At 39.3% G+C, this 115343-nt stretch carries 102 protein-coding genes and 1 other RNA gene (2 of these 103 cut by a window edge); 37 read left to right on the top strand and 66 right to left on the bottom strand.

Annotated elements, in window-relative coordinates; genetic code table 11:
• Window positions 1–411 carry the 3' portion of a ribonuclease HI gene (gene rnhA, locus HC728_RS06380; RefSeq protein WP_081248912.1) on the top strand. It extends 63 nt beyond the left edge of the window, so 411 of the gene's 474 nt are visible here — the last part of the coding sequence; its start codon lies beyond the left edge, outside the window; it ends in the stop codon at window positions 409–411.
• On the opposite strand, the gene HC728_RS06375 is transcribed toward rnhA, so the two are convergent.
• Window positions 408–1148, bottom strand: coding sequence for a methyltransferase domain-containing protein (locus tag HC728_RS06375; RefSeq protein ID WP_190395228.1), 741 nt, complete (start codon window positions 1146–1148; stop codon window positions 408–410). The genes rnhA and HC728_RS06375 overlap by 4 nt on opposite strands.
• A gap of 50 nt (window positions 1149–1198) precedes the next feature.
• On the opposite strand from HC728_RS06375, the gene gloB reads away from it, so the two are divergent.
• The 3 genes from gloB to HC728_RS06360 all read left to right on the top strand — a co-directional run bounded on the left by gloB (window position 1199) and on the right by HC728_RS06360 (window position 4291).
• On the top strand, window positions 1199–1957 hold the full coding sequence (gene gloB / locus HC728_RS06370) for a hydroxyacylglutathione hydrolase (RefSeq protein ID WP_012533963.1): 759 nt from the start codon (window positions 1199–1201) through the stop codon (window positions 1955–1957).
• Between the two features lie 91 nt (window positions 1958–2048).
• Window positions 2049–3602, top strand: a complete 1554-nt coding sequence (locus HC728_RS06365; protein WP_017019006.1) for a LysM peptidoglycan-binding domain-containing protein — start codon at window positions 2049–2051, stop codon at window positions 3600–3602.
• Window positions 3599–4291 (top strand): YIP1 family protein, encoded by a 693-nt coding sequence (locus tag HC728_RS06360; protein WP_017019007.1) that lies wholly within the window; start codon window positions 3599–3601, stop codon window positions 4289–4291. The genes HC728_RS06365 and HC728_RS06360 overlap by 4 nt, the downstream gene beginning before the upstream one ends.
• Here HC728_RS06360 and HC728_RS06355 read toward each other — a convergent pair.
• From HC728_RS06355 to rpsB, 21 genes are all read right to left on the bottom strand, one after another.
• Window positions 4272–5138: an endonuclease/exonuclease/phosphatase family protein gene (locus HC728_RS06355; protein ID WP_026029285.1), complete on the bottom strand. Its 867-nt coding sequence runs from the start codon at window positions 5136–5138 to the stop codon at window positions 4272–4274. The genes HC728_RS06360 and HC728_RS06355 overlap by 20 nt on opposite strands.
• A 117-nt stretch (window positions 5139–5255) precedes the next feature.
• Entirely contained in the window at window positions 5256–5594 is a 339-nt protein-coding gene (glnB, locus tag HC728_RS06350; RefSeq protein ID WP_005420517.1) for a nitrogen regulatory protein P-II, read from the bottom strand.
• Window positions 5595–5736: 142 nt separating this feature from the next.
• On the bottom strand, window positions 5737–6048 hold the full coding sequence (locus tag HC728_RS06345; RefSeq protein ID WP_012533648.1) for a cytochrome c: 312 nt from the start codon (window positions 6046–6048) through the stop codon (window positions 5737–5739).
• Between the two features lie 51 nt (window positions 6049–6099).
• Window positions 6100–7470 carry a tRNA lysidine(34) synthetase TilS gene (gene tilS / locus HC728_RS06340; RefSeq protein WP_017019009.1) on the bottom strand — a complete coding sequence of 457 codons (1371 nt, stop codon included), beginning with the start codon at window positions 7468–7470 and terminating at the stop codon, window positions 6100–6102.
• 70 nt (window positions 7471–7540) lie between these two features.
• Entirely contained in the window at window positions 7541–8500 is a 960-nt protein-coding gene (gene accA / locus HC728_RS06335; RefSeq protein ID WP_017019010.1) for an acetyl-CoA carboxylase carboxyl transferase subunit alpha, read from the bottom strand.
• Window positions 8501–8551: 51 nt separating this feature from the next.
• Window positions 8552–12031, bottom strand: coding sequence for a DNA polymerase III subunit alpha (dnaE, locus tag HC728_RS06330; protein WP_190395220.1), 3480 nt, complete (start codon window positions 12029–12031; stop codon window positions 8552–8554).
• Window positions 12031–12654, bottom strand: coding sequence for a ribonuclease HII (gene rnhB, locus HC728_RS06325; protein WP_005420535.1), 624 nt, complete (start codon window positions 12652–12654; stop codon window positions 12031–12033). The genes dnaE and rnhB overlap by 1 nt, the downstream gene beginning before the upstream one ends.
• 4 nt (window positions 12655–12658) lie before the next feature.
• Window positions 12659–13810 carry a lipid-A-disaccharide synthase gene (lpxB, locus tag HC728_RS06320; RefSeq protein WP_012533690.1) on the bottom strand — a complete coding sequence of 384 codons (1152 nt, stop codon included), beginning with the start codon at window positions 13808–13810 and terminating at the stop codon, window positions 12659–12661.
• 68 nt (window positions 13811–13878) lie between these two features.
• Window positions 13879–14667, bottom strand: coding sequence for an acyl-ACP--UDP-N-acetylglucosamine O-acyltransferase (gene lpxA / locus HC728_RS06315; RefSeq protein WP_005420540.1), 789 nt, complete (start codon window positions 14665–14667; stop codon window positions 13879–13881).
• A gap of 2 nt (window positions 14668–14669) precedes the next feature.
• Window positions 14670–15122, bottom strand: a complete 453-nt coding sequence (gene fabZ / locus HC728_RS06310) for a 3-hydroxyacyl-ACP dehydratase FabZ (RefSeq protein ID WP_005420541.1) — start codon at window positions 15120–15122, stop codon at window positions 14670–14672.
• Window positions 15123–15249: 127 nt separating this feature from the next.
• On the bottom strand, window positions 15250–16269 hold the full coding sequence (gene lpxD, locus HC728_RS06305; RefSeq protein WP_190395219.1) for a UDP-3-O-(3-hydroxymyristoyl)glucosamine N-acyltransferase: 1020 nt from the start codon (window positions 16267–16269) through the stop codon (window positions 15250–15252).
• 8 nt (window positions 16270–16277) lie between these two features.
• On the bottom strand, window positions 16278–16793 hold the full coding sequence (locus HC728_RS06300) for an OmpH family outer membrane protein (RefSeq protein ID WP_011262427.1): 516 nt from the start codon (window positions 16791–16793) through the stop codon (window positions 16278–16280).
• 74 nt (window positions 16794–16867) lie between these two features.
• On the bottom strand, window positions 16868–19297 hold the full coding sequence (gene bamA, locus HC728_RS06295) for an outer membrane protein assembly factor BamA (RefSeq protein ID WP_017019012.1): 2430 nt from the start codon (window positions 19295–19297) through the stop codon (window positions 16868–16870).
• Between the two features lie 29 nt (window positions 19298–19326).
• Complete coding sequence (gene rseP / locus HC728_RS06290; protein ID WP_065624772.1) at window positions 19327–20685, bottom strand: sigma E protease regulator RseP; 1359 nt, start codon at window positions 20683–20685, stop codon at window positions 19327–19329.
• A 2-nt stretch (window positions 20686–20687) separates the two neighbouring features.
• Complete coding sequence (gene ispC, locus HC728_RS06285) at window positions 20688–21890, bottom strand: 1-deoxy-D-xylulose-5-phosphate reductoisomerase (RefSeq protein ID WP_065622081.1); 1203 nt, start codon at window positions 21888–21890, stop codon at window positions 20688–20690.
• A gap of 106 nt (window positions 21891–21996) precedes the next feature.
• On the bottom strand, window positions 21997–22836 hold the full coding sequence (locus HC728_RS06280; RefSeq protein ID WP_012532919.1) for a phosphatidate cytidylyltransferase: 840 nt from the start codon (window positions 22834–22836) through the stop codon (window positions 21997–21999).
• A gap of 3 nt (window positions 22837–22839) precedes the next feature.
• The gene (locus HC728_RS06275) at window positions 22840–23601 is read right to left on the bottom strand and encodes an isoprenyl transferase (protein WP_370539781.1); all 762 of its coding nucleotides are present in this window, start codon (window positions 23599–23601) and stop codon (window positions 22840–22842) included.
• A 133-nt stretch (window positions 23602–23734) separates the two neighbouring features.
• Window positions 23735–24292: a ribosome recycling factor gene (gene frr, locus HC728_RS06270; RefSeq protein ID WP_005420553.1), complete on the bottom strand. Its 558-nt coding sequence runs from the start codon at window positions 24290–24292 to the stop codon at window positions 23735–23737.
• Window positions 24293–24327: 35 nt separating this feature from the next.
• Window positions 24328–25059 carry a UMP kinase gene (pyrH, locus tag HC728_RS06265; RefSeq protein ID WP_005420555.1) on the bottom strand — a complete coding sequence of 244 codons (732 nt, stop codon included), beginning with the start codon at window positions 25057–25059 and terminating at the stop codon, window positions 24328–24330.
• Window positions 25060–25211: 152 nt separating this feature from the next.
• Window positions 25212–26057, bottom strand: coding sequence for a translation elongation factor Ts (gene tsf, locus HC728_RS06260; protein WP_005420557.1), 846 nt, complete (start codon window positions 26055–26057; stop codon window positions 25212–25214).
• Between the two features lie 133 nt (window positions 26058–26190).
• Window positions 26191–26919, bottom strand: a complete 729-nt coding sequence (rpsB, locus tag HC728_RS06255) for a 30S ribosomal protein S2 (protein ID WP_005420558.1) — start codon at window positions 26917–26919, stop codon at window positions 26191–26193.
• Window positions 26920–27278: 359 nt separating this feature from the next.
• Between rpsB and map the strand changes: the two genes are divergently transcribed.
• From map to HC728_RS06240, 3 genes are all read left to right on the top strand, one after another.
• The gene (map, locus tag HC728_RS06250) at window positions 27279–28106 is read left to right on the top strand and encodes a type I methionyl aminopeptidase (protein ID WP_069582351.1); all 828 of its coding nucleotides are present in this window, start codon (window positions 27279–27281) and stop codon (window positions 28104–28106) included.
• A 58-nt stretch (window positions 28107–28164) separates the two neighbouring features.
• Window positions 28165–30786: a bifunctional uridylyltransferase/uridylyl-removing protein GlnD gene (glnD, locus tag HC728_RS06245; RefSeq protein ID WP_017019016.1), complete on the top strand. Its 2622-nt coding sequence runs from the start codon at window positions 28165–28167 to the stop codon at window positions 30784–30786.
• A 139-nt stretch (window positions 30787–30925) separates the two neighbouring features.
• Window positions 30926–31306 (top strand): DUF3461 family protein, encoded by a 381-nt coding sequence (locus tag HC728_RS06240; protein ID WP_005420564.1) that lies wholly within the window; start codon window positions 30926–30928, stop codon window positions 31304–31306.
• Between the two features lie 69 nt (window positions 31307–31375).
• Here HC728_RS06240 and secF read toward each other — a convergent pair whose 3' ends face one another.
• The 5 genes from secF to queA all read right to left on the bottom strand — a co-directional run bounded on the left by secF (window position 31376) and on the right by queA (window position 37073).
• On the bottom strand, window positions 31376–32326 hold the full coding sequence (gene secF, locus HC728_RS06235) for a protein translocase subunit SecF (protein WP_005420566.1): 951 nt from the start codon (window positions 32324–32326) through the stop codon (window positions 31376–31378).
• Between the two features lie 12 nt (window positions 32327–32338).
• The gene (gene secD, locus HC728_RS06230; protein ID WP_005420567.1) at window positions 32339–34195 is read right to left on the bottom strand and encodes a protein translocase subunit SecD; all 1857 of its coding nucleotides are present in this window, start codon (window positions 34193–34195) and stop codon (window positions 32339–32341) included.
• Between the two features lie 53 nt (window positions 34196–34248).
• The gene (yajC, locus tag HC728_RS06225; RefSeq protein ID WP_005420568.1) at window positions 34249–34584 is read right to left on the bottom strand and encodes a preprotein translocase subunit YajC; all 336 of its coding nucleotides are present in this window, start codon (window positions 34582–34584) and stop codon (window positions 34249–34251) included.
• A 94-nt stretch (window positions 34585–34678) separates the two neighbouring features.
• Entirely contained in the window at window positions 34679–35806 is a 1128-nt protein-coding gene (gene tgt / locus HC728_RS06220) for a tRNA guanosine(34) transglycosylase Tgt (protein ID WP_005420569.1), read from the bottom strand.
• A gap of 214 nt (window positions 35807–36020) precedes the next feature.
• Window positions 36021–37073, bottom strand: coding sequence for a tRNA preQ1(34) S-adenosylmethionine ribosyltransferase-isomerase QueA (gene queA, locus HC728_RS06215; protein WP_011262439.1), 1053 nt, complete (start codon window positions 37071–37073; stop codon window positions 36021–36023).
• Window positions 37074–37305: 232 nt separating this feature from the next.
• Between queA and HC728_RS06210 the strand changes: the two genes are divergently transcribed.
• A complete protein-coding gene (locus HC728_RS06210) occupies window positions 37306–37749 on the top strand; it encodes a CBS domain-containing protein (RefSeq protein ID WP_065622082.1) in 444 nt (147 codons plus the stop codon).
• Window positions 37750–37829: 80 nt separating this feature from the next.
• Here HC728_RS06210 and aceA read toward each other — a convergent pair whose 3' ends face one another.
• From aceA to HC728_RS06195, 3 genes are all read right to left on the bottom strand, one after another.
• The gene (aceA, locus tag HC728_RS06205; protein ID WP_190395218.1) at window positions 37830–39158 is read right to left on the bottom strand and encodes an isocitrate lyase; all 1329 of its coding nucleotides are present in this window, start codon (window positions 39156–39158) and stop codon (window positions 37830–37832) included.
• A 14-nt stretch (window positions 39159–39172) separates the two neighbouring features.
• Window positions 39173–40777, bottom strand: coding sequence for a malate synthase A (gene aceB, locus HC728_RS06200; protein ID WP_190395217.1), 1605 nt, complete (start codon window positions 40775–40777; stop codon window positions 39173–39175).
• 573 nt (window positions 40778–41350) lie between these two features.
• Window positions 41351–42250, bottom strand: a complete 900-nt coding sequence (locus HC728_RS06195; RefSeq protein ID WP_011262441.1) for a hydrogen peroxide-inducible genes activator — start codon at window positions 42248–42250, stop codon at window positions 41351–41353.
• 145 nt (window positions 42251–42395) lie between these two features.
• Here HC728_RS06195 and HC728_RS06190 point away from each other — a divergent pair, with 145 nt between their 5' ends.
• Both HC728_RS06190 and HC728_RS06185 read left to right on the top strand, forming a co-directional pair.
• Complete coding sequence (locus HC728_RS06190) at window positions 42396–43004, top strand: peroxiredoxin C (RefSeq protein ID WP_005420579.1); 609 nt, start codon at window positions 42396–42398, stop codon at window positions 43002–43004.
• A gap of 281 nt (window positions 43005–43285) precedes the next feature.
• Entirely contained in the window at window positions 43286–44029 is a 744-nt protein-coding gene (locus HC728_RS06185) for a copper homeostasis protein CutC (protein ID WP_065597974.1), read from the top strand.
• Between the two features lie 56 nt (window positions 44030–44085).
• On the opposite strand, the gene HC728_RS06180 is transcribed toward HC728_RS06185, so the two are convergent.
• A complete protein-coding gene (locus tag HC728_RS06180; RefSeq protein WP_011262443.1) occupies window positions 44086–44448 on the bottom strand; it encodes a YgiW/YdeI family stress tolerance OB fold protein in 363 nt (120 codons plus the stop codon).
• Window positions 44449–44504: 56 nt separating this feature from the next.
• Window positions 44505–45140, bottom strand: a complete 636-nt coding sequence (locus HC728_RS06175) for an AcfA family outer membrane beta-barrel protein (protein WP_054775623.1) — start codon at window positions 45138–45140, stop codon at window positions 44505–44507.
• A 307-nt stretch (window positions 45141–45447) separates the two neighbouring features.
• Here HC728_RS06175 and HC728_RS06170 point away from each other — a divergent pair, with 307 nt between their 5' ends.
• The 3 genes from HC728_RS06170 (at window position 45448) to HC728_RS06160 (ending at window position 48522) form a co-directional block, all read left to right on the top strand.
• On the top strand, window positions 45448–46377 hold the full coding sequence (locus HC728_RS06170) for a LysR family transcriptional regulator (protein WP_017019020.1): 930 nt from the start codon (window positions 45448–45450) through the stop codon (window positions 46375–46377).
• Window positions 46378–46706: 329 nt separating this feature from the next.
• Window positions 46707–47630, top strand: coding sequence for a LysR family transcriptional regulator (locus HC728_RS06165; protein WP_065597972.1), 924 nt, complete (start codon window positions 46707–46709; stop codon window positions 47628–47630).
• Between the two features lie 397 nt (window positions 47631–48027).
• Window positions 48028–48522 carry a hypothetical protein gene (locus HC728_RS06160; protein ID WP_190395216.1) on the top strand — a complete coding sequence of 165 codons (495 nt, stop codon included), beginning with the start codon at window positions 48028–48030 and terminating at the stop codon, window positions 48520–48522.
• 161 nt (window positions 48523–48683) lie between these two features.
• Here the strand turns inward: HC728_RS06160 and HC728_RS06155 are convergent, their stop codons facing one another.
• The 8 genes from HC728_RS06155 to phoB form a co-directional block, all read right to left on the bottom strand.
• Window positions 48684–49244 carry a VC2662 family protein gene (locus HC728_RS06155; RefSeq protein WP_017019021.1) on the bottom strand — a complete coding sequence of 187 codons (561 nt, stop codon included), beginning with the start codon at window positions 49242–49244 and terminating at the stop codon, window positions 48684–48686.
• 188 nt (window positions 49245–49432) lie between these two features.
• Entirely contained in the window at window positions 49433–50131 is a 699-nt protein-coding gene (gene phoU / locus HC728_RS06150; protein WP_011262448.1) for a phosphate signaling complex protein PhoU, read from the bottom strand.
• 39 nt (window positions 50132–50170) lie between these two features.
• Window positions 50171–50989 carry a phosphate ABC transporter ATP-binding protein PstB gene (gene pstB, locus HC728_RS06145; protein WP_005420610.1) on the bottom strand — a complete coding sequence of 273 codons (819 nt, stop codon included), beginning with the start codon at window positions 50987–50989 and terminating at the stop codon, window positions 50171–50173.
• Window positions 50990–50993: 4 nt separating this feature from the next.
• A complete protein-coding gene (gene pstA / locus HC728_RS06140; RefSeq protein WP_370539780.1) occupies window positions 50994–52529 on the bottom strand; it encodes a phosphate ABC transporter permease PstA in 1536 nt (511 codons plus the stop codon).
• A 10-nt stretch (window positions 52530–52539) separates the two neighbouring features.
• Window positions 52540–54747 (bottom strand): ABC transporter permease subunit, encoded by a 2208-nt coding sequence (locus HC728_RS06135; RefSeq protein ID WP_190395215.1) that lies wholly within the window; start codon window positions 54745–54747, stop codon window positions 52540–52542.
• Window positions 54748–54856: 109 nt separating this feature from the next.
• The gene (locus HC728_RS06130; protein ID WP_065604797.1) at window positions 54857–55846 is read right to left on the bottom strand and encodes a PstS family phosphate ABC transporter substrate-binding protein; all 990 of its coding nucleotides are present in this window, start codon (window positions 55844–55846) and stop codon (window positions 54857–54859) included.
• A 14-nt stretch (window positions 55847–55860) separates the two neighbouring features.
• Window positions 55861–57156: a phosphate regulon sensor histidine kinase PhoR gene (gene phoR / locus HC728_RS06125; protein ID WP_065604796.1), complete on the bottom strand. Its 1296-nt coding sequence runs from the start codon at window positions 57154–57156 to the stop codon at window positions 55861–55863.
• A 25-nt stretch (window positions 57157–57181) separates the two neighbouring features.
• A complete protein-coding gene (phoB, locus tag HC728_RS06120; protein WP_012533425.1) occupies window positions 57182–57874 on the bottom strand; it encodes a phosphate regulon transcriptional regulator PhoB in 693 nt (230 codons plus the stop codon).
• Between the two features lie 215 nt (window positions 57875–58089).
• Between phoB and rdgC the strand changes: the two genes are divergently transcribed.
• The 3 genes from rdgC (at window position 58090) to HC728_RS06105 (ending at window position 60891) form a co-directional block, all read left to right on the top strand.
• Entirely contained in the window at window positions 58090–59001 is a 912-nt protein-coding gene (rdgC, locus tag HC728_RS06115) for a recombination-associated protein RdgC (RefSeq protein ID WP_026029289.1), read from the top strand.
• Window positions 59002–59244: 243 nt separating this feature from the next.
• Window positions 59245–60633 (top strand): tRNA 5-hydroxyuridine modification protein YegQ, encoded by a 1389-nt coding sequence (gene yegQ / locus HC728_RS06110; protein ID WP_190395214.1) that lies wholly within the window; start codon window positions 59245–59247, stop codon window positions 60631–60633.
• Window positions 60634–60636: 3 nt separating this feature from the next.
• The gene (locus HC728_RS06105) at window positions 60637–60891 is read left to right on the top strand and encodes a YfhL family 4Fe-4S dicluster ferredoxin (protein WP_005420626.1); all 255 of its coding nucleotides are present in this window, start codon (window positions 60637–60639) and stop codon (window positions 60889–60891) included.
• 81 nt (window positions 60892–60972) lie between these two features.
• Here the strand turns inward: HC728_RS06105 and HC728_RS06100 are convergent, their stop codons facing one another.
• The 5 genes from HC728_RS06100 to grpE all read right to left on the bottom strand — a co-directional run bounded on the left by HC728_RS06100 (window position 60973) and on the right by grpE (window position 67663).
• A complete protein-coding gene (locus HC728_RS06100) occupies window positions 60973–62067 on the bottom strand; it encodes a DUF3541 domain-containing protein (protein ID WP_190395213.1) in 1095 nt (364 codons plus the stop codon).
• 178 nt (window positions 62068–62245) lie between these two features.
• Complete coding sequence (gene dnaJ, locus HC728_RS06095) at window positions 62246–63385, bottom strand: molecular chaperone DnaJ (RefSeq protein WP_026029290.1); 1140 nt, start codon at window positions 63383–63385, stop codon at window positions 62246–62248.
• 380 nt (window positions 63386–63765) lie between these two features.
• The gene (dnaK, locus tag HC728_RS06090; RefSeq protein WP_005420629.1) at window positions 63766–65670 is read right to left on the bottom strand and encodes a molecular chaperone DnaK; all 1905 of its coding nucleotides are present in this window, start codon (window positions 65668–65670) and stop codon (window positions 63766–63768) included.
• A gap of 220 nt (window positions 65671–65890) precedes the next feature.
• Window positions 65891–66838, bottom strand: coding sequence for a hypothetical protein (locus tag HC728_RS06085; RefSeq protein WP_017019027.1), 948 nt, complete (start codon window positions 66836–66838; stop codon window positions 65891–65893).
• Between the two features lie 240 nt (window positions 66839–67078).
• Window positions 67079–67663 carry a nucleotide exchange factor GrpE gene (grpE, locus tag HC728_RS06080; protein ID WP_005420631.1) on the bottom strand — a complete coding sequence of 195 codons (585 nt, stop codon included), beginning with the start codon at window positions 67661–67663 and terminating at the stop codon, window positions 67079–67081.
• A 177-nt stretch (window positions 67664–67840) separates the two neighbouring features.
• Here grpE and nadK point away from each other — a divergent pair, with 177 nt between their 5' ends.
• The 3 genes from nadK to bamE all read left to right on the top strand — a co-directional run bounded on the left by nadK (window position 67841) and on the right by bamE (window position 71082).
• Window positions 67841–68725 (top strand): NAD(+) kinase, encoded by an 885-nt coding sequence (gene nadK / locus HC728_RS06075; RefSeq protein WP_026029291.1) that lies wholly within the window; start codon window positions 67841–67843, stop codon window positions 68723–68725.
• A 117-nt stretch (window positions 68726–68842) separates the two neighbouring features.
• Window positions 68843–70510, top strand: coding sequence for a DNA repair protein RecN (gene recN, locus HC728_RS06070; RefSeq protein ID WP_005420633.1), 1668 nt, complete (start codon window positions 68843–68845; stop codon window positions 70508–70510).
• A 215-nt stretch (window positions 70511–70725) separates the two neighbouring features.
• Window positions 70726–71082, top strand: coding sequence for an outer membrane protein assembly factor BamE (bamE, locus tag HC728_RS06065; RefSeq protein WP_005420634.1), 357 nt, complete (start codon window positions 70726–70728; stop codon window positions 71080–71082).
• 126 nt (window positions 71083–71208) lie between these two features.
• On the opposite strand, the gene HC728_RS06060 is transcribed toward bamE, so the two are convergent.
• The gene (locus HC728_RS06060) at window positions 71209–71520 is read right to left on the bottom strand and encodes an RnfH family protein (protein WP_005420635.1); all 312 of its coding nucleotides are present in this window, start codon (window positions 71518–71520) and stop codon (window positions 71209–71211) included.
• On the bottom strand, window positions 71507–71944 hold the full coding sequence (locus tag HC728_RS06055) for an SRPBCC family protein (protein ID WP_005420637.1): 438 nt from the start codon (window positions 71942–71944) through the stop codon (window positions 71507–71509). The genes HC728_RS06060 and HC728_RS06055 overlap by 14 nt, the downstream gene beginning before the upstream one ends.
• 296 nt (window positions 71945–72240) lie before the next feature.
• On the opposite strand from HC728_RS06055, the gene smpB reads away from it, so the two are divergent.
• The 11 genes from smpB to HC728_RS06000 all read left to right on the top strand — a co-directional run bounded on the left by smpB (window position 72241) and on the right by HC728_RS06000 (window position 85658).
• Window positions 72241–72726: an SsrA-binding protein SmpB gene (gene smpB / locus HC728_RS06050; RefSeq protein WP_005420639.1), complete on the top strand. Its 486-nt coding sequence runs from the start codon at window positions 72241–72243 to the stop codon at window positions 72724–72726.
• A gap of 73 nt (window positions 72727–72799) precedes the next feature.
• Window positions 72800–73166, top strand: a transfer-messenger RNA (tmRNA) gene (ssrA, locus tag HC728_RS06045).
• A 203-nt stretch (window positions 73167–73369) separates the two neighbouring features.
• Window positions 73370–74998, top strand: coding sequence for a methyl-accepting chemotaxis protein (locus HC728_RS06040; protein WP_190395212.1), 1629 nt, complete (start codon window positions 73370–73372; stop codon window positions 74996–74998).
• A 422-nt stretch (window positions 74999–75420) separates the two neighbouring features.
• Entirely contained in the window at window positions 75421–76554 is a 1134-nt protein-coding gene (locus tag HC728_RS06035) for an extracellular solute-binding protein (protein ID WP_190395211.1), read from the top strand.
• Window positions 76555–76666: 112 nt separating this feature from the next.
• Complete coding sequence (locus tag HC728_RS06030) at window positions 76667–77965, top strand: carbohydrate ABC transporter permease (RefSeq protein WP_190395210.1); 1299 nt, start codon at window positions 76667–76669, stop codon at window positions 77963–77965.
• A complete protein-coding gene (locus HC728_RS06025) occupies window positions 77965–78879 on the top strand; it encodes a sugar ABC transporter permease (protein ID WP_133415716.1) in 915 nt (304 codons plus the stop codon). The genes HC728_RS06030 and HC728_RS06025 overlap by 1 nt, the downstream gene beginning before the upstream one ends.
• Window positions 78879–80015 (top strand): ABC transporter ATP-binding protein, encoded by a 1137-nt coding sequence (locus HC728_RS06020; protein ID WP_012533390.1) that lies wholly within the window; start codon window positions 78879–78881, stop codon window positions 80013–80015. The genes HC728_RS06025 and HC728_RS06020 overlap by 1 nt, the downstream gene beginning before the upstream one ends.
• 91 nt (window positions 80016–80106) lie before the next feature.
• Window positions 80107–80730 carry a hypothetical protein gene (locus HC728_RS06015; protein ID WP_047863475.1) on the top strand — a complete coding sequence of 208 codons (624 nt, stop codon included), beginning with the start codon at window positions 80107–80109 and terminating at the stop codon, window positions 80728–80730.
• Between the two features lie 89 nt (window positions 80731–80819).
• On the top strand, window positions 80820–82787 hold the full coding sequence (locus tag HC728_RS06010) for an amylo-alpha-1,6-glucosidase (protein WP_190395209.1): 1968 nt from the start codon (window positions 80820–80822) through the stop codon (window positions 82785–82787).
• Between the two features lie 33 nt (window positions 82788–82820).
• Window positions 82821–84653 carry a glycoside hydrolase family 13 protein gene (locus HC728_RS06005; protein WP_190395208.1) on the top strand — a complete coding sequence of 611 codons (1833 nt, stop codon included), beginning with the start codon at window positions 82821–82823 and terminating at the stop codon, window positions 84651–84653.
• 69 nt (window positions 84654–84722) lie between these two features.
• Window positions 84723–85658 (top strand): LysR family transcriptional regulator, encoded by a 936-nt coding sequence (locus tag HC728_RS06000; protein ID WP_005420656.1) that lies wholly within the window; start codon window positions 84723–84725, stop codon window positions 85656–85658.
• A 44-nt stretch (window positions 85659–85702) separates the two neighbouring features.
• On the opposite strand, the gene HC728_RS05995 is transcribed toward HC728_RS06000, so the two are convergent.
• Window positions 85703–86329 (bottom strand): magnesium transporter, encoded by a 627-nt coding sequence (locus HC728_RS05995; RefSeq protein WP_190395207.1) that lies wholly within the window; start codon window positions 86327–86329, stop codon window positions 85703–85705.
• Window positions 86330–86695: 366 nt separating this feature from the next.
• Between HC728_RS05995 and HC728_RS05990 the strand changes: the two genes are divergently transcribed.
• The gene (locus HC728_RS05990) at window positions 86696–87745 is read left to right on the top strand and encodes a hypothetical protein (protein WP_190395206.1); all 1050 of its coding nucleotides are present in this window, start codon (window positions 86696–86698) and stop codon (window positions 87743–87745) included.
• A complete protein-coding gene (locus tag HC728_RS05985; RefSeq protein ID WP_190395205.1) occupies window positions 87745–88818 on the top strand; it encodes a hypothetical protein in 1074 nt (357 codons plus the stop codon). Before HC728_RS05990 ends, HC728_RS05985 begins: the two co-directional genes overlap by 1 nt.
• Before the next feature lie 46 nt (window positions 88819–88864).
• Here HC728_RS05985 and HC728_RS05980 read toward each other — a convergent pair whose 3' ends face one another.
• The 4 genes from HC728_RS05980 to cadB all read right to left on the bottom strand — a co-directional run bounded on the left by HC728_RS05980 (window position 88865) and on the right by cadB (window position 95107).
• Window positions 88865–90250, bottom strand: a complete 1386-nt coding sequence (locus HC728_RS05980) for a cytochrome-c peroxidase (protein WP_190395204.1) — start codon at window positions 90248–90250, stop codon at window positions 88865–88867.
• Window positions 90251–90567: 317 nt separating this feature from the next.
• The gene (pdxY, locus tag HC728_RS05975; protein WP_063647002.1) at window positions 90568–91437 is read right to left on the bottom strand and encodes a pyridoxal kinase PdxY; all 870 of its coding nucleotides are present in this window, start codon (window positions 91435–91437) and stop codon (window positions 90568–90570) included.
• Window positions 91438–91513: 76 nt separating this feature from the next.
• On the bottom strand, window positions 91514–93652 hold the full coding sequence (locus tag HC728_RS05970) for a lysine decarboxylase CadA (protein WP_011262525.1): 2139 nt from the start codon (window positions 93650–93652) through the stop codon (window positions 91514–91516).
• 120 nt (window positions 93653–93772) lie between these two features.
• The gene (gene cadB, locus HC728_RS05965; RefSeq protein WP_063645235.1) at window positions 93773–95107 is read right to left on the bottom strand and encodes a cadaverine/lysine antiporter; all 1335 of its coding nucleotides are present in this window, start codon (window positions 95105–95107) and stop codon (window positions 93773–93775) included.
• 657 nt (window positions 95108–95764) lie between these two features.
• Here cadB and HC728_RS05960 point away from each other — a divergent pair.
• On the top strand, window positions 95765–97234 hold the full coding sequence (locus HC728_RS05960; RefSeq protein ID WP_011262527.1) for a sodium:alanine symporter family protein: 1470 nt from the start codon (window positions 95765–95767) through the stop codon (window positions 97232–97234).
• A gap of 93 nt (window positions 97235–97327) precedes the next feature.
• Here the strand turns inward: HC728_RS05960 and cadC are convergent, their stop codons facing one another.
• The 3 genes from cadC to HC728_RS05945 form a co-directional block, all read right to left on the bottom strand.
• Window positions 97328–98953 (bottom strand): lysine decarboxylation/transport transcriptional activator CadC, encoded by a 1626-nt coding sequence (gene cadC, locus HC728_RS05955; RefSeq protein ID WP_017019045.1) that lies wholly within the window; start codon window positions 98951–98953, stop codon window positions 97328–97330.
• 522 nt (window positions 98954–99475) lie between these two features.
• The gene (locus HC728_RS05950) at window positions 99476–99901 is read right to left on the bottom strand and encodes a YeeE/YedE family protein (protein WP_065641028.1); all 426 of its coding nucleotides are present in this window, start codon (window positions 99899–99901) and stop codon (window positions 99476–99478) included.
• A 10-nt stretch (window positions 99902–99911) separates the two neighbouring features.
• The gene (locus tag HC728_RS05945; RefSeq protein WP_190395203.1) at window positions 99912–100325 is read right to left on the bottom strand and encodes a YeeE/YedE family protein; all 414 of its coding nucleotides are present in this window, start codon (window positions 100323–100325) and stop codon (window positions 99912–99914) included.
• Between the two features lie 190 nt (window positions 100326–100515).
• On the opposite strand from HC728_RS05945, the gene HC728_RS05940 reads away from it, so the two are divergent.
• The 3 genes from HC728_RS05940 to HC728_RS05930 all read left to right on the top strand — a co-directional run bounded on the left by HC728_RS05940 (window position 100516) and on the right by HC728_RS05930 (window position 104819).
• On the top strand, window positions 100516–102162 hold the full coding sequence (locus HC728_RS05940) for an FAD-dependent oxidoreductase (RefSeq protein WP_190395202.1): 1647 nt from the start codon (window positions 100516–100518) through the stop codon (window positions 102160–102162).
• A 122-nt stretch (window positions 102163–102284) separates the two neighbouring features.
• The gene (gene metA, locus HC728_RS05935) at window positions 102285–103226 is read left to right on the top strand and encodes a homoserine O-succinyltransferase (protein WP_005420682.1); all 942 of its coding nucleotides are present in this window, start codon (window positions 102285–102287) and stop codon (window positions 103224–103226) included.
• Window positions 103227–103490: 264 nt separating this feature from the next.
• On the top strand, window positions 103491–104819 hold the full coding sequence (locus tag HC728_RS05930) for an anaerobic C4-dicarboxylate transporter (protein ID WP_012533838.1): 1329 nt from the start codon (window positions 103491–103493) through the stop codon (window positions 104817–104819).
• Window positions 104820–104891: 72 nt separating this feature from the next.
• Here HC728_RS05930 and HC728_RS05925 read toward each other — a convergent pair whose 3' ends face one another.
• Window positions 104892–106106 (bottom strand): NupC/NupG family nucleoside CNT transporter, encoded by a 1215-nt coding sequence (locus tag HC728_RS05925; protein ID WP_005420686.1) that lies wholly within the window; start codon window positions 106104–106106, stop codon window positions 104892–104894.
• 387 nt (window positions 106107–106493) lie between these two features.
• Here HC728_RS05925 and HC728_RS05920 point away from each other — a divergent pair, with 387 nt between their 5' ends.
• Window positions 106494–107057, top strand: a complete 564-nt coding sequence (locus HC728_RS05920; RefSeq protein ID WP_190395201.1) for a DUF2301 domain-containing membrane protein — start codon at window positions 106494–106496, stop codon at window positions 107055–107057.
• 139 nt (window positions 107058–107196) lie between these two features.
• Here the strand turns inward: HC728_RS05920 and rpoS are convergent, their stop codons facing one another.
• The 10 genes from rpoS to HC728_RS05870 all read right to left on the bottom strand — a co-directional run.
• On the bottom strand, window positions 107197–108162 hold the full coding sequence (gene rpoS / locus HC728_RS05915) for an RNA polymerase sigma factor RpoS (protein WP_005420690.1): 966 nt from the start codon (window positions 108160–108162) through the stop codon (window positions 107197–107199).
• Window positions 108163–108216: 54 nt separating this feature from the next.
• Complete coding sequence (locus HC728_RS05910) at window positions 108217–109206, bottom strand: peptidoglycan DD-metalloendopeptidase family protein (RefSeq protein ID WP_190395200.1); 990 nt, start codon at window positions 109204–109206, stop codon at window positions 108217–108219.
• A 13-nt stretch (window positions 109207–109219) separates the two neighbouring features.
• Window positions 109220–109846, bottom strand: a complete 627-nt coding sequence (locus HC728_RS05905; protein ID WP_063645241.1) for a protein-L-isoaspartate(D-aspartate) O-methyltransferase — start codon at window positions 109844–109846, stop codon at window positions 109220–109222.
• Window positions 109846–110619, bottom strand: coding sequence for a 5'/3'-nucleotidase SurE (surE, locus tag HC728_RS05900; protein ID WP_081248916.1), 774 nt, complete (start codon window positions 110617–110619; stop codon window positions 109846–109848). The genes HC728_RS05905 and surE overlap by 1 nt, the downstream gene beginning before the upstream one ends.
• 7 nt (window positions 110620–110626) lie before the next feature.
• Window positions 110627–111682 carry a tRNA pseudouridine(13) synthase TruD gene (truD, locus tag HC728_RS05895; RefSeq protein ID WP_012533594.1) on the bottom strand — a complete coding sequence of 352 codons (1056 nt, stop codon included), beginning with the start codon at window positions 111680–111682 and terminating at the stop codon, window positions 110627–110629.
• 11 nt (window positions 111683–111693) lie between these two features.
• Complete coding sequence (gene ispF, locus HC728_RS05890; RefSeq protein ID WP_012534026.1) at window positions 111694–112170, bottom strand: 2-C-methyl-D-erythritol 2,4-cyclodiphosphate synthase; 477 nt, start codon at window positions 112168–112170, stop codon at window positions 111694–111696.
• Window positions 112170–112886 carry a 2-C-methyl-D-erythritol 4-phosphate cytidylyltransferase gene (gene ispD / locus HC728_RS05885; RefSeq protein WP_017019053.1) on the bottom strand — a complete coding sequence of 239 codons (717 nt, stop codon included), beginning with the start codon at window positions 112884–112886 and terminating at the stop codon, window positions 112170–112172. Before ispD ends, ispF begins: the two co-directional genes overlap by 1 nt.
• Before the next feature lie 3 nt (window positions 112887–112889).
• Window positions 112890–113174 carry a cell division protein FtsB gene (ftsB, locus tag HC728_RS05880; RefSeq protein WP_065597569.1) on the bottom strand — a complete coding sequence of 95 codons (285 nt, stop codon included), beginning with the start codon at window positions 113172–113174 and terminating at the stop codon, window positions 112890–112892.
• Between the two features lie 172 nt (window positions 113175–113346).
• The gene (gene eno / locus HC728_RS05875; protein ID WP_005420700.1) at window positions 113347–114645 is read right to left on the bottom strand and encodes a phosphopyruvate hydratase; all 1299 of its coding nucleotides are present in this window, start codon (window positions 114643–114645) and stop codon (window positions 113347–113349) included.
• Window positions 114646–114723: 78 nt separating this feature from the next.
• Window positions 114724–115343, bottom strand: the final stretch of a protein-coding gene (locus tag HC728_RS05870) for a CTP synthase (protein WP_005420701.1). The gene runs 1021 nt beyond the window's last position; 620 of the gene's 1641 nt are visible here — the last part of the coding sequence; its start codon lies beyond the right edge, outside the window; it ends in the stop codon at window positions 114724–114726.

The raw sequence follows: 115343 nt of genomic DNA, 5'->3' as shown, positions 1-115343 counted from the left end.
GGTCCAGGCGGTTATGGCATAGTAATGCGCTATAAAGGGACAGAAAAAACATTTTCAGAAGGGTTTAATAAAACCACTAACAACCGTATGGAAATGCTAGCAGCAGTGGTAGCTCTACGTAACCTAAAGGAACCATGCTCTGTCATACTCACCACAGACAGTCAGTATGTTCGTCAAGGCATCACTCAATGGATCCACGGTTGGAAAAAAAGAGATTGGAAAAAAGCGGATAAAAAGCCAGTCGTCAATGCCGATCTTTGGAAACAGTTAGATGCTGAATCTGAGCGCCACAAAATTGATTGGCGCTGGGTAAAAGGTCACGCAGGTCATCGTGAAAACGAAATGTGTGATGAATTAGCGAGAACCGCAGCCGAAAACCCGACTCAAGATGATACGGGTTATCCTGGTTAATCAGGTTTCATTTTTCCTTGACGGGTTTGAGCAACAGAAATAGGAGCCAACTTTGGCTTCTTTTTCCAAGCCGATTTTATTGGTCTTAATGGATACGTTCGTTTTCTCGCAACAATAAAATAAATACCACTAATAGGCTTAACAGCATCCCCACCAAGCCCTTCAAACCATGTCGACATTGTTCGGTAACGAGTCAATGGAGCTAAAGCAAAACAATCACTGTACACCACTTCAAAATTCAATACGCTCAACCAATCTTTAATTCGGTGAGGCGTAAACATACGTCCACTCCAAGGTAAATTATTTTTACGCCATGGAAATAAGCTTGCAAGCCCAATAGCACTCATTGGATTAAACCCCGTTAAAATAACGTAGCCATCACCAATAAGCACTCGATCTATTTCTCTGAGTAATTGATGAGGGTCTGATGAGTAATCTAACTGATGAGCTAATACACAAGCATCTATACTTTTTTCAAGAAACGGCAATTGAGGCAATTCTGCAGTAATATTTCTTAGCGAATTTTTGTTATCTAGGTTAACTTGGTGTTTAATATTACAAAAGCGACTATCTAACTCAGCACTTAGTCCACCAATTTTGAGCATATGGTAACCGAATAGTTTGGGACACCACTCATCCAAACGTGATTGAATAAGCTCACAAATCCACTCACCATGAGGGATATCTTCCCATGAATGTGGTTTTTCAATTTTTTTATCAAGCAGTGCTGGCTTAATCAAGATCGTTACCTATACCATCGAATAATAAAAAGTTTGGAGAAATGTGAATGCTATCAGTAAAAAGCATACCTGCATTTAATGATAATTACATTTGGTTAATTCACAACAATGACAATCATTGTGTTGTTGTCGATCCCGGTGATGCTACCCCTGTTTTAGAGTGCATTAAAGAGCATGACTTTATTTTAGATGCAATTTTAATTACACACCACCACCATGACCATATCGGTGGCGTTCCTGAGTTGGTAAGACAATTCCCTAGCGTCAATGTTGTAGGCCCAGAGAATGAACCTATTCCAACCTTAACTCATCCCGTTGGAGATGGCGATTTTGTTGAGTTATTTGATGAGCAATTCATGGTGTTAGGTGTCCCTGGGCATACCAATGGTCATGTTGCTTATGTTGGCGATGAAAAACTTTTCTGTGGTGATGCTCTTTTCTCTGCGGGTTGCGGTCGATTATTCGAAGGCACGGCGGAACAAATGTTTAACTCATTACAAAAAATGGCAGCATTGCCTGATGAAACTGAAGTCTACTGTGCACATGAATACACAGCATCAAACTTGGCATTTGCACTCGCCGTTGAGCCAGATAATGATTACCTATTACGTTATAGAGAAAAAGTCCTTCACCTACGAGCTCATGGTAAATCGACGATTCCATCGACTCTACAACGAGAAAAACTCATTAATCCTTTTTTAAGAACAAGTGAAGCGAATGTAAAGAAATCGGTAGCAAGTAAAGTGCAAGATAGTACCGAGGTTGAGATCTTTACCGCATTAAGAAGATGGAAGGACGAGTTTTAAGTATGAAACTTGTTTGATGTGTGGTTGCAAAGTATTATTCGCCTCCAAATAAAAATATTAATACGATTAAACACACTGAAGGCAATACATAATGAAACTGAAATTCCATTGGATTGGACTCGCATTATTAGCAGGCTGTCAAACGGCACCAACACCTGAAAATACACAGCCTGATACTAACTCAGCAATCACCACGCCTTCAAAAACAGAGCCGAAAGCAGCAGAAGTTAAACCTGTTGAAAAACCGGCTCCTACCCCTCAAGAACAAGAAGATGTTTGGCAACGCATTGCTATGCAACTTGAGATGCCAATTCCAGATAATGAATCGGTTGATTACTACCGTAATTGGTATATCAAACATCCAAGCCACCTTCGTACCGTTGCAAAGCGTGCAAAGCCATTCTTATATATGATCACGGTTGAAATTGAAAAGCGTGGTTTGCCTATGGAATTAGTTTTACTCCCTGTAGTAGAAAGTGCATTTGACCCATTCGCCTACTCTCATGGTAGTGCTGCAGGTTTATGGCAATTTGTTCCAGGTACCGCAGATCGATTTAAACTAGAACGAAACTGGTGGTATGACGGACGCCGTGATGTACCTGCAGCAACAACCGCTGCCTTAGATTACATGGAATATTTCGACAGTCGCTTTGATGGTAATTGGCAACATTCAATTGCCTCATACAACAGTGGCGCTGGCCGTGTGTCTCGTTCAATTAAAAAGAACCAAAGATTAGGTAAACCAACTGACTTTTTCTCTTTAGATCTTCCAAAAGAGACCAGTGGTTATGTTCCAAAACTGCTTGCTTTAGCTGATGTGATTAAAAACCACGAAAAATACGGCGTTGAACTACCACCAATTCCTAACAAACCCGTTTTAGAAATGGTTGATCCTAAGCAGCAGTTAGATCTTGCCATTGCCGCAGAGTTTGCGGGTATTTCCATCACAGAATTACAAGGTTACAACCCAGCTTATAATCAATGGGCAACCTCTCCTGATGGCCCATACCACTTATTACTGCCAATCGAACATGTTGATCAATTTAATGCCAATTTGAAAAAGAACGCGAACAAAACAATGAAAGTGGTTCGCTATAAAGTTCAATCAGGCGATACCATCAGTCAATTAGCGGTTAAGCACAATACGACAACCAAGATCATTGAACAAACCAATGACTTAAATGGTGCAAACATTCGTGTTGGTCAATATCTATTGATCCCAACGGCTTCTAAAGGCAATAAAACGTATGCGTTAAGTGCCCCGCAACGCTTGAAAAAAACGCAAGCAAAAGCGAAAGGTAAATATAAGTTAACTCATAAAGTAAAAGACGGGGAAAGTCTGTGGAGTATTGCTCGTGATAACAGTATTTCTTACCGTGACCTTGCTAAATGGAACGGCATGGCTCCAAAAGATTCATTACGTGTAGGCCAGAACCTAGTAATTTGGAAAAACAATTCAGATGGCGCAATCATTCGAACTGTTCATTATCAAATCAGACAAGGTGATAACCTAAGCTCTATCGCACAGAAATTCAGTGTCGCTGTGACAGATATAATGAAATGGAATAACATCGAACGAGGCTCTTACATTAAGCCGGGACAAAAATTAAAACTTTACGTTGATGTTACTAAGGTAAACGTATGACACCTTCTTCAAATCCATTGATTTTATTGGTCGATATATTTCGCTCACCAGCTGACTGTTTTGCTGCGCTATACGAGCGTGGCAAATGGGCATGGCTGCCTTATGTTCTATTAATCTTTGCTCCATTTATGTTTTGGGGAACCTATTTCGATTTAGTGAATTTCGAATGGGTAACCACTAACTTGACCGCCCAAATTGAGAGTATTGGTGGCCAAGTTCAACCTGAATGGCTAACAAAAGAGATATTACTAGCAGGCGAAGTAATCAATGATGTAACAGGCCGAACTGCTTCAATTCTGTTACTTGCTTTGTGGTTTAAACTAGCAACAAAACAAAGCCAATATCAGCACGGTTATTTTAAGTGGGTTGCGGCAAGTACTGTTGTGATGTTTCCAGCTCTAGTTGGTGATATCGCAAGCTATGCCAGTTTACTACTTAATCATGCGAACATAATGCCTTATGCTGCTGACTTAAATAGTTTAAATGGACTAATGAAATTACCAATGACAGATCATTGGTCAGCTTACGCTAGCTCTTTCCCACTATTAATGCCTTGGTATATTGCTTTAAGCTATGCAGCTCTTGGGGCATGGACTGATTTAGATCGTTCTAAATCACTTATTATTGCCATCCTTCCTTGGATAACTTGTTTTACATTATGGGGCTTTATTACTGCTTTTTCAGGCTAAATATGGCTTGTAATGGATTATGATCAGAAGCGTGACTCTTTATCGAGCGCGCTTCTTTTATATCTAACCCTCGATAAAAAATATGATCTAACGCTAACCCTGTCATAAAGCGCATTCGCTCATCTGGCGAAAAAATCACTTCTTTCATATCCAATTCTTCAACTTGCTTTCTTAATGTCGCTAAACGAGCTTCACTCCACGTATTAAAATCACCAGCAATGATCATAGGACCACTATGACGACTCACTTCTTTAGACAAAGACGCTATCTGTTGCTGATAGTCTTCCGTTCCAATAGTGAAATTAATTGCATGGATGTTAATCACCATTAATTCTTGCCCATTCGATAATGGGTATTCGGATAATAGTGCGGATTTTGGTAACCTTAACCATGGTTCAACAGCAGTATGAGCACACACTCTAAGTGCTTGTTCTTTAGCAAGGCTTAATACCCCAGCACTGGTATCAAACACATCAAAAGCACGAACTAATTCTGCCGAATAACGTTTATTAACAACAAATTCTTTCAGCTCAGGGGTTAAACTCGCCTCTTGTAATAGCACTAAGTCAGTTTTATTCGACAATTCAATTAATGCTTTTTTCCACCCTTCATTTTGCTGCTTATATATGTTCCATACCAATACACTTAACTCTCCATTACGATCTAAAGGAGCTGAAGCGGGAAACGTCTCACAACCCGATTGATAAGTAGGCTGAGCAGATACTTGAGTTTGAGATAATTCAATAAACTCAGGAGATTTAGGCACCGTAAAGATTATGGCTTTTGCCACTAAAGCAGCGGTAACAATAAAAGCGATACCAGATAGAACAATCGTTTTCTTTTTCATAAACAAAAAAGGAGTGACTCATCACTCCTTCCTTCTATTAACACCAATACAATGACCGTATTTCAGCTCAATAATGAACAACAATCATCACATTAGTATGAGTATAAATTGATACTATTAAATAGCATCTTCGTCTTCTTCGCCTGTACGAATACGAATAACACGGCTAACATCAGTAACAAAGATCTTACCATCGCCAATCTTACCCGTTTGTGCAGTTTCAATAATGGCATCAATACATTGATCAACCACATCATCACTCACCACGATTTCTAATTTCACTTTTGGTAAGAAATCGACCATGTATTCAGCACCACGATACAATTCTGTATGACCTTTTTGACGACCAAACCCTTTAACTTCAGACACTGTCATACCTGTAATGCCAACATCAGCAAGGCTTTCACGCACATCATCTAATTTAAATGGTTTAATGATGGCTTCGATCTTTTTCATATTAGTCCCTTAACATCAATATTGAATATATAGCCATTATCGTTGAGTGACTACAAACATTCAATAATAAAAAAGCACCGCATACCAGCAGTGCTTTAATTTATGATTTTGTTTTAAAATAATACTGTTAGTGAAATTGCTATTATTTCATCGTTGAGTAATACGCAGCTAAGTTTTCCATATCAGCATCACTTAACATCATAGACATTGGTTGCATAATGGCTGAGTTACCACCACTGCGCTCTTTATTTTTATATGCTTTTAATGACGATACGATATATTGAGCATTCTGACCTTTCAGATTTGGATACCCCGGAATAACAGCAATTCCATTTGCTCCATGACATGATGCACAAATTGCTGATTTTGCTTTTCCTGCTGCAGCATCACCCGCTGCCAATGTCGGTGCTGAGGCCATTAATGCGATAACCGCTAATCCAATTATTTTTTTCATTCCATTGCTCCTTATAATTTTAAGTTATTGTGCCAAGCTCGTTTTGAATGTCTATTCTGATACAGGTTTATGCCAAAGTAGCTCACATTCTTGCCCTGAAAATGCTTTGCAAACAAACAATCCAGCAACAGCAGCTAATTCATCGTTATAAAACACCATTGGTAATCGTGAGCGTTGCCAAGTAGGTACTTCATACTCTTGATACAGTTTTTTCATTTTACGGCTATGTTGACGTTTCTCGGGATGTGGCGCCAAACCAATAACATTAAAACGCACCTCTACTTTTTCATTAGGTAACGGTGCTCTTAATTGCAAAATACCACCCTTCTCATGATGACTAAACTTAGCTCTCAGCTCTAGCTCACCAAGATTATCTGGTAGTGCAATTTTTCCTTCTAACGTCTTTTTCCACAAAGACACATCTTGGTATTTAGGCACACAATAAATATAACCTTGATAACGTCGTATTTGTACAATTCCCAACTCTAAACAAGGATTTGCATCTTGTTGAGCCATAGCAACCTCATTCCATAAAATATGAAGTTGAGTTTGACTAGGGAGTGGGATAGCAAACAATTTCAGCCATAGTCGCAATAACATATTACGAGATGCTAGTGATTCTGGTTCAATCTGTTTAATCGATAGACCTTGAAATTCATTTTGAAACAGCTGCAATTTAGGTTGCAATAATTCAACCAACAACGCTTCTTGCTCCGCACATAATTGAGCACTTCGAGAAACAGCAGAAGCAAAACTTGGCCAACGTTGAGATAACACTGGCGTGATCTCATGGCGTAAGAAATTACGATCAAATCGAGTATCTTGATTACTTTCATCTTCAACCCAAGTTAACTGATGCTGTTGAGCATACTCTGTAATGTGCTGACGAGAGGTAAATAATAACGGTCGGCATTTATACCCAGTTTTAAGCGGGATAATTGAAGGCATAGAAGAGAGCCCAGCGGGACCACTGCCACGCTTAAGCGCTAAAAAAAACGTTTCAACTTGATCGTCTTGGTGTTGACCCGTAAGCAATAAACTATTGGCTCGCATATGTTTTTCTAACACATGATAACGAGCTTTTCTTGCCACCTCTTCCAAGCTCTCTTGCGGACTTACTTTTAAGTTGACTCGCTCGATATAAAGCGGAATATCTAACTCTTCACAATAAGAGGCACAACTCACTTCCCAATCGCTAGCATGTTTACTTAATCCATGATTAACATGAACAGCCATGCATTCCAATTGCTTTTCCTTCGCGTACATTCCAGCTAAACGCAATAACACCATTGAATCAACGCCACCACTTAATGCGACAATTAGATGTGGTTTTTTAACGGAATAAGATGTTATTTGCTGAGAAAAATGAGAATAAAGCATATCAATTAAACCTAAGGTTTCTTCCAATAAAAAAGCGAGCACTCAGGCTCGCTTTCACTTTACTCTATCTTATTGGATTACGCGACTACTGTGCGCGAATCAATAAATGCTATCAGCAGTAACCATAGCTCATTAAGCGTTGGTAACGACGCTCAAGCAGAGCTTCATTATCAAATGCATCAAGCTCTTTTAACTGCTCAAGCAGACGCTGTTTAATGTTCTCAGCTGTCGCTTTATAATCACGATGTGCGCCACCTAAAGGCTCATCAATAATCGTATCAATCAGCTCAAGTTCTTTTAGGCGAGGTGCAACAAGGCCCATAGCTTCTGCAGCTTGTGGCGCTTTATCTGAATCACGCCATAAGATTGAAGCACAACCTTCTGGAGAAATTACTGAATACGTTGAGTATTGAAGCATGTTTACGTAATCACCAACACCGATAGCTAATGCACCACCAGAACCACCTTCACCAACAACGTTACAGATAACTGGAACACTTAGTTCAGACATGATTTTTAGGTTCATAGCGATAGCTTCTGATTGGCCACGCTCTTCTGCACCAACACCAGGGTAAGCACCAGCTGTATCAATAAAAGTAATTACCGGCATATTAAAACGTTCAGCCATTTGCATTAAACGTTTAGCCTTACGGTAACCTTCAGGTTTTGGCATCCCAAAGTTACGTATTACTTTTTCTTTTGTACCACGACCTTTTTGATGACCAATAACCATTACAGGGCGACCATCTAAACGAGCAATACCGCCAACTAATGCTTTATCATCAGCAAACGCACGATCGCCTGCTAATTCATCAAACTCAGTAAACATATGCTCAATGTAATCAAGAACGTAAGGACGCTCTGGGTGACGAGCAAGTTGAGCAACTTCCCATGCACCTAAATCACTAAATGTTTTCTTTTTAAGCTCAAGGCATTTATCTTCTAATTGCTTTATCTCTTTTTCTAGATCAAGCGCATTTTCACCGCCACGACGAGAGATCTCACGTAACGCTTCTACTTTCGCTTCTAGCTCAGCAATTGGTTTTTCAAATTCAAGAAAATTCAGGCTCATCAAAGAATCCTTGTTAGTTTAAGAACACTCAAATTAGTGTTCTTCAATAATCTAGTTAAATTCAAGCTCGACTTGTTGTTCGCCAAGCAACGACTTTAAATCATCCATCAGTTGGTCGGTTGGCGTTACTCGCCATTCTGTCCCTAAGACCAACTTAACCCGAGCATCTGCTCGTTGATAATATACGTTGACCGGAACGGTCCCTGCCCGGTTAGGCTCTAGTATTTGACTAAAGCGCTCAAAAAATTGGTTATTAATTTGAGATTCGGTTACCGATACGGATAACCCACGTGCGTATTTTTCGCGCGCATCGCCCAATGACATCACTTCACGGGCAGACATTTTAAGCCCACCATTGAAATCATCAAAGCTGACCTGTCCAGAAACAAGGACTATTTTATCAGTTTCTAGTAAATCTGCGTATCGATCAAGCGCATCTGAGAACAACATCACTTCCATTCGGCCAGATCTGTCGTCTAAAGTCATTAAACCAATACGAGTCCCACGTTTAGTGGTCATTACTCTAGCAGCTATTACTAAGCCTGCAACTGTTACCGTTTGATCGCGTCGAGTTACGTGAGCATCGTTCAAACGCCATGTCGTATATCGAGACAACTCTTTAATATACGCATTAACAGGGTGTCCAGTTAAGTAAAGCCCTAATGTTTCTCTTTCCCCCTCTAGCCACACTTTCTCTGGCCATTTAGGAACGTGAATATACGCTTGTTCTACTTCTTCAGGTGCTTGAGTTAATACACCAAACATATCAGATTGACCAAAAGACTCCGCTTGATGGTGTTGACCAGCGGCTTTCATCGCATCATCCAATGATGCCATTAATGCAGCTCGGTGTGGTCCTAGTCTATCTAATGCACCAGCACGGATCAGTTTTTCAACTACACGTTTATTGGTTTTCTTAGTATCGATACGAGCACAGAAATCAAATAAGTCTTTAAAGTGACCACCTTTGTTTCTTGCTTCAATAATATTCTCAATTGGGCCTTCACCAACCCCTTTAATCGCACCAATGCCGTAAACAATCGCGCCTTTCTCATCAACGTTAAAACGATACAAACCAGAGTTAACATCCGGTGGTAACACGGTTAACTTCATACGGAAACATTCATCAACAAGACCAATGATCTTATCCGTGTTATCCATATCCGCCGTCATTACCGCCGCCATAAACTCTGCTGGATAATGTGTTTTTAACCATAATGTTTGATAAGAAACTAAAGCATAAGCCGCTGAGTGAGATTTGTTAAAACCATAACCTGCGAATTTTTCTACTAAGTCGAAGATTTTCATCGACAGCTCGCCATCTACACCGTTTTTCTCAGCACCTTCTTTAAAAGTACCACGCTGCTTGGCCATTTCTTCTGGTTTTTTCTTACCCATTGCACGACGAAGCATATCCGCTCCACCTAGCGTATAGCCTGCTAAGATTTGTGCAATCTGCATAACTTGTTCTTGATACAAGATAATGCCGTAAGTCGGTTCTAACGTCTCTTTTAACGATTCATGTTGCCATGTCGCATCAGGGTAAGATACTTCTTCTCGACCATGTTTACGGTCAATGAAGTTATCTACCATGCCTGATTGAAGCGGACCCGGACGGAAAAGAGCTACTAGTGCGATGATGTCTTCAAAACAGTCCGGTTGAAGACGTTTAATCAGATCTTTCATACCACGAGATTCTAATTGGAATACCGCAGTAGTTTCTGAATTTTGTAATAAATTAAATGAGGCTTGATCATCTAAAGGTATCGATTCAATTCGAACTGGATCTTTACCTTCTTTTTCAAGACGAGGGTTAACTAACCCTAATGCCCAATCTATGATGGTTAATGTTCTTAACCCTAAGAAGTCAAACTTAACTAGACCAGCAGTTTCAACGTCATTCTTATCAAATTGAGTTACAGGAAAATGACCATCAGCATCGCAATACAAAGGCGCAAAGTCTGTGATTGTCGTTGGTGATATTACAACACCACCGGCGTGCTTACCTGCGTTTCGAGTACAACCTTCAAGAATACGGCACATGTCGATCAGAGCTTTTACTTCTTCATCTGCATTATATAGCTCTGGAAGTTGAGGTTCGGCTTCGAATGCTTTAGCAAGTGTCATTCCAGGATCAGATGGAACTAACTTCGAAATGCGGTCAACAAAGCCGTAAGGGTGTCCAAGCACTCGCCCTACATCACGAATTACCGCTTTTGCCGCCATGGTACCAAAGGTAATAATTTGAGATACCGCATCACGACCATACATTTCGGCTACGTGCTCAATAACCTGATCTCGTTTATCCATACAAAAGTCGATATCGAAATCGGGCATAGATACACGTTCTGGGTTCAAGAAACGTTCAAAAAGAAGATCATATTCAAGAGGATCAAGGTCTGTGATGTCTAGTGCATAAGCAACAAGAGAACCAGCACCTGAACCACGACCCGGACCTACAGGAATTGCATTATCTTTTGACCATTGAATGAACTCCATTACGATCAAGAAGTAACCTGGGAATCCCATTTGGTTGATTACATCGAGTTCAATCTGTAAACGCTCATCGTATTCAGGTCGACGTTCTAAACGTACTTTCTCATCAGGAAATAAAAACGCCAAACGTCTTTCTAAACCTTCTTGAGATTTCTTAACGAGAAAGTCTTCAATTTTCATCCCTTCAGTAGGGAAATTAGGTAGGAAATACTCACCTAAGCGTACCGTTACATTACAACGCTTTGCTATTTCAACACTGTTCTCTAGTGCCTCTGGAATGTCTGAAAATAATTCACACATTTCCTCTTCAGAACGTAAGTATTGTTGATCACTGTATAATTTAGGTCGACGAGGGTCTTCTAATGTAAAGCCATCATGAATCGCAACACGAATCTCATGAGCATCAAAATCATCGGCCTTTATAAAACGAACATCATTGGTTGCGACAACAGGTAAGTTTTCTTTTTCAGCTAATTCAACCGCAAAATGAAGATAACTCTCTTCATCAGCTCTACCTGTACGCGTTAACTCTAAATAATAATGTTCAGGGAAATGCGTTTGATAAAATTCAACACACTCATTAACGAGTTCTTTATTCCCTTTTAATAATGCTTTACCAACATCACCACTTTTGCCACCAGAAAGCAGAATTAACCCTTCTTTATGGTTAACTAACCACTCTTTGTCCATTACCGGAGTGTGCTGAACATGGCCACGTTGATAGGCTTCAGAGATCAATAACGTCAGGTTTTTATATCCTTCGTTATCTTTTGCAAGTACCGTTAAATTAAATAATTCATTACCAAACTCTTGGGATTGAACTTTAAAGTCCGCACCAATAATCGGTTTGATTCCCGCTCCATGAGCAGCAAAATAATACTTAACTAAACCACATAAATTGGTAAAGTCAGTCAATGCCATCGCAGGCATTCCAAGCTCACCGACTTTTTTTACCAATGGCGGAACTTTAGATAAGCCATCCACCATTGAGAAGTCACTATGAACTCTTAAATGTACGAATTTAGCTTCAGACATTATTCAATCCCTAAAACGCGTTTTACGGGTTTAAAACTTCGACGATGTTCAGAAATAACACCGTGCTCTTCAATTGCTTCGAAGTGTGCCTTAGTTGGGTAGCCTTTGTGCTTCGCAAAACCATATTGAGGATAAGCTTTATCTAGCTCTTCCATCTCTCTATCACGTGTAACCTTTGCAATAATGGATGCGGCGCTGATCTCTTGAACGCGTAAATCCCCTTTCACTACCGCAAGTCCTGCCATTGGTAATTCGGGTACTTTATTACCATCAATCAATGCAAAATCAGGGGTAATATTAAGACCCGCAATCGCTCTTTGCATAGCAACCATCGTCGCTTGAAGAATATTTAATTCATCAATTTCATGCGCTTCACAACGACCTAATGACCACGCTAGTGCTTTTTCTTGAATTTCAGGAAATAACAACTCACGCTTTTTATCTGTTAATTTTTTAGAATCGGTTAACCCTTCAATCGGGTTATTGGGATCCAAAATAACCGCAGCGGTAACAACGGCTCCGACTAAAGGGCCACGACCAACTTCATCAACTCCAGCGAAAAGTTGATATCCTTCTGGATACTCAAACGGCGGTAATTCTTTTGATTCTGTTTTTTTTGTCATCTGGTTATTCTGCTGTTTCTTTATTAATTAGGCGTAATACGGCATTGGCAGCTTGTTTATCTGCGTCTTTTCTAATCCATTGATGCATTTCTGTGAATTTTTCAATTAATTCACTATTATCATTATCTAGTACTTTTTCCATTGCAGGATAAAGAAAATCTGGATGACACTCTTCTTGAATAAACTCTTGAACGAGCTCTTTTCCTGCCAATACATTAGGAAGCGAGACAAATTCAGTAATCGACAGTTTTTGAGCTATCCATCCCGTAAGCTTATTCACTTGATAGCCCACGACCATTGGACGCTTCACTAGCATACATTCTAAAGCAACCGTACCTGAAGCAAGTAACACAGCATCAGCTGCTGTCATCACATTTCGAGCTGTATCTTGAATAATAACAAAATCAAGCTCTGGTGCCGTTTCTTTCCAAATAGTTTCAAATTGCTCACGACGTTTTTCATTTACCGCGGCAACAACAAACCCCATATCTGGATGTTGTTTATGAATTCGTTGGCAAGTTTCAATAAAGGGTTTTGCTATTAATGCGACTTCACCGCCACGACTTCCAGGTAATACTGCAAGCCATTTACGATCTTGCTCTAAACCAAGTAATTCACGAGCAGCAAACTTATCGGTCTCCATAGGAATAGCATCAGCTAGTGTGTGACCAATAAACTCACAAGCTACATTGTATTTATCATAAAATGCTTTTTCAAAAGGCAGAAAGGCTAATACAAGATCCGTAGCAGCATCGATTTTAAAAATACGCTTTGGTCGCCATGCCCATACTGATGGACTAACGTAATGAACCGTTTTAATACCGTTATCTTTTAGTGTTTTTTCAAGACGAAGATTAAAATCAGGTGCATCAATACCAATGAATACGTCCGGTGGATTTTGAGTGAAGTAACGTACTAGTTCCGCTTTTACCTTCAATAAACGAGGTAAGCGACCAAGCACTTCGACCAATCCCATTACGGCTAACTCTTCCATATCAAATAAAGAATCACAGCCCTGAGCTATCATCTTAGGTCCACCGATCCCAACGAACTCTGCATCTGGATATTGTGCTTTGATTGACTTAATAAAGCCTTCACCTAGAGTATCTCCAGATAATTCACCTGCAACAATTCCGATTCGTAATGGTTTGGTCATACTTACTCCAAATAAAAAAGGCCTACATGAATAGGCCTTATATACTTTAACTGTTTTTAATGCCGTTATTAACGAATAATACCGCGCGTTGATTTCTCAAACAAATCTAAGAAGCCTTGAAGAACAGGAAACGCTTCAATTTCTTTGTTTATTTCAACTTTTGCTTCTTCTAACGTATTACCGTTACGGTAAAGTGCTTTATAAGCGCGACGAATTGCATGGATTTCAGCTTTTTCAAAACCACGACGTTTTAGGCCTTCGATATTAATACCAAACGGCTTACAATGGTTACCTTGTGCCATCACAAATGGAGGTACATCTTGAACAACAACTGAAGCACCGCCAATGAAGCTGTGAGCACCAACCGTACAGAACTGATGAACAGGTGACAATGCAGAAACAATAGCAAAATCTTCAACCGTTACATGACCGGCTAATGTCGCGTTATTACCCATAATGATGTTGTCACCAACAACACAATCATGTGCAATATGTACATTAACGCAAAGTAAGTTATCACTACCTACTGTAGTTACACCACGATCTTGAACAGTACCACGGTGGATTTGTACACTTTCACGAATCACATTACGGTCACCGATAACAACCGTTGTTGCTTCGCCACCATATTTCTTGTCTTGGCTTTCTTCGCCGATAATTGCAAAAGCAAAAATACGGTTATCTTTACCAATCGTTGTATCACCTTTGATAACAACGTGTGACATCACTTCCGTACCTTCGCCAATCGTTACATTACCAGAAATGTAAGTAAATGGACCAACAGATACATTAGCTTCAATCGTTACGTTGCCTTCAATAACAGCTGATGGGTGAATCTTAGCAGTTTCATGAATCATAATTAAAACTCTCGTCTTGCACACTTAAGCTCAGCAGAACATACAACTTCGCCATCTACTTTAGCTACGCCATTAAATAGTGCGATACCACGACGATCTTTAATAAATTCAACTTCAAGAACCAGTTGATCACCTGGTACTACTGGTTTACGGAATTTTGCTTTATCGATACTTGCAAAGTAGTACAGTTCATTCTCAGCAGGAGCACCGAATGATTTAAATGCCAATAAGCCTGTTGCTTGAGCCATTGCTTCAAGAATTAATACGCCAGGGAAAATTGGCATTTGTGGGAAGTGACCTGTAAATTGAGGTTCATTTACAGACACATTCTTGATCGCGTGTAAGTATTTCTCTTCTTCGAAATCAGTTACTCGGTCAACCAATAGAAATGGGTAACGATGAGGTAGTAACTCTTGGATTTCAGTAATATTTAATGTTTTATTTTCACGAGTCAAAATAGTATTCCTGTAAAACAATATCGTATCTGAGCAATAGTGTAGCTCAAATAGAGTAATAATAGATAGAAAAAGGTCTGCAAAATGCAGACCAATACTTATTTATTAGAATGTAGTAAAGTTAATATTAATCGACTAACTTTTTTTCAACTGCTTTTAATCGCTTGTTCATTTCATCAATCTTATGAACACGAGCCGCTGTTTTACGCCATTCTTTATTGGTTTGCAGTGGAATGCCTGATGAGTACATACCTTTCTCATCAATCGCTCGCATTACCATACCCATACCTGTGATGGTTACCCCATCCGTAATTTCGATATGACCATTAATTACAGAGCCACCGCCGATAATACAGTGCTTACCAATTTTAGTACTGCCTGCAACTATAGTACCACCAGCCATTGCTGAACCAGATCCGATTTGTACGTTATGCGCAATTTGAATTTGGTTATCGATGATAACATTGCTTTCAATAATGGTGTCATCAATAGCACCACGATCAATCGTCGTATTTGCACCAATCTCAACATTATCGCCAATAATTACAGAACCTAACTGTGGGATCTTAACCCAAGTACCGCGATCATTTGCATAGCCAAAACCGTCAGAACCAATAACGGTACCAGATTGAACAAGGCAAGCTTCACCAATTTTAACACGGTGATAAACAGATACATTTGCCCATAATTTAGTATTTTTACCGATTTTTGCTTCTTTACCGATAAAACAACCAGCACCAATCATTGCACCATCAGCAATAACCGCTTTTGATTCAATAACCGCATTATGACCAATAGCAACACCTTCACCAATAATTGCATCATCAGCAATATAAGCAGAAGGTGCAATATCACTAGCAGGAGCAGGTGTTGTGTCCAATGCTTGTGCTGCTAGTGCAAAGCCTAAATATGGGTCTCGCATTATTAGAGCGTTAGATTGACAGAATTCCACATCTGCTTCTTTAACAATAACAGCAGAAGCTTGGCACTCAACTAAATGTTTACGATACTTAGCATCAGAAAGGAAAGTAATATCCCCTTCCTTTGCCTTGCTCATCGAAGCGATTGAGTGAACCACAACAGTGCCATCACCATGGACTGTTGCATCTAATTTTTCTGCCAATTCAGCAAGCGTAATACGAGACATATTCAACCTTATTTAATTGCTTTAATAACTTTTTCTGATAGGTTGTCTTCTGGTTTAGCCCAAAGCAATGTTGCAGCGTCAACAACCATATCGTAGCCTTCTTTATTTGCTACTTTCTCTACAGTTTGTTGCACTTGCATAATTAACTTTTGACGCTCTTCACCTTGACGACGACGGTTATCTTCATCTAAAGCTTGTGCTTTTAGTTTGTAATCAGACTGAAGTGAAGCGATTTCACGCTCAAGCTTCGTTTTACCTGATGCACCTAATAACTCACCATCGCGTTTGATAGTTTCAACTTTATCTTTAATTTTTGATTCTAAACCACGTAACTCATCAATACGATCTTTAAATTCAGCACGAAGCTTTTCTGAAATAGCTTCACGTTGTGGCATTTGCTGAACAATTTGAGCCATGTTTACATAACCAACTTTGGTTGCTGCTTCTGCTGCATTAGCAAAAAAAGAACCACTTACCAGAACTGCGCCTAAAGCGGCTACTTTCACTAATTTTTTCAAAATCATATCCTTACTTAACTATTATCGTATATAAACCAATACAGTTTACATTAACACTTTTCTATTAGAGCTATCAATGCTTAGAAAGTTCGACCAATGGTGAAACTGAAGAATTCTTCATCATCACCTTCATAAATTTTCACTGGTTTCGCAATTGAGAATACTAATGGTCCCATTGGTGACATCCATTGTACGGCAGCACCATACGATGAACGGAAGTTTGATGGGTCAGAGTAATCATAGTAGTACTGAGCTCCATCCATTCCCGGTTTAGGTTCTTTATAATCAAATTCAGTATCCCAAACACTTGCCATATCAAAGAAAACGCTGGTTCGAATTTGATTTCGAGTCTCCTCACTTGCAAACGGTGTTGGAACGATTAATTCAATACTTGCTAATGCTGTTGCGTTACCACCAACAGAGTCATCTGTTGCCGCATACGAAGTATTGTTACCTATACCACCATTTGAGCCTTGCGCATATACTGCTTTTGGACCCGCAGAGTTTGAACCAAAACCACGTAGCGTAGTGAAGCCACCCGCATAGAAGTTTTCATAGAATGGATACAGGTTATCATTACCATCAGTTTGACCATAACCATTACCATAACCCGCCTTACCACGCATTAATAAAGCAAACTCATGCTTCTTAGTTAATGGGAAGTACTGTCGAACTTCATATTGCGCTTTAAAGAACTGTGAATCAGAATTTGGCGTTGTGATTTTATACGACGCACGTTGGTAGTTACCCGCAGTTGGGAAATACCCTTTATTCAAGTTATTACGTGTCCACGACAAGGTGACATCAAAATCACTAACGATTAAGGTTTGATCACCACTATCATATGCATCGCCTACAGATTGTAGATACTGTTCAATCTGTACATAACCTTCTAAGTTTGAAATTTTATTGTGCGTATAACCCACACCAATTTCAAAATAGTTCAATTCATCAAATGGGAAACCCCAAGTTAAACTACCGCCATAACTTTGGTTGGTGTAGTCAACAATACCTGCATCTGATGCTTCAAACTCATTATAGAAGATCTTACCGCCAAGACTGACACCATCAAGGTTCCAGTATGGATCACGGTAGTCTAAACTGATGTTCTTTTGATAATCGTTCATCATCGCATTAATACCAACACGATTACCTGAACCAATAAAGTTATCTTGTTGTAAACCTACTTGGAAACTTATGCCTGACTCCGTACCATAACCGACACCAAAGTTAACACTACCGGAGTTCGCTTCTTTTACAGAATAAACCAGATCCACTTCATCATCAGAGCCAGGAACACGAACAGTTTGAACATCAACAGTTTCAAAGAAGCCCAAACGATTTAGACGGTTTTTACCTGTTTCAATTGACTTAGAGTTTAACCAAGCCCCTTCCATTTGACGCATTTCACGACGTAATACTTCATCTTTTGTCGATGTATTACCAACAAATCGAATATCACGAACGTACATACGATTACCTGCTTCAACATTGATGATTAATGATACCGTTTGGTTTTCATCATCAAATTCAGGCATAGTACGAACTTGAGGATAAGCGTAACCCGCCTCACCTAAAATACGCTTTATATTTTCTTCTAAACTCGTTACCGCAGAGCCGTTGTAAACTTCACCATTTTCAAACGGGATCAGTTTTTTAAACTCTTCTTCTTTCCCAATTAATTCACCTTGGAATTTAACACCGCTTACAGTGTAAGGTTCGCCTTCATCAATCGTTAAAGCGATATACACACCTTTTTTATCAGGTGAAATAGACACTTGGGTTGAGTCAACTTGAAATTTTAAATAACCGCGATCAAGATAATATGAACGTAATGCTTCAATATCACCAGCAAGGACTTGTTTTTGATACTTTTCATCAGCTAAGAAGTTCCACCAAGCAACATCAACATTTAAGTTAAAACGGCTTAATAGTTGCTCATCGGTAAAAACTTCATTTCCAATAAAGTTAATTTGTTGGATCTTTGCCGATACACCTTCGGTGAACACGAATTTAAGATCTGCACGATTACGAGGAAGTGGCGTTACAACTGCATGAACCGTCGCGTTGTATTTACCTACGCTGTAATAGAAATCTTCTAACCCTTTTTCAATATTACTTAAGGTTGTTCTATCTAGCGCTTCACCAACTCGAATAGAAGAAGCCTCTAGATTTTGCTGCATCTGCTCTTCTTTGATCGCTTTGTTACCAGAGAAAGAGATATTTGCAATCGTTGGGCGTTCAGTTACCTTAATAAGTAATGCATTACCATCACGGAACACTTTTACGTCTTCAAAGTTGCCAGATGCAAAAAGAGCCTGAATAACCTGAGCTACATCTTGTTGGCTCATCGTATCACCAACACGAACAGGTGTTTTAAGTAGTGCAGCACCTAATGCAACACGCTGTAATCCCTCAAAGCGTATGTCATCAATAACAAATGTTTCTGCACTGTGCGCTGCAACACTGCCAAACAGCAGTGAGGCAATCAACAATTTTTTCATCGCCATAATACGTCTAATAATTCCCTTGCTACTACTTAAAGGCGCATAAAGTCGTTAAATAAAGCTATCGCCATCAATGACATAATCATTGCTGTTCCTACTTTATAACCAATTTCTTGAACTCGTTCCGATACTGGCTTACGCGTAATCCCTTCAATAGCAAAGAAGAGTAAATGCCCGCCATCCAATACAGGAAGAGGTAATAAGTTAATAATGCCTAAGTTAACACTGATTAACGCTAAAAATCCTAAAAATGAGACTAAACCATATTCAGCAGTCGTACCAGCCCCTTTTGCAATAGAGATGGGACCACTTAAGTTATTCAGTGCAACATCACCAGTAAAGAGTTTCTTTGTCATGGTGAGGGTTAAATCAATAATATCGCCAGTTTTTGCTAACGCTTTTTCAAACGCAACAATTGGGCCATACTGTTTTTCATAACGGTAGCCTTCTGGCCACTCTTGATATACAGGAGAAACACCTGCAAATCCGATAACTTTGCCATCTGCAATTTCTTTGCTATCTGGTATTAATACCAAATCAACAGTTTGACCTTCACGAGAAATAACCAAATCAACCGCTTTGCTCGGATTACCTTGTATAACATCAACCATTTCTTGCCATTTCGTTAATGCATTACCATTAACTGAAACCAAACGGTCACCAACTAATAAACCCGACTTTTCAGCTGCGCTGTTACTACTAACATTTGCAACATCAAGAGTTAAAGCTGGACGATAAGGAAAAAAGCCTAACGATAATAGTGGCGAATCTTTCTCTGGGTCAAAATTCCATTGGGATAAATCCAAACGCTTCGTTACTTCAACACCAATATTATTTTCATCACTATAAGTCACCGTCATAGAGTCATCACCAATGTGTGACACTATCGCCATGCTTACGGCTTCCCAATCGGATGTTTGGATTCCTGAAATGGCTTTTAGTTCAACACCAGCTGTAATTCCTGCTTTAGAAAAAATAGAGCCATCTTCAACTTGACCTACAACTGGTTTCAATGCGGTTACGCCGATCATAAAAGCAAGCCAGCATGCAAATACAGCAAACAGGAAATTCGCTATTGGTCCAGCAGCAACAATAGCACTGCGCTGCCATAATGGACGATTATTAAACGCTCTTTCTTTTTGCTCTTCTGGAACATCATCAACACGCTCATCTAACATTTTTACGTATCCACCAAGTGGGATCATCGAAATGTTATATTCAGTGCCGTCTTTGCCTTTTTTGCTCCAAAGAGATTTGCCAAAACCAATTGAAAATTTCTCAACAATAACACCACAACGGCGCGCTACCCAGAAGTGGCCAAATTCATGTACTGCAACAAGAATACCCAGTGCAATAATGAATGATGCTAAATTCCATAGAAGTTCTGACATAATTAAACCTTATTAATTGCCTCATCGGCATAACGACGCGCCATTCTATCTAGGTCAATCAGGCTTTCCAAGCTATCTAGCTCAAGGTTTTGGAAGTTTGCACATACTTTATGCAAAACAGCCTCATTAATTCGAGCTATATCCGTAAATTTTATTTTATTGGCTAAAAAGGCAGCAACAGCTTGCTCGTTCGCAGCATTTAGCCCCGTAGTTGCATGTTGACCTAAATAACACGCATCAATGGCTAGTTTCAAACAAGGGTAGCGAGAAAAGTCAGGAGCGATAAACGTAAACTCTCCAACCTTAGTAAAATCTAAAGGTTCAACACCTGCATTGACTCTTTTTGGGTAAGACATAGTACACGCAATGGGTGTTCTCATATCTGGCAATCCCATTTGTGCCAACACAGAACCGTCTTTATATTGGACCATTGAATGAATTACTGATTGTGGATGAATAACAACCTTTAATTGCTCTTTACTCGCATTGAATAACCAACGAGCTTCAATATACTCAAGGCCTTTGTTCATCATCGTTGCTGAATCGACAGAGATCTTTGGCCCCATAGACCAATTAGGGTGCGCAATTGCCATTTCAGGCGTTACGGCTTCAAGCTCTGACACATTGGTATAACGAAAAGGGCCACCAGAACCAGTTAATAAAATAGAACTAACACCGTGTTCCTCTAAATCGCAACGACCTAAATTGGTTTGAATTGATTGCGGTAAACATTGAAAGATAGCGTTATGCTCGCTATCTACTGGCAACAATTCAGCGTCATACTTTTCAACCGCATCAATAAATAGCTGCCCAGACATGACCAAAGCTTCTTTATTAGCAAGCAAAATACGTTTACCAGCTTTAACGGCCGACATGGTTGGTAGAAGCCCTGCTGCTCCTACAATTGCAGCCATCACAGTATCAACTTCGTCAAGTTGCGCAATATGACATAAGCCATCTTCACCAGAGAATACTTCAGCATTAATCGCATGAGCTGATAATAGCTCTTTTAACGCATCTGCCGCTGGTTGAGTTGCCATTGCGACGTATTTTGGTTTCCATTCAAGGCATAGCTCCAACATTTTATCGACATTAGTGCCAGCGCCTAATGCAACAATTTCAAATTGATCGGAATTTTGTTTTGCGACTGATAGTGTGCTACTACCAATAGAGCCTGTCGCTCCTAAAATGGTTAACTTGCGCATAATGAAATGACCATGGTGGTTTAAAGATAGAAAAACGGCAGATAATCCTATCTACCGCATAACTTAAAAATGGATATGGTATTTGTCGTCAAATACCTAATATCAGCTAGAAGAAATATAAAAAAGCAAAAACAGGAAAAGCCGCTGTTAAGCTATCAATGCGATCTAAAATACCGCCATGACCTGGAATAATCGTGCCACTGTCTTTTATTCCTGATGCTCGCTTAAACATGCTTTCTACTAAGTCACCTAAAACAGAGATGATAATTGTTGCAATAAAAATACCTAACATTGACGATGTACTTTCAAATTGAATATTGAATGCACTTGCTGCCCCCCAACCAATAATGATTGCGGTAATCACACCACCAATAAGACCCTCAATGGTTTTATTTGGGCTAACTGCAGGTGACATTTTGCGCTTACCAAATGACTTACCAGCAAAATAAGCACCGCTATCTGCTGCCCATACTAATAAACAAACAAGCAATACAAGTTTGGCGCCATAATAGCTATCTAGCATATAGTGATCAGCACGAAGCAATAAAATACTCCATAGGAAAGGAATCATAGTTAGCCAACCGAAAATATGCTTTAAAGGTAAGTTGCTATACCATAATTTTTTACTATTTGGGAAAGTAAGTACTAACCCCGATGCAATTAACCACCATGTAAAACCAACTAATAATATTATTTGGTGTTCATTACTAGGTATTGTCAGTTCTAACGTTGATGTTGGAAGAAAAAACAAAGACGCTGCTAAGACAGCAACAGAAGGGATAATAGCTAAATAGCGAGATTTTGATTCTGTAAACTGAGTCCACTCCCAGAATCCAACCAATGTAATTGCTGTGATAGCAATTAAGAACCCTTGCATTGGCAACATGAAGATCCCTGCAATAACAAGGGGCGCCAAAATAAGAGCAGTAATAATACGCTGTTTCAAACTTTATTGATCCTTTTCGTTCATTAGAGCTTGGATTTGTTCACCTGTACAACCAAATCGTCTTTCTCGACTAACAAACCAAGCAACAGCGTCAGCTAAGCTTTGTTCATTAAAATCAGGCCAATATTGGTCAGTGAAATAGAACTCAGCATAAGCCATTTGCCACAGCATAAAATTGCTGATACGACATTCACCGCTCGTTCTAATCATCAAATCCACTTCAGGCAAATCTGACATCGTCAGTTTAGATGCGATAAGACTTTCATCAATATCATCTGCCTGTAAATTGCCTCGTTCCACTTGATATGCGAGGCGACGTACTGCTTGTGTAATATCCCATTTGCCGCCATAGTTTGCAGCAACGTTTAGTACTAACCCTGTATTTTCAGAAGTTAATGTTTCCGCTTCAACAATTTTCTTCTGAAGGCGAGAACTAAACTGAGAAGTTTCACCAATTATACGTAATTGAATATTATTTTTATGAAGACGTTTTACTTCACGAGAAAGCACCGTGATAAACAACTCCATTAGAACACTTACTTCTTCTTCAGGTCGACGCCAATTCTCACTACTAAAAGCAAAAAGTGTTATGGCATTGATCCCAAGCTTGCTGGCTGCTGAAATGGTTTTTCTTACCGCATCAACACCTGCTTTATGACCAAATACACGAGGTTTTCCCTGAGCCTTAGCCCAGCGTCCATTACCATCCATAATTACCGCAATATGCTTAGGTAATACTTCTAATGATAAAAACTCGTTATTAATTTGACTGGTCATATAACTCCCTTAAAAATAAAAGCGCTGATGTCTCCACCCAGCGCTTCTTATGGTGTTCGTCGCCGACATCATATCATTAATTTAATGAAAAGATCAGTGAGAACAATGAGTATGAAAGCAATTATACTTCCATTAACTCTTTTTCTTTTACTGCAAGTACTTCATCAATACTCTTAACGGCAGCATCTGTAAGCTTTTGAATCTCATCTTGTGCACGGCGATCATCATCTTCAGAAATCTCTTTCTCTTTAAGAAGTGCTTTCACATCACCATTAGCATCACGACGGATATTACGAACAGCTACACGGCCATTTTCAGCTTCGCCACGAACAATCTTAACTAGGTCTTTACGACGCTCTTCTGTTAGCGGTGGAAGTGGTACACGGATTACTGTACCCGCTGACATTGGGTTTAGACCAAGATCTGACATCATGATTGCTTTTTCAACAAGACCAGCAAGTTCTTTATCGAAAACCGTAATTGCAAGAGTACGAGAATCTTCAGCTACAACGTTAGCAACTTGATTTAGAGGTGTTTTTGCACCGTAGTATTCAACTGAAATACCAGATAGAAGACTTGGGTGAGCACGACCTGTACGAACTTTTAACAGGTTATTTTTCAGTGCTTCAACACTTTTTTCCATACGCTCTTGCGCATCTTTTTTAATTTCGTTAATCACAAGATCACCTTGATTATTTTTGATTCGTAGGAGAATTATTCAGCGTTGCTGATCAGTGTGCCTTCAGTTTCACCCATAACTACACGACGTAATGCACCAGGCTTGTTCATGTTAAATACACGAATAGGCATGTTGTGGTCACGAGCAAGAGTAAACGCTGCTAAGTCCATCACTTTTAATTCTTTTTCAAGAACGCTGTTGTAAGACAGTTTATCATACAATTCTGCATCAGGGTTAGATACTGGATCAGCAGTAAATACACCATCTACTTTTGTTGCTTTTAAAACAACATCAGCTTCAATTTCAATACCACGTAGACATGCAGCAGAATCTGTTGTGAAGAATGGGTTACCTGTACCAGCTGAGAAAATAACCACACGGCCTTGACGTAATTGAGCGATAGCATCAGCCCAGTTGTAATCGTCACATACACCTTTAAGAGGGATAGCTGACATTACTCGAGCATTTACGTATGCACGGTGTAGTGCATCACGCATCGCTAAGCCATTCATTACTGTCGCTAGCATACCCATGTGATCACCTACTACACGGTTCATGCCTGCTTCTGCAAGACCTGCACCACGGAAAAGGTTACCACCACCGATAACAACACCAACTTGAACACCAAGCTCGATCAGCTCTTTTACTTCTTGAGCCATACGATCAAGCGTTGCCGGGTCAATACCAAAACCCTCTTCGCCTTGAAGTGCTTCACCACTAAGTTTTAATAGAATACGCTGATATACTGGTTTCGGGTTCGTCGTCATGGATTTTACCTTTTCACTAGAGTTGTCAAAATAACGGTCACCATTTAGTACTGGATTATTTTCTATTAATAATTCAATAGTAAAAGGTAACAGCTATTCACAAAAAGACCGCAGCATAGCCACGGTCTCTTTCAGTTACAATACAGAAGGGATTAACCTTTTTGTACTGCAGCTACTTCATCAGCAAAGCTCATTTCTGCAGCTTTCTCGATACCTTCACCAACTTCTAGACGTACGAAGTTAGATACTGAAGCGCCTTTCTCTTTAAGAATTTCAGCAACAGTTTTCTTAGGTTCCATGATGAAAGCTTGACCTGTTAGAGAAACTTCGCCCGTGAATTTCTTCATACGGCCGATAACCATTTTCTCAGCGATTTCTTGAGGTTTGCCTTCGTTCATAGCGATTTCAACTTGAACAGCTTTTTCTTTTTCTACTACGTCAGCAGGTACGTCAGATGGGTTAACGTACTCAGGCTTAGAAGCAGCAACGTGCATAGCGATGTGCTTAAGAGTTTCAGCATCGCCTTCACCAGCTACAACAACACCGATTTTCTCGCCGTGACGGTAAGAAGCTAGTGCAGAACCAGCAACGTATTGTACGCGACGGATGTTGATGTTTTCACCGATTTTAGCTACTAGAGCAACACGAGTTTCTTCGAATTGTGCTTGAAGTTCTTCAACAGTCGCTTGAGAAGCAACAGCTGCAGCAGCAACTTCTGCAGCGAATGCTGTGAAGTTAGCATCTTTAGCAACGAAATCAGTTTGACAGTTAACTTCAAGAAGAGCAGCAACGCCGTTTTCTTCTTTGATGATGATTGCGCCTTCAGCAGCAACGTTACCTGCTTTTTTAGCAGCTTTAGCAGCGCCAGATTTACGCATGTTTTCGATCGCTAGTTCGATATCAGCGTTCGCTTCAACTAACGCTTTTTTACATTCCATCATGCCAGCGCCAGTGCGCTCACGAAGTTCTTTTACAAGAGCAGCAGTTACAGTTGCCATTCTCAATTCCTCAATTTAATTGGTGGAGTTAAAAATCAGGGGCCAAATTGGGCCCCTGCTAACTATTTCAGTTTACTACGAAACGAAAAGACTCACTAGGAGCAAATAATAATTTCGACGAATCGAAAAAATATTATTCAGCTTCTACGAAACCGTCTTTTTCAGCTACAGCTGCAACGTCTTGGTTACGACCAGACTTAACAGCGTCAGCAGCAGCGTTCAGGTAAAGTTGGATAGCGCGGATTGCGTCATCGTTACCTGGGATAATGTAGTCAACACCGTCTGGGTTTGAGTTAGTATCAACAACAGCAAATACTGGGATACCTAGGTTGTTTGCTTCTTTAATAGCGATGTGTTCGTGATCAGCATCGATAACAAATAACGCGTCTGGAAGACCGTTCATGTTTTTGATACCGCCTAGAGATTTCTCTAGTTTTTCCATATCACGTGTACGCATTAGCGCTTCTTTCTTAGTTAGTTTCTCAAAAGTACCGTCTTGAGATTGAACTTCGAAGTCTTTTAGACGCTTGATAGATTGACGAACAGTTTTGTAGTTAGTAAGCATGCCACCTAACCAACGGTTGTTCACGTAGAACTGGTCGCTGTTGATTGCAGCTTCTTTAACAGCTTCAGATGCAGCGCGCTTAGTACCAACGAAAAGTACTTTACCTTTTTTGCTACCGATTTTAGCAAGTTCTGCTAAAGCTTCGTTAAACATTGGTACAGTTTGCTCTAGGTTGATGATATGAACTTTGTTACGAGCACCAAAGATGAATGGCTTCATTTTTGGGTTCCAGTAACGAGTTTGGTGACCGAAGTGAACACCAGCTTTAAGCATATCGCGCATTGATACAGTTGCCATTTTGAGAATTCCTCTGTTAAATGGGGTTAAGCCTCCACATACCCCGCTGATAATCCGACTCTAATTTAAGATTAAACAATCAAAAAAATGAGCACCCCGGACTGCGTGTCGGTATGTGTGTGATTTAAAATAAAAGTATAGTTGGTATTGAGAACAACAAATTGTTCATCAATCCGGCGCGCTTTATACCATAAAAACGCTGTTAAAATCCACTATTTTTCTCTTATAACTCATTTTTAAGGGATCATTTTACTGATCTAGGTATTCCCATCACCTTATAATTGAAAGATACAAGCTGCCTAGGTAAACTTAGAGACATTATCGTTTAATACGATTTAATTTTAGATAGAGAAAAGCCCATGTCAGTAAAGATTAAAAACGCTGCAGAAATTGAAAAAATGCGCGTAGCCGGCCAATTAGCCGCTGAAGTACTTGAAATGATTGAACCTTATGTGAAAGCAGGGGTAACAACAGAAGAACTTGATCAAATTTGCCATAAGCACATTACTGAAGTTCAAGGCGCAATCCCTGCTCCATTAAATTACCATGGTTTCCCTAAATCTATCTGTACATCAATTAACCACATTGTTTGTCATGGCATTCCTGCATCACAAGATGAGCAATACAATGGTTTTGTAAAACCTGCAGTATTAAAAGATGGTGACATCCTTAATATTGATATCACAGTAATCAAAGACGGTTACCACGGTGATACTTCTAAGATGTTCTTAGTTGGTGATGTAAGCCCTACAGATAAACGTCTGTGTCTAATTGCACAAGAGAGCTTATATGTTGGTATGCGTAAAGTTAAACCGGGTGTAAAACTGGGTGAAATTGGTACTGCCATTCAAAAATACATCAAAGGCACAACACCAAAATGTTCTATCGTACGTGATTACTGTGGGCATGGCATTGGTTCTGAATTCCATGAAGAACCACAAGTTGTTCATTACAAAAACAGCGATCGTACTGTATTAAAAGCAGGCATGACATTTACTATTGAGCCAATGATCAACTTAGGTAAATTCGGCTGTCTTCAAGACGACAACGATGGTTGGACAGTATACACAGGCGACGGTAAAAATACCGCTCAATGGGAACACACTATTTTAGTAACCGAAACGGGTTGTGAAGTGTTAACTCTACGTTCTGAAGAAACCATTCCTCGCCACATGAATAACAAATAACAAATCGCAAATAAACAGAAGGCTTCGGTCTTCTGTTTTTTTATCAGCAAGGATTGCTATGAAATATCTATCCCCCCTATCCTTATCCGATACTCAGCTTAATATTACTGAACTAAAGCAACAACTGACCCTTTTCTCTCAATACCAAATTAATGCCTTTCACCAACACAAAGCCGTTTCAGATTTAGTATTTGAACGATCTCACTATTTTGATCAATTACTCTCTCGACTGTGGCAATTTTTTAAATTTGATGACATCGCAAATACATCCTTAATCGCCGTCGGTGGTTATGGACGAAGTGAACTTCACCCTCTTTCAGATATTGATATTCTCATTTTAACTGAGAACAATACCAATGATACATTTTGCCAAAAAGTAGGAGAGTTAGTCACTCTACTTTGGGACTTAAAATTAGAAATTGGCCATAGTGTTCGTTCAATAGCAGAGTGCATAGAAATAGGTCAGAATGATTTAACTGTGGCAACTAACTTACAAGAAGCCCGCTATATTTGTGGTAATAAAGAACTGTCCCACCAACTAAAATTAAAAATACATTCAGACAGTTTCTGGCCAAGTGAATCTTTTTATCAAGCAAAGATTGATGAGCAAAAAAAACGTCACAGCCGTTACCATGACACCACATACAACTTAGAACCTGACATAAAATCAAGTCCAGGAGGGCTAAGAGACATTCATACTCTAAGCTGGATTGCTCGACGCCACTTTGGAGCAACGTCCCTACTTGAGATGAGTCAAGCCGGTTTTTTAACTGATGCGGAATATCGCGAATTATTAGAATGCCAAGAGTTCTTATGGCGTGTTCGCTTTGCATTGCATATTGAACTGAAACGATACGACAATCGACTCACCTTTGGTCACCAAGCTTCCGTTGCTGAGCATTTGGGTTTCATTGGTGAAGGAAATCGCGGTGTAGAGCGTATGATGAAAGAGTTCTATCGAACTTTACGCCGCGTTGCTGAGCTAAATAGCATGCTGCTCAAAATTTTTGACCAAGCAATCCTTCATCAAGGTGAGCAAGATGATGCCATTATCATAGATGATGATTTCCAACGCCGCGGACGATTAATTGAAGCTCGAAAGCCAGCTCTATTTCAAGCTCGTCCAGACACCATATTAGACATGTTTTTATTAATGGCGAACGACTCTACCATTGACGGAGTTGCTCCTCCTACCATGCGTCAATTACGAACCGCTCGACGTCGACTTAATCGTTTTTTATGTGAGATACCTGAAGCCAAAGAAAAATTTCTACAATTAACTCAGCACCCAAATGCATTAAACAATGCCTTTAGTTCCATGCATAAATTAGGGGTTCTTTCCGCTTATTTACCTCAATGGAGCCATATTGTAGGACAAATGCAATTTGATTTATTTCATGCTTATACGGTTGATGAGCACAGCATTCGTCTGCTTAAGCATATTAATAAATTTTCGGATACTACAAATCGAGATAAACACCCTATCTGTTGTGAAATCTTCCCTAAAATAATGAAAAAAGAGTTACTTATCATAGCTGCCATTTTTCATGATATAGCAAAAGGCCGCGGGGGCGATCACTCTGAATTAGGTGCCGTAGATGCCTATGATTTTTGTATTAGCCATGGACTATCAAAACCAGAAGCCAATTTAGTTTCTTGGCTCGTAAAAAGCCACTTGCTCATGTCTGTTACAGCACAACGTCGTGATATTTACGATCCTGATGTGATCACTGAGTTCGCCAAACAAGTTAGGGATGAAGAACGTTTAGATTACTTAGTGTGTTTAACTGTTGCTGATATCTGTGCGACTAATCCGGATTTATGGAACAGTTGGAAACGCTCACTTATCGCAGATTTATACAATGCCACCCAGCGAGCACTTAGAAGAGGCCTAGAGAACCCGCCAGACTTACGTGATCGCATTCGTCATAATCAACAAATGGCTTCTGCACAACTTCGTAGTGAAGGATTCACACAGTGGGAAGTCGATGCTTTATGGCGTCGATTTAAAGCGGATTATTTCTTACGTCATACTCATAAACAAATTGCATGGCATGCTAGCCATCTTCTTCGTCATCAAGATAAAGAAAAATCATTAATACTCATCAGTAAAAATGCCTCTCGTGGAGGAACTGAAATTTTTGTTTACAGTAAGGATCAACCGCATCTTTTTGCAACTGTAGCAGCAGAGTTAGATAGACGCAGTATTACTATTTATGATGCTCAAGTTATGTCCAGCAAAGATGGGTATGCGCTCGATACCTTTATGGTTCTTGACCAAAATGATGACCCTATTGATGAAGAACGACAACAAAGATTAATTGATCAACTTTACGACGTTAAACTAAATGACCAAGCAACGCACATTAAAACCCGTCGACCGCCACGCCAGCTTCAACATTTTAATGTGAAAACACGCATGGAGTTTTTACCAACTAAAACAGGGAAAAGGACGTTAATGGAGTTTGTTGCATTAGATACTCCAGGGTTATTAGCGACGGTTGGTGCCACATTTGCTCAATTAGGGATCAATTTACATGCAGCGAAGATCACCACAATTGGTGAGCGAGCTGAGGATTTATTCATCCTAACATCTGACGTTGGTGGTCGACTTGATGATGATAAACAAGCAGAGCTTGAATTAGCATTAGTTAAAAATGTAGCGAGATTAAGCTCGTAATATGAATGACTAAAAGCAATAAATGGGATGGATAAGATCTATCCCACAACTTTCATTCACAGCAGTTGTGATATCGGCCCTCATCGTTAATGCTCATCTAGAGGAATCTTATAACTACATAATAATATTGGAGTAAGCCATGTACCCACACCTTGTTAGCCTTGGAATTTCTGAACCAGAAAAAATTGAACGTTATTCTCTACGACAAGAAGCCCATAAAGACATATTGAAGATCTATTTTTCTAAGCAGAAAGGTGAACTCTTCGCTAAAAGCGTAAAATTCAAATACCCTCGCCAAGTTAAAAATGTGCTTGTAGATAGCGGCAGTCATCGCTATAAAGAAACCACTGAAATCAATCGAAATTTAACCCTTATCATTGATGAATTAAACAAAATTACTCGCCCAGAAAAAGAAACACCAACCGACGTGAAAAAGAAAATTCTAAAAGATTTAAGACATTTAGAAAAAGTGGTCGCGAGCAAAATAGAAGAAATAGAAAAAGATTTAGAAAAACTTTAAAGCTTTTAGTAGACATAAAAAAATGGACCATAATGGTCCATTTTTTATTATATAGTTAACAAAATACCGTTAAGGCATCTGTTCAAACTCTTCTTCGCCTTCTTTATCAATAGGCGTTGGCATTAAGTGTTCACGAGTGATACCTAGTTTCAGAGCTAACGCTGATGCTACATAGATAGAAGAATACGTACCGATAGTGATACCTAACAACAATGCAAGAGCAAAGCCATGGATCATCGCACCGCCTTGAGTGAACAATGCGATAACTACAAATAGCGTCGTTGCTGATGTAATTAATGTACGGCTTAATGTTTGCGTAATTGCATCATTAATAATGTCATTAGAATCACCCTTACGCATTTTCAAGAAGTTTTCACGAATACGGTCAAATACAACAATAGTATCATTCAAAGAATAACCCACCACCGTTAATAGCGCCGCGATGATCGTCAAATCGACTTCAATTTGTAAGAAAGAAAAAATACCTAACGTAATAATGATATCGTGCGCCAAAGCAAGTACCGCACCAGCAGCTAAACGCCATTGGAAACGCATCGAAACATAAGCCAAGATACATAACAGAGAAACTAGGATAGCTAAACCACCCGCTTCGGTAAGTTCATCACCCACATTTGGGCCAACGAACTCAATACGACGCATCTCTACTTGCTCACCAGTACCTTCTTTAATTGCACTGATGATTTGGTTACCTAGCTCTTCACCTTTTACGTTTTCACGAGGTTGAAGGCGAACAATAACATCACGTGCAGTACCAAAGTTTTGAACCGTAGCATCACCAAAACCTTTCGCTTCTAATGCACTACGGATATCTGGTAATTGTGCCGGCTGTTCAAAGCCAACTTCAATCAGTGTTCCACCCGTGAAGTCTAAACCCCAGTTTAACCACTTTGTCGATAACGTTGCGATAGAAGCAACAATCATCAACATTGAAAAGAAGAAGGCAGCTTTAGACCAACGCATGAAGTCGATCGTTTTCTCTGCTTTCATTAATTGAAACATAATAATGAGTCCTTAGATCGACAGCTTGTCTACGCGCTTACCGCCGTAAACTAAGTTAATCACACAACGAGTACCAACAATCGCAGTAAACATTGATGTTAAAATACCGATAGATAACGTAACAGCGAAACCTTTAATTGCGCCAGTACCAACAGCAAACAAGATAATTGCAGTAATCAGCGTTGTGATGTTCGCATCAGCAATCGTACTAAAGGCATTAGCATAACCTTGGTGAATTGCTTGTTGTGGATTACGCCCATCACGCAACTCTTCTCGAATACGCTCGAAAATAAGTACGTTAGCATCGACCGCCATACCAACCGTTAATACGATACCGGCAATACCTGGAAGCGTCATTGTTGCACCTGGGATCATCGACATAACACCAATGATTAATACCAAGTTTGCCATTAAGGCTAAGTTTGCAACAAGACCAAAACCACGGTAATAAACCAGTGTAAAGATCATTACAGCAACCATACCCCAAATACACGCCTGAATACCCATATCGATATTCTGCTGACCCATTGATGGACCAATCGTACGTTCTTCAACAATCGAGATAGGCGCAATTAGAGCACCAGCACGAAGTAGAAGTGCTAGGTTATGTGCTTCAGCTTGAGAGTCGATACCAGTAATACGGAAACTACGACCAAGAGCCGATTGAATCGTTGCTTGATTAATCACTTCTTCCGTCTTAGAAAGAATAACGCGACCTTCAGGTGTACGACGACCACTGTCTTTATACTCTGTAAATACCGTCGCCATTAGCTTACCGATATTTTTACGAGAGAACGCAGTCATCTTGCTACCACCTTCGCTATCTAGTGAGATGTTTACTTGAGGACGACCATATTCATCAGCACTTGAGCTTGCATCTGTAATGCTTGCACCACCAAGAATAATACGTTTTTTAAGAACAACAGGACGACCATTACGATCTTCTTTGATTTCGCTACCCGCAGGAGCTCGTCCGCTTGCTGCTGCAGCCAAATCCGCTTTATCATCCACTTCACGGAACTCAAGCGTCGCTGTTGCACCTAGAATTTCTTTAGCACGCGCAGTATCTTGAACACCCGGTAGCTCAACAACAATACGGCTTGCGCCTTGACGTTGAACCAATGGTTCAGCAACACCTAATTCGTTAACACGGTTACGAATAATCGTGATGTTTTGTTCAACTGCGTAATTACGAATTTCTTGTAAACGCTGCTCAGTAAACGTTGCAATTAACTTAAATTGACCGTTTGACTCTGATTCAACAAATGTCATATCACGATGAGCATCAGATAATACTTTTTTCGCTTCAGCTAATTGCTCTTCGCTGCGAAGAACCACTTCTACGGAATCTTTACCTGAGTCACGAATTGCGCGGTAACGAATCTTAGCTTCACGAAGATCAGTACGGAATGATTCTTCTTGCTGACCAATCAACTTGCTCATTGCCGCATCCATATCCACTTCCATTAAGAAATGAACACCACCACGTAAATCAAGACCAAGTTTCATTGGTGCAGCACCAATAGAGGTTAGCCAGTCAGGAGTTAACGGGGCAAGGTTTAATGCAACAACGTAATCTTTACCTAAAGACTCATTAATAATATCACGAGCACTGATTTGAGAATCAGTATCGTTAAATCGAACAAGAACAGAGCCATTTTCAAATGCAATTGATTTATAATCGATGTCATTGTTCTTTAAATTTTCAGCGACAACATCCAGCGTAGAGGTTTGAACCTCTGTACCACGGCTACCCGTGATTTGAACTGCTGGATCTTCACCATAAAGGTTTGGAAGTGCATAGAGAGCTGAGATAAGTAGTACAGAAACTACCATCAAATACTTCCATAAAGGGAAACGGTTTAGCACAGCGATGTCCTTAACGAAAAATACCCCCTAACCGAAGTTAGAGGGTACAGTTTTTATAGTGATTTCAGAGTGCCCTTTGGCAGAACAGCTGAAACAAAATCTTTCTTAATTGTTACTTCGTTGTTTGCGTTAAGCTCAATTACGATGTAATCATTTTCTTCAGATACTTTAGTGATTTTACCTACTAAGCCACCTGCAGTAAGAACTTCATCACCTTTGCCCATAGAAGCCATTAGGTTTTTGTGTTCTTTTTGACGTTTCGCTTGTGGGCGGTAGATCATAAAGTAGAAGATAACAGCAAACATACCAAGCATGATAAACATTTGCATACCACCGCCTTGTGGCGCTGCTTCACCAGCTGCGTGAGCTTGAGAGATGAAAAAACTCATTTAATAACGTCCTCGTATCTAAGTTTCTAATTTCCAGTTTCTAAAATGTGACCATACACATATCTAATTAGATATATGGGTGATTACTCTGTTTTTAAAGGTCTTTTAATGGTGGAACTTCACGATCACGACGTGCGTAGAATTCTTCTACGAACTGCTCAAAACGATCTTCTTCCAACGCCTTACGAATGCTCGCCATAATACGTTGGTAATAACGTAAGTTATGAATCGTATTTAAACGAGCACCTAAAATTTCATTACAACGGTCTAAGTGATGTAGATAAGACTTGCTGTAGTTTTGACAAGTATAACAATCACACTCAGGATCCAGTGGTGTTGTATCTGTTTTATGTTTCGCATTACGGATCTTGATCACACCACCAGTCACAAATAAGTGACCATTACGTGCATTACGTGTTGGCATTACACAGTCAAACATATCAATACCGCGACGAACGCCTTCAACCAAGTCTTCTGGTTTACCAACACCCATTAGGTATCGTGGCTTATCTTCTGGTAATTGTGGACATGTATGCTCTAAAATGCGGTGCATGTCTTCTTTTGGTTCACCAACAGCTAGACCACCAACAGCGTAACCATCAAAACCAATCTTAGTTAATGCTTCAACAGAAACATCACGTAAATCTTCGTACACGCCGCCTTGAACAATACCAAACAATGCATTCGGGTTTTCTTGGCGATCAAACTCGTTACGGCTACGCTCAGCCCAACGAATTGAACGCTCCATTGAAATACGAGCTTCATCGTGAGTTGCTGGATATGGAGTACATTCATCAAAAATCATAACCACATCAGAACCAAGATCGTATTGGATTTGCATTGATTTTTCTGCATCCATAAAGATCTTGTCACCGTTTACAGGGCTACGGAAATGAACCCCCTCTTCAGTGATCTTACGTGTTTTACCAAGGCTAAATACTTGGAAACCACCTGAATCCGTTAAGATTGGGCCTTTCCAATTCATGAAGTCATGTAAATCACCGTGTAATTTCATGATTTCTTGACCAGGACGTAACCATAAATGGAATGTGTTACCTAGTAGGATTTCAGCACCAGTACCTTTTACTTCTTCAGGCGTCATACCCTTAACTGTACCGTAAGTACCGACAGGCATGAACGCAGGAGTTTCAACCGTACCACGGTCAAATTGAAGTTGACCACGACGTGCGCGACCTTGTTTTTTGATCAGTTCGTATTTCACGAAACCTCCAATAAGCCAGAGAAACAATCTGACGACTTGTTTAATTTGCTACATTAATAATAACAAGTTAATGCGGCACCTCCATGTAAACTGATAAAGCAGTTAACATGGTCGAAAACGTCCTGTTTTCCTTAATATTTCACTGGCTCCGTGAGTGAAATGAATAAATTATTTACCAGCCATAAAAAACTAGCTGTGGCTGAAACAAGAATAACTAGGCTGTTTTTTTCGTGATGAACATAGCATCACCGTAACTAAAGAAACGATATTTATTATTTACCGCTTGCTCATATGCTTTCATTGTATTCTCGTAGCCTGCAAATGCACTTACTAGCATGATAAGTGTAGACTCAGGTAAGTGGAAGTTTGTCACCAAAGCGTCAACCACTTGAAATTCGTAACCTGGGTAGATGAAGATTTCAGTATCATCAAAAAATGGCGCTAACTCTGTACCTTGTTTTAATGCATGCTGAGCTGCACTTTCTAAAGAACGCACAGACGTAGTACCTACAGAAACTACTCGGCCACCACGTGCTTTTGTTGCATTAATCGCATCAATTACTTCCTGAGAAACTTCTGCATATTCAGAGTGCATGTGATGTTCTAAAATATTATCAACACGAACAGGTTGGAATGTACCAGCACCAACATGAAGGGTAACGTAGGCGAATTCTACCCCTTTTGCCTTCATTTTCTCTAAAATCTCTGTATCAAAGTGTAAACCTGCGGTTGGAGCAGCAACTGCACCCGGTTTTTTATTATAAACCGTCTGGTAACGCTCTTTATCCGCATCTTCATCAGGACGATCAATATAAGGAGGAAGTGGCATGTGGCCAATTTCATCTAAAATATCTAAGACTTTCTTATCTGAAGTAAAACGAATCTCAAACAAAGTATCATGACGAGCAACCATTTCAGCTTCATGCTCTTGGTTTTCACCCAATAAAAGCATAGTGCCTGGTTTTGGTGATTTAGAACAACGTACATGAGCTAATACTGAATGCTCATCCAATACACGTTCAACCAACACTTCTAATTTACCACCAGAAGCCTTCATACCGAACATACGAGCAGGGATCACTCGAGTATTGTTGAATACCAATAAATCACCAGCCTGAACTAAATCAAGAATATCAGTAAACTGCCCATCATTAAGTTCGCCACTATTGCCATTCAATTGTAATAGTCGGCTTGCTGTACGCTCAGGTTGAGGATAACGCGCAATAAGTTCATCAGGTAATTCAAAATGGAAATCGGATACTTGCATGGTTTACTTCTTCATCAAAAATGGCAGACAGAGTAGTATATTCACGCCCAGAGCAATAGCAAGGGATGAAGCTATATACCTCTCACTTTTTCAAAAAATATATCAAAATTGACCTCAAACAGAGAAAGTTTCATCAGTCTCTTTATGTAGTAAAAAATCTAGCTAGCTCGCACTTTTTTATTCTTTAGCATTCTATATTTAGATAAGGACAAAGAAATAGCAGGAGCATACTATGTTTACCGTAAAAGACATGATGACGACACATCCTCATACCCTGCTTCGTTCACACTCTTTAGAAGATGCCAAAGCGTTAATGGACGAGCACTGTATTAGACACATTCCTATCGTCGATACTAACGGCGCTTTAATTGGGCTTGTTACTCAACGAGACTTACTTTCAGCTCAATCGTCATGCTTAGAAAAGCCCACTTTTGAAGAAGTATCTACACTCGATATCCCATTAAACAGCATCATGCATGAAAACGTCATGAGCATTGCTCCATATGGCGGATTAAAAGAAGCGGCGCTGTTTATGCAAAAACATAAAGTTGGTTGCCTACCCGTTGTGGAACGTGGCAAGTTGGTGGGAATTATTACTGATTCTGATTTTGTTTCTATCGCTATCAATTTATTAGAGTTACAAGAAGAGGTTGATCCATTAGAGCTTGACGAATAACAGCCAAAAAGAAAGGGAGACTCCATTCTCCCTTTAAATCCAGCTAGTGCTATTTATTTTAATTATTGATTACTTAATTCCTATGCACTGGTTTTAAATTGCTCTTCTTCTGTCGACCCCGTGAGTGCGGTTACTGATGATTGACCACCTTGAATGGTATTTGTCATTTTATCAAAATATCCGGTACCTACTTCTTGTTGGTGCGCTACAAAAGTATAGCCCTTCTCTGCTGCTTCAAATTCTTTACGTTGAACCATTTCAACATAGTGACGCATGCCTTCACCTTGAGCATAAGAGTGAGCCAATTCAAACATGTTAAACCACATATTATGAATACCAGCGAGCGTAATGAATTGGTACTTATATCCCATATCCGCCAACTCTTGTTGGAATTTCGCAATCGTTTCTGAATCCAGATTTTTCTCCCAGTTAAATGACGGAGAACAGTTATAAGCTAATAGCTGATTTGGGTATTTTGCATGAATTGCTTCTGCAAATTTACGTGCTTCTTCTAAACAAGGTGTCGCCGTTTCACACCACACGAGATCTGCATAAGGAGAATAAGCTAATCCTCTCGATATTGCCTGATCAATCCCCGCCGTTACCTTATAAAAACCTTCAGGTGTTCGCTCTCCTTCAATGAACTCTTGATCGTATGGATCACAATCTGATGTCAGCAAATCAGCCGCATTAGCATCGGTTCGAGCAATTACCAGAGTTCGAGTTCCAGCCACATCAGCAGCAAGACGAGCTGCTACCAGTTTTTGCACCGCTTCTTGGGTTGGTACTAACACCTTTCCTCCCATATGACCGCATTTTTTCACTGATGCTAACTGATCTTCAAAGTGAACACCTGCAGCGCCGGCTTCAATCATATTACGCATCAATTCGTAACCATTAAGCACGCCACCAAATCCTGCTTCTGCATCCGCTACAATAGGCAAAAAGTAATCAATTCCCTCTTCAGGAGTTCCACCTGTAGACCATTGAATTTGGTCTGCTCGACGAAATGCATTATTAATTCGTTTCACTACCGATGGTACTGAATCTACCGGATACAAAGATTGGTCTGGGTACATGGTTGATGCGGTATTATTATCCGCAGCTACTTGCCAACCTGACAGGTAAATAGCCTCAATTCCTGCTTTTGCTTGCTGGACTGCTTGTCCACCAGTCAGCGCACCAAGACAATTCACATATCCTTTTTTAGAAAAACCATTGACTAGGTCCCACAATCTGTCTGCACCCTTTTGTGCGATGGTATTTTCTGGAGCAAAAGATCCACGAAGATTAATCACTTCTTCAGCCGTATAAGGACGAGTTACCCCATCCCAACGCGGATTTTCAGCCCAATCTTTTTCCAGTGCATCAATTTGCTGTTGGCGAGTTTGTGGTTTAAATGTCGTCATAATCGTTCCCTCTCTTATAGGTATTGGTAGCCAGGTAGTGTTAAAAAGTCCGTAAGTTGATCACTGGTGGTTAGTTGCTCCATCAGCTTTGCAGCTTGAGTAAATTGGCCAGAATCAAAACGCTCTGTTCCCAATTCTTTCTCTATTACTTTCATCTCTTCCAGTAACATGGTTCTAAATAGTTCAGCAGTAACAACTGCACCACTATCTAGTGTTTTTCCATGTTGTATCCATTGCCAAATAGACGTTCGTGATATTTCTGCGGTAGCCGCATCTTCCATTAATCCGTAAATAGGCACACAGCCATTTCCTGATATCCAAGCTTCAATGTATTGCACTGCAACTCGAATGTTATGACGCATTCCTTCTTCTGTTCTTTCTCCTTCACATGGTGCCAGTAATTCCTCTGCAGTAATTGGGGCATCAGTATCTCGTGTAATATCCAGTTGATTCATTCGTTCACCTAGTACTGAATCAAACTCTGCTCTTGCCGTATCAGCTAAGCCGGGGTGAGCGACCCAAGTACCATCGTGTCCATTATTGGCTTCTAAGGATTTATCAGTTTGAATTTTATTTAGTACCCAGTCATTTTTTACTGGATCTTTTGATGGGATAAAGGCGGCCATTCCCCCCATCGCAAATGCGCCTCTTCTGTGGCATGTTCGAATGAGTAATCGTGAATACGCATTGAGAAACGGTTTTTCCATGGTCACCACTTGGCGATCCGGTAATACACGGTCTGGGTGATTTTTTAATGTTTTGATGTAACTGAAAATATAATCCCAACGTCCACAATTTAAGCCCACAATATGCTCTTTTAAGCTATATAGAATTTCATCCATCTCGAATACAGCAGGCAGTGTTTCAATAAGAACAGTGGCTTTAATTGTTCCCTGCTTTAATCCGAATTCACGTTCAGCAAAACTGAATACATCACTCCACCACGCCGCTTCTTGATACGCCTGCAACTTAGGTAAATAAAAATATGGACCGCTACCTTTTTTTAAAGACGTTTGATAGTTGTGATAAAAATAAAGAGCAAAATCAAACAAAGCTCCAGGTATTGCAACACCATTAAATAGCACGTGCTTTTCAGGAAGGTGCAAACCGCGAACTCGACAAATCAATACCGCAGGATCTTGCTTTAGTTGATACACTTTTTGAGTTTTGGGATTGGTATATTGAATCGTGCCATTCATCGCATCTCTTAGATTAATCTGACCATTAAGTACTGCCTCCCATGATGGTGCTAATGAATCTTCAAAATCTGCCATAAACACTTTTACATTGGCATTAAGTGCGTTAATCACCATTTTTCTATCTGTTGGGCCAGTAATTTCTACTCGGCGATCTTGTAAATCTGCAGGAATGCCTTGAATACTCCACTCTGATTCTCGAATAGAACACGTTTCACTTAAGAAATTAGGCAATTTCCCTGCGTCTATTTTTTTCTGACGCAGCTGGCGAGTTTCTAAAAGTTCAGGGACCCGGTGTGCAAATTTTTCGACAACATGAGTAAGAAATCGAACAGCACCTGCAGTTAACACCTCTTCAACTTGAGGCAAATGCGGCTTAGTAATGGTTATTTGTTGTTCTTTAATTGTCATGGTATCTGTCATAGTTTGCGCCTCCGGCAAAATTACATTTGTAACTAAAACACTACGATTTAGTATTCATGTATCATCCTGTGGGTTACTTTCTTGCTTACGCTTATTACATTCTCGAAAGTCGAAATCAATTACAACCCCGACTAAAGGCTAATAAAGACTCGAAAATCCGATAAAACATCAGTAAAAATCCGTAAATTGAATTATGAGTAAATGCTCTATAGATATAATTGTCAAAATTTAATTTTTACAATCAAGCAACATTAAAACGCTCACAAGATCTAAATATTACGTAATTAAATTACAAAAAATAAAGTTGTAAAATTTAACATGTAAAATTCACAGTTTTAATTTCACAAGTAAAACAGCAGGATAGAAGTGAATATTATAAAAGGAGGTGTCACAACCTAAGCGCACAAGTCAGAAGTGATGACTGACAACAAGAAGAGATAAAACAAACTGGTTTGAAGTAATATTATTTAAATATAAAGAAGTGAGAATGCGATCACGATTTTCTTTCATTATTCAAAAGTAGAAAGGCGACTATTTATAAAAATAAATAATCGCCTTGTATCAAGAAATTCACTATAAAATATCTTCGACAATATCAGCTAACTGATGAAACGCCTGCAAACGAGAAGAGCTTGGGCGCCATACTAAACCAATATCACGTGATGCTTCTTGGCCTGGCGGCTCAACGACAACTAAATTTTGATTATCGAGTAATCCATGCTTAATCGCCATTTGAGGAATAAAAGTAGTACCCAACCCATTGGCAACCATCTGTACTAATGTATGCAAGCTTGTCGCGGTGAATGGATTAATTTTTTCTCGCTTCGTTAACTTACACGCTGAAACAGCATGTTCTGTTAAACAATGCTCTTTCTCTAGTAAGAACACAAACTCATCAGGCAAATCATCATAGCGGATAGGCGTAGAAATAGAACTCGCTTGGTCTTTACTAATTACCATTTTAAATGGGTCTTGACCAACAACCAGACTTTCCATTCCTGCAATATCAACAGGAAGAGCAAGAATCAATACATCTAATTGCCCTTGTCTTAATGCCGCTAATAGATTCGTCGTCGTATCTTCTCTTAGTAAGAGAGTAAGTTGAGGATATTTTTCATTCACCTCTTGCACTAAATCACATAATAAAAAAGGCGCAATAGTCGGTATGCAACCAACACGCAATTGACCTTGCATTGAATCACCTTGACATAAAGACCCTAACTCAATCAGGTCTTGGCCTTTTGCCAACAATTCTCGTCCTTGCTCTACGACTCTTTCACCTACAGGGGTAAAAACAAGTGTTTTTTTATCTCTTTCATATAATGTACAACCGATCAACTCTTCAAGGTTTTGTATCCCTTTACTTAGGGTTGACTGGCTAACAAAACATTTTTCTGCAGCTTCACCAAAATGACGCGTTTCGTGCAGAGTAATGAAGTAGTGTAGCTGTTTTAATGAGGGCCATTTATTCATCGCTTTTCTCGATTACATCAATCTATTTAATTCGCTTTTTTCAATCATACCTTTTGTACTATAGTTTGTCCCGTCGAAACATTTGTTATGAAAAAACAAAGCCAAACAAGAAGTTTGGATATCTAACTTTTTAGGAGATTCAAAAATGGTACTAGTAGGTCGTCAAGCACCAGACTTTACTGCTGCAGCTGTTCTAGGTAACGGTGAAATCGTTGATAACTTCAACTTCGCAGAATTCACTAAAGGTAAGAAAGCGGTAGTATTTTTCTACCCACTAGACTTCACTTTCGTTTGTCCATCAGAGCTAATCGCTTTTGACAACCGTCTAGAAGATTTCCAAGCGAAAGGCGTTGAAGTAATCGGTGTTTCTATCGATTCTCAATTCTCTCACAACGCATGGCGTAACACTGCTATCGAAGATGGCGGTATCGGTCAAGTTAAGTACCCTCTAGTTGCTGACGTTAAGCACGAAATCTGTAAAGCATACGACGTTGAGCACCCAGAAGCTGGTGTTGCTTTCCGTGGTTCTTTCCTAATCGATGCAGACGGTCTTGTTCGTCACCAAGTAGTTAACGACCTTCCACTAGGCCGTAACATTGACGAAATGCTACGCATGGTAGACGCACTAAACTTCCACGAGAAGAACGGTGAAGTTTGTCCAGCACAATGGGAAGAAGGCAAAGCAGGTATGGACGCATCGCCAAAAGGTGTTGCATCGTTCCTATCTGAACACGCTGACGACCTAAGCAAGTAATTCTATTAGAGCTCTTACCACAAAGAGCTCGATGCACCTAATGCTCAACGGTGCATGTGGCTAGAATATTAAAAGCATATAAATGCGACAGCCAAAAATCAGAAAGTTTGCCTAATACGAAAAGCCCTAAAGTTATCTTTAGGGTTTTTTCTTTGTTTTCAGCAAAATTACACATTTCTGCCTTATTAACTCTAATATAGATTCAATTCTGACGCCCTCTTCACACTACTTTCTTTGTTTATCCCTTACACTACGGGTATCTTTCTTTATCTTTTTATATCATGTCTATCCAAATTGAAGTCTGTATCGACAATCTAGAATCTCTACATAACGCAATAACTGGTGGCGCTGACCGCATTGAACTTTGCTCTTCTTTAGCTCTTGGTGGTTTAACTCCAAGCTTTGGCTTTATGAAAAAAGCCGCTGAGATCTCACCTATTCCTGTCTATGCAATGATAAGACCTCGCCAAGGTGATTTCTTATATGATAACGATGATATATCAGCCATGATTTCTGATATCCAAGCGGCTAAATTAGCAGGCTTACAGGGCGTTGTATTTGGCGTATTAAAAGCCAATGGCGACATTGACATGCCACTTTCAGCTCGTTTAATGAAAATAGCCAACGATAATGATTTGGGCGTGACTTTTCATCGTGCTATAGACCAATGTTCTAACTATAAAAAAGCGATTGAGAATATTGCAGAACTTGGCTGTGAACGCATTCTAACCTCAGGGTTAGCAGCAAATGCCTATGATGGGATAAATGTACTAGCAGATATGGTTAAACTCGCCAATGGCCGTTTTGATATATTAGCTGGTGCAGGTGTCACTGCAGAAAATGCAAAAGACATTATAGAAAAAACAGGTGTGAAAGAGGTTCACTTATCAGGTAAATCCACACGACCAAGTAAAATGAAATTGGTTTTAGATGGCGTAAAAATGGGTGCCGGTGATTTGGATGATTTCATTGTCCCAGTGACAGACGCTAAAAAAATTGATGCCGTTAAGCAACGCATAAAATAAAAACAAAAAAGCCAGAGCATCAAAACTCTGGCTTTTATAACTAAAATGACGAGTAATTATTTAGCTAATTGAACCGTATTCACGTCAATTGTTGTCTCAGTCCACTCTTTATCCACTTCACCATGAATTACCAATTTTGTTTCTGGTGTAGCTTCAATACCATTCCAATCTTTATTATCAATTTCGATTCTAACTTCACCCGTCGCATCTTTAAATTGATATTCTTCATTACCTAAAGAAGACGTGATGTAGCCAGTTAATACAACCGCCGCATCATCATCAGAATCAAGTGCAGCTCTAACCGTACTAACAGAAACTGAACTAGGGCCAGTAAAACCACCTTTAACTGGTGCATTCTGAGCAGCAAAAACACTTGAAGAAGCGAAAACTAATGCACTAACTAATACGATTTTTTTCATTTTATTATGTCCAATTAACTTAGATTTGTAATCTTTAACTATTCGATGACGCTATATTAAAAGTAGTAAGCTGAACTCAACATGAACGATGTAGAATTAGCAATACTATCTACTTGGTAACTTGCTGAAGCACCTAAAGCAAGGTTAGGAATTACCATGTATTCAATGCCAACGCTTGCGATACCACCGAAGACACTTTCTGATTTTGAATCACCAGCAACATAATCCGTTGTATACTCATGATCAGTTAAATCATTTTCATATTCAGTATTCGCAGATGAATCAAATTTATATTGAGTATAAGTTAAACCTAAACCTGTTTTTAATTGTACTTTGTCATTGATATTATAAAAATACACTGGCTTAAAGGTAAATTGAGTTGCATCTAAATCAGCATCCCACTCACGTTCTTTTGTATAACCAACTTTATCTGATTTCAACATTTGACTACGAGAATCATCACTTTCAAATTTTTTGTAGCCAAGCTCAAGACCAAATTCATTAAAACGATAGCCAACAAAACCACCAAAAGCAGAACTAGAGTCATCAGGAGTTAATGACACATTATCATTTGAAAAAGTTGTTGAGTAATCGTGGCTCATGTTTGTTAGACCGTATTCTAAACCTACGTATGGAGCAGCAATTGTTGCTGTTGAAGTGGCAGCCATTAGCAAAAATAAATACTTTTTCATTGTAATTCAATCCTATAGTTATGATGTTGAGCTTGGTGTTAATTCGTTAATGTCGCTACTATAAAGAAGAGATCGTGAAGAAAGCGTGAAGAACACTTTCATATAGATTTACAATTCATAATTACATCCATTCTGAATACTTTTACAGCTGTAATAATTTACAGGATGTGATGAAATGAAATTTATTTTCTTTACTAATTCAATGCGATAGTAATAAATTTAATCTTGGTCTTAAGTAATAATATAAGTACTATAGAAAAAAGCCTAAAGGAAGCACACCAAATTATTTATAAGGAAATAAGTAAATATGGCAAAAGATCTATTCGCAACATTGGATTTGAATTTGCTGAGAACATTTTTAATTCTCTCCCAAGAGTTAAATATGCGAAAAGCCTCTGAACGCTTATTTGTTTCTCAACCAGCAATCAGCCAAGCACTACAAAAATTACGAAACCATTTTAATGATGAACTATTCATAAAAGTTCGTCATGGGTTAAAACCGACCCCTTTTGCTGAAGAGTTAGCTGAAAATATCCAACCTTATTTAGATGGCCTATCATCAGTATTAAATGCATCTCAAGAATTCAAACCTGAAAATTTAAATAAAACAATTAAGATAGCCTTAGCCCCTCAAGTGCTAACCTGCTTGTCTGGTGCGTTATTTCATGACATAAAAGAAAAAGCACCTAATGTCGATCTACAACTTGTAAACTGGTCAGAATCAACCTTTGATGATCTTGCTAAAGGTAAGTTAGATCTGGCGATCAATTACGAATATGACAAAGTTCCTAAAGAGTTACTTTCAAAAAATCTAATCACAATAAAAGGTTGTGTAATCGTTAGAATAAACCACCCAATTGAAAAAACAGTCGCTACACCTTATGATTTTGAAGGGTATGAACTTGCTTCATTAATTATCCCAGGTTGGAATGATAATAAAAGTTTAGCCAGTGAAGTATTAACGAATATGGATATCGAGCATAAAATAGGATTTCGCTCAGAGCTTCCGATGGCATTGATCGATGTGGTTCAACATACAGATATGTACTTCCCTTCCACTTCGCTTTTCCCTATTCACCAATATTCAAGTTTAAGACGAATCGATTTATCTCTTGATGATGTGCCATTAAATTACCCTATTTATACCTATTATCACCAAAGACATAAAAAAAATGCACTGCACGCTTGGATAAATCAACTTATTACCGATTTATTATCAGAAGCAAATATCAAATAATCATTATAAATAAAACCAAAAACACACTAAAAAATAAGTACTCCTTATAACTTATATAACCACAGGTGATTAGTTTCCTTTCATTAATATTTATATTATCTAGACCAGTCAACAGGAGTGATACTCAGGCGTATTACTACTGTAACTGCGACATTTTCTTTATCAGGGAATGATGAAGTTTTTAAAATAGATTTATTGCAACTCTACTTTCCGTCTTTGACACTTTACCATTAGGTAACTTCGCCTCTGTTCTCTCATCCAGAGGCTTTTTTTCTTTACCCTTATCACTTTCTTTGCTCAAATAAAGAAAACATCAACGGATTGATATTATGGCTAAAGATTTATTCTCTACTTTAGATTTAAACTTATTACGAACATTTATCGTTCTTCACCAAGAACGAAATATGCGTAAAGCCTCTGAGCGTTTATTTGTTTCTCAGCCTGCAATAAGTAAGGCTCTACAACGCTTACGTGACCATTTTAATGATGAATTGTTTGTCAAAACCCATCACGGGCTGCGTGCAACTGAATACGCAAACCAGCTAGCAGAAAGCATCTCCCCAATACTTGATGATCTTTCTTCTACATTAAATGAAAGTAATGAGTTTAACCCTCAAGAACTTGAAGGTGTGATAAAACTAGCACTATCTCCTTTTCTTTTAAGCGCTATTGCCAATAAATTATTTCAAGCAATCAGAGCTGAAGCACCCAATGTGCAGGTACAGTTATTAAACTGGTCAAAATCTACTATGACCGACATCATTAATGACGAAGTTCAACTCGGTCTTAATTACGAAATTAGTCATGCCCCAAAAGAACTCATCCAAAAGCCTATCGCACAAGACAGCTTTAAAGCGTACGTAAGACAAAATCATCCATACAAAGAAACAGAAATAGAAGTTAAAGATGGGGTTAACTTTGAACTAGCAACAGTAATAGCAATAGATTGGAACTCTCACCAGTCTCTAGCGGAGAAAATCCTAAAAATTAAAGGCTTAGAAGCCAATGTCGGTTTTCGTTCAGAATTACCTTCAGCCGTAATCGATGTGGTTAATAACTCAGACATGATGTTCCCAGCCTCTAAATTCTTAGATATTGAGCATAATAAACAGCTACGAAGCATTCAAATACTCTTTGATAATAAAGATATTAATCCGAAAGTTTGCGCTTATTACCACCATAAAAATCGCAATAACCCAACCATGCTATGGTTAAAAAACATTCTTCAATCATTACTCATTGATAACCAGTAGTTATTAGATAAATTCCCTTCACTCATTAATAACTCAACGTTAAAGCCTCTATTCTTTTAAGGGATTAGAGGCTTTTTTGTACATTTCATATACTTCTCTCATCGGCTAGGAACGCAACAGATAAGCAAAGACGCTCAAACGGTTAATGAAATACTTAATTATTATGAAAACACTATTCATCTTATCTATCCCTTTTATCCTTCTAATTTTAAGCATCAAATCAATGATAAACGATAAAGAATAGAACTAATTATTTATTAATAACTAGTGATTATCATTGAAATAACGACATGTAATTAGTCCCAAATGAACAATTTTCTTACTATACCCCTATCAAAACACATTACATAAACAAAGCACGGATGCTTTTTTTAAAACAATTATGAGAGTATCCAAAATGAAAAAATCACATCTAGTTCTCGCTATCGCCACCCTATTTAGTGCAAACACTTTTGCTAATAATATTCACTTATCTCCTGAAGTTAAAATCGGCCCTTATGGCGGCTTTGGTATTCAAGCAGGTGTTACTGATGCTTTAGGTTTTGATGCGGCTTACCTTAGTTACGGTCGTACGGTTTACAGCAATTCAACTTATGATGAAACAATCGATTCATACCGTTTTGGTGTTCAACATATGTTTGGAGCATCTCAAATTCACGGATTACAACTTGAAGTTGGCTTTGCAGATTATGATGGGAAAAAAACAAGTAAAGGCGAAACAACAAAAGAAAGAGCGTTAGGCTCAAGTATTGGGGCATCTTATGTATTTCAAGCTACTGACCAGTTAGGATTAAGAGCTGGAGTAGATCTTAACTACTTCCCTATGAGTGATACGTATATTCCTTATGACTTAGCAACTAACTTCAATCTTGGTATGACATTCACTTTTTAATGAATACCACTGTGATTAATTATACCAATCGTAGTAAATAACTGATCGCCCTAGCTTGTTAACATGCTCGATAACTACGTTAGAATTCTTGATTTTAGAATAAGATAAAAAAATGGCGCTGTTTAAAAAACAGCGCCATTTTTATTTAGTATTGAATCAAATTACATCGCAAAGTTTACGATTGGGAAACAAGGTAGGAAACCATTTTCAGCACAGTTAATAAGGCCTACTTGAACACCTTTGATTTCAGACGTCATATTAAAGAAACCAACTTGAACATGAGAGTCATTTGAAAGGTTAGCAACACCTACATCAACCATTGTGTAGCCTTCTGAATAGTTAACAGCAGATACGTTTGCACCTTTCACATTATTTGTAAGGTTAACAAAACCTAGGTTAGCACCTAAGTCATCACCTTTGTGCCAGTTAAACAAGCCAAAAGATGCACCAGTCATATTACCGTTAACCTTGTTAGCACCGATAAATAGCGGGAAGTTTACACCAGTTAGGTTATCACTTTCAGACATACCGATTGCAAAATCGACACCAGTAACATCACCAGTTTTACCGTAAAGAGCCGCTAGACGAACACCTTTAACTTCACTTGCTGCTGGAGCATTAAAGCCATTAAGAGATGAGAACATCACAGGCGTGCTATCTGCCATCGCGAATGATGAAACCATCGATAGAGCAGCGCAAGTACCAACTAAAATCTTCTTCATAATATTTCCTTTATTACTTAGTTATGATTCTTTGAATCAATTATTTTGCTTATTATCAGTTACATCATAAATGTAACAAATCCTAATATACTCGTATTAAATGATAAATAAAGCATAGTTCAAAAAGTTAGTATGTGATTATTATTTTTAAGTCAAACGGTTACGAATATAAATTTACAGAACACACATCACTTAATCACATCATCTATATTTTGTTCACCAATATGGCGTACATCTTTTCCTTTTACGAAATAAATAATGTATTCACAGATATTCTGGCAACGGTCTCCGACACGTTCAATGGCGCGAGCGGCCCACATCACTTTCATAACACTAGGAATAGAGCTTGGGTCTTCCATCATATAAGTCATTAATTGACGTACAACCGCTTCATATTCTGCATCGATTTTATCATCAAATTTATACGCTTCAGTGGCTGCTTTTACATCCATTCGCGCATAAGCATCTAAAACTGAATGCATCATTTTTACAGATTGACGCCCTAATGACTCTAAAGATACCAATAACGAATGCTGTTTATTCGTAAAATTTTCTAATGATACTTTGGCTATTTGAGAAGCAACGTCACCAATACGCTCTAAATCAGTAATGGTTTTTATTATCGCCATAACTAAGCGTAAATCACTTGCTGTAGGTTGACGTTTGGCAATGATACGAGTGCACGCTTCATCAATAGCGACTTCCATAGCATTGACTTTATGGTCTTCATGCATGACGCGTTTAGCTAGCTCTGCATCATGATTATGCAAAGCTTCTAATGCATAGGTGAGCTGCTGTTCCACCATTCCACCCATGGTTAAAACATGAGTACGAATCGCTTCGAGCTCTGAATTGAATTGGCCTGAAATATGTCGACCAAGATGCATGATATGTCCTTATCTTATCAACGGCCTATCATAGGATTATTACCCATAACGACCTGTAATATAGTCTTCTGTTTGTTTATGTATAGGGGAAGTGAAAATGGTATTTGCATTGCCATACTCCACTAACTTTCCTTGGTTAATAAAAGCAGTGTAATCACTTACCCTCGCAGCTTGTTGCATATTATGTGTAACAATAACGACGGTATATTTACTTTTTAATTCGTAAATAAGCTCTTCTATGGTTAGTGTTGATATTGGATCCAACGCCGATGTAGGCTCATCAAGTAATAACACTTCTGGTTCAATGGCTATCGCTCGAGCAATAACCAAACGTTGTTGCTGACCTCCAGAAAGACCGAATGCATTTTCATGTAAACGATGCTTAACTTCATCCCATAACGCTGCCGCTTTTAGAGCTTCTTCCACCGCTTCATCTAATACTCGCGCTTCTTTAATCCCTTGTAAACGTAAACCGTAAACTACGTTTTCATAAATTGACTTAGGAAACGGATTTGGGCGTTGAAACACCATACCAACTCGACGACGCAATGAAGGAATATCCGTATCGGGGTGATAAATGTCATCACCAAATAACTTAATTGAACCTTTAATTTTGCAATTATCAACTAAATCATTCATTCGATTAATACAGCGTAATAACGTTGATTTACCACAACCAGACGGACCGATAAAAGCGGTCACTTGGCCTTTAGGTATTCGCATTTCTATATTTGATAACGCCGATGTCTTGCCATAATTCAAACAAAGATTATTAATTTCTATCGCGGTATTTTCATCAGATAAATGATTAACATCCATCGGCGATAAAAAAGAAAGATCAGGAGATAATGAATACATATAACTATAACTCCAAAGTTCGGTATTTTTCTCGTAAGTTATTACGAATAGCTATGGCGGCAAGGTTTAATCCAATGATAACCGTGACCAATAAAAAAGCCGTTGCATATACAATAGGTCGAGCGGCTTCTACGTTAGGACTTTGAAAACCTACATCATAAATATGATAACCAAGGTGCATGAATTTTCTGTCTAAATGCAAGTAAGGAGCAACGCTATCAACAGGTAACGATGGCGCTAATTTAACAACACCAACCAACATTAAAGGGGCTACCTCACCTGCAGCACGAGCAACCGCTAAAATTAACCCTGTCATGATAGCAGGACTTGCCATAGGTAATACGATCTTCCATAAAGTTTCAAACTGGGTAGCACCTAATGCTAATGAACCATGTCGAACCGAATTAGGAATACGACTTAAGCCTTCTTCTGTCGCAACAATCACAACGGGTAAAGTTAAGATAGCCAATGTTAACGCTGACCATAATAAACCTGGCGTCCCAAATGTAGGGGTTGGCAACTCATTAGAGTAAAAGAGTTGATCAAGTGTTCCACCTACAACATAAACAAAAAATCCCAATCCAAATACACCATAAACAATCGATGGTACACCTGCTAAGTTAATTACGGCGATACGGATCAATCGAGTTAACACATTTGGTTTTGCGTACTCATGTAGATATATGGCTGCGATAACTCCTAAAGGCATCACGATAACCGACATTAACAACACTAATAAAATAGTACCAAATATCGCAGGAAACACTCCCCCCTCAGAATTAGCTTCACGCGGAGGTTCTGACACAAACTCATAAACAGACTCAAGCCAATGATACACTTTTTCTTTAATCGTCATCGCATTTGGAAACCAAATATCCAACACGTTATCACTGCTTAGTTGATAGCGTGAACCTTGGCTATCTTCTAGTACCAAATAACTGTGGCTCAACTGCTTAGATATTGCATCAACCTCGTTATTAAGTGTTTTTTCTTTCGTTATAATTTCATTTTTAGAAAGAGCAAAACTAGGTAAAGCATCTAACAAACGATAAAGTTTATAGCGCTCTTGCTCAAGTAAATCGATCTTTGCTTTTTCACTACGAACCCAAGCTTCGACCTGCTGTCGATTTAACTCAAGGCCATTTGATGTCTCTATAATCTTGCCAAAATATTTACCATGCTGAACACGATCAACCACCACGAGCTCTTCTGGTTTACTTACCGTTTTAATTTTATCTTTATCAATATTAATAAAGTCAAAACCATTAATATCTCGGTTCCCAACCTTGATAACAAGTCGATCTCTTTTATCCGCATTCGCATCATGTACTTTTTGTACATCGTATAACTGACCAACAATGACCTTCCCATCAACGGTTTGCCATTGCTGTAATGGCGTCGGCCAAAAATAAGAGAGGCCTTTCCAACCAATTAACAGCAAAATACCCAATACCGAAATCATACTGATACTTACAGAACCGGCTGTAAGCCATATCCATGGTGATCCTGATTTTATCCACGTTTTCATTTTTATTTTCATTCAGATACACCTACAAACTGCGGTATTTTTCACGTAACCCTTGGCGGATCCATTCAGCCAATGAGTTAACAAAAAAAGTGAAAACAAACAATAAAAATGCAGCTAAGAACAACATTCTAAAGTGCGTACTACCCATTTCCGACTCTGGCATTTCAATAGCAATATTTGCAGCTAAAGTCCTCATACCCTCTAAAATATTACCGTCCATAATTGGCGTATTCCCGGTAGCCATTAACACGATCATCGTCTCTCCAACGGCACGACCTAGTCCCATCATCACAGCAGAGAAAATACCTGGACTGGCAGTCAATAGCACAACCTTTGTGAGCGTTTGCCACTGTGTTGCTCCCAACGCTAGTGAACCTTCAGATAAATGTTTTGGCACAGAGAAAATAGCATCTTCCGCAATGGTATAAATGGTCGGAATGATCGCCGCTCCCATCGCAATACCAACAACCAACGCATTACGCTGGTCATAACCAACGCCGTTGTCACCTAAATAATTTCGTAAATCACCACCAAACAACCAATCTTCAATCACATACCCATACTTAAAAGTAAAGTAACCAATAACAACTAAAGCGGGTATTAATAAAATTGCATGCTGTCCACGAGGTAACTTACGCATAATATGAGCAGGTAAAATATGCCATACGAACGCAATAATAATCATGCTTAACGGGAAGAATATCAGTAGGCTAAATACGGCAATTAAGTTATTTTCAACAATTGGAGCCAACCAAATTCCCGCTAATAACCCAATAATAACCGTTGGTAATGCCTCCATAATTTCAATGGTCGGCTTTACATAACGACGGACATTTGCAGACATAAAATACGCGGTATAAATTGCACTACCTATGGCAATAGGTCCTGCAAAAATCAACGCATAAAATGCCGCCTTTAATGTACCAAACGCTAACGGCATTAAACTAAATTTTGATTCAAAATCATCGTTGGCGGCTGTTGATTGCCAAATATAAGCAGGCTCTGGATAGCCTTCATACCATACTTTCCCAAACACAGACTGAATGCTCACTTCTGGATGAGGATTCGTAATATCAAAACATTTCCATCCAGATTTTGTCAGTGTTATTAGTTTTTCACCATTTGGTGGTTGAGTAGCAGCCAAAACAACATCATTAAATAAATGTTGTTTAAATAATGCTTTTTCTGTTGTGGTATGAATTAAGGTTAAATTTCCTTTTTCATCAATCACACTTACCCCTTTTCGGTATACCTCAGGAGAAAGTTGCTCGATAGGCGCATCAAAATTAAAGGTTCTAATTAAAGTAAGTGAGCGTTTTTCATTATTAATAGTATCGAACCACTGAGAAAAGCTACCATTATCAAACTGAACAAGTACCGAATGGGCTCCAGCTAATAAAGTGAGTTTTTGTGCTGCCTCTTTTAAGGGGATGCTTTCACGTAGTGAAGCCTGATGCTCACTTAAGCTCCATACTTGTAATTCATGTTGATACAGTAAATAAAGAAAATCATTATTAGGCGTGATCACCATTGAAAGCAGATCTTTCACTTCATTTACGCCATTAAAGTGAATGGGAATGGCCTCCCAAAGCGTTTCACCCGTCATTTGATTAACGCTAGCATCTAACTCAAAACCAAGAAGACGATTATCTTCCGTTTTAGCTAATACAATGCCTTCATTTGGAGTCAAACTTAAAGCCAGTTGGGTTAATGCTTTTTGTTTATCATCCATTTGAAGCGTAGGAAAAGGAAGGAATGATTCAACATAAGGAATAAGCTGACGCTCTCCTTTAGCATAATTTGTTTGAAAGCCTATTTGAGCAAATTGAACTCGACCTTTTTTATCTCCAAAAGCAAACCAATCTTGGCTCTCAATTGTAGTTGTAAATGCCGTTGGGTTACTTATTATTTGTTGCTCGCTAACCTGGTTTTTATTAATTAAATCAATAAATTGAACTTTTCCTGATTCATCAATACGATAAACCATTTTGCCTTGTTCATCAGAGCCAATGGCGAGAGTCGAATGAGTGTAATTCACTGCGTATTGATTTATAGGTTCGACATTTACAGAAGTGAAAATAGGAGAAATCACCGCCAATAAATAAAAACAAATAAGTAGAAGAGCTGCAATGATCCCAACGCCACTCGATTTAACCCAGACACGCATAATCAGATCAACAACACGACGCTGTTTATCTCGAGTTCTCTGATTAGGTTTGGCGTATGCCATGATGGGTTAACCTCAATTTTTATAATATGGATAAATGGTATTTTTCATTACAGGGGTGACACTATAATGACAAACAAAACCAATCTAACTAAGTAGATTAATTTTCGTGTTAGTGTAAATTCAATTTTGATAATTCTTGTAAAACAAATCGCTCAGGAAGCGCAATATAACCATCCTGTTCAACTCTATCTTGTCCTTCTCTAGATAACATATAACGAATAAATTCAGCATCAAGAGGAGGCAACTTCGCTGTTGGTGGCTTATTTATATAAATATATAAGAAACGCGCTAATGGGTATTGTCCATTAATAATATTGTCTGTGGTTGGTTCAATATAATCGGTTCCAGTTTTACTGATAGGTAAGAGTTTCACTCCCGACATTTGATAACCAACACCAGAATAACCAATACCATTTAAAGATGCAGAGATCCCTTGAACAACAGATGCCGATCCCGGTTGCTCATTAACATTAACCTTAAAATCTCCATTACATAACGCATTATTTTTAAAGTATCCGTAGGTACCAGAGACAGAATTTCGGCCAAACAATTGAATTCGATGCTTTGCCCAACTGGTGTGCACGCCAAGATCTTGCCAACGATTAATCGACTTTAACGCCCCACAACGCAAAGTAGCAGAAAAAATAGCATCAAGCTGGGTAAAATTTAGCCCTTTAACTGGGTTATCCTGATGAACAAAAATTCCGAGAGCATCAATTGCGACTCGGATTTCAGTTGGAGGGTAACCAAATTGTCTTTCAAATGCGGCTTTTTCACTTTGCCGCATTTTCCGGCTCATGGGTCCAAATTGCGCAGTACTTTCAATAAGCGCTGGTGCTGCGGTCGAAGAACCTGATGCTTGAATTTGTATATGAACTCTGGGGTAAATTCGTTGAAAGTCCTCAGCCCATAGCGTCATCATATTCGCTAAGGTATCAGATCCAATTGAAGATAGATTGCCAGAAATACCAGAGACCCGTTGATAAGGTGCAAGTTTCCCATCATAAGCGAGTCCACTTTTAACAAAGCACAACCAAAGTAATCCCACGGGAATAAATACCCTAAACCACTTTTCTGTTCTACTTTGCATATTAATCATGATGTTGTACTTACTTAAAGAATGAGTTTTTTAGGCAATGTAAATGAGAAAGTACTGCCTTTTCCTAACTTACTTTTTATTTCAAGCTGAGAATCATGATGACTAAGCGCATGCTTGACAATTGCTAGCCCTAACCCACTGCCACCCGTTTCTCTAGAACGCGCCTTATCGACACGATAGAAACGTTCCGTCAAACGAGGAATATGTTGAGGCTCAATCCCTTGTCCACTATCGGTAACTCTTAACTCAGCACCACTGAATGTTGATTGCCAATCAACAATAATTTCAGCTCCATCCGTTGTATGCTTCACGGCGTTATACACTAAATTTGAAATAGCACTACGTAATTGATCTTCATCGCCTTTAACTTTGAGATTATGATCAACATTAAAGGTAATTTTATGATTTCTTTCGCCGCTTAGCGCTACGGCTTCTTTCTCTAAAATATCCAACATAGAAGGAACATCGACACGATCTTCTAGCATTGATGTTGCTGCAGCTTCTATTTTAGATAAGGTTAATAATTGTTCGACTAAGCCTTCCATACGAGACAATTGCTCAGTCATTACGCCATGGGCACGATTCCACATCGGTCCAACTAACATGTCAGGGTCTTCCGACATTTCCAAATAACCACGAAGAACCGTCATTGGTGTACGTAATTCATGAGATACGTTAGCAAAGAAGTTACGACGCATCCCCTCAAGCTGCTTAATTTGAGAGACATCACGTACCACCATTAGATATTCACCATCGCTGTATGGTGCAATACGGATTTCTAGCGTTTTATCACTATTGATTGGTGATTTCATATCCAATGGAAAATCAAAATGTTGATCCATCAAATACTGCACAAAATCAGGCGTTCTAATTAAGTTAGTGATCGGTTGACCAGAATCATCAGGCCAACGAAAACCTAATAACGATTGTGCTAATGTGTTACACCAAACGATATTTCCTTCGTGGCGAAAAACCACTACCGCATCGGGTAAGGCTTCTGCACCTTGACGAAATCGACGGATCAAACCTGATAACTCTTTGCGACGCTTCTTATGTCTTTTTTGCAGACGGTACGTCTCATCAAAAATAGGTTCCCAGCTACCAGATGCAGATGGAGGCGTCGCTTTTCGGCCTTCATGTAACCAACGTGACATCTTAATTTGGTTATGAAGATGCCAAATTAATAAAATAAAAGAGGCAAGGAACAGCAATGGCCATAGTGCATCAAACAGATACCCTACGATAACCCAAGGAACATAGAAAAAAACCAATTCTCCAATCAATTTTTTCCATGAAAGACGCTCAACCATTACCTTTTACCTTACAAAAATTAAATTATGATGCTTGTACAGAGAAGCGATAGCCCGCACCACGAACCGTTTGAACTAAACGGTCATGACCTTCTGCTTCCAACGCTTTACGTAAACGACGAATATGAACATCTACCGTTCTATCTTCTACATATACATTGGTGCCCCACACGTTATTCAATAACTGCTCACGACTGTACACACGCTCTTGGTGAGTCATGAAGAAATGCAGCATTTTAAACTCAGTAGGCCCCATATCTAACGGCTTATCATTTGCCGTCACTCGATGAGATACAGGATCAAGTTTAAGACCTTGCACATCAATGAGTTCTTCAATTGAAGTTGGAGAAACACGGCGGATCACCGCTTTTAAGCGTGCCATCAACTCTTTTGGTGAAAATGGTTTTGTAATGTAATCATCCGCGCCCACTTCTAAGCCACGAACTTTGTCTTCTTCTTCACCACGTGCTGTTAACATGACCACTGGGATCTTTTTTGTAAACTCATCACGCTTAAGGTGTTTTATTAAATTAATGCCTGAACCACCAGGTAGCATCCAATCTAGCAAGATCAGATCAGGATAAGGTTCACAAAGTAGGGATAGCGCAGAGTCATAATCTTCTGCTTCGATAGGTTCATAACCTTTTTGCTCTAGTACAAAACACAACATTTCGCGAATTGGTGCTTCATCTTCTACAACAAGGATCCTTCTAGCCATTCTCTTTTACCTAAGTTAACCAACAAAAATTGTGAAGCTATTATTAAATCTAATTATGACACTTTTGTGACTATTGAAAAGAAAAGTTCATATTCTATGCAATGAAAAAGTCACTTCGTAGGGATTTATTTAAGATCCTAAAAACTCTACAAGCATAATCGTTCAAAATTTCATATCATAGGCGCACTAAAAAAAGATAGGAATTCAGCATCATGATGTGGTTTAAAAATTGTTTAATTTATCGTTTTACTAAAGAGATTGACCTCAATCCAGAACAACTTGAAAAACAACTGAACGATTTTCGTTTCACGCCATGTGGCAGCCAAGATATGCAAAAATTTGGCTGGGTGACAGCAATGGGCCGACACGGTGATATGCTGACTCACGTAGCGAGCAATAATATTCTTATCTGTGCCAAGAAAGAAGAAAAAATGCTTCCTGCATCTGTCATTAAAGAGTCAATGAATGCAAAAATTGATGCGCTTGAAGCAGAACAAGGTCGCCCTCTAAAGAAAAAAGAAAAAGACGCAATTAAAGACGATATCGTGGTTGATTTGCTTCCTAGAGCATTCAGTAAGCACCAACAAACGTATGCGTTAATCCTTCCTGAATCAGGCTTTATCATTGTCGATGCTGGCAGTTACAAAAAAGCAGAAGACGTTTTAGCACTACTTCGTAAATCTATTGGTAGTTTGCCTGTTGTTCCTCTTACCTCCACTCAACCAATTGAGAATGCATTAACGGAATGGGTGAAAACTGGCACTTGTCCTCAAGGTTTTGAGATGGGTGAAGAAGCCGAGCTAAAAGCTATTTTAGAAGATGGCGGTGTGATTCGTTGTAAACAACAAGAACTTGTATGTGATGAGATCCACGCTCACATTGATGCGAACAAAGTAGTGACAAAATTAGCGCTAACTTGGCAAGAGCGTTTAGAGTTTATTCTTGCCGATGACCTGTCTCTAAAACGTTTAAAATTCAGCGATGAAATTAAAGATCAAAATGAAGATATTGGTTTTGAAGACAAAGCAGCACGCTTTGATGCCGATTTCTCGCTAATGAGTTCTGAGCTTGATGCACTTCTACCTGATCTTTTCAAAGCACTTGGTGGCATTGAAGAGAAAGAATAAGACGATACGCGTCGCTAACTATAACGCTTCGCGTCTAGGAACTATATAAAGCAGTATGCACCCGCTCTTATAGTTTCTAGTTAGCGTAGCGTATAGCCTCTATGTCTATGACTCTCTTTAAAATACAAATCCCCACCCTCAACCCTAGCACTTCCCTCACTTTCCATGTAAAATCCGGCCTCCTTCATATCTTCAGTGATATGAACTGACTTGAGATCAGAATACTAAAATTGGGAAGCAATCATGTTTAAACCAGAACTACTTTCGCCTGCGGGCAGCCTTAAAAATATGCGTTACGCGTTTGCCTACGGTGCAGATGCTGTATATGCAGGCCAACCACGTTACAGCCTTCGTGTTCGTAACAACGAATTCAACCATGAAAACCTACAGATCGGTATTAACGAAGCGCACGCGCAAGGTAAAAAACTGTATGTGGTATGTAATATCCAACCACATAACTCAAAGTTAAAAACCTTTATTCGAGACTTAAAGCCGATCGTAGATATGGGTCCTGATGCCCTAATCATGTCAGATCCTGGTTTAATCATGATGGTTCGTGAAGCTTTCCCTGATGTGGTTATCCACCTATCAGTTCAAGCAAACGCTGTAAACTGGGCTACTGTTAAGTTCTGGGCTACTCAAGGTGTTGAGCGTGTGATCTTATCTCGTGAATTATCACTAGAAGAAATTGAAGAGATCCGTGAACACTGCCCTGATACTGAATTAGAAATTTTCGTACACGGTGCATTATGCATGGCATACTCAGGTCGTTGTCTGCTATCTGGTTACATGAACAAGCGTGACCCTAACCAAGGTACATGTACTAATGCATGTCGCTGGGAATACAAAACAGAAGCAGCAAAAGAAGACGAGAATGGTCAAATCGTTGAAGCTAATCCAACTGGTGTTGAGATCCAAGACGTTGAAGTTCAAAACGAACGTCCAGACAACACTCTAGGCTTAGGTAAACCAACAGACGAAGTAGTTCTTCTTTCAGAATCTCACCGTCCTGAAGAGAAAATGGCTGCATTTGAAGATGAGCATGGTACTTACATCATGAACTCTAAAGATCTTCGTGCAATCCAACACGTTGAGCGTCTAACTAAAATGGGTGTTCACTCTCTTAAAATTGAAGGTCGTACTAAGTCTTTCTACTACTGTGCTCGTACTGCTCAAGTTTACCGTAAAGCAATTGATGATGCCGTTGCAGGTAAACCATTTGATGAAAGCCTAATGGGTACGCTAGAAAGCCTAGCTCACCGTGGCTACACAGAAGGTTTCCTACGTCGTCACACACACGATGCATACCAAAACTACGATTACGGTTACTCTATCTCTGATTCTCAACAATTCGTTGGTGAATTCACAGGTAAACGTCGCGGTGATTTAGCTGAAGTTGATGTTAAGAATAAATTCCTATTAGGTGACTCAGTTGAGATCATGACACCACAAGGTAACCTAACACTGACTCTAGATGTAATGGAAAACCGTAAGAGTGAAGCGGTTGAAGAAGCAAAAGGTAATGGCCACTTTGTTTTCATTCCAGTACCTGACAATGTAGATCTAGAGTACGGTCTTCTAATGCGTAACTTACACACGGGTGAAGATACTCGTAACCCACACGGCAAGTAAGTAATGGCGTTATTGATCAATAAAAAATGCATTAACTGCGATATGTGTGAGCCTGAGTGTCCGAATGAGGCAATCAGTATGGGTGATGAGATTTACGAAATTAATCCAGACCTTTGTACTGAATGTAAAGGCCACTACGATGCACCTACGTGTCAGTCAGTTTGCCCTATCAGTAACTGCGTTATTTCAGATCCAGATAATGTAGAAACAGATGAAGAATTATTAGAAAAATTCGTTAAGATCCAAGGTCTAGCGTAAAGTAATCATCTCTTCTGAACCAAATAAAAATGCCCAGCGATGTCACTATCGCTGGGCATTTTTGTATCAGGCTTACAGAGCTTACTTTTTCACAAGGCCGTATGGCTTACTCATGAATATTTTGGGTTGATTTTGAATCGTTGGGGCAGCATTAGGTGTTTGCCAATCCAATAACATAATCGCTAATACATTCCTATGCTCACCTTCTTTCAAATTAGTACCATTCGACGTTGATGGCACCATATTCTTTTCACGATTAATCGCGTTTTGAATGTGCTTTTGTGTTTTATAGACCACAGGATCATCTTCTAACCCTGCAAGTAAAAAAGTAATACCGACTTCTGCAATAATATCTTCTTTGGTTCTTTTTAAAATGATATCGATATTATTACGCAGGTAATCGTATATCCATTGGTGATCGGACTCTTTAATTGGATGCTGATAATACTGAGAATCCGCCAGTAAGATATGAGTCAATCCATAAATCTTATTGCCAAATTGCTGATCAGATAACTGCTCATCTTGAGCATCAGGATAAGTTAATCGAAACGCATCAACAAAGTCATTCACCACATCTTGCTCACCGAGTTGACGTAGCCAATATACTTGATTCGCTAACTGAGCCGCCCACGCTTTAATCATCGCGGGATCTGTTGCGTATTTTTTAAAATCGTAACGACGAATTATTTCTCTTAGCTGTTTATCATTCTTATGCTTCAACCCATATTCATCCGCTCTGGCCATAGAACCCAGTAAATCGACACCTAAGTACAAATATTCAGGCATTGTTTTAGTTGCGTTATAACGCAAAACACTTCGTTCATCCGTATCATCAATATACGTATTTAATCGTTTTTTTGCATAAGCTTGGATTTGCTCTGGTGTATGAACTTCAGAAGAAAATTGATTCAAACGACTTGCCACACGAGCCATATCAGACCAAATCGCAGCGCTATACTTTGGATCCATGGTTTGACGATACATACGCAACCCATAATGACCCGATTTAAAAGCTGGTAATGTATAGAGTTGAGTTTCATAGGTATGACGGATTGAAGCTGCATCTTGAGCAAAACTAGGAACAGTCTTGCCACCTTCCATTATTTCAGCATTTACAAATGTTGAGCTCAACAGCACCAACATACATAAATAAATCGTTCTTTTGAATAACGTCATATATCCCTCTTTATTCAATTCGGCCATAACTTACTGGTTAGATATTAAGCTAAAGAGAATAAAAATAGTCAATTGGGTGTCAAAGAATTGAGACGTTAATTAATAGTAGGCATAAAAAAAGAGCAATGACGCTGACTAGCATCATTGCTCTTTTTTAGTATTTAACGAATAAACTAAATTATTTAGTTAAATCATCAAAGAAGTTTTTCACTCCAGATAAGAAGCCTTCTGATTTTGGATTATGCTTTTTCGCATCTTTACCATCAAAAGATTCTTGGAACTCTTGCAGTAATTCTTTTTGGCGTTTAGTTAACTTAACTGGCGTTTCAACAATAAGTTTAACGATTAAGTCACCTGCACTGTGCGTACGAACGCCTTTCACGCCTTTACCGCGCATACGGAACATACGTCCTGTTTGCGTTTCTAGTGGCACTTTTAAGCTTACACGACCATCAAGAGTAGGAACTTCAACTTCACCACCTAATGCAGCCATCGTAAAGCTTACTGGTACTTCACAGTATAAGTTGTTGCCGTCACGCTCAAAAATATTGTGCTCTTTTACGTGAACTTGTACGTATAGATCACCTGCTGGAGCGCCGTGCTCTCCCGCTTCACCTTCGCCAGATAGACGAATACGATCACCGGTATCAACGCCAGATGGGATCTTAACGTTAAGTGTTTTAGTTTTGTGTACTCGACCTTCACCATGACATGAATTACATGGGTCTTTAATGATCTTGCCTTTACCGTGACACGTTGGACATGCTTGCTGTACAGCAAAGAAGCCTTGACGCATCTGAACTTGGCCTTGACCGTGACAAGTACTACATGTTGTTGATGATGTGCCTTTCTTAGCACCTGTTCCTTCACATGGATCACAAGAGACTAAAGTCGGTACTTCAATTTCTTTATCACAACCACGAACCGCTTCTTCTAAAGTCAGTTCCATGTTGTAACGTAAATCAGAACCACGCTGTGCACGTTGCTGACCACCACGGCGACCACCACCGAAGATATCACCAAATACATCACCGAAGATATCACCAAAATCTGCACCGCCGCCACCAAAGCCGCCGCCGCCCATACCACCTTGTTCAAAGGCTGCATGGCCATATTGATCATAAGCTGAACGTTTTTGAGCATCAGTTAAGATTTCATATGCAACTTTAACTTCTTTAAACTTCTCAGCAGCTGTATCGTCACCCTGATTGCGGTCAGGGTGGAACTTCATTGCTAAGCGCTTATAGGCTTTCTTAATATCACGCTCTGAAGCATCACGGCTTACGCCCAACACTTCATAAAAATCACGTTTAGACATGCTTTGGTCACCAATTCTTTTGATACCGCCGGTTACAAGCACCATCGGCATGAGTTCAATCTAGATAATCAGGTTCAGGTTCGAGAATGATTATCTAGATTGACCTAATAATATATCAACCTAAACAAGTACCAACTCATTCTTGCTTGTTAGATATTCAGGTTGATATTACAAACTTGCGGGCGGTAGAGAAAACTCCAACGCCCGCAATATATTTTCCATTCGAAGCATTCAAGATATAGGGCTTTTGCTCTTTTCTTAAATAGCTAAGGCAATGATTTCTTTAAGCTAGAAGTGTTAAGTTCAAGGAGAAAGCACGGAGTTTACGTTAGTAAATGAGTACTTTCGACGCAGGAATTAACCCTTCTAGCGACAAGAAATTACTTGTCTTTAACTTCTTCAAACTCAGCGTCTACTACATCGTCATCTTGCTTAGGTTGCTCACCTGCGTCAGCACCTTGTTGTGCTTGAGCTTTCTGTTGAGCAATTTCCATTAGCTTTTGCGCTGCTTGCATTAGCTCTTGAGTTTTCGCATCAATCGCTTCTTTGTCGTTACCAGATTTAACTTCTTCTAACGCTTTGATTGCTGCTTCAATTTTCTCTTTCTCATCAGCTGGAAGTGCATCACCTGCTTCTTCGATTTGCTTTTGAGTACCGTGGATCATTTGGTCTGCTTGGTTACGTGCTGTTACTAGCTCTTCGAACTTTTTGTCCGCGTCTTTGTTAGCTTCAGCTTCTTGTACCATTGCTTCGATTTCTTCGTCTGTTAGACCGCCTGAAGCTTGGATTGTGATCTTCTGTTCTTTACCAGTAGACTTATCTTTTGCTGATACGTTTAGAATACCATCTGCATCTAGGTCGAATGTTACTTCGATTTGTGGCATGCCACGTGGTGCAGGTTGGATACCTTCTAGGTTAAATTGACCTAGAGACTTGTTGTAAGTTGCTTGTTTACGCTCACCTTGAAGTACGTGGATAGTTACCGCACTTTGGTTGTCTTCAGCTGTTGAGAACGTTTGATCCGCTTTTGTTGGGATTGTTGTGTTCTTTTCGATTAGCTTAGTCATCACACCACCCATCGTTTCGATACCGAAAGATAGAGGAGTAACGTCTAGTAGTAGAACGTCTTTAACGTCACCAGCTAGTACACCACCTTGAACTGCAGCACCCATTGCTACTGCTTCATCAGGGTTCACGTCACGACGTGCTTCTTTACCGAAGAACTCTGCAACTTTAGCTTGAACCATAGGCATACGTGTTTGACCACCAACTAGGATAACGTCAGTGATTTCATCTACAGATAGATCTGAATCTGCAAGAGCTACTTTTAGTGGCTCAAGAGAACGAATTACTAGGTCTTCAACTAGAGATTCTAGTTTTGCACGAGTAACTTTAACGTTCATGTGCTTAGGACCAGTAGCATCTGCAGTAACGTAAGGTAGGTTTACGTCAGTTTGTTGTGCAGAAGAAAGCTCAATTTTTGCTTTTTCAGCAGCTTCTTTAACACGTTGCATCGCAAGAGGATCGTTCTTAAGGTTGATGCCTTGCTCTTTTTCAAACTCAGATACTAAGTAGTTGATTAGACGGTTATCAAAGTCTTCACCACCTAGGTGTGTGTCACCGTTAGTTGCAAGAACTTCGAACGTTTGCTCGCCATCAACGTTGTCAATTTCGATGATAGAGATATCGAATGTACCACCACCAAGGTCGTAAACAGCGATAGTGCGATCGCCACCTTTTTTGTCTAGACCGTAAGCTAGTGCAGCCGCTGTTGGTTCGTTGATGATACGTTTAACATCAAGACCTGCGATACGACCAGCATCTTTAGTTGCTTGACGTTGAGCATCGTTAAAGTAAGCAGGAACAGTAACAACTGCGCCAGTTACTTCTTCACCTAGGAAGTCTTCAGCTGTTTTCTTCATTTTCTTAAGAACTTCAGCAGATACTTGAGGAGCAGCCATTTTTTGGCCTTTCGCTTCTACCCATGCATCACCGTTGTCAGCTTTAACGATTTTGAACGGCATGATTTCGATGTCACGCTGTACTTCTTCATCTTCAAAACGACGACCGATAAGACGCTTAATAGCAAATAACGTGTTTTGCGGGTTAGTTACCGCTTGACGTTTAGCTGGTTGACCTACAAGAGTTTCGCCATCTGTGTATGCAATTACCGATGCCGTTGTACGTTCACCTTCTGCGTTCTCCAAAACACGTGGCGTATCGCCATCAAGAACAGCAACACAAGAGTTAGTAGTACCTAAGTCAATACCAATGATCTTACCCATCAGGTTATCTCCAAATTTATCTATTCAAACTTACCCAAAACAACTTGAGTAAGGGTTGGGAGTGAATCCCATAATTCATTCTATGACTAATTAATAAGGGCGCTAAATCACAATTCAAGGGATGAAATAAAAAAAATTCAATTTTATTTCCATCTGAACAAAAAAAAGCCTAACAATCATGCCAGGCTCAATCATTCTAGGTACTTTCAATTCATATTAACTAATAAGAATCATTACAACTCATTGATTCAAAGTGAATGGGAGGCGGATTTTTATGCCATTCTTCTTTTGTTAAATAGGTTTTACCACCTGATTTAATGTATGGACTGTTATCATCAACAATGGATAGATCATCAGGAGCTACCGTTCCCATGTAGTACCAAGTCGGTGTTGTGGTTAAATATTGGAAACGACTGCCCCCTGCACCTGGAAGGTAATTAGCGTTAGATAAATCACCATGTGAAACGGATGTATTTACTGTTGGGTAATAATCAGCACCAGTACTAATCAATACTTTTGCCGTAGCAACATCTTGTTTGCCTTGCGGCTTATCAGGTACAAGCCAAGCTTTCATTCGAACAAATGCAGCAAGAACATTTTCACCATCGATTTCAACCTTACTGGTACCGCCATGTAATGGGTAATGCTCAGGGTGTAACTCATATTCTTTTAAACCATCAGCACTGCGACGATAAGGCACATCTTCAATGTATTTAATGATGTTATGAGAATAGTAAGCTGCCCAGTTAACTTGTGCTTTAGTTACCGTAACATTTACCCATTCAGCGGTTAATGGATCCATCGAACCATCGGTAGATTGAAGCAACCACATGTCCGCATCACCAATTACCACACGTACATTGCTCGATGTGTTTTTTTGGTCTTCAAAAACCGTAAACCATTGAGTCATACCACTCCATGGTTCAGACGTTGTCATGCTTTTATCTATGATCTCATCAGCCCAATATGAAGGGGCTGCATCACCTCTAGGGATCCCTTGAACTATCGTTGCTCCACTTGCCCACCCAGAAGTTGTAGGCGCATTATACAGTTTGGCATCATTAGGTAAGGCCATTGACGAATAAGTGTCTGATGCAACTACATGCTCAGCCAAACTCAATGGGCTGTATAAGCATAATGCACTAATAAGTATCGATGCTAATTTCATGTTCTTTTCCATATATTTTAATTTAACTCATCTAGTTCCATGATGATTAAAACGCAGTAAAAAACAAAACAAATAACAACACCAAATGCAATAGATATTCAAACCTTTGAAGCTCATTCCTTATTTATGGGACGCATTCTAAAAATAGAGACATACCCTCTTAAAAAAAAGACAAAAAAAAGCGATTCCAAAACTGGAACCGCTTGATTTTTAGTCACTGTTTGAAATAAAAAGTGATACTTATTGAGCAACCATTACCATTGCAGGACGTAATACTTGATCGTTCAACGTATAGCCTTTTTGCATCACGATCATTACTGTATTTGATTCATGATCTGGGCTTGCTTGCATACCAATCGCTTGGTGAAGTTCAGGATTAAACGCTTCACCCATTGGGTTAATTACCGTTAAACCGAATTTCTCAACAGTCGATACAAACGTTTGAAGCGTTAACTCAACACCTTCAAGCAACGCTTTTGCAGCTTCGTTTTCTTTATCGCCGTTTTCAAGAGCACGCTCTAAGTTATCTAGAACAGGAAGAAGCTCACCAGCAAATTTCTTCAGTGCGTATTTACGCGCTTTATCAACGTCTTCTTCAGCACGACGACGAACATTTTGCTCTTCAGCTTTTGCTCGTAGAACCGTATCTTGTTGTTCTTTAATTTGTGCTTGGCTAGCAAGTAGTGCTGCTTCTAGTTCTGCAATTTTTGCTTCTTGACTATCTTCAGCAGATTCATTCCATTCCACATCGGCTTCTGTACCAACTGCTTCAACTTGTTCTTCTACTACTGCTTCTTCGTTTACTTTGTTTTCTTCGTTACTCATTACTGCTTTCTCCAGAATGCTAATGACTAGCTATATAAAGCGATCTTAATACAAACCAAGGCGTCGCTCTATACGCAAATTAAAACTTTGACATTATTATGGGGACTAAATAGTGCGATTCAAGCATAATAGTACGAATTGTAACATTTGTTCCCCATTTCATGATGGATGATGGATATGAAAAGAGCCTTTAACGTTATTGCTATCATTGGTAAACCAAGAGATCCTAATGCGATAAAAACGCATTTATCGATTTATCACTGGCTTACTGATCAAAATTATACGGTCCTTCTCGATGACCGTTTACGTGAAGCCCTACCTGAAATTCCAGCTGACCGTTTCAATCATCTATTAAAGTTAGGGGAATTAGCTGATCTTGCCATTGTTGTTGGTGGTGACGGCAATATGCTAGGTGCTGCGCGAGTACTCTCTCGATTTGATATTTCAGTCATTGGGGTTAATAGAGGGAATCTTGGCTTCTTAACAGATCTTGATCCTGATAACTTTGAAGAACCTCTGCAAGCGGTATTAAATGGTGACTTTGTAAAAGAAGAGCGCTTTTTATTAGAAGCTGAAGTTCATCGCCATGGGCAAGTTAAAAGCCATAATTCAGCCTTTAACGAAGTGGTACTTCACCCAGGTCAAGTCGCACACATGATTGAATTTGAAGTGTATATTGATGACACTTTTGCTTTCTCTCAACGCTCAGATGGTTTAATTATCTCAACACCGACAGGATCAACTGCGTATTCTTTGTCTGGCGGCGGCCCTATTCTGTCTCCAAACTTGAATGCCATCTCAATTGTACCAATGTTTCCGCATACACTTTCAAGCCGCCCTTTGGTGGTCGAAGGAAAGCGTCACATTAAGTTGTGTATATCTCCTGAAAATCGCACTACGTTAGAAGTCAGCTGCGATGGTCAAGTATCTCTGCCTGTTAGTCCGGGGGATGAAGTGCATATTTTCCAAAGCCCATCAAGACTAAAACTGATCCATCCTAAAGATTATAGCTACTATCATATACTTAGAAATAAACTAGGTTGGTCAAGTAAGTTGTTCTAACAAGTAAAGTTAAGTTAGTCACAAAAAATTTAAATTCACTTTACTGTATAAAGAAACAGTATATACTGTGTCTATATACAGTGTTTTTCGTATTTTAAATTTCGCAGAGACTGACTTATGTTGGCACATATTAAAATTACTCATTTTGCTATCGTAAAATCTTTAGAGCTTGATCTAACCAAAGGCATGACAACCATCACTGGTGAAACTGGTGCAGGTAAATCCATAGCCATTGATGCCCTTGGTTTGTGTCTTGGTGATCGTGCAGAAGCTTCCATGGTTCGCCAAGGGGAAGAAAAAGCGGAAATCACCGTTCTTTTTACTCTAGAAAACAACATTAATGCCAAACGTTGGTTAGAAGATAACGAACTTTATGATGGCAATGATTGTATTTTACGTCGTGTCATTACCAAAGAAGGTCGCTCGCGTGGCTTTATCAATGGTAGCCCTGTCCCTGCAGCTCAACTAAAAACATTAGGCCACTTGTTGATTAACATTCATGGCCAACATGCTCACCATGAACTAATGAAACCTGAATACCAACTCAATATGTTGGATCAATATGCAGGACATGTTTCATTATTAAATAAAACTCGCAGCCGTTATCAAGCATGGCGACAAGCTGACAATGCGTTAAAACAAATGATTAAGCATAGTCAACAAAACGAAGCTCAAAAACAGCTGATCGAATATCAAATAAAAGAGCTGAATGAACTTGCATTAGGTGAAGAAGAATTCACTCAATTAGAAGAAGACCACAAGCGTCTTTCTAATTCTGGTGAATTGGTTGAATGCAGCCAACAAGCCATCTCTATTTTGTATGAAAATGATGAAGTGAATGCGCTTCAATTACTGCAATATGCCAATAATCATATTCAACAATTAGGACAATTAGATCCTCAACTTGCCCCTTTATCTGAAATGTTGAATGAAGCCATGATTCAGGTTGAAGAAGCCAATCATGAAATCAAAAACTACCTTGATAATATTGATGTTGATCCTGAGCAAATTGCTTTTGTTGAAGAGCGCTTTAGTCGAGTAATGTCGATGGCAAAAAAACACCATGTTCTTGCTGACGAATTATATGAACATCACCAACAGTTATTAGCAGAATATGATCGCCTTGATTGCTCTGATGAAAAACGTGAACAGCGTGAACAAGAAGTAGAAGAACTAAAACAACACTTCTTAGAAGCGGCACATAAGTTAACGAAAAGCCGTCAACGTTACGCAAAAGAATTAAACAACAAAATTACCGACAGCATGCAAACTTTAAGCATGGAAAAAGCGGTATTCGATATTCAAATTGAAAGTGATGCACATACAAAGATTTCACCTCTCGGCATCGATACCTTGTGCTTTAAGGTATCCACAAACCCGGGGCAACCACTGCAACCTATTGCTAAAGTGGCTTCAGGTGGTGAGTTATCACGTATTTCACTGGCTATCCAAGTGATTACAGCGCAAAAAGTCGATACACCAAGCCTAATTTTCGATGAGGTTGATGTAGGTATCAGCGGACCGACCGCAGCTGTAGTAGGAAAAATGCTGCGCACTCTAGGTGAATCAACCCAAGTCTTGTGTGTCACTCACTTACCTCAAGTTGCAGGTTGTGGTCATAATCAACTGTTTGTTGCTAAGCATACTAAATCGGGCAAAACGGAAACCCAAATGCGAGCATTAAACTTAGAAGAACGTGTAGAAGAGCTAGCTCGCTTACTTGGCGGAACTCAAATTACTGCTCACACATTAGCCAACGCAAAAGAATTACTGAACGCGGCTTAATATCTACAGCATTCGTTTATCGACTCAAAAAGCCAATATTATTTTATTAACATTGGCTTTTTTAATGAAAGTAATCACTAAAATCGAAAGAATCAATGCAACTAGATTCAAAATTTAGGGTCAAAACACACTAGAACACGCTTAACCTTTTTACTTCTTAGGTCAGCTTGTTTATCATCTGTTTAATTATTTAAAAGGCTAAAGCTGTACGAACTATGCAATTCAAAAAATGGATCATTGCTCTACCCCTCGCTGTTGGACTACTGGGTGGTTGCTCGTTATTAGAGCCATTGGTATATCGAATCGATATTGCCCAAGGTAATTACGTTGAACAAGAAGCTGTCGACAAACTGCGATTTGGCATGACCAAACAACAAGTACAGTTTGTAATGGGTTCACCAATGCTCGTTGAGTCTGGTTATCCAAATACGTGGTACTACATTTATCACTTTACCCATGGCCACGAAAAAGCCATTCAAAAGAACTTAATCGTTCACTTTGATGACAATGGTAACCTAACCAATATGGAAGGCGACTTCCCGATGAGTGACAGTTTCTTCGAGAAACTTTAGTTTCCTCACCGTATTTCAAACACAAAAAAACCGGATCTCGTTTAACGAAATCCGGTTTTTTATTTCTATAACTAAAAGATTGCTTTCTTATTAGCTATGTAACTGATTATCTGTTTATTGTTGAAATTACTTTTTTGCCGCTTCTTTCTTAGCTTGCTCAGCTCTTTTACGACGAATTTCTTTTGGATCAGCTAATAGTGGGCGATAGATTTCAATGCGATCTTTATCTCGAATTGTCGCATCTAATTTAACGTTACGGCTAAACACACCGACTTTATTCACTTTTAAATCAATCTCAGGGTAACGTTCTAATACGCCAGATTGAACAATGATCTCTTCTACGGTTTGTTCTGCTTTTACCGCTAATTTAAATACTACTTGTTCCGTTGGCAGAGCATAAACAACTTCTACGTGGATCATTTCGTTAATTACAGTCATATACTTGCTTCGCTCTTTGAGTAAATGAATTCACCATATTATTAGTTAATTCTTGAAACACTTTCCCAAATGCCATCGCAACTAACGCATTGGAAAATTCAAAATCTAACTTTAACTCAACCTTACAAGCGGTTTCATCGAGTGCCATAAAATGCCAGCCGCCAGTTAATGATTTAAATGGACCATCAACAAGATTCATTCCAATCATTTCAGAGTCAATTAAGGTATTTTTGGTTGTAAATGTTTTCTTTATGCCCGCTTTTGCGACATCAACAGACGCTACCATTGTACTTTCTGTTTGCTCTAAGATCTTAGAACCTGAGCAACCAGGTAAAAATTGAGGGTATGACGCAACATCATTGACTAAATCGTACATCTGCTTTGCGCTAAACGGCACTAATGCAGATCGGCTAACCTGAGGCATAAATTATCCTTTACATTATAGAGGTAAGCATCATACCATCTTGAATTAGCTTGAGTATATATAACCTGAACTCGAGATAAAAAAGGCTATTAAATACCTATATCTATCATGTAAAGCATTCTATTCAGTGCTGTAATTTTAGATGCATAACTAGGCAAAATCATAAGTCAATAGCGAGTCTATTGCGTTGATTTTAACAACGTTAGGCGCTAAAAGTACGGTACTGAAAGGCTTAAGTTGTCTCGAGTTCAGGTTATCTAGTCAAACCACTTCCCTATCAGTATAATGTGGGCATTATGGCAAAGAAAAAATCAAAAGATAAAGCGGGCAGTAATACCATTGCTATGAACAAGCAAGCTCGCCACGAATATTTCATTGATGATGAAATCGAAGCTGGGATTGAACTCCAAGGCTGGGAAGTTAAATCTCTTCGTTCTGGTAAAGTGAACATCGCTGAAAGTTACGTTTACGTACGCGATGGCGAAATTTTTATTAGTGGTATGACAATCACGCCACTACAAGCAGCATCGACTCACGTTGTAGCGAATCCAACTCGTATTCGTAAATTACTGATGAGCCGTAAAGAAATTGATAACCTCATTGGCCGTGTAAATCGTGAAGGTATGACACTGGTTGCAACGACAATGTATTGGGTTCGTTCTTGGGCGAAAATCAAAGTTGGCGTAGCTAAAGGTAAAAAACTGCACGATAAACGTACAGATTCAAAAGAAAAAGACTGGAACCGAGATAAAGCACGAATTATGAAGAGTAGTTTGCGTTAATTTCAACCAGTTAGATTGATACTAACTAGACAGACGCTGTTTTTCTGTTAGTATCATCTGGTAACAAAACTTTGGGGCTGATTCAGGATTCGACGGGAATTTTGAAACCCGAGGAGCATGTCGTGGGGCGGTTGGCCACGTAAAAAGCCGCAAAAAAATAGTCGCAAACGACGAAAACTACGCACTAGCAGCTTAATAACCTGCTGAGAGCTCTCCTGCCCTAGCTTCTGCTTGTAAGACGGGGAATAACAGGGGATCAAACCCAAACGAGCTAGAACGGATTCTCCCGCCTGAGAGATGAACTTCGAATTATAATTCAGGATAGCCATAAGATAGCGTGTCGGTTCGCAGTTTTACGGTGAAATTAAAGATCGACTAAACATGTAGCGCCAACGGTGAACGATTTTCGGACGGGGGTTCAAATCCCCCCAGCTCCACCAAACGTTTGGAAAAGCCCAACTTCGAAAGAGGTTGGGCTTTTTTGTATCTGTAAGTTGACTCCCCTCACATCTTTCGCATCATTTCCTCTGCTGAATCATTATTTACATAAATATCATTAAGGCTTTATTTTAACCAGTCGATATATTAGTTAGACAATTCATTAACCTTTTAAAATAGTGAGTTATAACTAAGGTATGCAGCTATGAAGATAAAAGATTTAAGTGTAGTAAAGAAAATATGGGGAAGTTACTTAATTGTTTTTGCCATTTTTTCAATTGTAGGTGTATTGATAATACTTAATTTATCACGCCTTAATGACAATGTTTCGACCATCACCAATAAAAGCTTGGCTTCCATTTCTCTGTTAAAAGGAATTCAAGTTGATATAACAAAAGTACGAAAAGATGAATTTTCACTGCTACCTAATGCCGGACATTCAAGCATTAATGATTGGTTAAAAGATTTAGACCAATGGAGAGCTGATGTTCAAACTGGAATGTCATCTTATGAATCTTTGACATTAAGTTCTGAAGAAAGAGCTTCTTTTCAAATATTTAAAGATACTTGGAATCAGTACATTAAAGAAACTCACTCATACAATAACTTACTGAGCCAAGGTAACTCTACCCAAGCTAATGAAGTGGTACTATCCAGCTTTGGCACCTACAGTAAGGCACTAACAAGCTTGGATGATACGCTGGCTCTTAATGATGTCTCTGTGAATCAAATAAGTAACGATGTACAACAAGAAGCAGACTCTATGCTTTATAGTACCGGGATCGGAGCACTGTTCATTGCTTCAACCATCATTTTATCTTCTCTTTTTCTTTCCCGAATTATTTGTCGTCCAATCGACCGTGCCTTAGAGTTTGCATCAAAAATTGCCAGCGGACAGCTTAATAACCGCATTAATGAAGAAGAGCTAACAAAAGATGAATTAGGTACTTTGCTTAAAGAGTTAGTGACAATGCAAACCAATCTAAACACGTTAGTATCTGAAATTAATGACTCAACTATTCAGCTAACTACAGCCGTTGAAGAAGTCAGTGCGATTTCATCTCAAACCGCATCAGGAATGCAAACTCAGCAAATGGAATTAAGCTCTGTTGCTTCCGCTATGACTGAGATGCAAGCTGCGGTTAATGAAGTAGCTCAAAATACAGAAACCGGAGTAACTTCTGCTTACTCTGCATCAGAGTTAGCCAAAATCGGTAATGACACTCTTAGAAAAACCATTGAAGTGATTTCAACGGTTTCTAAGCAAATTGAAACGTCAGATGAACTTGCTCAGGAGTTAGAAACCAGCTCAAATAACATTAATATGGTGGTTGATGTTATTCGTGGTATTGCAGAGCAGACTAACTTACTTGCACTTAATGCGGCTATTGAAGCGGCTCGTGCTGGTGAACAAGGTCGAGGCTTTGCGGTCGTAGCTGATGAAGTACGCTCTCTTGCTCAAAGAACACAAAGTTCAACAACTCAGATTATTGATATCATCAGCCAGCTACAAGAAAACACTCATAAAATTGGTCAATCAAGTCGTGATTGCCAAGAAGGTATTTCATTATGTGTGAATCAAGTAAATGAAGCGGGTGAACAAATCAGTGAAATTGAACATACCGTGGATAGTATTGCAGAAATGAGCACTCACATAGCAACCGCATGCAGTGAGCAAAACTCAGTGTCAGAAGAATTAAATCGAAGTGTTGAGTACATTAATACGGCCTCTTCTGAAATGACAGAAGGTGCGTCACAAACGGCAGTTGCTTGTCAGGACATCAGCCGTTTAACTCATAATCTAAAAGCCAGACTTGAACAGTTTCAGCTGTAATTCAGTTGATTTTTCACTTATAAAAATTAAGCCCAACCGATTATCGAGTTGGGCTTTTTTCATCTCACCCTACAATCTGTTATAGCCTTCACGTTTTTTAACTTATCTAACCGCTGAAATACCTCTCTTATCGTTTAGTAGATAACATTTATCTATGTGATATGCATTTTATCTATGGCTGACTCGCATAAATAGCATTTCACCCTATCACAACGACCTCCTATTATTAGCCTCAATAAACATTCAGTCGACGCTCTCAACACTCTTTTATAGATAGCGTTTAGGCATGAAATACATCGCAGGGAGCACTCTGGGGAGTATCGATTAAATCAAAGGTAACTCATTGATATAACAATAAAGCTACCTTTACTCACGTAATTTTATTGATTCAAAATACTTTATCCCTTTTCAGGAGAAATCAAATGATTAAGAAAATATCGCTTGCCGTATCAGCTGCACTACTCTTTTCAAGCACTGCAATGGCTGCAGATAATATCGTTATCGGCGTAGAAAAAAGCTATGTACCTTACTTCACTGAATTAGCTGAGCAATTCAACAAAGGTAAAGACTTTAAAGTAGAAGTTGCTGCAACAAGTATGTTCGATTTACTGGCAGCACTACCAACGCAAAAAGGCAATATTGCTGATATTTTCATGATCCCAAATGACCGTATCGGTGAGCTTGCGGACCAACATTTGATCACTCCTGCTAACTTTACTATCAATGGCTTTACTAAAGCAGCGACGGATGCTGCAACGTATAACGGTCAAACGTACATGCTACCAATGTCGACAGATACGACTCTGTTCCTTTACAACAAAGACATGGTGACTGAAGTACCAAAAACATTAAAAGAAATCCCGCCATCAGAATGGGCTGCTAAGTTCACAGACTTCTACTTCACTGGTGGTCTATTCATGACTAACGGTGGTTACATTTTCCAAGACAATAATCCTGAAAATATTGGTCTGAACAACGAAGGCTCAATTAAAGCTGGCCTCGCAGCTCAAAGCCTTTACAAGAGTGGCGTAGGCCACTGGACACTAATGCAAGATGACACGGTTGCTTATGACATCATGATGAAATACTTCATGGAAGGTAAGCTAAAAGCCATCATCAATGGTCCTTGGGCAATTGCTGATATTGAAAAATCAGGGGTAAACGTTGGTGCAGCTCCAATTCCTAGCTGGGATGGCAGTTATCCATATAAAGCCCTTACCGGCACAAAAGGCATGACAATTAACGGCTACAGCAGCAATAAAGATGGTGCAAATGCCTTTATTAAGTTTATGGCGACACCAGAAAATGCACAAAAATGGTACTCAATGACTCGTGAAGTATCACCTAGTCTTTCTGTTAAGTACGAAGAAGGCTCACTGCATAAAGCCATTTTCGATGCAACGAACATTGGTCAACCGATGCCAAGCATTCCTGAGTTCATGAAAGTATGGGGCCCGATGAAAACGGCTCTAGCTCAAATCGCTCAAGGTCAAGATACCAAAGCAGTACTTGATGCCGCAGTTGAGACAATCGAAATCGACATTGAAGATATGTAATTCACTCTTTTCAACGTACCAACCTCAACGGTGTCCCTATTAAATTAGGGCATCGTTGTCCCCTAAATCCGTTACATATCTACACTAACTTAATAAAAAAGTAGGTTATAACATGAGTCAACAGTTTGTTTTCTGGCTCTCTATGGCAATCCCAGGCAGTGGACACCTTCTACTGCGTCGTATGCGCGAAGCCGTATTTGGTTTCTCGATGCTGTCCTTAGAGATATTGGTTTATATTCAATTTATTCTACCTAATTTCCGTCTATTAGCTGTTGAGCAGCCTAATGGAAAAATCACAATTGGTGCTGAGCGCTTTGTTGACGACTCTTTCCTTATTATGGTCGGTTCAACCATTGGCGCTTTAATGCTATTGGTCTTTTTAGCTCTACACTATGCGTTTGCTCGTGATGCAAAAGATGTGAAACGCCAAATAGAAGAGTCTGGTTTTGCGATTACCTTTACAGAAAAGGTTCGTGGTTTATCGCACGAAATCGTTCCTAATTTAATTACAGCACCTAAATTCATTCTTCTGTTCATCTTTGCTTTACTACCTGCCATTGTGTCGATAGTGGTCGCTTTCACCAACTATAAACGCCCGATTTTACCTCCAGCGTTTTTAATTGAATGGAAAGGATTAACCAACTTCGAGCGTCTGTTTACCAGTGAACGAACAGCAGCAGCGTTTCAGGAAACATTAACTTGGACACTGACGTGGACTTTCTGTGCTTCGGCATTAACCATCATCTTAGGTACTTTGCTGGCTGTTGTGGCAAACAATAAACACATTCGTGGTAAAAAGTTTTTCCGCACCGTTTACATTTTACCTTGGGCTGTTCCTGCGTTTTTAACCATCTTAGTTTTCCAACTCTTTTTCTCAAAAGTGGGTGGAATGAACACCATGGTTATTCCTTTCTTTACGGGTAATGAATATGACATTAGTACCGCTATTGGGTTCTTCCTTAATGCTGACTACGCCAAAATCACCATTATTTTGATTCAAGCGTGGTTGGGATTCCCATACGTATTTATTTTAGTAACGGGCGTACTACAAACCATCCCAGATGATCTTTATGAAGCCAGTGGCATTGATGGTGGTAACGCTTGGACTAACTTCTTTGATATTACCCTGCCATTGATTTTAATCAGTGTTGCTCCGGTATTCATAACCCAGTTCACCTTCAACTTTAACAACGTCACCATTGTTTACATGCTAGGTGAAGCAACGGTTCAAACCGTCGGTTCTATCTACAAACCATTGGATACCATTTCATCTCTTGGTTTCCGTTTAATGATGGATGCGAAATACAACGAAGCGGCAGTTTACACCTTGATTACCAGTACGGTTGTGGGTGCAGTTGTTCTGTATTCATGGCTAAAAGCGGGCGCATTTAAAAATGAGGAAGTGATGTAATGGATAAGGCAATCAATCTTAATCACCAAGCAAAAGCAACCAAATTCAATCGCCATGTCATCACAAAAAACCTAGGGCTATTCTTTAGCTATGCGTTTTTAATTTCGATGGTGATCGTCATTATTTACCCTATTTTGGTTACGTTAATGAGTGCGTTTAACGTCAGTAACTCACTCTATTCAACCTCATTTTTTCCTGAAAACTTCAGCTTAACGGAAAACTTTGTTTCGCTGTTTACGGATATTCCTTACTTAAGCTGGTATCGAAATACCTTCTTAGTATCGATTATTACTATGGTGCTTTCTACCGCAATTGTAACCGTGTCTGGCTTTGTTTATTCACGCTACCGTTACCAATCACGTAAAAGTGCATTGATGTCACTATTGATCATTCAAATCATCCCATCGGGTAGTGGTTTGATCGCGCTTTACGCTATTGCAAGTTCGATTGGGATCTACAGCTCTGAGAATGCCACGTTATATACCTACATCTTTATGATCCTTATCTACACCACAGGTGGGATAACCATGAACACCATTTTGATGAAGGGTTACTACGATTCCATTCCTCGAGCGTTGGATGAATCAGCAAAAATTGATGGCGCTACACAAATGCAGATCTTCACTGAGATTCTACTGCCGTTAGTAAAACCGATGATCATGGTTATTGCGATCTTCTGTTTCTTAGGCCCGATTGGCGACATCATCATGCCGAAATTCCTGATCGCAAGTATGAGTGCAGAAGCGAAAACATTGGCCGTTGGTCTCATGGGGCTTATCAACAATATTAAAGAATCAAGCTACAACGTGTTTGCTGCAGGGGCGGTCTTGGCTGCAATTCCTCCTGTGGTTGTATTTTATAAATTTCAAGATTATATCGTGGGCGGCTTAACGTCTGGTGGAGTAAAAGGATAATGAGCAAGATTTCACTAAGAAACATCAATAAAAAATACCCTAATTCTGATACCTACTCAGTAAGTAACTTCAACATCGATATTGAAGAAGGTGAGTTTATTGTACTTGTTGGCCCATCGGGGTGCGGTAAGTCCACCACGCTTCGTATGATTGCAGGGTTAGAAGACATTACCGAAGGCGAGTTCATCATTGATGGCAAAGTCGTTAACAGCGTAAGCTCTAAAGATCGTGATATTGCGATGGTATTCCAAAGCTATGCACTCTACCCACATATGTCTGTTCGCGACAACATTGGTTATGGATTAAAACTGCGTAACTACCCGGCGAGTGAGATTAAAGATCACGTTGATAATATTTCAAAAGATCTGTTCTTAACAGAATACCTAGAACGCAAACCAAAAGAGCTGTCAGGTGGTCAACGTCAACGTGTCGCCCTTGGTCGTGCCATGGTTCGTACTCCAAAATTGTATCTAATGGATGAGCCGTTAAGTAACTTGGACGCCAAACTTCGTACTACCACTCGTACTGAGATTTCACGTATGCATCGTGATAAAGGTGCGATCACTATTTACGTAACGCATGACCAAGTTGAAGCAATGACAATGGCTGATCGCATTGTATTAATGTCGATGGGCGAAGTTCAGCAAATTGGTACGCCAAAAGAGTTGTTTACTAACCCTAAAAATAGCTTCGTTGCGACCTTTATGGGCATGCCTTCAATGAACATTATTGAAGGGGTTTATGAAGGTGGGCAGTTCACTTGTCACTCTTTCACAATCACATTAAGTGAAGAAGACCAACGCATATTAAATAACGCTGGTTACAACGGTAAATCTGTCTGCTTGGGCGCACGCTCTAGTGCAATTCGTTCAGGCAAGAAATACGAAGAAGCCTTCCCTGATTGCTGCTTTGAAACCACGGCATTAAACAGCGAATATCTAGGTGATAGCGTCAATGTTTTCTTCGATGCGGCACCAATGAATATGTTTGTTGGTACTTTGGGGACGGGTGAACCTGACGTTGAGATTGATGAAAAAATCACGTTAGTTATCGATAACACCAAACTTCACTTTTTTGATAGTGATACTCAAGAATCGATTAAATACCCAATCAAAGCGGCTGAGTTCCAAAAATAATTGCTCCCATAACCCTTCCCTCTTGCGTCACATTACGGCGTTATGAGGGAAGTTCTTCACACATTTCGCCTTAACAAAAAGGAGGCATACCTTGATTTTTCGCGGACAACTTCAACGCATTCACGACTACATGTTTCATATTGCGGTTGCCATCGTTATTTTTATTTCGGGGTTTATTATCGCCTATAGCAACCTGCCAAAGCCTTCATTTGAATTCAGCACCTTTGTTGAACAACAAGAAAAGTTCAAACAATGTGTAAACAATGAGGCGCTTTTTCTTTCTGCTAAAGGGTTTGAAAATAGCTATGCAACCCTTTCGCTCGAATCCATTCAAAACCAATTTAAAGCACTTCGTGATCAGATCCCAAGTGACTGTGGATCATTTCATGTAGAAAGCAGCTATGAACAACTTGAAGAGATGGCCTTACCAGTATTAGCAGAAGCACAACGCTTTTATGGTTCAAAAGAGGTCAAAGCGGTGAATGCCGTTTACACCACGCCATCTCAATACAATGCATTACTTGAACAACCACAACCGTATTTATTTTTTATTTCCGATAAACACCAAGAGCGCATTGTCGCCATGAAGGTAACACCAACCAAAGAGAGCCTTCACATCACACCACTTTGGGAATATGAACAGAGCCAAGATCTCGCTTATACCCAAGGTGAAGTACAAAAGTTATTACTAGTTTACAACGAAATTAAAAGCTAACACCCATCGCTATCTGACTTATTGGCCTATCGTAGGCCAAAAAGGCACAAGCTAGCCGGTTAGGTATTTTTTGTCATAAAGGATTTCACATGAAAATCTCTCTTTCTAAAGCTAACTTTCGCGATATGAATCGCCTTGAAGAATCAAATTACTTACTAACCAACGGGTTAGGCGGTTATTCATCATTAACTCTTGCTGGTTCTTGTAGCCGAAATGATCACGCGCTATTTATGGGAAGCCTAGTGGCTCCTAATAGTCGTTTTTGTTTTGTTCGCCATTTAGATGATCGCCTTACACTGGCAAATGGCACATCACACCCACTCTCTTCTCAAGCAAAAGTGAACCCATACGATACGGTTGATTCATCCCTTTTATTTGATAATTTTAGCCAGACTTACTTACCTCAATACACCTATCGTATCGATGGTATTGAAATCACAAAGACCATCGTCATGGCGCAAGGCGTGAACCGCTTAGGGGTTGAGTATCGTGTATTTAATCCGTTAAAACACCCATTCACTTTAGATATCACACCGAAATATCACTTCTGTGCGAAAGGTGAGGCTCTATCAAAAGAGCAAACTTTCATTCATCAAGAAGGCAAGGTGAGCAGTAACGGACAAACATTGCATTACCGTCATAACGGTTCAAATACGGCCCTATCAGCACCAAGCTATGAGTCTGGGTTGTATTTCTCTTATGACGCTAGAGATGGACGTTCGGCAAGTGATGCTCAAGTGGCGCTGCATACCATTACTTTTGATGGTACAGAGAGTAACGAATCCTTTTTTGTTATCTTCGAGGCAGAAGAAGAACGAGCGCATTACTTAGCACCAAGCTCTATTGAAACCATGATCAATGAGGAAGTTCAACGTCAGCAAGCGTGTATTACACAATCAGGCCTAAAGAGTACGTTTGCTCAGCAATTGGTTCGAGCAAGTGATCAATTTGTCGTCATGCGTGATTCAACCGAATCGAAATCCATCATTGCTGGCTACCCATTTTTTGCCGATTGGGGACGCGATACCATGATTGCACTTTGGGGATGTAATTTATCCACCAACCAATTTGAAGATGCAAAACAAATATTCAGAACCTTCATCCGTTATGAGCATAAAGGGATCTTACCCAACTTATTCCCTGAAGCGGGTGTCGAACCTATGTACAACACCATTGATGCCGCCCTTTTATTTGTGGTGAGTCTGTATGAATATTACCAAGCCAGTAACGATCTCGATTTTATTCGTGATGAAGCTTACGACTGCATGGTGAATATTTATCAGCATTATCGCAATGGCACCGATTTCGATATCAAAATGCTAGATAACGGCTTAATTAGCGGTGGTAGTGGTTTGGATCAACTGACATGGATGGACGTTCGTTATGGCGATATTCTTCCAACACCTCGCCAAGGTTGCGCCGTTGAGATCAATGCGCTTTGGTATAACGCGTTATCTATTCTGCATTTCTTTAACCAAAAGTTAGGGAAATCAATGCCAGAATTACCGACTCTGACTGAGCAAGTAAAAGAAACATTTAATCACGCTTTCTATAATGATAAAGGCTATTTAAACGATTGGATTAAAGGTGAGGAGGTGAACCAACAAATTCGTCCAAACCAAGCTTATGCTGTTGGTCTTCCGTTCCCTATTTTAAGTGAAGAAAAAGCGCGTTCGGTTATTTTAAATATCTACCAGCACCTTTATACCCCGCTTGGTTTACGCTCTTTAGCGATGCAAGACCCCGAGTTTAAATCGGTACATACTGGGTCTCATTATGATCGTGATATGGCTTACCACCAAGGTACCGTCTGGGGCTTTATGATTGGTCAGTTCCTGATGGGTATTTTACGTCACTTCCCTAATGACGCGTCACTCATGCACATTGTCGAGCAGTTCATTGCTCATAACCAAGATGCACTATCTGAAGGGTGTATTGGTCAATTAGCTGAAATTTATGATGGTTATTCACCTAACCAATCTCGAGGCTGTTTTGCTCAAGCTTGGAGCGTCAGCGAAGTGTTACGTGTTCTTAAACATTATGAAGAACGTATCTAACCATTACGAACTTAACGCTAAACGGTATTAATAATGATTACAAAAGCAGCGATTTATCATCGATCTCACTCTAGTTATTCTTATGCATATGATAAGGACACGCTTCATTTGCGAATTCGTACCGCAAAAGGAGAAGTAGACAATGCAACGCTAAGAATTGGCGATCCATACGATTGGACCTTTGGTGGCGGTGGCGGCAACTTAAATGCAGAAGACGCAAGCGGCTGGACAGGTGGAACCAATTTACCCATGATAAAAGAGTGTGAAACAGAACTGTTTGACTATTGGTTCTGTGAAGCACAACCTCGCTTTTATCGTGCACGTTACGCTTTCCTTCTTGAAGGCAAAGACAGTGAAAAGTTACTGGTAAGCGAAAAGCTCATCACCCAAATAACCGATGACGCCGATCCAATACTCAGTCAATTACTGAATTTTTATTGCTTCCCATACATGAACCCAACCGATGTGTTTACTGCACCAGAATGGGTTAAAGAAACCATTTGGTATCAAATCTTCCCAGAGCGTTTTGCTAATGGTGATCCATCTATCTCACCAAAAAATGTATTACCTTGGGGATCAGAAGATCCAAAAACCAACAGTTTCTTTGGTGGCGATTTACAAGGGGTTATTGATCATCTTGATTACCTGCAAGACCTCGGTATTACGGGTATTTATTTCACGCCAATCACTCAAGGTGAAACGAACCATAAATACGACACCACCGATTATTTAAAAGTAGACCCCGCTTTTGGTAGTGATGAAACGGTTCATACCTTAATAGATGAAGCACATAAACGTGGCATGAAAGTCATGCTAGATGCGGTATTTAATCATATCGGTGCTAATTCAATTCAGTGGCAAGATGTCATTAAACATGGCAAAGACTCCCAATACATCGATTGGTTTTATGTTGAGCAATTTCCACTGATTGATGAGTCAAAAAAAGCGTACCACAGTAAAGAGCAATTAAATTATCGTGCCTTTGCTTTTGCGCAAAACATGCCAAAACTCAATACAGAAAATCCAGAAGTGATTGAATACCTAATTGAAGTTGGCCGCTACTGGGTGAAAAACTTTGATATTGATGCATGGCGTTTAGATGTAGCAAACGAAGTTGATCAACGTTTTTGGCGACGCTTCCGTGATGAACTAAAAGCCATCAAACCTGAGTTATATATTTTAGGTGAAGTGTGGCACGACTCGATGAACTGGCTAGGTGGCGATCAGTTTGATGGCGTAATGAATTACCCATTAGCGGATGCCATGTTAGGCTTTTTTGCCCATGACAACCTAAGTGCAAATCAGTTTAAATTTGCGGTAAATGACGTTAATGCCAACTACCCTATTAACGTGAATGAAGTGGCCTTTTCATTACTTGATAGTCACGATACACCACGCATTATTAACCGATGCAACGGCAATAAAGAGAAAGCGAAGTTAGCCTATTTGTTCCAATTCACTCACAGTGGTACGCCTTGTATTTATTACGGTGGTGAAATTGGGTTAGATGGCGGTGCTGATCCACTTAACCGAAAATGCATGATTTGGGATGAACGTCAGCATGATATGAACATGAAACATCACATTATGCAGATCATCAAACTACGTAAAGCTCACCCAGCGTTACGTGCTCATGCCATAAACTGGCTAGTGGTTGACGATGAACAACAGTGCTTTATCTACCAAAAAGAATATCAGGGTGAACGTATTATTATAGCTATGAACAACAGTAATGCCCCCGCTTGTATGACGCTTCCTTGTGAGTGGTGTGATCAAGAGGTCACCGATATTTATCATGAAACCGCCGTTAAATTAACGCAAAGTTTGACGGTGCCTGCATTTGGCTTTGCTGTTTATCAGATTTAAACGCTATAAGTAGCAATGTATTGATAAGAAACATAAAATAGCTCTTTTCGATTAGTCTGAAGAGCTATTATGTTTAAATTAATGCTTCAATTCATACAAGTTGCAAAAGCACAAAATGTTACGCAAGCCGCGAACACCTTATGCTTAAGCCAACCGACGTTAAGTCATAATATGCAGAAACTAGAGGAAAAGCTGGGAAGCAAACTGTTTTATCGCAATTCAAAAGGGATCACCCTCACCTCCAGTGGCGAAGTGCTCTACGAGCAAGCCAAAATGATGCAGCATTTATACGAAAATACCCTTCATAAATTAGAAAAAAATAAGTTACGGCACCAAACGGAATTAAAAATTGGTTGCGGTGATGCTTGGTGGCATCTATTTGTTCGTGACTGTGTTCAAGATTTTAGAGATACCAACCCTCACAGCAATATCACCATTGATGTAGGTGACCACTTGCAGTTAATGAACCTGCTCCTTAGTGATGAAATCAGCATTTTTGTCGGCCATGAAATATTAGGCCTGGCTCAATACGAAGATATCCTTTTCCACCCCCTATTTAGTAGTCATGAAGAAGTGTATGTTCGAAAAGATCATCCACTCTTAGAGCGAGTATGTAGTGACGAAGATATTGCCCGTTTTCCTTCAGTTGATTTAGGGGCATCAAAAAAACGCTATGCGCATCTCGTGCAACAACAAAATAATGAATTAAGTACCTTTCAAAAGCGACACTACCTGCAAGAAAAGGTGATTTACAACACCAACTCCTTATTAACGGCTCTTGATTTACTGCAAAATAGTGACGCTATTTTACCTTACCCAGTAGGCATGAAAGCGTATTTTGAAGGTTTTGGGATTGTGCCGTTAAAAATGAAGAAATGCTTTGGTAAAGCGACGATTGGCGCTTATCTGCATAAAGATGGGCAGCAAAATAAACAAAGTATTGCGCTATTAGAACAATTTAAAGAGTTAATAAAAAATAATCCTCAAATTAAAGGCAAAGAATAGAAACAAGAAAGCCCAGAGCAGTGAATCTCTGGGCTTTTATTATATTAACCGATATCTAATAGTGCAGAAGCGATAGCAAAATAAATCAATACCCCTGAGATATCAGCAATGGATGTGATCATAGGGGCACTGGCTGATGCAGGGTCCAAGTTGAGTTTATGCAAAACAAAAGGCAGAACAGTTCCAACCAAACTACCAATTAACACAATGGCTACCATACTGATGCCGACGACCATCGCGATTTCATAACCACCACGATATAGCCCCAAAAAATAAACAGCGATTGCCATACTAAAACCAAGACCTAAAGCAACAAACACTTCTCTTGCTAACATTCGCCCCCAATCATTGGGATGAACATCGCCAGTGGCCAGCGCTCGAACCATTAATGTTGCTGATTGCGATCCCGCATTACCACCGCTATCAATTAATAGTGGTAAAAAGAAAACCAACGCAACATAAGAGGTAATGATCTCTTCAAAATACGCGATTCCTGCTCCAGAAAAAATATTTCCAAAAACTAAAATAACGAGCCAAAAAACACGCTTTTTATAAAGTAAACCAATAGAAGCATTCTTGATGCTGATCCCCAGACTTTCAATATGCGCTTCTTTGTGCATCATCTCTGAAGTATCAGTGTGTGAAGTCGAATTTTTTTGTACAAATTCCATAATACGTCCTCTGCTCTGAAGACGTAATTATCCTCAGAACATCATTTATTTAATAAGTTAAACCACCAACTTGGAGGTTCCTGTAGATGTGTGTTCATGAGGTGTTCCTTATAGAAACGAGAAATAATCTAACCACTCTTGATTGGTTGAGCGATCTTGACGGGGGGACTCTAACGAATTCACTCAGTGGTTACCATTACGGACTGTAAGAAGAAATGTCAAAGTTTGTATTTAGTTACATTATTTGTTCTACCTTATTGATGTTAAAGTTCATCTTATAAATGAGAACGCAATCGATTGATTGGTTTGCTTAATAAAGGTAGAGCTTCTACCATGTAACAACATCATTAAAAAAGAGTTACTTTTATGAAATTACTTTCTCAATTGTTGCTATTCTCTTCATTAACCTTCCCACTAAGTAGCTTCGCTGCTCTTGGTGATCATCCGATTATTTTGATCCACGGCTTCCAAGCAGGACAACTACAAACCAAACCTACTCATGACGCTGTTGTTGCTGATGGTAAAAATTACTGGCAAGACTATTGGCTAGCCAAGGCCGATGACCGTATTGATTGGCCATCTCAAGAACGAGTAGCAGGAAAAATATCTACCGATTACATCTGGCCAAAACTCCAAGAGCTATCTAAAAATAACACCTGTAAAAATGGTTGTATTTTAGTTACTCACTCTACTGGCGATTTAGTTGCTCGTCATTTGTTAGATAACCAAGAAAATTGGCTGACTAATGCAGGCCTAACACCTTTAAAAATCATTGCAACGTTTGATTTTGCTGGTGCTGGTGGAGGTTCTGAATTAGGTGATCTTGCGATTAATATTTCAGAAGGCAGTGGGTATTTAAATGCCCCTCTAAAATACGCAATGTCACTATGGCTTGGGGAAGTGCCATCACCTAAAAATACGGGGGTTCTTAATGATTTAAAAGTAGCGAATGCTCGTCAAATAGCGGCGCTACCTGACAACCGTATCCCCAGAATTCGCTTGGTTGGTAAAGGCAGTGATTATGTTCGTTCAACAAGTCCATTTTTATTAGGTAAAGATGATGGCGTAGTAGCGAGCCACTCTTCATGTGGGGCCAGTCAAGCTAATTCATTTTCAAGCTGTTCAACCACAATTGCGTTTAATGGCAAAGTAACCTATCAAGCTAATGCAGTTACGAGCTTTATGCCTTACCATTATCCATTACTCATGGGAGAGCATTATAGCCACAACGGATTAATTGGAACTGATATTCAAGGGCGAGTTGTTGCAGCAAATAAACAAGCAAGATTACTTGATAATACTCTCCTTGAAGTTACAACAAAATTTGTAACTTATCCATTGACTGAAACCACTTATCGTTATGTAGATCAATCAAACACAAAAACTATATCCGAATTAGTCAGTGAGCTACTATAATGAATAAAAACGCGTTTGTAATTGGAACACTGCTGACTTGTTCAGCAGTGTTTTATCATTGGATAATCCAAGAAACAACACCGACCTCAGCGAAAGCTTCTCCTTTATCTAAAACGGAAAGTGAATCTGCATCGGCAAACACCTTGCTGCCCAAACCACTCCACCAAAAGCAAGAGAGCCGCACCATAAAATCAATAACACCTGAACCTATCGATTCAGAATCAACGCCAGAAGAAGTAAGTCAACAGTTCGCATTATTATCTCAAATATACGAACAAGAGCTTCAATACCCTAGCTACTCTTTGCCATTAACCCCTAATAGCCATAGCTACCTTGAACCCAATCACTTTACTGAAATTGCCTTGCCTGTATTAGATGGAAGTCACTCAGCCTCACTAAGATTAAGTAAATATCGTTTTAGTTACCCTGAGCCTATTAGTGTGACCTTAAATTCTGACCTTAATGTTGACCATATTGAATACCAGCTGATTGATATTGAAACTCAAAAGACACTTGCTAACCTATATACTCAAGAGCTAAGCGTTGAATTTTCACCTAAACAAGATTGGCCACAAGAAATTCGTATAAAAGCAAATATCTCTTTTGACCAAGGTGATGATGTATTAACTGCGGATTTTCAGTTCTCTAACCCAATCGCCTTTGTTAACCAAGTATCTGCCCCTTACTCGCAAGGCAGTGATATGATCATTCCTTTACAAGTTGATGTGAAAGAATCTGGTTTGTACCGAATTCGAGCTAACTTATATCAAAGTAATGGGAAACCAGTCGCTTCTCTTATGAATAAGATGCCTCTTACAACGGGTGAGGTGACATTTGAACTAAAAGCGCACCATTCTGTGTTAAAAGGGAAAGGAAACGATTTTGAGTTACGCAGCATTACCGTAGAAAAAATGTCAGGCTTTCCTGGTGAAAAAGCACATTATGGAATAAGCAAAGAGCAGAGCTACTCTCTCTCTTCATTTGATGTATCTAGCTTAAATGATCAGCCTTATAAAATGTCAGAAGAAGAAAAGGAACGATTAGATTTTCTCGATGAGATAGCCCACCAATAAAAAAGGAGATCGCATGATCTCCTTTTATCATTTAATGAATCCCGAATTAATTCAGCATTTCACCTTTGTACTCACCAGTTAAGGTTTTCAAATAAGCGCTAATATCTTCAACTTCACTTTTAGATAAAGTCACACCAACTTGGTATTGCGCCATAGCTGCAACTGCGTCATCTAGTGTCTCAGCGCTACCATCATGGAAATACGGTGCCGTTAATGCAATATTGCGTAATGTCGGAACTTTAAAGCGGTTCATATCATGTGCTTTACTCGTCACATTAAAACGACCATTATCAACTTCAGATACATTGCCTCGCTCACCAAAGTAATCCGCTTTTAACCCCATGACTTCAAACGTTTGTCCACCCATAGCTTGACCAGCATGACACGTCGAACATTTGTTTTGTTTAAATAATTCATAACCGTGTTGCTCTTGCGCATTCAACGCTAACGCATCACCTTTTAAGAATTGGTCAAATCGACTGTTCGGAGTGATCAAGGTTTTCTCAAACTCAGCAATCGCATCGGTGATGTTTTCACCAGTGCTCCCATCAGGGTAAATCTTAGCAAAGGTCGCTTTCATCTCTTCATCAAGTTCAAGTTTTCCTGTAATTTGCTCCCATGATATTGACCCCATCTCAATAGGGTTCATCGGTGGTCCACCCGCTTGCTCTTGTAAATCATTCGCACGACCGTCCCAGAATTGATGGATATTGTAAGATGAGTTAAACACCGTCGGCGCATTAATTGGGCCTTTTGAACCATTAATACCGGTTGATGTAGTTAATCTATCTACTCCGCCCGTTGACAGTGAATGACAGCTAGAACAAGCTACCGTGTTATCACCAGAAAGACGTTTATCATGGTATAACGCATCACCTAATGCCACTTTTTGCTCATCTACAATGACATGTGCATTAATCGGTTGAACCGCTTCGTATTTATATTCACTACTAGCCAATGAGTGTTTATTCTTTTGTTCCTGCTTTATCCATGTGCGTAGAGTATGTTTTTCTTCATTAGATAAGCTTGATCTCCAGTGCATAGACAAATACGCTTTTGGTGGCATTGATTCATCATTCAATACACCACTGATTTTAGCTAAGGCAACATCTGAAACTTCATTACCAACTTGAAAGCTATTTAATACATCATCAAATTGGAAATGACGTAATCCACTCTCCACATCTTTTTGCATGATCTGTTTAGCGATAGGAAAGTTAGCATAAAAAGGCATTTCGCTATTTTCAGTATGGCAGTAACCACAGCCGTTTTCTGTTAATACTTTAAACGCAGCAGAAGATATAGGGTCATCTTTAATCTGTGCTTGAGCTAATTTTCTTTGGCTAAGCGCTTCATCTGATGAATCAACAATGTAAACCGTTCCAAAATAAGCAACGACGCCTAAACCAACTACTAATCCTATTTTTTTCATTATTATCTCCTGCAATGCGAATATGCGCACACGATAGAGTGAAAAAAAGAGGCTTTCCAAGGAAGAAATATCATGAGAATCATCGCTTTAATCGATACTTCAAAAATGCAACATTAAATAACCTTACTTTTCATAGTGATAAATTACACTCGGCTTTTATATGTGTAATTTTTGTTAAATTATTAGCAACCAATTCCTTATTTTAGATCAATTTTATAAATTCATTTTTTAAACTAAAAATACACAAAAAGCCCATGATATGCATATTACACATCATGGGCTCTTCTATTTTATTTGTGATTTTTATATCGAGCTAATTACGCGACTTTTTCTGCTTTTACGATAATTTCAGGAGCATTAAAACGTTCTTGTGATGCGATAAGTTGCAGTTCATACGCGCCACGATTGAAGGTTTCTTGCATAACAGAATCAACTGCAGCATTAGTACGTTCAAATGCTTCAACGGGTGCATAGCCTGACAATAAATTCGCTAGCATTACACCACTGATTAAGTCACCTGCGCCTACGGGTTGACGCTTTGCATCAAAATCATATAAAGGACGAGAAACGTGATAGCTTCCATCTTCAGTCGTTAATAACATTTCAAAACGATCTTTTTGAATACCAGCACGGCTTAAATGTTTAACCACCACCATTTTAACACCCTTCTCAAGTAATTGATTATTCGCTTCAATCACTTGCTCTAAGGTGTTAATTGTCATGCCTGTTAAGCTTTCTAGTTCTAATAAATTAGGCGCGATAATATCCGCAGAACTTAAAGCTGATTCTTTAAAGAAGGTTTCTACTTCAGGAGCAACAATGCAGCCTTTTTCTGGATGACCCATTACCGGATCACAAAAGTAAATTGCGTTTGGATTATCTTGTTTGATTTTGTTTACCGCAGTGACAATCTCTTGACCTTGTGCAGCTGATCCTAAGTAACCACTTAACACGGCATCACAAACTTGAGTCGCTTCAATTGCTGATAAACCATCAACTAATTCTGAAATGTGGCCAGCAGGCATTGCGATGCCTTTCCAACCTTGTTGGTATTGTGTGTGATTTGAAAACTGTACCGTATTAATAGGCCATACTTCCATTCCCATTCTTCGCATTGGAAAAACCGCAGCACTGTTGCCTGCGCAACCAAATACCACATGAGACTGAATGGAAAGAATACGTTTCATAACATCACCATAATTTAAAATAGAGTAAGGGCTTCCGTGCCCTAAAATAAACGATATTCCATCAAAACCCTAGGGCTTAATTTTGTTTTAGTACTTTCACTGTGTAACTGCCATCTTTTTGAGCATATACACCGTGAATATCAGTCTCAAAACCTGGGTAGTGAGCACCGATTTCACATAGCATTTCTAAGAAATCAAGTACTGGGCGAGATTCAGCTGTTACCATTTCACCTGGAAGTACTAGAGGTACACCCGGTGGGTAAGGTAGGATCATATTCGCACTTACACGGTCTACCAAATCAGCTAGAGGCACTTCCTCTACGTTACCGCGAAGCTCTTCTTGCCATGCTGCATGTGGTGTTACTTTTAGTTCAGGAAGTACATCGAATGCTTTGAACATCAGTTCTGGTAAACGGTATTTACGAGTTAAATCGTGAATGCCTTGTGCCAGTTCTTGTACTCGCATGCCTTCATAGAAACTTGGATCTTCGTTGTACAGTGAAGGAAGGAAGTTTTTCACTGTTAAGTTAAGATCGAAGCCACGTTTAAAGTCCGTTAATGCACGTAGTAATTGCATTGCTTTTGATTTATCAATACCGATAGAGAATAGGAACAATAGGTTATATGGGCCTGTTTTCTCTACTACGATACCGCGTTCATCTAAGTATTTAGCAACGATTGATGCAGGAATACCTGTCTCGCTCATTTCGCTATTTTCGTTCATTCCTGGAGTTAATAGCGTTACTTTGATTGGATCAAGGTACATGTGATCATCATCGATGTCCTTGAAGCCGTGCCATGAATCTTTTGGATCCAGTTTCCAACATTCAGTTGTATCGATGTTTTCTGGTTGCCATACATCAAAGAACCAGCTGTCACTTTCACTTTGAAGACGTTTGATCTCTTTACGGAAACGAATCGCACGGTCAATTGAGTCTTGGATCAGTTTCTTACCTGTATTACCACGCATCATTGCCGCAGCAGTTTCAGTTGATGCAACAATACCGTATTGAGGTGATGTTGATGTGTGCATCATGAACGCTTCATTGAATGATTCTTTATCAAATTCACCTTTTACGTGGATCATTGATGCTTGAGAGAACGCAGCCAGTAATTTATGAGTTGATTGTGTTTCGTAGAACACTTTACCAGGCATTGCTTCGCCACTCATACCACACTTACCTTCATAAATTTTGTTGAAGTTAGTGTAAGGAACCCAAGCACTATCAAAGTGAATGTATTTAGTATCTAGCGTTTCTTTAATGTATTGAGTGTTATACAGAAGACCATCGTAAGTTGAGTTAGTAATAACCGCATAACCTGGCATGGTTGCGTTTGGTGTTGCTGCTACTTTTTGCTCAATCACTTCACGAGTAAATTCGCTTTGTGGGATGCCACCTAAAATACCGTAAGCATTACGTGTTGGACGGAAATAGATAGGCGTTACATCACTCATCATCATCATGTGAGTCAGTGATTTGTGACAGTTACGGTCAACAAGCACTGTACTTCCTGCTGGTGCTGAGTACATGCCTACAATTTTGTTTGATGTAGAAGTACCGTTAGTTACGATGTAAGAGCTGTCTGCATTAAACGTACGAGCAATGTATTCTTCAGCTTCTTTATGAGGACCTGAGTGATCAAGTAATGAACCTAGTTCAGGCATTGAGATTGATACGTCCGCTTTAAATGCGTTTGGACCGTAGAAATCATAAAATATGCTGCCCGCTGGACTTTTTTGGAAAGCCGTACCGCCCATGTGGCCAGGAGTACAGAAAGTATATTTACCCTCTTCTACGTATTTGAATAATGCCTTAGTAAACGGAGGCATGATCTGATCTTTGTACTCTTCAGTCGCTTGATTAATTTTCAGTGCGATGTCGTCAGCCATATCTAACGCATATTCGAAGAAGTGCAGATTTAGACGTAAATCAGTTAATGAAATATCTAATGTTGAATGTTGGTTTGCAAATGCATATAGCGGTAGTTTTTCATTCAACGCATTAATTTCAGAACATAAATCTAGTGAGTATTTATCCCAGTCAAATAACACACCACAAATACGTGGGTTCATTTCAATCATTTTATATAGATCTTGTGCATCTACTGGGTAAACCACTTTGTAGCCTGCTTTTTCTAAAGAAGCATGCAATTCGCGAACTGGCTCTTCTTTAAAGAAAACACCTGAGTGATTTAGGATAGCAAAAATATTCATTTTATATCTCCAAGACGAAGAGAGGCGCTCCCCATCATTTTGATGGTGAGGTAGTGGAGCGCCGCTAGGGGTAAAACTTACTAAGTTGGTAGCGTTAACTGTTTACGCTATCGAGTGACATTAATGGGCTACTGCTTCTGCAGTTACATGTTGCTCTGATTGTTTCAGACCCATTTTTTTTGCGTAGAACATAAGGATGACAAGTGACACGATAAAGGTTGCAGTTAGTGTTGCACCTTCTGCACCAGCCAGTGCAATCATGCAGAACACACAAGCAATACCTGAGAAGAACATGGTAAAGCCGCTGCGTGTTGTCATACCTTCGAAACGAATTAAGTTAATGCTTGAGTAGAAGTAAGGAAGCATTGTTAGTAGTACGGCATCAGTCGTTAACTGATTAAATAAGTCAGCAGTGTGAGCTGATTGAGAACTGAATACAGTTAGTGCAACCATCAGTGCTGTCATTTTAAGTGAAGCTAGGATTAGACCTTTTTTCGCTACACCATTTTTATCTGTTTCGCCGTAGATTTTAGGGAAGTTACCATCGTGAGCTGCACGTTTACCGGCTTCACCTACCAACATCATCCAAGAACCTAGAGAAGTGAAACACGCTAATGCTGTGAATGCTGCAACAAATGGCGCTGACCAGCTACCGAAGATCTCAGTGGTTGCTAGCGCAAATGGAGCACCAGATGCCGCTACTTCTGCAGCAGGGAACATACCGCTGATTACTTGAGTTGATAGAATATAAATCACACCGGCAATCGCTGTACCTAGCATTGTTGCTAGAGGAACGGTGCGTTTTGGATTTTTAACCATACCTGATGATACTGCTGCTGATTCAACACCAACAAATGACCATAAACAGATAAGAACAGCACTAATAATAGCGTGAGTACTTGTACCTGAAGATACATTCCAGTTTTGACTATATAGTGTCGGATCAAAGTGTCCCCAACCAACAATCGCCGTACCAACAACAGGAATAAGGATTAGACCTAAACCTAATGTACATAGACGACTTACCCAGCTACCACCTAGTAAATTAACTAAGGTAAATAACCATACCGATGCAATCGTCGCTGCAGCTGCAGGGATAGGGTCATTCAACGCAGGGAAGAAAACAGATAAGTAAGATACACCAGTAATAGCGATAGCTAAGTTACCAATCCAGTTTGCGTGGTAGTAAAGCACACCAGTTTGGAAACCAAATACAGGAGACACTTCACCCGCATAAGCGATTGGACCACCCTCTTGAGGGTTTTTCGTCGCTAAGCGAGCAAAAACAAATGCCAAACTTAACGCACCAACCAAACAGATAATCCAACTAAAAATAGATACTGAACCAACCGCTGCTAATGAAGAAGGTAATAGTGCAATACCACTCCCCATCATGTTGCCGGCTACAACACCTGTACAGGCAATTAAGCCAATTTTTTTTGTATTCGATTCCATAACATCTCCAAGGATCATCGAATGGGCAATTTTTTACCCGTTATACGAAATTTTTTCTTTAAGGAAGCGAGATGTTATTTGAAGCAGGTCATGCAAACTCTGCTGGGGTAGATAAACAACATCTCGCTCAAATTCTGAGGAGAAGACTACGCCCAACAAAGCGAAAAAAAATCAGGATAAAATTATCAATAAAATAATGATAAAAACATAAGCCTATTGACCTTTATTTTTTTACCAAAAATGAAAAATACACTTAAATTCAATTGGTTAATATTTCATTTTTATATTTATGGTGGTTTTTATAAAAAATATAAATTTATCAAGAAGGGAATTTGCGACGGGATTATAGTGAGGTTTATCTCATCATTATAAGAATATAAAACCAATTTTTGGTGCTTAACTTCTTATTGGCTACTGAAAGAAAAAGCGCAACGATTATTTTGTAAATCTTTATGCTTATACGTAAAAAAAGTACGACATATTGTTTCATTATTATTGACTAATCAAACTTCGCTGAACTATATTAATCGCCGCAAATCCTTAGCAAACGATATTTTATACAACTTTATAACAAAGTTACTTATATTTCTTAAAGGATGGCGCTCGTTATCCATTATTTAAGAAAAATAAATTAACGATTAATAATAAGGAAATTTCATGACAAACACAGATTCAACGCTTATTGAATCGATGAACGAAGTATTACTTTCGATTATCGGTAGTATCAATGGGCTTCTTTGGGGACAAGTCCTTGTTTATTTATTAGTTGGTGTGGGTGTCTACTTCACTCTGCGTCTTGGCTTTATTCAAATTCGCCAACTAGGACACTCAATTAAAATCTTACGTAGCGGCCAAGAAATCGAAAATGGCATCAGCTCTTACCAAGTATTCTGTACCTCTATGGCAGCCCGCGTGGGAACGGGTAACATGGCAGGTGTTGCAGTTGCATTAACTGTTGGCGGCCCTGGTGCTATCTTCTGGATGTGGCTAATTGCTCTATTTGGTATGGCAACAGCTTTCATTGAATCAACACTAGCACAAGTTTACAAAGTAAAAGATGTTGATGGTCAATACCGTGGTGGTCCAGCTTATTACATGGAAAAAGGTTTAGGCCAACGCTGGATGGGTACGCTTTTCTCTATCTTCTTAATCATCGCTTTTGGTCTAGTATTTAACGCCGTTCAAGCAAACACTATTACTGATGCTCTTAATCACTCATTTGGTTTTGATAAAACCATTATGGGTATCGTAATTGTTGTTATCTCTGGTTTCTTTATCATGGGTGGTTTACGTCGTGTTGCTAACGCATCATCGAAAATCGTTCCTGTTATGGCGATTGGTTACTTAGCCATTGCTCTTATCATTGTAATAATGAATATCACAGATGTACCAGCAGTACTGGTTCTTATCGTTAAAAGTGCATTTGGTTGGCAAGAAGCGGCTGCTGGTGGTGTGGCGTACACTATTGCACAAGCTATGCAATCAGGTATCGCTCGTGGTCTATTCTCAAATGAAGCGGGTATGGGTTCTGCAGCTAACATCGCAGCAAGTGCTACGCCAAACCCTAACCACCCTGCATCACAAGGTTTTGTGCAAATGCTAGGTGTGTTTGTAGATACATTAGTTATCTGTACAGCCTCTGCGGCGATGATTATGCTTTCTGGCGTAATGGATCAACCAGATGCAACGACAGGTATCAGCCTACTTCAACAAGCACTAACTAACGAGTTAGGCGGTTGGACAAGCTACTTTATGGCGCTAGCTATTCTTCTGTTCTGTTTTACTTCTATCATTGCAAACTACAGCTACGCTGAAACAAACGTAATGTTCTTGAATGGCAATTCTAAGAAAGGCTTGTTTGGCTTCCGTATGTGTGTGCTAGCAATGGTTATGTTCGGTTCAGTAGCGTCTCTACCAGTAGTATGGAACCTTGCAGATGCGTCTATGGGTATGATGGCTTTAATTAACATTGTTGCTCTAGTTCTACTATCTAAACTAGCGATCAAAGTTATCAAAGATTACGAAGTTCAGCTTAAAGCAGGAAAAACACCTGAATTTGACAGAACTAAGTTCCCTGAACTTGATGATTTAAAAGGTGCATGGCACCCAAAGAAAAAACAACACTAATTTAATCCATAATTAGTTAAAAAAAAGCCCGTCGAACTAGATTCGACGGGCTTTTTTATTACACCAATATACTGCATAAATCGTTAATCACGATTACCCCATCAAGCGAACTTCACTCGGGTTAACGGCACGATACATAAAATAAGCAACAGTTTCTAAGTCACTGTAAAATGCAAGGTTTTCAGCAAGCATATAAGTTTCAAGTGACGTATCCATAAAGAAAGCCTTACTGTATGACTCCCCTGCTTGATCTAAATCGCCATCTAACTCAGCAAGTTTCCCTTCTAATATATAAGAGAATGCCGACTCTCTATCCTTAAACGCTAGGTTAAGATAAGCTCTAGCATCCTCTTTGTTATCTTGCTTAATCGCTATCATAGCTAATGCTTCATAAATACGAGGAGGCAACACACCGACATCCGATAAGGCATATCTAGCTTGAAGATCCTGACTTAGCTTTTCAATTTTAGCGGTGTTTTCATCTAATTCTAATTCAGGGTTAAGCGCTGAATAGGCGTTATAAGCAATGTATAACTCCGAAAGCACATAATCATTATTCGGTTCTGCTAACGCAATGTTCTCTAACAGATCGATCCCTTTTTCAAAGTTTTTTTGATCCGTTTGATTAATAAAGTGATTCGCTCGAACCAACATCTCTAATAGACCATGCTCCTTTGGTAAACCAAGCATTAGCCTATTCATATCTTGTTCGGATGCTTTAACGCCTAAAGTACGCATTAAATCTTGAGATGATTGGCGTAACACATGCGCTAAGTTGGCATTGGTCATTAAATATTGACGACTAAACAGCACTCGATTTGAAATATTACTGCGATACTCAACATCTAAATACGTTTTATTTTGTTGTTCTTCTACTCGAACATTCACCGCTTTTCCGGGCAAAATGCCAGTAGTAAATGCGGTTTTATTTAACTGGACTCGGTAATGACCAACACTTGCTAAATCTGCCATCAATTTTTGACTAATACCATCAGCCAAATATTCTGTTTCATTATTCGAGTTACGGCTTGCGTGATAGGTAAACTCAATTAAATCAGTATCTACAGCCTTGGTTATATGAGTGGTTGTTTGCTGATAAGTAACTGAAAAAATAACCGCAATTAATACGCCAACAAGAAAAAAATCAAACGCTAATAGCTTCCAACGATGTAAAAAGCTAAAACTCTCACCCTGCTTTTTCTTTTCGTTTGATACTTGATTCGAAATATTAGTTACAGCACGTGTTAATGGACCAGCAGGAAAAGAGAGTTGTGCTGTCTCATCTTGTTCTTTTTCTTGCTCTGCGGTGTTCAATTCAACATTATGATTCTGATTTTCATCAGCTTCTGTTGAGGTAAATGTATCGCAAGGTTTCCAATAAGGCGTATCTTCTAATCTTATTTGCTTAGTTTCTGCAACCAACTTATACCCACGTTTTGGTACCGTAACTAAATAACGAGTGTTATCTAAACGACCATCACGCAATACTTTTCGCAGTTCAAATATTGATTGTGTTACCACTTGATCGGTAACAAACGCACCATCCCATACATGTTTAATTAACTCATCTCGACAAAAGACTTCGCCTGAATGCTGCGCTAAAAAGCGAAGTAAATTAATTAAACGTGGTTCAACCGACACTTCCCTATCTTGGCGATATAACTTATTTTCCTCAATAACTAGAGTCCAGTCATTAATTTGAAAACAGATCCCGACCATAAGATACTCATTTGTATGAATTGATATAAATGTAAAAGAAGAAAGGCCTCAAAAATAATAAGGTTTATCTTATTTTCAAGCTCTCCTTTTAAAGAAGTTGGGATTATAGATAACCCTTCTTCTCATTTATATGATATTCCTATTTCAAAAATGGAATCTTAGGATCCAACCACTGTTCAACGAATAGAAAAATTACATAACCATATGAATATAAAGATAACAGACTAATATGGAACGCATTAAAAATAGCCTAATAATTCCATTAACCATCAACAAAAATAAATGAACAGCTCTGTTCTTATCATTAATATTTAACGCATTATATGAATACAACATAAATAGAGTATAAATAGATCAATAAATCTCAACCTATTACTTTTAAATCAACAAAAATAATATTGATATAAAAAAACTAAAATACTATTAACATCTTTATCAAATAATATCAATATACGCGTATCAACAAGATAGAAATAAAAAAGGCCAACCACTTGGTTAGCCTCTAAGAAAACGAATAAATGTTTATTTTTTCACTAAAGCATTGGTCATTGCTAATCCAAACATCATGGCAAATAAGAATACAAATACATCATTATTTCCTAAAGCGATACTTGAAACTACTGGCCCAGGACAGATTCCAGCAAGCCCCCATCCAATACCAAAAATAGCAGCACCTGAAATCAATTTACTATCAATGTGCTTATTGGTAGATAAACAAAACTCTTCCGCATTCAATGGCTTTGTTTTTTGTTTAATAAATAAGAAGTAAGCAGGCATAAATATCAACAATGCCCCTCCCATCACAAACATTAAACTCGGATCCCATGCTCCTGAAACATCCAAAAATCCAATCACTTTTTCAGGGTCAGCCATTCCTGATGTTGTCATTCCAAGGCCAAACAAGCCACCAGAGAGTAAAGCAATAATTCGAAACATAAGATTATTCATGATCACTCCCTTAAAGAACGTGTAATCGGATAAAAACAGTTATTCCAGCCACTAGCATAAATACACAAGTAGCGACAATTGAACGAACAGACAATCGTCCAATCCCACAAATTCCATGCCCACTAGTACAACCATTACCTAGGCGAGTACCAATACCGACCAGTAAACCAGCAATAATCAATAGTGGTGTGTTTGTTGTATATTCCGTAGGAACATGTGCGCCAAAGAAATAAACACCTGCTGCACCACCTGAAATCATGCCTAGAACAAACAACCATCGCCAAGCATAGTCCTTTTTTTTCGGTATCATTAACCCTGTTAATACACCACTTATCCCTGCAATCTTTCCATTTAACAAAAGAAGTAACGTAGCAGAAACACCTAAAAGCATACCGCCAAACAAAGAGAACCATGGAATCGTCATTTATCAATACCTGTTAGATTGTTTTTTGAACATATATTTTAGATTACGGTCACCAATTAAATTAGTCAATACTTATTTAGCAAATTAAAATTTAACAAAACAAATATTAGACAAAGATAATTTAAATAACTATAGTAAAAAACAATTGAGCATAAATTGCTCTGATTTTTTCATTATGAGGGAAATCGGAATGACCAAAATTGTAATTATTGGTGGCGTTGCTGGTGGTGCTTCTGCAGCAGCAAGAGCACGTCGTTTAAGTGAAGATGCACAAATTATCATGCTAGAGCGTGGGCCTTTTGTTTCTTTTGCTAACTGTGGATTGCCATATCATATTGGGGGTGACATCAAAGATCGCGATAATTTACTACTACAAACTCCTGATAGTTTTTTAGCTCGTTTTAATGTTGATGTGCGTGTAATGAACGAAGTAATAAGCATTAACCGTAGTGAAAAAACAATTACAATTAAAAACTTAGTCGATAATACTGAGTACCAAGAAAATTATGATTTTCTTTTATTAAGTCCAGGTGCAGGTCCCATTGTTCCCCCTATCTCAGGTATTAATAACTCACTGACATTTTCTCTACGTAATGTCCCTGATATGGATCGCATTATCGCCTCAATTAGAGACAATAAACCACAACATGCAACGGTTGTTGGTGGCGGTTTTATTGGATTAGAAATGATGGAAGCTTTCCATCAACTCGGTATCAAAACAACACTATTAGAGCTAGCAGATCAAGTAATGACTCCAGTTGATCGTGAAATGGCAGGCTTTGTTCATAAAGAAATCAAAGATAAAGGCATAGATCTTCGATTAGGATCAGCACTTCAAGAAGTCATTGAAACTGAAACTGGATTAACACTTTCTTTGAGTACAGGTGAAGTTCTAAACACCAACCTATTAATCATGGCTATTGGTGTTAAGCCTGAAACCAAACTAGCAAATGAGGCTGGATTACAGCTTGGCGAATTAGGTGGTATTTATACTAATGATCAACTACAAACCAGCGACCCATTTATCTATGCCGTTGGTGATGCCATTGAAGAAAAAGATTTTGTTACTGGTAATCAAACTTTAGTTCCACTTGCTGGCCCAGCAAACCGTCAAGGCCGTATGGCTGCTGATAATATGCTCGGTCGAAATGAGAGTTACCAAGGCACTCAAGGCACCGCTATTTGCAAAGTCTTCGATTTAGCCATTGCTTCTACAGGTAAAAATGAAAAAACATTAAAACGCGAGGGCATTAGCTACGAAAAAGTATTTGTCCATACGGCAAGTCACGCAAGCTACTATCCTGGCGCTGAAATCGTTTCATTTAAACTGTTGTTTTCGCCAGAAACGAGAAAGATTTTAGGCGCCCAAGCCGTTGGTAAAGATGGCATAGATAAACGAATTGATGTTATGGCTGTTGCTCAACGAGCAGGAATGACAGTTGATCAACTTGAGCATTTAGAACTCACTTATGCTCCACCATTTGGCAGTGCGAAAGATGTAATAAACCAAGCCGCTTTTGTAGCAAATAACCTTATTAAAGGAGATACCAAAGCTATTCATTTTGATGAAGTGGAGCATCTTAATGAAAATCAAATCTTACTTGATGTAAGAAATCCTGCTGAGTTAATCAATGTTGGTTATATTAAAGGAGCAATGAATATTCCAGTAGATCAACTTCGCCAGCGATTGAATGAACTACCTAAAGACAAAGAGATCATCATTTATTGCCAAGTTGGACTACGTGGGAATGTCGCCTATCGTCAGCTTGTAAATAATGGATTTAAAGCTCGGAATCTAATTGGTGGTTATCGTACTTATTCTTTTGCTAATGCCTAATTAACCGCTTTCATCTCTAATAAAGGACGTGATCAACGTCCTTTATACACTCGACACTCTGACAATTATGAGGTAAGTTTAGAAGTATAGACGTATAGAAACCCAAAACTTAAGGATAAGTTGTGCCGATCAAAATACCTGACCAACTCCCTGCAACTGAAGTATTACGTGAAGAGAATATCTTTTTCATGCAGGAATCTCGTGCTACCACACAAGCGATTCGACCTCTTAAAGTCATTATTTTAAATTTAATGCCAAAAAAGATTGAGACAGAAACTCAATTTTTACGCTTACTATCTAATAGCCCATTACAAGTGGATGTAGAGCTATTACGTATTGATAATCGCACTAGCAAAAATACACCAACCGAGCATTTAGATACTTTTTATCGTCAATTTGAAGGCATTAAAGATCGTAACTTTGATGGCCTGATCATAACAGGAGCACCACTAGGATTGGTGCAGTTTGAAGATGTTATTTATTGGGATCATCTACAAACCATCATGACATGGGCAAAAGATCACGTCACTTCTAGCTTGTATGTATGCTGGGCAGCACAAGCTGGTTTAAAGCTACTTTATGATTTACCAAAGCGAACACGTAAAGAGAAACTTTCAGGCGTTTATAAACATACTAACCTTGACCAACACCACCCTATTCTACGCGGTTTTGATGATCAATTTTTAGCACCTCATTCTCGCTACGCTGATTTCTCTGCTGATTATTTAAAGTCACATACTGATTTGGATATTCTTGCTACTTCCAAAGAAGCTGGTGTGTATTTAGCGGCCACCAAAGATAAGCGAAATGTATTTGTCACTGGTCATCCAGAATATGATTCATTCACATTACACAATGAATACGTTCGTGACTTAGGAGAAGGAATGGAACCAACGATTCCTGTTAATTATTACCCTGACGACAACCCTGATATCACACCAAAAGCGACATGGCGTAGCCACGGGCACCTGCTCTTTTCTAATTGGCTTAACTACTGTGTTTACCAACAAACACCGTATGATCTTGAACATTTCTCTGAACAAAACTTCACAAGAGATGAGTAACCTTAACTCATTTTAATTAGCGGGTATTATTCTTCATACATACCCGCCACAAGCACAAAACTACCACTACAATCTGATAAATAGAGCACATTTTGTCCTTTTTTGATAAAAAATGAGCTTTGGTTTAATTCAGATCAACCCTGCATCTATTTATAAAATCAACAACAATCTAAATGAGAACAAGCTCAATAAAACCCTATGAAATGTAAGGTATTAATAGCCTTAGTTGATTTTAATTATAATTGCGTTAACGCAGGTGGTTGTATGTTGTATTTTGAATTTCTCTTTTTATTACTCGTTCTCTACATCGGTTCTCGATACGGAGGGATCGGATTAGGGGTTGTATCTGGTATTGGTTTGGTGATTGAAGTATTTATCTTCAAAATGCCACCGACCTCTCCGCCCGTTACAGTAATGCTGATCATCTTGGCAGTTGTTACCTGTGCTTCAATATTAGAAGCCGCTGGTGGTTTAAAGTACATGCTGCAAGTTGCTGAGCGGATTTTAAGAAAGAATCCAAAACGCGTCACCATCATTGCTCCATTTGTAACTTATGCAATGACGTTCTTACTAGGTACAGGTCACGCTGTTTATTCAATCATGCCTATCATTGGTGATGTAGCATTAAAAAATGGTATTCGTCCTGAGCGTCCTATGGCTGCCGCATCTGTTGCGTCTCAAATCGCAATCACTGCTTCACCATTATCTGCCGCAGTTGTGTATTACCTAGCTCAACTGGTTGATATTGATGCTTCTATTACATTAATGTCGATTTTAATGGTTACTGTGCCTGCAACGCTATTCGGTACTTTAATGCTGTCTCTTTATAGCTTACGTCGCGGTAAAGAATTGGAAGATGATGAAGAGTATCAAGCACGTTTGCAAGATCCGGTTTGGCGTGAAAAAATCCTAAATACAACATCAACATCTCTTGATGAAGAGCTACCAACAACTGCACGTAATGCCGTTCTGATCTTCTTAGGTGCCATCGTTTCTATCGTTATTATTGCTATGTGGCCAGAAGTGCGAACCATTACTGATGGCGGTGCACCAATCAAAATGTCCGTTGTTATTCAAATGATGATGTTGGCTTTTGGTGGTGTGATTTTACTTGCAACAAAAACCGACCCTCGTGATGTTCCAAATGGCGTTGTATTTAAATCGGGAATGGTAGCAGCAATTGCTATTTTTGGTATCGCGTGGATGTCAGATACCTATTTCCAATATGCCATGCCTCAATTTAGAGCTGGTATTGTAGATATGGTAACGCTTCACCCTTGGACGTTCGCCCTATCTCTATTTATCGTATCTGTTGTGGTTAACTCGCAAGCAGCAACAGCTCGTATGATGCTACCTGTTGGTTTGGCTCTGGGTTTAGAGCCTGCACTGGTTATTGGTTTAATGCCTGCGGTATATGGGTACTTCTTTATTCCTAACTACCCATCAGATATTGCAACCGTAAACTTTGATAGCTCGGGTACAACTAAAATTGGTAAGTACTACTTTAACCACTCATTCATGTCAGTCGGTTTAATCGGTGTAGTTTCAGCCTGTATTCTTGGTTATGTCTTAGGCCAAATTGTGATTGGTTAATTCTACTCATCATTACAAAAAAAGCCCATGCAAATACCATTGCATGGGCTTTTATTTTCAATAAACGATGTTTTACATTGCTAAGCTAAAGAATAAACCAGCTAAACATGCACTCATTAAGTTAGCTAATGTACCCGCTAATACTGCTTTAAAGCCCATGTTTGCAACGTCAGCACGACGCTCTGGAGCCATCACACCAATAGAGCCTAATTGCACAGCAATTGAACTGATGTTTGCAAAACCACACAGTGCAAAAGTAATAATTACTTGGCTGTATGCTGATAACTGATCTTTATGCTGAACAAAGTCGATAAATGCAACGAATTCATTAAGAACCACTTTTTGGCCAATGTAAGAACCAGCCATTACCATTTCAGCTTTTGGAATACCGATAACCCATGCGATTGGAGCAAATAAGTAACCAAATACGGTTTGCAGTGTAATACCAGCAAAACCAAACCACTCAGCAACCATTTCTAATCCGCTGTTCAGCATTGCAATAACACTAACAAAGGCAATCAACATAGTACCTACAGCAACCGCAATCTTCATACCATTCATTGCACCACTTGCAAGAGCATCAATTACGTTGCTTTGCTCACTTTTATCAATGGTTACATCATGTTGGTCAACAGGCGTTTCTTGCTCAGGAATTAAAATCTTAGCCATTAATAAGCTACCAGGAGCAGCCATAAAACTTGCAGCAATCAGATATTTAAGTTCCACACCTAAACCAGCATAACCACCCAGTACACTACCGGCAACCGATGCCATACCACCCGCCATTACAGCGAACAGTTCAGAACGAGTCATTTGAGCTAAGAATGGGCGAATAAGAAGAGGAGATTCACCTTGAGAAAGGAAGATGTTACCTGTTGCAACGAGAGATTCTACTTTACTGGTACCTAAGAATTTTTGAATTCCGCCACCAAGAACAGAAATCACTTTTTGCATAATACCTAGATAATATAGAGCGGAGATTAGAGCACTGAAGAAGATAATAATAGGAAGGACGCGAATAGCAAAAATAAAACCAGAAGAAGCAAGATCACCAAAGAGGAATGCTATCCCTTCATCGGCAAAACCAAGTAAGCTAGAAACACCGCTACTTAATCCCGCTAACGCTTTTTGCCCCAAAGGAAAATACAATACTAAAGCAGCAAAAGAGAGTTGTAATAAAAAGGCTTTAAATACTAATTTCCAGTTAATTGCTGAACGCTTCTCTGAAAATACCCAAGCACAAAAAATCAGTGCGCACATGCCTAATAGGCTAAATAAAATATTCATAATTATGCCTATGAGATTTTAGAATAAAATGAAGAAACAAAAGGAGCCGCCATCGTAGATGACGAGATCGGTGAAGAATGACTACACCAAGAGGAAGTTATAATAGAAATAAAGATATTCATTGTTTACCCTTTACAAGCTGTTTAACAGTAGCTGGTCCTAGTCCTTGGGGTCATTCACTGTATCCCTGTGACGGCTTGTATTGGGAGAAGGAGTATACATATAGATGATTTAAAATCACGAATTATGTGACATAAATCACCAAATTTTACTTATTTGAAAAAACAGAAGCATCTATTTACTACAAACAAATAAATTATTTTTCTCTACAGTATCCAAAAATACACATAATCAACTAAATTAATACAATAAGATAAAGGAAATATTATGGCGAGTATTGATCATATCGAAAAACTGGATGCGCTAGATAAGCTTAGTGTGGTGACATATCGTACCGGAATCACTCTTTTTGGGAGCGCCCTTATCATTTTTAGTTTTGCGATAGCTGACGATATTGGATTAATCATTATAGAAAACGTTCACTTAATGGATTTTTCATTAACTTTAATCGCAGTATCATCTGCGATGAGTGGGGCTAATCTTCATGTTTATGATAAAAAAGTAAGGCTGATTATCACTTGGGCTGCATGGATAGGTTTGATTTTACTCGTCACGATTGATAGTGAACAATTGATTTGGCTTCCTATTGGGTTTCTCTGTGCTTGCTTCTCAGGTATAGCTCTTAAAGAATCCTTTTGTTTTAAGGTTATTGGTCTAAAAGCCATCCCTTTTCTATTGTGTATATCCATTTTAATGTTGGCTATCGAAGTATGGTTAATCGCTATTATTTGCTTATTTCTATCTGGAATTATCTTCATTTTTCTTGCTATTCAAAAATGGAGAATGCCCCTTCATTTTGATATCGGCAATAAAGCGAATTACCAGATTTAACCTTACACTCGCTATCGATTTACTATATAGCGACTAATTACGCTTATCTCAACTTATACATCAAAGATTTGTAGCAATAAAAAGCCCTAAGTTACCTTAGGGCTCTCTTACTAACTAAAACGTATATTTAAAAAGTGAGTTAGTATTCTTCTACGGCAAATAATGTTTCCATATTCAATCCTTGGTTCGTCATGATTTCTCTTAAACGACGTAGACCTTCTACTTGGATCTGTCTTACGCGTTCGCGAGTTAAACCAATCTCAACGCCTACTTGCTCTAATGTTGCAGCTTCATAACCAAGTAAACCGAAACGGCGAGCAACAACTTCTTTTTGTTTAGGGTTTAATTGCCCTAACCAACCCACCAATGACGTATTAATATCATCCTTTTGTGTTTCTGACTCTGGGTCACTATTTTTAGTATCAGGAAGGATATCTAATAATGCTTTATCTGATTCACCAGCCACCATTGAATCGACTGAAGCGACACGCTCATTTAAACGCAGCATTCGACTAACATCACTCACTGGCTTATCGAGCTTTTCAGCTATTTCTTCTGGTGTTGGTTCATGATCAAGCTTTTGAGAAAGTTCACGTGCTGCACGCAAATAAACGTTAAGCTCTTTTACAACATGAATAGGTAAACGGATGGTACGCGTTTGGTTCATAATGGCACGTTCAATGGTTTGACGTATCCACCATGTGGCGTAAGTAGAGAATCGGAAGCCTCTTTCTGGATCAAACTTTTCAACAGCTCGAATTAGGCCAAGATTTCCCTCTTCCACCAAATCCAATAAAGCAAGACCACGATGATTATAACGACGAGCGATCTTCACGACCAATCGAAGGTTACTCTCAATCATTCGAGCTCGAGCGGCTTCATCACCTTTTAAGGCTAAGCGACTAAAATAAACTTCTTCTTCTGCTGTTAGTAGTGGAGAAAAGCCAATTTCACCAAGATACAGTTGCGTTGCATCCATAACTTTCTGTGAACTGCTTACTTCAAGACGTTCAGACTCTTCTTCAATACTGGTTAATTCAGCATCATTAATTGTGTCTAAATCGAACTCTTCAACTTCTTTAGTTACTGCATTGCTTTTACTCATAGCGCCTCCCCATGGCGAGCCTGCAAGACATTACAACTCAGCTATGTCATCCTTTTATGGTAAATACCTCTGTGGATTTACCGATTTCCCTCTAAAGCGGATCTCAAAATGCAAACGTACACTGCTCGTACTAGAGCTTCCCATCGACGCGATTTTTTGTCCCGCTGTGACGTTTTGGCCTTCTTTCACAAATAATGCTTCGTTATGAGCATAAGCACTTAAGTAATCATCGTTATGTTTAATGATAATTAAGTTACCGTACCCTCTTAATGCATTACCAGCATAGACCACAATTCCTTTTGCTGTTGAGATGATATCTTGACCACGTTGGCCTGCAATATCGATCCCTTTGTTTCCTTGGTCTCCTGTAGAGAATTTAGCGATGATCCGACCTTTTGTTGGCCATAACCAAGAATCCACCTTTTCCGTTTTTTGTTGTACTGGTTTCGGCTTCGGTTTAGGAGCTGGTTTTGGCTTAGCAACCGGTTTAGGTTTTGAAGATGTTATCGTTTTGTTGGAATTAACATACTCCTTAGGTTTGCTGTTTTCAACCTTTTTTGTGCTTTCTTTTTGTACAGTTGATATTTTTTTAGCACTCGTTGTGGTTGGTTTTGGCTTAGGAGCAGGCTTATTTGTTGCGACAGGAACAACGGCAACCGCTGTCGCCGTCGAGCTTGAAGACGAATTAGATGGTGTGACTGAATGTCCGTCACTGCCATAGGCAGGAGCAATATATTTAGGCCCCCACAATTTTATTTTTTGGCCAGGATGAATCATATAAGGCGCTTTAAGCTCGTTGTATGCAATGAGCTCTTTTACGTCTTTATTTGTAACATAAGAAATGAAATAAAGAGTATCACCTTTCTCTACGGTGTAATAACTGCCGCGATAACTACCTCGCTCTGCTCCGTTATATGCAGAACTAGAGCTATTAACACTCGACACTGGTGCAGGACGATGTGGTCCCATAGAACAACCAGAAAGAAACAAGCTAACAACAGCTGCCATTAACCATAAGCGTATAGAAATAAGGTTGATAATCATTTTTCTCATTATATTATGCTAATTCACCTGCAACTAAAGGCACAAAACGAACCTCTTCAATCACTTCAGAGAAAAATTCCTCTCCCTGACGAGTAATTCGTAATAACTGCTGCGACTCTTCCCCTACAGGGATAACTAAATGTCCATTATCTTTTAATTGAAATAACAAGTCATTAGGAATAGATTCTGCAGCTGCAGTTACAATGATGGCATCAAATGGACCTTTTGATTCCCATCCCTTCCAACCATCACCATGCTTTGTTGAGACATTATATATATCCAATTGTTTCAACAATCGTTTCGCATTCCATTGTAACGATTTTATACGCTCAATAGAGTTAACATGCTCAACTAATTTAGCTAATACAGCCGTTTGATAACCAGAGCCAGTCCCCACTTCAAGTACATTTGATGTAGGTGTTAGCTCTAATAATTCGGTCATTTTCGCTACAATATAAGGCTGCGAGATCGTTTGACCTTCACCGATAGGAAGTGCGTTATTTTGATAAGCTTGATGTGATAAAGCTTCTGGAATAAAACGCTCTCTTGGTAACTCTCGAATAGCCGCTAAAATAGCTTCGTCTCTAATGCCTTGTTGGCGCAAAAATTGATCTAGTAATTCAGAACGCGAATTAAGCATTATTTGGAACTCTCTAATGATAACCAATCAGTAATCATACCTAATGAATCATGAGCCGTTAAATCGACTTGTAATGGTGTTATTGATACTCGGTGCTGCTTTACAGCAAAGAAGTCCGTTCCCTCACCTGCATCTTGTTTTTTGCCTGGAGGGCCTAACCAATAGATAGTCTCACCACGAGGATCAGTATCTTTAATCATGCTCTCTGCATGATGCCTTGCCCCTAATCGCGTCACTTCCCAGCCAGTTAATTGCTCGTACTCGCAATCTGGCACATTCACATTCAATACTTTTTGTGTGGTTAGTGGGGAAACTAAATGGTTATTAACTATTTTTAATGCTACTTGAGCTGCTGTATCAAAATGCTCGCGTCCAGCTAGAGAGATTGCAATAGCGGGCAAACCTAAAAAGTGCCCTTCAGTAGCAGCCGCGACGGTACCTGAGTACAAAGTATCATCACCTAAGTTTGCTCCATGATTGATACCTGCAATAATCAAATCAGGCAAGTTATCTTTCATTAATTCATTCAATGCAAAGTGAACACAATCTGTTGGTGTCCCTTGCACTGAATGAATGTGTTCATCAATTTGACGAACACGTAATGGGGATTCAAGAGTTAAAGAATTTGATGCGCCAGAACGATTACGATCAGGAGCTACTATCGTAATATCGGCAATGTCAGCTAATACACGAGCTAACGTATTTATCCCTTCAGCAAATACACCATCATCGTTACTAAGCAAAATGCGTAACTTCTTCACTCTTGTCTCCATATTAATATTAATCGTTTGAGCTATAAGTACGCTCAACTTCAATTTCTTGTAGCAATTCACGTACGATTACCGTAGCAAAACTGCCTGAAGTTAATGAGAAGTTTAGCGTTAACGTATCGCCTTCAGCTGACCATGTTAGGTTTTCAGGATGCAGTTCAATGGCACGACGTTCATGACGCATACGGTTACCACGAATTAGCGCCATTAAATCCGGTTCAGCATCTAAATGAGGTTGTTCTAATGTAAGAGCTGTGCCTGTCGTTGGTAATTGATTATCTCCAGCTAATGCTGCCGTGATAGATAATTCACCATTTTGAATTTTTTGAATACTCTCTTCAGACGTCACATTCTCATTTACGATACGGTCATTGCGATCAAGTAGAATATCACCATCAACAGGTTGAGAGAAGTAACCCTCTGTTATTCTTTGAGAAACAATGTGGTTAAAAATCCAAGAACGAGCTGCTGATAAATAAAAGCTACGCTTGCTGTTATCACGAGTACGAACATTATCTCGTCCCCAACGACGAGCTTCGTTAACGTTATTACCTTCATGTCCAAAACGTTGTGAACCAAAGTAATTAGGAACACCAGTCAATTTTACTTTTTCTAGACGCGCTAACACATCTTCAATATCGGTGACTTCCGTTGCGATAACTTGAAACTGATTACCTTGTAAATCACCAGGACGTAACTTTTTGTTATGGCGAGTAACTTCTAAGATCTCAACTCCTGGATGTGTAGCTTCAAATTTAGCAAAGCTTAATTCATCACTGTTAGCAACTTGAACACTTAGCCATTGCTCAGTCACGGCATGGCGATCTTTCAACCCAGCCCAACTAACATTTTTAGATTTAACACCACAGAATTTTGCCAATTCATTAGCAACATATTTGGTATTTTCACCCGTTTTACGGATTTTAACCATTAAGTGTTCACCGCTACCTGTGAACTCAAAACCTAAGATCTCTTTTACAATAAAGTGCTCAGGAAGTTGTTTTAATTTACCTGTTGCTACTGGCTTTCCGTATAACCACGAAAAATTAGACATGATGTCTGACATAAATCTATCTCTTAAGATGCTTTAACTAACAGCACTACTGCTTCACAAGCAATGCCTTCTTTTCTACCAGTAAAACCCAAACGCTCAGAGGTTGTGGCTTTTACATTAACGTTATCTAACTCTGTTTCTAAATCTTCTGCAATTGCATTACACATCGCTTGAATATGAGGAGCCATTTTAGGAGCTTGAGCAATGATAGTGACATCCGCATTTCCCAATACAAAGCCTTTCTCTTTTACACGGCGATATACATCTCGAAGTAAAGCTCGGCTATCCGCCCCTTTCCACTTATCATCTGTATCTGGAAAATGGCGACCAATATCACCTTCAGCTATAGCACCAAGTAGCGCATCACATAACGCATGCAAAGCGACATCACCATCAGAATGAGCAATTAGGCCTTGCTCATAAGGAACGCTTACTCCACCAATAATGACTGGGCCTTCACCGCCAAATTTATGTACATCAAATCCATGTCCAATTCTCATTATTTGGTTTCCTTTTTCATTTTTTGAAGATAAAACTCAGCCAAATCGAGATCTTCTGGTTGGGTAATTTTTAAGTTATCGGCACGACCTTGAACCAGTTTAGGTTGATATCCCATTAACTCAATAGCTGAAGATTCATCAGTAATAGATAAATTTTTATCTAATCCTGTTTGCAGGGCTGAGTACAATAATTCTGTTGTGAATAGTTGTGGTGTTAACGCATGCCACAGCACACTACGATCAATCGTTGTCTCAATGCATTGTGCTTGAGTAGCATGTTTCATCGTATCTCGCACTGGTGATGCTAATATGCCACCAATGTGTTCGGGGATCACTTCTGCAATTAATTTATCAATGTCAGAATGGCGAATACAAGGGCGAGCGGCATCATGAACCATAACCCACTCACTTAATTGATGCTCTTGAACGTACGATAAACCAGACAACACCGAATCCGCACGCTCTTTACCGCCAGAAACTCGAATCACTCGGTTATCATGAGCAAGAGTTAATTCTGGGAAATAAGGATCACCATCAGTAATAGCAACAACGACTTTATTAACTAAAGGGAAAGCTAATAACTGTTCGATTGTATGTTCTAAAACGGTTTTTCCATTTAATAATAAATACTGTTTAGGGCGGTCGGCTTTCATTCGGCTTCCTACCCCTGCGGCAGGAACAATTGCAGTAATCGACAATGGTGTAGTAAGAGCCATTAATTACCCCTCACTGTTTTCATCAATAATTCGATAGAATGTTTCGCCTTTTTTTATCATTCCCAATTCATGACGAGCTCTTTCTTCAATAGCTTCTGAGCCTTTTTTTAAGTCATCAATCTCAGCAAACATCTGCTCATTACGATTGCGTAAACCTTGATTGACTTCTTCTTGCAAAGCAACGTCATTTGATACTTGTGCATAATCGGACATTCCATTTTTTCCAAACCATAAGGTGTATTGCAACCACCCTAAAGTGATCAATAAGAAAATGGCAAATGTACGCATAATTGCTCCGAAAATAGGAAATGATAAAAGAAGGCTAACTATATCAATCCAGCATTAGAACTTCACTAGCTGTCTGACAGAAATAAAAAAAACCGCCTCAAATGAGACGGTTTTATATCGAAATTCTAATCGAACGATTAAGAATTAAAAATCAAATCTTCAAAAATTGAGATTATTGACCTTTAACTTCTTTAAGACCGTTGAAAGGTGCTTTTTCACCTAGAGCTTCTTCGATACGGATTAGTTGGTTGTACTTAGCAACACGGTCAGAACGGCTCATAGAACCAGTTTTGATTTGACCTGCAGCTGTACCTACTGCTAGATCAGCAATAGTTGCATCTTCAGTTTCGCCAGAACGGTGAGAGATTACAGCTGTGTAACCTGCGTCTTTAGCCATCTTAATTGCAGCTAGAGTCTCAGTTAGAGAACCGATTTGGTTGAACTTGATAAGGATAGAGTTAGCTACGCCTTTCTCGATACCTTCAGCAAGAATCTTAGTGTTTGTAACGAATAGATCGTCACCTACTAGTTGAAGTTTGTCACCTAGTAGTTCAGTTTGGTGCTTGAAGCCAGCCCAATCAGACTCGTCTAGACCATCTTCGATAGAAACGATTGGGAATTGGTTAGCTAGCTCAGCTAGGTAGTGGTTGAACTCTTCAGAAGTGAAAGTTTTACCTTCGCCCTTCATGTTGTAGATGCCAGCTTCTTTGTCGAAGAACTCAGATGCTGCACAGTCCATAGCAAGAGTAACGTCTTTACCTAGTTCGTAACCAGCAGCTGCAACAGCTTCTGCGATAACTTCTAGAGCTTCAGCGTTAGACTTAAGGTTAGGAGCGAAACCACCTTCGTCACCAACTGCAGTGCTGTAGCCTTTAGACTTAAGTACTTTAGCTAGGTTGTGGAATACTTCAGCACCGATACGTAGACCTTCTTTAAGAGTTTTAGCACCAACTGGTTGGATCATGAACTCTTGGATGTCAACGTTGTTATCAGCGTGCTCACCACCGTTGATGATGTTCATCATTGGTAGAGGCATAGAGAATACGCCTGGAGTGCCGTTTAGTTCAGCAATGTGAGCGTATAGAGGCATAGATTTAGCAGCTGCAGCAGCTTTAGCATTTGCTAGAGAAACAGCAAGGATTGCGTTAGCACCGAAGTTTGCTTTGTTGTCTGTACCGTCTAGGTCGATCATGATTTGATCGATTTCAGCTTGGTTTTTCGCATCTTTGCCGATTAGAGCTTCAGCGATTGGACCATTTACAGCTGCAACAGCTTTAAGAACACCTTTACCTAGGAAACGTGCTTTGTCGCCATCACGTAGCTCAAGAGCTTCACGAGAACCTGTAGATGCGCCAGATGGAGCAGCAGCCATACCTACAAAACCACTTTCTAGGTGAACTTCAGCTTCAACTGTTGGGTTACCACGAGAATCGATGATTTCACGACCTAGAACTTTAACGATCTTAGACATTGTGTTTCCTCTTTACTTTTCTTTAATTTAAAAGCTAAAAATAGCCGTCCAACATTGGACAGCTACTCGTAAATCCTATTACTTTTCTAATTCACCGCGCACGCTTTCGCCTGCAGCTTTAACAAAACCTTCAAATAATGGGTGACCATCACGAGGTGTTGATGTGAATTCTGGGTGGAATTGCGCAGCCACAAACCATGGGTGGTTAGGGATTTCGATAATTTCCACCAGCTTCTTATCAGCAGATAAACCAGAAACCTTAAGGCCTGCTTTTTCTAGCTGAGGAAGTAAGTTGTTGTTTACTTCATAACGGTGACGGTGACGCTCTTCAACTGTTGCATTACCGTAAAGCTCACGAGCTTTTGAACCTTTAGCAAGATGACATAGTTGAGAACCAAGACGCATTGTACCGCCAAGATCTGATTTCTCAGTACGCTCTTCAACATTGCCTTCGCTGTCAATCCACTCAGTGATAAGACCAACAACAGGGAATTTCGTGTCTTTAGAGAATTCAGAAGAGTGCGCCCCTTCCATATTAGCAACGTTACGCGCATATTCAATTAACGCAACTTGCATACCTAGACAAATTCCTAAATATGGTACTTTATTTTCACGAGCGTATTGTGCAGCAAGGATCTTACCCTCAACACCGCGGTCACCGAAACCACCAGGAACTAGAATTGCGTCTAGGCCTTCAA

It is taken from the genome of Aliivibrio sp. S10_S31 (genome assembly GCF_014694495.1).
In the GTDB taxonomy this organism is placed as follows: Bacteria; Pseudomonadota; Gammaproteobacteria; order Enterobacterales; family Vibrionaceae; genus Aliivibrio; species Aliivibrio fischeri.
This window is presented reverse-complemented; position numbering and strand designations above follow the sequence as displayed.

Bases quoted from the DNA above. Each gene is read 5' to 3' on its own strand.
- HC728_RS05905 (WP_063645241.1), bottom strand. From the start codon at position 109,846: ATGCTTAATTCGCGTTCTGAATTACTAGATCAATTTTTGCGCCAACAA.
- cadB (WP_063645235.1), bottom strand. From the start codon at position 95,107: ATGGAATCGAATACAAAAAAAATTGGCTTAATTGCCTGTACAGGTGTT.
- dnaJ (WP_026029290.1), bottom strand. From the start codon at position 63,385: ATGTCTAAACGTGATTTTTATGAAGTGTTGGGCGTAAGCCGTGATGCT.
- HC728_RS06160 (WP_190395216.1), top strand. From the start codon at position 48,028: ATGAAAAAATCACATCTAGTTCTCGCTATCGCCACCCTATTTAGTGCA.
- phoU (WP_011262448.1), bottom strand. From the start codon at position 50,131: ATGCATCTTGGTCGACATATTTCAGGCCAATTCAATTCAGAGCTCGAA.
- rdgC (WP_026029289.1), top strand. From the start codon at position 58,090: ATGTGGTTTAAAAATTGTTTAATTTATCGTTTTACTAAAGAGATTGAC.
- tsf (WP_005420557.1), bottom strand. From the start codon at position 26,057: ATGGCAACTGTAACTGCTGCTCTTGTAAAAGAACTTCGTGAGCGCACT.
- HC728_RS06040 (WP_190395212.1), top strand. From the start codon at position 73,370: ATGAAGATAAAAGATTTAAGTGTAGTAAAGAAAATATGGGGAAGTTAC.
- yegQ (WP_190395214.1), top strand. From the start codon at position 59,245: ATGTTTAAACCAGAACTACTTTCGCCTGCGGGCAGCCTTAAAAATATG.
- HC728_RS05910 (WP_190395200.1), bottom strand. From the start codon at position 109,206: ATGATTATCAACCTTATTTCTATACGCTTATGGTTAATGGCAGCTGTT.
- ftsB (WP_065597569.1), bottom strand. From the start codon at position 113,174: ATGCGTACATTTGCCATTTTCTTATTGATCACTTTAGGGTGGTTGCAA.
- recN (WP_005420633.1), top strand. From the start codon at position 68,843: ATGTTGGCACATATTAAAATTACTCATTTTGCTATCGTAAAATCTTTA.
- pstB (WP_005420610.1), bottom strand. From the start codon at position 50,989: ATGTATTCATTATCTCCTGATCTTTCTTTTTTATCGCCGATGGATGTT.
- HC728_RS05980 (WP_190395204.1), bottom strand. From the start codon at position 90,250: ATGAAAAAAATAGGATTAGTAGTTGGTTTAGGCGTCGTTGCTTATTTT.
- HC728_RS06035 (WP_190395211.1), top strand. From the start codon at position 75,421: ATGATTAAGAAAATATCGCTTGCCGTATCAGCTGCACTACTCTTTTCA.
- aceA (WP_190395218.1), bottom strand. From the start codon at position 39,158: ATGACGACATTTAAACCACAAACTCGCCAACAGCAAATTGATGCACTG.
- glnB (WP_005420517.1), bottom strand. From the start codon at position 5,594: ATGAAAAAGATCGAAGCCATCATTAAACCATTTAAATTAGATGATGTG.
- truD (WP_012533594.1), bottom strand. From the start codon at position 111,682: ATGTCAGACATCATGTCTAATTTTTCGTGGTTATACGGAAAGCCAGTA.
- HC728_RS06025 (WP_133415716.1), top strand. From the start codon at position 77,965: ATGGATAAGGCAATCAATCTTAATCACCAAGCAAAAGCAACCAAATTC.
- ispD (WP_017019053.1), bottom strand. From the start codon at position 112,886: ATGGCTCTTACTACACCATTGTCGATTACTGCAATTGTTCCTGCCGCA.
- HC728_RS06195 (WP_011262441.1), bottom strand. From the start codon at position 42,250: ATGAATAAATGGCCCTCATTAAAACAGCTACACTACTTCATTACTCTG.
- HC728_RS05940 (WP_190395202.1), top strand. From the start codon at position 100,516: ATGACCAAAATTGTAATTATTGGTGGCGTTGCTGGTGGTGCTTCTGCA.
- HC728_RS06355 (WP_026029285.1), bottom strand. From the start codon at position 5,138: ATGAAAAAGAAAACGATTGTTCTATCTGGTATCGCTTTTATTGTTACC.
- HC728_RS05970 (WP_011262525.1), bottom strand. From the start codon at position 93,652: ATGAATATTTTTGCTATCCTAAATCACTCAGGTGTTTTCTTTAAAGAA.
- HC728_RS06300 (WP_011262427.1), bottom strand. From the start codon at position 16,793: ATGATTTTGAAAAAATTAGTGAAAGTAGCCGCTTTAGGCGCAGTTCTG.
- smpB (WP_005420639.1), top strand. From the start codon at position 72,241: ATGGCAAAGAAAAAATCAAAAGATAAAGCGGGCAGTAATACCATTGCT.
- HC728_RS06360 (WP_017019007.1), top strand. From the start codon at position 3,599: ATGACACCTTCTTCAAATCCATTGATTTTATTGGTCGATATATTTCGC.
- ispC (WP_065622081.1), bottom strand. From the start codon at position 21,890: ATGCGCAAGTTAACCATTTTAGGAGCGACAGGCTCTATTGGTAGTAGC.
- pdxY (WP_063647002.1), bottom strand. From the start codon at position 91,437: ATGAAACGTATTCTTTCCATTCAGTCTCATGTGGTATTTGGTTGCGCA.
- rseP (WP_065624772.1), bottom strand. From the start codon at position 20,685: ATGTCAGAACTTCTATGGAATTTAGCATCATTCATTATTGCACTGGGT.
- HC728_RS06155 (WP_017019021.1), bottom strand. From the start codon at position 49,244: ATGAAGAAGATTTTAGTTGGTACTTGCGCTGCTCTATCGATGGTTTCA.
- ispF (WP_012534026.1), bottom strand. From the start codon at position 112,170: ATGAGAATTGGACATGGATTTGATGTACATAAATTTGGCGGTGAAGGC.
- HC728_RS05950 (WP_065641028.1), bottom strand. From the start codon at position 99,901: ATGAATAATCTTATGTTTCGAATTATTGCTTTACTCTCTGGTGGCTTG.
- HC728_RS06345 (WP_012533648.1), bottom strand. From the start codon at position 6,048: ATGAAAAAAATAATTGGATTAGCGGTTATCGCATTAATGGCCTCAGCA.
- rnhB (WP_005420535.1), bottom strand. From the start codon at position 12,654: ATGACAAAAAAAACAGAATCAAAAGAATTACCGCCGTTTGAGTATCCA.
- bamE (WP_005420634.1), top strand. From the start codon at position 70,726: ATGCAATTCAAAAAATGGATCATTGCTCTACCCCTCGCTGTTGGACTA.
- bamA (WP_017019012.1), bottom strand. From the start codon at position 19,297: ATGGCGATGAAAAAATTGTTGATTGCCTCACTGCTGTTTGGCAGTGTT.
- HC728_RS05960 (WP_011262527.1), top strand. From the start codon at position 95,765: ATGACAAACACAGATTCAACGCTTATTGAATCGATGAACGAAGTATTA.
- HC728_RS06060 (WP_005420635.1), bottom strand. From the start codon at position 71,520: ATGACTGTAATTAACGAAATGATCCACGTAGAAGTTGTTTATGCTCTG.
- HC728_RS05945 (WP_190395203.1), bottom strand. From the start codon at position 100,325: ATGACGATTCCATGGTTCTCTTTGTTTGGCGGTATGCTTTTAGGTGTT.
- glnD (WP_017019016.1), top strand. From the start codon at position 28,165: ATGAAATATCTATCCCCCCTATCCTTATCCGATACTCAGCTTAATATT.
- lpxD (WP_190395219.1), bottom strand. From the start codon at position 16,269: ATGTCTCGTATTACGCTTGCTGAATTGGCAGAAAAATTAGATGCAACA.
- cadC (WP_017019045.1), bottom strand. From the start codon at position 98,953: ATGGTCGGGATCTGTTTTCAAATTAATGACTGGACTCTAGTTATTGAG.
- rpsB (WP_005420558.1), bottom strand. From the start codon at position 26,919: ATGGCAACTGTATCAATGCGCGATATGCTTAAAGCTGGTGTTCACTTC.
- HC728_RS06030 (WP_190395210.1), top strand. From the start codon at position 76,667: ATGAGTCAACAGTTTGTTTTCTGGCTCTCTATGGCAATCCCAGGCAGT.
- phoR (WP_065604796.1), bottom strand. From the start codon at position 57,156: ATGGTTGAGCGTCTTTCATGGAAAAAATTGATTGGAGAATTGGTTTTT.
- HC728_RS06175 (WP_054775623.1), bottom strand. From the start codon at position 45,140: ATGAAAAAGTATTTATTTTTGCTAATGGCTGCCACTTCAACAGCAACA.
- HC728_RS06000 (WP_005420656.1), top strand. From the start codon at position 84,723: ATGTTTAAATTAATGCTTCAATTCATACAAGTTGCAAAAGCACAAAAT.
- dnaE (WP_190395220.1), bottom strand. From the start codon at position 12,031: ATGTCTGAAGCTAAATTCGTACATTTAAGAGTTCATAGTGACTTCTCA.
- HC728_RS06170 (WP_017019020.1), top strand. From the start codon at position 45,448: ATGGCAAAAGATCTATTCGCAACATTGGATTTGAATTTGCTGAGAACA.
- HC728_RS06005 (WP_190395208.1), top strand. From the start codon at position 82,821: ATGATTACAAAAGCAGCGATTTATCATCGATCTCACTCTAGTTATTCT.
- surE (WP_081248916.1), bottom strand. From the start codon at position 110,619: ATGGAGACAAGAGTGAAGAAGTTACGCATTTTGCTTAGTAACGATGAT.
- HC728_RS06180 (WP_011262443.1), bottom strand. From the start codon at position 44,448: ATGAAAAAAATCGTATTAGTTAGTGCATTAGTTTTCGCTTCTTCAAGT.
- HC728_RS05930 (WP_012533838.1), top strand. From the start codon at position 103,491: ATGTTGTATTTTGAATTTCTCTTTTTATTACTCGTTCTCTACATCGGT.
- lpxB (WP_012533690.1), bottom strand. From the start codon at position 13,810: ATGACCAAACCATTACGAATCGGAATTGTTGCAGGTGAATTATCTGGA.
- HC728_RS06190 (WP_005420579.1), top strand. From the start codon at position 42,396: ATGGTACTAGTAGGTCGTCAAGCACCAGACTTTACTGCTGCAGCTGTT.
- queA (WP_011262439.1), bottom strand. From the start codon at position 37,073: ATGCAAGTATCCGATTTCCATTTTGAATTACCTGATGAACTTATTGCG.
- HC728_RS05990 (WP_190395206.1), top strand. From the start codon at position 86,696: ATGAAATTACTTTCTCAATTGTTGCTATTCTCTTCATTAACCTTCCCA.
- HC728_RS06105 (WP_005420626.1), top strand. From the start codon at position 60,637: ATGGCGTTATTGATCAATAAAAAATGCATTAACTGCGATATGTGTGAG.
- HC728_RS06135 (WP_190395215.1), bottom strand. From the start codon at position 54,747: ATGGCATACGCCAAACCTAATCAGAGAACTCGAGATAAACAGCGTCGT.
- secF (WP_005420566.1), bottom strand. From the start codon at position 32,326: ATGTTTCAATTAATGAAAGCAGAGAAAACGATCGACTTCATGCGTTGG.
- HC728_RS06020 (WP_012533390.1), top strand. From the start codon at position 78,879: ATGAGCAAGATTTCACTAAGAAACATCAATAAAAAATACCCTAATTCT.
- HC728_RS06085 (WP_017019027.1), bottom strand. From the start codon at position 66,838: ATGAAATTAGCATCGATACTTATTAGTGCATTATGCTTATACAGCCCA.
- HC728_RS05920 (WP_190395201.1), top strand. From the start codon at position 106,494: ATGGCGAGTATTGATCATATCGAAAAACTGGATGCGCTAGATAAGCTT.
- yajC (WP_005420568.1), bottom strand. From the start codon at position 34,584: ATGAGTTTTTTCATCTCTCAAGCTCACGCAGCTGGTGAAGCAGCGCCA.
- pstA (WP_370539780.1), bottom strand. From the start codon at position 52,529: ATGAAAATAAAAATGAAAACGTGGATAAAATCAGGATCACCATGGATA.
- eno (WP_005420700.1), bottom strand. From the start codon at position 114,645: ATGTCTAAGATCGTTAAAGTTCTAGGTCGTGAAATCATCGATTCTCGT.
- map (WP_069582351.1), top strand. From the start codon at position 27,279: ATGTCAGTAAAGATTAAAAACGCTGCAGAAATTGAAAAAATGCGCGTA.
- HC728_RS06240 (WP_005420564.1), top strand. From the start codon at position 30,926: ATGTACCCACACCTTGTTAGCCTTGGAATTTCTGAACCAGAAAAAATT.
- HC728_RS05925 (WP_005420686.1), bottom strand. From the start codon at position 106,106: ATGAATATTTTATTTAGCCTATTAGGCATGTGCGCACTGATTTTTTGT.
- gloB (WP_012533963.1), top strand. From the start codon at position 1,199: ATGCTATCAGTAAAAAGCATACCTGCATTTAATGATAATTACATTTGG.
- accA (WP_017019010.1), bottom strand. From the start codon at position 8,500: ATGAGCCTGAATTTTCTTGAATTTGAAAAACCAATTGCTGAGCTAGAA.
- rpoS (WP_005420690.1), bottom strand. From the start codon at position 108,162: ATGAGTAAAAGCAATGCAGTAACTAAAGAAGTTGAAGAGTTCGATTTA.
- aceB (WP_190395217.1), bottom strand. From the start codon at position 40,777: ATGACAGATACCATGACAATTAAAGAACAACAAATAACCATTACTAAG.
- HC728_RS06010 (WP_190395209.1), top strand. From the start codon at position 80,820: ATGAAAATCTCTCTTTCTAAAGCTAACTTTCGCGATATGAATCGCCTT.
- lpxA (WP_005420540.1), bottom strand. From the start codon at position 14,667: ATGATTCATGAAACTGCTAAGATTCACCCATCAGCTGTTATTGAAGGC.
- HC728_RS06210 (WP_065622082.1), top strand. From the start codon at position 37,306: ATGTTTACCGTAAAAGACATGATGACGACACATCCTCATACCCTGCTT.
- HC728_RS06165 (WP_065597972.1), top strand. From the start codon at position 46,707: ATGGCTAAAGATTTATTCTCTACTTTAGATTTAAACTTATTACGAACA.
- HC728_RS06365 (WP_017019006.1), top strand. From the start codon at position 2,049: ATGAAACTGAAATTCCATTGGATTGGACTCGCATTATTAGCAGGCTGT.
- HC728_RS05985 (WP_190395205.1), top strand. From the start codon at position 87,745: ATGAATAAAAACGCGTTTGTAATTGGAACACTGCTGACTTGTTCAGCA.
- HC728_RS06100 (WP_190395213.1), bottom strand. From the start codon at position 62,067: ATGACGTTATTCAAAAGAACGATTTATTTATGTATGTTGGTGCTGTTG.
- dnaK (WP_005420629.1), bottom strand. From the start codon at position 65,670: ATGGGTAAGATCATTGGTATTGACTTAGGTACTACTAACTCTTGTGTT.
- phoB (WP_012533425.1), bottom strand. From the start codon at position 57,874: ATGGCTAGAAGGATCCTTGTTGTAGAAGATGAAGCACCAATTCGCGAA.
- HC728_RS06185 (WP_065597974.1), top strand. From the start codon at position 43,286: ATGTCTATCCAAATTGAAGTCTGTATCGACAATCTAGAATCTCTACAT.
- nadK (WP_026029291.1), top strand. From the start codon at position 67,841: ATGAAAAGAGCCTTTAACGTTATTGCTATCATTGGTAAACCAAGAGAT.
- HC728_RS06055 (WP_005420637.1), bottom strand. From the start codon at position 71,944: ATGCCTCAGGTTAGCCGATCTGCATTAGTGCCGTTTAGCGCAAAGCAG.
- HC728_RS05995 (WP_190395207.1), bottom strand. From the start codon at position 86,329: ATGGAATTTGTACAAAAAAATTCGACTTCACACACTGATACTTCAGAG.
- HC728_RS06130 (WP_065604797.1), bottom strand. From the start codon at position 55,846: ATGATTAATATGCAAAGTAGAACAGAAAAGTGGTTTAGGGTATTTATT.
- pyrH (WP_005420555.1), bottom strand. From the start codon at position 25,059: ATGACGACGAACCCGAAACCAGTATATCAGCGTATTCTATTAAAACTT.
- grpE (WP_005420631.1), bottom strand. From the start codon at position 67,663: ATGAGTAACGAAGAAAACAAAGTAAACGAAGAAGCAGTAGTAGAAGAA.